105 protein-coding genes and 2 tRNA genes (1 of these 107 running past the window's edge) are annotated in these 114,077 nt (G+C 63.1%); 47 read left to right on the plus strand and 60 right to left on the minus strand.

All coding sequences use genetic code 11. The features are described 5' to 3' along the window. Positions 1 to 922: glycerophosphodiester phosphodiesterase family protein (locus tag EOC83_RS10610; protein WP_164762421.1), on the minus strand; the 922-nt coding region annotated here is incomplete at its 3' end. Between the two features lie 96 nt (positions 923 to 1,018). Beyond that, entirely contained in the window at positions 1,019 to 2,227 is a 1,209-nt protein-coding gene (locus EOC83_RS10615) for an acyltransferase (protein ID WP_013532210.1), read from the minus strand. 123 nt (positions 2,228 to 2,350) lie between these two features. Between EOC83_RS10615 and speB the strand changes: the two genes are divergently transcribed. From speB to EOC83_RS10630, 3 genes are read left to right on the plus strand one after another with little or no spacing between them, the layout of a single operon-like run. Then, positions 2,351 to 3,358: an agmatinase gene (gene speB, locus EOC83_RS10620; RefSeq protein WP_013532211.1), complete on the plus strand. Its 1,008-nt coding sequence runs from the start codon at positions 2,351 to 2,353 to the stop codon at positions 3,356 to 3,358. 30 nt (positions 3,359 to 3,388) lie between these two features. Beyond that, complete coding sequence (argC, locus tag EOC83_RS10625; RefSeq protein WP_013532212.1) at positions 3,389 to 4,315, plus strand: N-acetyl-gamma-glutamyl-phosphate reductase; 927 nt, start codon at positions 3,389 to 3,391, stop codon at positions 4,313 to 4,315. Continuing rightward, positions 4,312 to 5,154, plus strand: coding sequence for an aminoglycoside phosphotransferase family protein (locus tag EOC83_RS10630; protein ID WP_199489656.1), 843 nt, complete (start codon positions 4,312 to 4,314; stop codon positions 5,152 to 5,154). The genes argC and EOC83_RS10630 overlap by 4 nt, the downstream gene beginning before the upstream one ends. A gap of 25 nt (positions 5,155 to 5,179) precedes the next feature. On the opposite strand, the gene EOC83_RS10635 is transcribed toward EOC83_RS10630, so the two are convergent. Further along, positions 5,180 to 6,271: a COX15/CtaA family protein gene (locus tag EOC83_RS10635; RefSeq protein WP_082826667.1), complete on the minus strand. Its 1,092-nt coding sequence runs from the start codon at positions 6,269 to 6,271 to the stop codon at positions 5,180 to 5,182. A 198-nt stretch (positions 6,272 to 6,469) separates the two neighbouring features. On the opposite strand from EOC83_RS10635, the gene EOC83_RS10640 reads away from it, so the two are divergent. Beyond that, complete coding sequence (locus EOC83_RS10640) at positions 6,470 to 6,685, plus strand: DUF2842 domain-containing protein (RefSeq protein ID WP_063167779.1); 216 nt, start codon at positions 6,470 to 6,472, stop codon at positions 6,683 to 6,685. Positions 6,686 to 6,700: 15 nt separating this feature from the next. Here EOC83_RS10640 and EOC83_RS10645 read toward each other — a convergent pair whose 3' ends face one another. After that, complete coding sequence (locus EOC83_RS10645; protein ID WP_063167778.1) at positions 6,701 to 7,759, minus strand: polysaccharide deacetylase family protein; 1,059 nt, start codon at positions 7,757 to 7,759, stop codon at positions 6,701 to 6,703. Positions 7,760 to 7,850: 91 nt separating this feature from the next. On the opposite strand from EOC83_RS10645, the gene EOC83_RS10650 reads away from it, so the two are divergent. Together EOC83_RS10650 and EOC83_RS10655 are read left to right on the plus strand one after the other, a co-directional pair. Then, a complete protein-coding gene (locus EOC83_RS10650) occupies positions 7,851 to 9,074 on the plus strand; it encodes a GNAT family N-acetyltransferase (protein ID WP_063167777.1) in 1,224 nt (407 codons plus the stop codon). A 4-nt stretch (positions 9,075 to 9,078) separates the two neighbouring features. Continuing rightward, the gene (locus EOC83_RS10655; protein WP_063167776.1) at positions 9,079 to 9,915 is read left to right on the plus strand and encodes a GNAT family N-acetyltransferase; all 837 of its coding nucleotides are present in this window, start codon (positions 9,079 to 9,081) and stop codon (positions 9,913 to 9,915) included. A 46-nt stretch (positions 9,916 to 9,961) separates the two neighbouring features. On the opposite strand, the gene EOC83_RS10660 is transcribed toward EOC83_RS10655, so the two are convergent. Then, entirely contained in the window at positions 9,962 to 12,232 is a 2,271-nt protein-coding gene (locus EOC83_RS10660; RefSeq protein WP_063167775.1) for an exopolysaccharide transport family protein, read from the minus strand. A 260-nt stretch (positions 12,233 to 12,492) separates the two neighbouring features. On the opposite strand from EOC83_RS10660, the gene EOC83_RS10665 reads away from it, so the two are divergent. The 6 genes from EOC83_RS10665 (at position 12,493) to EOC83_RS10690 (ending at position 18,569) form a co-directional block, all read left to right on the plus strand. After that, the gene (locus EOC83_RS10665) at positions 12,493 to 13,056 is read left to right on the plus strand and encodes a polysaccharide biosynthesis/export family protein (protein WP_013532220.1); all 564 of its coding nucleotides are present in this window, start codon (positions 12,493 to 12,495) and stop codon (positions 13,054 to 13,056) included. 10 nt (positions 13,057 to 13,066) lie between these two features. Then, entirely contained in the window at positions 13,067 to 14,197 is a 1,131-nt protein-coding gene (locus EOC83_RS10670; protein ID WP_063167774.1) for a glycosyltransferase family 4 protein, read from the plus strand. A 94-nt stretch (positions 14,198 to 14,291) separates the two neighbouring features. Then, positions 14,292 to 15,827, plus strand: coding sequence for an undecaprenyl-phosphate glucose phosphotransferase (locus EOC83_RS10675; RefSeq protein ID WP_063167773.1), 1,536 nt, complete (start codon positions 14,292 to 14,294; stop codon positions 15,825 to 15,827). Beyond that, positions 15,824 to 17,080 (plus strand): O-antigen ligase family protein, encoded by a 1,257-nt coding sequence (locus EOC83_RS10680; RefSeq protein WP_063167772.1) that lies wholly within the window; start codon positions 15,824 to 15,826, stop codon positions 17,078 to 17,080. The genes EOC83_RS10675 and EOC83_RS10680 overlap by 4 nt, the downstream gene beginning before the upstream one ends. Positions 17,081 to 17,370: 290 nt before the next feature. After that, on the plus strand, positions 17,371 to 18,138 hold the full coding sequence (locus EOC83_RS10685) for an outer membrane beta-barrel protein (protein WP_013532224.1): 768 nt from the start codon (positions 17,371 to 17,373) through the stop codon (positions 18,136 to 18,138). A 354-nt stretch (positions 18,139 to 18,492) separates the two neighbouring features. After that, positions 18,493 to 18,569, plus strand: a tRNA-Pro gene (locus tag EOC83_RS10690). A gap of 113 nt (positions 18,570 to 18,682) precedes the next feature. On the opposite strand, the gene EOC83_RS10695 is transcribed toward EOC83_RS10690, so the two are convergent. Together EOC83_RS10695 and EOC83_RS10700 are read right to left on the minus strand one after the other, a co-directional pair. Further along, positions 18,683 to 19,144, minus strand: a complete 462-nt coding sequence (locus tag EOC83_RS10695) for a YbaK/EbsC family protein (RefSeq protein WP_013532225.1) — start codon at positions 19,142 to 19,144, stop codon at positions 18,683 to 18,685. A gap of 188 nt (positions 19,145 to 19,332) precedes the next feature. Continuing rightward, on the minus strand, positions 19,333 to 19,614 hold the full coding sequence (locus EOC83_RS10700; protein ID WP_063170208.1) for a helix-turn-helix transcriptional regulator: 282 nt from the start codon (positions 19,612 to 19,614) through the stop codon (positions 19,333 to 19,335). A 283-nt stretch (positions 19,615 to 19,897) separates the two neighbouring features. Between EOC83_RS10700 and EOC83_RS10705 the strand changes: the two genes are divergently transcribed. Further along, positions 19,898 to 20,512, plus strand: coding sequence for a hypothetical protein (locus EOC83_RS10705; protein ID WP_063167771.1), 615 nt, complete (start codon positions 19,898 to 19,900; stop codon positions 20,510 to 20,512). A 541-nt stretch (positions 20,513 to 21,053) separates the two neighbouring features. Here EOC83_RS10705 and EOC83_RS10715 read toward each other — a convergent pair. From EOC83_RS10715 to EOC83_RS10745, 7 genes are all read right to left on the minus strand, one after another. Beyond that, a complete protein-coding gene (locus EOC83_RS10715; protein WP_013532229.1) occupies positions 21,054 to 21,356 on the minus strand; it encodes a hypothetical protein in 303 nt (100 codons plus the stop codon). An 85-nt stretch (positions 21,357 to 21,441) separates the two neighbouring features. Next, a complete protein-coding gene (locus tag EOC83_RS10720; RefSeq protein ID WP_063167770.1) occupies positions 21,442 to 21,981 on the minus strand; it encodes a MerR family transcriptional regulator in 540 nt (179 codons plus the stop codon). A gap of 125 nt (positions 21,982 to 22,106) precedes the next feature. Next, positions 22,107 to 22,430, minus strand: coding sequence for an integration host factor subunit alpha (locus tag EOC83_RS10725; RefSeq protein WP_013532231.1), 324 nt, complete (start codon positions 22,428 to 22,430; stop codon positions 22,107 to 22,109). 103 nt (positions 22,431 to 22,533) lie between these two features. Further along, on the minus strand, positions 22,534 to 23,505 hold the full coding sequence (locus EOC83_RS10730; protein ID WP_024504674.1) for a beta-ketoacyl-ACP synthase III: 972 nt from the start codon (positions 23,503 to 23,505) through the stop codon (positions 22,534 to 22,536). A gap of 9 nt (positions 23,506 to 23,514) precedes the next feature. After that, positions 23,515 to 24,585, minus strand: a complete 1,071-nt coding sequence (plsX, locus tag EOC83_RS10735) for a phosphate acyltransferase PlsX (protein ID WP_024504675.1) — start codon at positions 24,583 to 24,585, stop codon at positions 23,515 to 23,517. 112 nt (positions 24,586 to 24,697) lie between these two features. Continuing rightward, positions 24,698 to 25,246, minus strand: coding sequence for a DUF177 domain-containing protein (locus EOC83_RS10740; protein WP_013532234.1), 549 nt, complete (start codon positions 25,244 to 25,246; stop codon positions 24,698 to 24,700). Beyond that, positions 25,243 to 25,791: a ubiquinol-cytochrome C chaperone family protein gene (locus tag EOC83_RS10745; protein ID WP_063167769.1), complete on the minus strand. Its 549-nt coding sequence runs from the start codon at positions 25,789 to 25,791 to the stop codon at positions 25,243 to 25,245. Before EOC83_RS10745 ends, EOC83_RS10740 begins: the two co-directional genes overlap by 4 nt. Positions 25,792 to 25,905: 114 nt before the next feature. Here EOC83_RS10745 and EOC83_RS10750 point away from each other — a divergent pair, with 114 nt between their 5' ends. After that, positions 25,906 to 26,418, plus strand: coding sequence for an outer membrane protein assembly factor BamE (locus EOC83_RS10750; RefSeq protein ID WP_013532236.1), 513 nt, complete (start codon positions 25,906 to 25,908; stop codon positions 26,416 to 26,418). A 272-nt stretch (positions 26,419 to 26,690) separates the two neighbouring features. Here the strand turns inward: EOC83_RS10750 and EOC83_RS10755 are convergent, their stop codons facing one another. The 5 genes from EOC83_RS10755 to EOC83_RS10775 all read right to left on the minus strand — a co-directional run bounded on the left by EOC83_RS10755 (position 26,691) and on the right by EOC83_RS10775 (position 32,883). Next, positions 26,691 to 28,832 carry a sodium-translocating pyrophosphatase gene (locus tag EOC83_RS10755; protein WP_013532237.1) on the minus strand — a complete coding sequence of 714 codons (2,142 nt, stop codon included), beginning with the start codon at positions 28,830 to 28,832 and terminating at the stop codon, positions 26,691 to 26,693. 239 nt (positions 28,833 to 29,071) lie between these two features. Then, entirely contained in the window at positions 29,072 to 29,821 is a 750-nt protein-coding gene (locus EOC83_RS10760; protein ID WP_013532238.1) for an ABC transporter permease, read from the minus strand. Continuing rightward, positions 29,818 to 30,756, minus strand: coding sequence for an ABC transporter ATP-binding protein (locus tag EOC83_RS10765; RefSeq protein ID WP_013532239.1), 939 nt, complete (start codon positions 30,754 to 30,756; stop codon positions 29,818 to 29,820). Before EOC83_RS10765 ends, EOC83_RS10760 begins: the two co-directional genes overlap by 4 nt. Further along, positions 30,753 to 31,916 carry an ABC transporter permease gene (locus EOC83_RS10770; RefSeq protein WP_063167768.1) on the minus strand — a complete coding sequence of 388 codons (1,164 nt, stop codon included), beginning with the start codon at positions 31,914 to 31,916 and terminating at the stop codon, positions 30,753 to 30,755. Before EOC83_RS10770 ends, EOC83_RS10765 begins: the two co-directional genes overlap by 4 nt. A gap of 55 nt (positions 31,917 to 31,971) precedes the next feature. After that, positions 31,972 to 32,883 (minus strand): ABC transporter substrate-binding protein, encoded by a 912-nt coding sequence (locus EOC83_RS10775; protein ID WP_013532241.1) that lies wholly within the window; start codon positions 32,881 to 32,883, stop codon positions 31,972 to 31,974. A 204-nt stretch (positions 32,884 to 33,087) separates the two neighbouring features. On the opposite strand from EOC83_RS10775, the gene EOC83_RS10780 reads away from it, so the two are divergent. After that, positions 33,088 to 33,660, plus strand: a complete 573-nt coding sequence (locus tag EOC83_RS10780; protein WP_013532242.1) for an NADPH-dependent FMN reductase — start codon at positions 33,088 to 33,090, stop codon at positions 33,658 to 33,660. An 8-nt stretch (positions 33,661 to 33,668) separates the two neighbouring features. On the opposite strand, the gene EOC83_RS10785 is transcribed toward EOC83_RS10780, so the two are convergent. From EOC83_RS10785 to EOC83_RS10855, 15 genes are all read right to left on the minus strand, one after another. After that, on the minus strand, positions 33,669 to 34,880 hold the full coding sequence (locus EOC83_RS10785) for an MFS transporter (RefSeq protein WP_063167767.1): 1,212 nt from the start codon (positions 34,878 to 34,880) through the stop codon (positions 33,669 to 33,671). Continuing rightward, the gene (gene nusB / locus EOC83_RS10790) at positions 34,877 to 35,377 is read right to left on the minus strand and encodes a transcription antitermination factor NusB (protein WP_013532244.1); all 501 of its coding nucleotides are present in this window, start codon (positions 35,375 to 35,377) and stop codon (positions 34,877 to 34,879) included. The genes EOC83_RS10785 and nusB overlap by 4 nt, the downstream gene beginning before the upstream one ends. Beyond that, positions 35,374 to 35,868 (minus strand): 6,7-dimethyl-8-ribityllumazine synthase, encoded by a 495-nt coding sequence (ribH, locus tag EOC83_RS10795; protein WP_063167766.1) that lies wholly within the window; start codon positions 35,866 to 35,868, stop codon positions 35,374 to 35,376. The genes nusB and ribH overlap by 4 nt, the downstream gene beginning before the upstream one ends. An 81-nt stretch (positions 35,869 to 35,949) precedes the next feature. Next, entirely contained in the window at positions 35,950 to 36,225 is a 276-nt protein-coding gene (locus EOC83_RS10800) for a type II toxin-antitoxin system RelE/ParE family toxin (protein ID WP_013532246.1), read from the minus strand. Further along, positions 36,225 to 36,485, minus strand: coding sequence for a ribbon-helix-helix domain-containing protein (locus EOC83_RS10805; protein WP_013532247.1), 261 nt, complete (start codon positions 36,483 to 36,485; stop codon positions 36,225 to 36,227). Before EOC83_RS10805 ends, EOC83_RS10800 begins: the two co-directional genes overlap by 1 nt. A gap of 63 nt (positions 36,486 to 36,548) precedes the next feature. Next, positions 36,549 to 37,166: a riboflavin synthase gene (locus EOC83_RS10810; RefSeq protein WP_063167765.1), complete on the minus strand. Its 618-nt coding sequence runs from the start codon at positions 37,164 to 37,166 to the stop codon at positions 36,549 to 36,551. A 12-nt stretch (positions 37,167 to 37,178) separates the two neighbouring features. Then, positions 37,179 to 38,294: a bifunctional diaminohydroxyphosphoribosylaminopyrimidine deaminase/5-amino-6-(5-phosphoribosylamino)uracil reductase RibD gene (gene ribD / locus EOC83_RS10815; protein ID WP_063167764.1), complete on the minus strand. Its 1,116-nt coding sequence runs from the start codon at positions 38,292 to 38,294 to the stop codon at positions 37,179 to 37,181. A 2-nt stretch (positions 38,295 to 38,296) separates the two neighbouring features. Beyond that, entirely contained in the window at positions 38,297 to 38,776 is a 480-nt protein-coding gene (gene nrdR, locus EOC83_RS10820) for a transcriptional regulator NrdR (RefSeq protein ID WP_013532250.1), read from the minus strand. A gap of 157 nt (positions 38,777 to 38,933) precedes the next feature. Beyond that, a complete protein-coding gene (locus EOC83_RS10825; protein WP_024504683.1) occupies positions 38,934 to 39,599 on the minus strand; it encodes a hypothetical protein in 666 nt (221 codons plus the stop codon). A 76-nt stretch (positions 39,600 to 39,675) separates the two neighbouring features. Continuing rightward, entirely contained in the window at positions 39,676 to 40,989 is a 1,314-nt protein-coding gene (glyA, locus tag EOC83_RS10830) for a serine hydroxymethyltransferase (protein WP_013532252.1), read from the minus strand. 173 nt (positions 40,990 to 41,162) lie between these two features. Then, entirely contained in the window at positions 41,163 to 42,809 is a 1,647-nt protein-coding gene (locus tag EOC83_RS10835) for a Na+/H+ antiporter (protein ID WP_013532253.1), read from the minus strand. 142 nt (positions 42,810 to 42,951) lie between these two features. Continuing rightward, positions 42,952 to 44,205, minus strand: coding sequence for a L,D-transpeptidase family protein (locus EOC83_RS10840; RefSeq protein WP_013532254.1), 1,254 nt, complete (start codon positions 44,203 to 44,205; stop codon positions 42,952 to 42,954). Between the two features lie 429 nt (positions 44,206 to 44,634). Next, positions 44,635 to 45,150, minus strand: coding sequence for a winged helix DNA-binding protein (locus EOC83_RS10845; RefSeq protein ID WP_008875359.1), 516 nt, complete (start codon positions 45,148 to 45,150; stop codon positions 44,635 to 44,637). A gap of 238 nt (positions 45,151 to 45,388) precedes the next feature. Further along, a complete protein-coding gene (locus EOC83_RS10850; protein ID WP_024504684.1) occupies positions 45,389 to 45,811 on the minus strand; it encodes a DUF6163 family protein in 423 nt (140 codons plus the stop codon). Then, the gene (locus EOC83_RS10855) at positions 45,808 to 46,851 is read right to left on the minus strand and encodes an enoyl-CoA hydratase/isomerase family protein (protein ID WP_013532256.1); all 1,044 of its coding nucleotides are present in this window, start codon (positions 46,849 to 46,851) and stop codon (positions 45,808 to 45,810) included. Before EOC83_RS10855 ends, EOC83_RS10850 begins: the two co-directional genes overlap by 4 nt. Before the next feature lie 194 nt (positions 46,852 to 47,045). Here EOC83_RS10855 and EOC83_RS10860 point away from each other — a divergent pair, with 194 nt between their 5' ends. The 3 genes from EOC83_RS10860 (at position 47,046) to EOC83_RS10870 (ending at position 49,858) form a co-directional block, all read left to right on the plus strand. Then, positions 47,046 to 47,873: a DUF2066 domain-containing protein gene (locus EOC83_RS10860; RefSeq protein WP_063167763.1), complete on the plus strand. Its 828-nt coding sequence runs from the start codon at positions 47,046 to 47,048 to the stop codon at positions 47,871 to 47,873. An 88-nt stretch (positions 47,874 to 47,961) separates the two neighbouring features. After that, on the plus strand, positions 47,962 to 48,993 hold the full coding sequence (gene hemB, locus EOC83_RS10865) for a porphobilinogen synthase (RefSeq protein ID WP_027162429.1): 1,032 nt from the start codon (positions 47,962 to 47,964) through the stop codon (positions 48,991 to 48,993). Between the two features lie 217 nt (positions 48,994 to 49,210). Continuing rightward, entirely contained in the window at positions 49,211 to 49,858 is a 648-nt protein-coding gene (locus EOC83_RS10870) for a dihydrofolate reductase family protein (RefSeq protein ID WP_063167762.1), read from the plus strand. 51 nt (positions 49,859 to 49,909) lie between these two features. On the opposite strand, the gene ppk2 is transcribed toward EOC83_RS10870, so the two are convergent. Continuing rightward, positions 49,910 to 50,830, minus strand: coding sequence for a polyphosphate kinase 2 (gene ppk2, locus EOC83_RS10875; protein WP_013532260.1), 921 nt, complete (start codon positions 50,828 to 50,830; stop codon positions 49,910 to 49,912). A 278-nt stretch (positions 50,831 to 51,108) separates the two neighbouring features. Between ppk2 and EOC83_RS10880 the strand changes: the two genes are divergently transcribed. Next, entirely contained in the window at positions 51,109 to 52,152 is a 1,044-nt protein-coding gene (locus EOC83_RS10880; RefSeq protein WP_013532261.1) for an aldo/keto reductase, read from the plus strand. Positions 52,153 to 52,328: 176 nt separating this feature from the next. Further along, complete coding sequence (locus EOC83_RS10885) at positions 52,329 to 52,481, plus strand: hypothetical protein (protein WP_013532262.1); 153 nt, start codon at positions 52,329 to 52,331, stop codon at positions 52,479 to 52,481. A gap of 66 nt (positions 52,482 to 52,547) precedes the next feature. On the opposite strand, the gene EOC83_RS10890 is transcribed toward EOC83_RS10885, so the two are convergent. Then, complete coding sequence (locus tag EOC83_RS10890; protein ID WP_244506945.1) at positions 52,548 to 52,781, minus strand: DUF982 domain-containing protein; 234 nt, start codon at positions 52,779 to 52,781, stop codon at positions 52,548 to 52,550. A gap of 113 nt (positions 52,782 to 52,894) precedes the next feature. Beyond that, positions 52,895 to 53,560, minus strand: coding sequence for a GntR family transcriptional regulator (locus tag EOC83_RS10895; RefSeq protein ID WP_063170207.1), 666 nt, complete (start codon positions 53,558 to 53,560; stop codon positions 52,895 to 52,897). 165 nt (positions 53,561 to 53,725) lie between these two features. Between EOC83_RS10895 and EOC83_RS10900 the strand changes: the two genes are divergently transcribed. Both EOC83_RS10900 and EOC83_RS10905 read left to right on the plus strand, forming a co-directional pair. Further along, complete coding sequence (locus tag EOC83_RS10900; RefSeq protein ID WP_063167761.1) at positions 53,726 to 54,985, plus strand: multidrug efflux MFS transporter; 1,260 nt, start codon at positions 53,726 to 53,728, stop codon at positions 54,983 to 54,985. 28 nt (positions 54,986 to 55,013) lie between these two features. Beyond that, positions 55,014 to 55,388 (plus strand): DUF423 domain-containing protein, encoded by a 375-nt coding sequence (locus EOC83_RS10905; RefSeq protein ID WP_024504690.1) that lies wholly within the window; start codon positions 55,014 to 55,016, stop codon positions 55,386 to 55,388. A gap of 33 nt (positions 55,389 to 55,421) precedes the next feature. On the opposite strand, the gene EOC83_RS32775 is transcribed toward EOC83_RS10905, so the two are convergent. Further along, positions 55,422 to 55,850: a hypothetical protein gene (locus EOC83_RS32775; RefSeq protein ID WP_164746092.1), complete on the minus strand. Its 429-nt coding sequence runs from the start codon at positions 55,848 to 55,850 to the stop codon at positions 55,422 to 55,424. An 82-nt stretch (positions 55,851 to 55,932) separates the two neighbouring features. Between EOC83_RS32775 and EOC83_RS10920 the strand changes: the two genes are divergently transcribed. Continuing rightward, on the plus strand, positions 55,933 to 57,012 hold the full coding sequence (locus tag EOC83_RS10920; protein WP_063167760.1) for a substrate-binding domain-containing protein: 1,080 nt from the start codon (positions 55,933 to 55,935) through the stop codon (positions 57,010 to 57,012). Positions 57,013 to 57,014: 2 nt separating this feature from the next. Here the strand turns inward: EOC83_RS10920 and EOC83_RS10925 are convergent, their stop codons facing one another. Beyond that, complete coding sequence (locus EOC83_RS10925; protein WP_082826437.1) at positions 57,015 to 58,271, minus strand: OpgC family protein; 1,257 nt, start codon at positions 58,269 to 58,271, stop codon at positions 57,015 to 57,017. A gap of 200 nt (positions 58,272 to 58,471) precedes the next feature. On the opposite strand from EOC83_RS10925, the gene EOC83_RS10930 reads away from it, so the two are divergent. Beyond that, positions 58,472 to 59,140, plus strand: a complete 669-nt coding sequence (locus EOC83_RS10930) for an alpha/beta hydrolase (protein WP_063167759.1) — start codon at positions 58,472 to 58,474, stop codon at positions 59,138 to 59,140. 26 nt (positions 59,141 to 59,166) lie between these two features. Here the strand turns inward: EOC83_RS10930 and sthA are convergent, their stop codons facing one another. Beyond that, a complete protein-coding gene (sthA, locus tag EOC83_RS10935; protein WP_063167758.1) occupies positions 59,167 to 60,555 on the minus strand; it encodes a Si-specific NAD(P)(+) transhydrogenase in 1,389 nt (462 codons plus the stop codon). Between the two features lie 203 nt (positions 60,556 to 60,758). Here sthA and EOC83_RS10940 point away from each other — a divergent pair, with 203 nt between their 5' ends. From EOC83_RS10940 to EOC83_RS10950, 3 genes are all read left to right on the plus strand, one after another. Next, positions 60,759 to 61,229 carry an RDD family protein gene (locus EOC83_RS10940; protein WP_063167757.1) on the plus strand — a complete coding sequence of 157 codons (471 nt, stop codon included), beginning with the start codon at positions 60,759 to 60,761 and terminating at the stop codon, positions 61,227 to 61,229. Positions 61,230 to 61,369: 140 nt separating this feature from the next. After that, entirely contained in the window at positions 61,370 to 62,134 is a 765-nt protein-coding gene (locus EOC83_RS10945) for an arginyltransferase (protein ID WP_013532274.1), read from the plus strand. Positions 62,135 to 62,262: 128 nt separating this feature from the next. Next, complete coding sequence (locus EOC83_RS10950) at positions 62,263 to 63,159, plus strand: DMT family transporter (RefSeq protein ID WP_063167756.1); 897 nt, start codon at positions 62,263 to 62,265, stop codon at positions 63,157 to 63,159. A gap of 35 nt (positions 63,160 to 63,194) precedes the next feature. On the opposite strand, the gene EOC83_RS10955 is transcribed toward EOC83_RS10950, so the two are convergent. Further along, the gene (locus EOC83_RS10955; protein ID WP_063167755.1) at positions 63,195 to 64,409 is read right to left on the minus strand and encodes an AI-2E family transporter; all 1,215 of its coding nucleotides are present in this window, start codon (positions 64,407 to 64,409) and stop codon (positions 63,195 to 63,197) included. Between the two features lie 272 nt (positions 64,410 to 64,681). After that, positions 64,682 to 66,934: a DNA topoisomerase IV subunit A gene (parC, locus tag EOC83_RS10960; protein WP_127325936.1), complete on the minus strand. Its 2,253-nt coding sequence runs from the start codon at positions 66,932 to 66,934 to the stop codon at positions 64,682 to 64,684. On the opposite strand from parC, the gene EOC83_RS10965 reads away from it, so the two are divergent. Together EOC83_RS10965 and EOC83_RS10970 are read left to right on the plus strand one after the other, a co-directional pair. After that, a complete protein-coding gene (locus EOC83_RS10965; protein ID WP_127423385.1) occupies positions 66,890 to 67,159 on the plus strand; it encodes a hypothetical protein in 270 nt (89 codons plus the stop codon). The two genes, parC and EOC83_RS10965, sit on opposite strands and share 45 nt — an antisense overlap. 103 nt (positions 67,160 to 67,262) lie before the next feature. Next, the gene (locus EOC83_RS10970; protein WP_063167753.1) at positions 67,263 to 68,453 is read left to right on the plus strand and encodes a hypothetical protein; all 1,191 of its coding nucleotides are present in this window, start codon (positions 67,263 to 67,265) and stop codon (positions 68,451 to 68,453) included. A gap of 116 nt (positions 68,454 to 68,569) precedes the next feature. Here EOC83_RS10970 and aspS read toward each other — a convergent pair whose 3' ends face one another. After that, positions 68,570 to 70,360 carry an aspartate--tRNA ligase gene (gene aspS / locus EOC83_RS10975; RefSeq protein WP_063170205.1) on the minus strand — a complete coding sequence of 597 codons (1,791 nt, stop codon included), beginning with the start codon at positions 70,358 to 70,360 and terminating at the stop codon, positions 68,570 to 68,572. 194 nt (positions 70,361 to 70,554) lie between these two features. Here aspS and EOC83_RS10980 point away from each other — a divergent pair, with 194 nt between their 5' ends. From EOC83_RS10980 to rnd, 3 genes are all read left to right on the plus strand, one after another. Next, entirely contained in the window at positions 70,555 to 70,923 is a 369-nt protein-coding gene (locus EOC83_RS10980; RefSeq protein ID WP_024504702.1) for a hypothetical protein, read from the plus strand. A 75-nt stretch (positions 70,924 to 70,998) separates the two neighbouring features. Further along, positions 70,999 to 72,243, plus strand: a complete 1,245-nt coding sequence (locus EOC83_RS10985) for an MFS transporter (RefSeq protein WP_063167752.1) — start codon at positions 70,999 to 71,001, stop codon at positions 72,241 to 72,243. Positions 72,244 to 72,318: 75 nt separating this feature from the next. Next, positions 72,319 to 73,470 (plus strand): ribonuclease D, encoded by a 1,152-nt coding sequence (rnd, locus tag EOC83_RS10990; RefSeq protein WP_063167751.1) that lies wholly within the window; start codon positions 72,319 to 72,321, stop codon positions 73,468 to 73,470. Positions 73,471 to 73,525: 55 nt separating this feature from the next. Here rnd and EOC83_RS10995 read toward each other — a convergent pair whose 3' ends face one another. The 3 genes from EOC83_RS10995 to guaB are packed head-to-tail and all read right to left on the minus strand — an operon-like array spanning position 73,526 to position 76,059. Beyond that, the gene (locus EOC83_RS10995) at positions 73,526 to 73,945 is read right to left on the minus strand and encodes an MAPEG family protein (protein WP_063167750.1); all 420 of its coding nucleotides are present in this window, start codon (positions 73,943 to 73,945) and stop codon (positions 73,526 to 73,528) included. Positions 73,946 to 73,982: 37 nt separating this feature from the next. Continuing rightward, on the minus strand, positions 73,983 to 74,606 hold the full coding sequence (locus EOC83_RS11000; protein WP_082826435.1) for a hypothetical protein: 624 nt from the start codon (positions 74,604 to 74,606) through the stop codon (positions 73,983 to 73,985). Next, on the minus strand, positions 74,557 to 76,059 hold the full coding sequence (gene guaB / locus EOC83_RS11005) for an IMP dehydrogenase (protein ID WP_013532286.1): 1,503 nt from the start codon (positions 76,057 to 76,059) through the stop codon (positions 74,557 to 74,559). The genes EOC83_RS11000 and guaB overlap by 50 nt, the downstream gene beginning before the upstream one ends. 307 nt (positions 76,060 to 76,366) lie before the next feature. On the opposite strand from guaB, the gene EOC83_RS11010 reads away from it, so the two are divergent. Then, a complete protein-coding gene (locus tag EOC83_RS11010) occupies positions 76,367 to 77,785 on the plus strand; it encodes a DHA2 family efflux MFS transporter permease subunit (RefSeq protein WP_013532287.1) in 1,419 nt (472 codons plus the stop codon). Positions 77,786 to 77,889: 104 nt separating this feature from the next. Here the strand turns inward: EOC83_RS11010 and EOC83_RS11015 are convergent, their stop codons facing one another. Both EOC83_RS11015 and EOC83_RS11025 read right to left on the minus strand, forming a co-directional pair. Further along, a complete protein-coding gene (locus tag EOC83_RS11015; RefSeq protein WP_013532288.1) occupies positions 77,890 to 78,633 on the minus strand; it encodes an RlmE family RNA methyltransferase in 744 nt (247 codons plus the stop codon). A gap of 228 nt (positions 78,634 to 78,861) precedes the next feature. Then, on the minus strand, positions 78,862 to 80,220 hold the full coding sequence (locus tag EOC83_RS11025) for a Ppx/GppA phosphatase family protein (RefSeq protein WP_063167749.1): 1,359 nt from the start codon (positions 80,218 to 80,220) through the stop codon (positions 78,862 to 78,864). A gap of 375 nt (positions 80,221 to 80,595) precedes the next feature. Here EOC83_RS11025 and EOC83_RS11030 point away from each other — a divergent pair, with 375 nt between their 5' ends. The 5 genes from EOC83_RS11030 to EOC83_RS11050 all read left to right on the plus strand — a co-directional run bounded on the left by EOC83_RS11030 (position 80,596) and on the right by EOC83_RS11050 (position 84,775). Continuing rightward, on the plus strand, positions 80,596 to 81,528 hold the full coding sequence (locus tag EOC83_RS11030; RefSeq protein WP_063167748.1) for a lysylphosphatidylglycerol synthase domain-containing protein: 933 nt from the start codon (positions 80,596 to 80,598) through the stop codon (positions 81,526 to 81,528). A gap of 187 nt (positions 81,529 to 81,715) precedes the next feature. Further along, positions 81,716 to 81,789, plus strand: a tRNA-Gln gene (locus EOC83_RS11035). Positions 81,790 to 81,940: 151 nt separating this feature from the next. Beyond that, positions 81,941 to 82,297: a hypothetical protein gene (locus EOC83_RS11040; RefSeq protein ID WP_024505762.1), complete on the plus strand. Its 357-nt coding sequence runs from the start codon at positions 81,941 to 81,943 to the stop codon at positions 82,295 to 82,297. A gap of 263 nt (positions 82,298 to 82,560) precedes the next feature. Next, positions 82,561 to 83,193, plus strand: coding sequence for a hypothetical protein (locus tag EOC83_RS11045; protein ID WP_063167747.1), 633 nt, complete (start codon positions 82,561 to 82,563; stop codon positions 83,191 to 83,193). Between the two features lie 136 nt (positions 83,194 to 83,329). Beyond that, positions 83,330 to 84,775, plus strand: coding sequence for a hypothetical protein (locus tag EOC83_RS11050; protein WP_244514292.1), 1,446 nt, complete (start codon positions 83,330 to 83,332; stop codon positions 84,773 to 84,775). A gap of 68 nt (positions 84,776 to 84,843) precedes the next feature. Here the strand turns inward: EOC83_RS11050 and EOC83_RS11055 are convergent, their stop codons facing one another. Further along, positions 84,844 to 85,062, minus strand: coding sequence for a hypothetical protein (locus EOC83_RS11055; RefSeq protein WP_013532292.1), 219 nt, complete (start codon positions 85,060 to 85,062; stop codon positions 84,844 to 84,846). 320 nt (positions 85,063 to 85,382) lie between these two features. Here EOC83_RS11055 and EOC83_RS11060 point away from each other — a divergent pair, with 320 nt between their 5' ends. Next, a complete protein-coding gene (locus EOC83_RS11060; protein ID WP_335919097.1) occupies positions 85,383 to 86,357 on the plus strand; it encodes a L,D-transpeptidase in 975 nt (324 codons plus the stop codon). A gap of 86 nt (positions 86,358 to 86,443) precedes the next feature. On the opposite strand, the gene EOC83_RS11065 is transcribed toward EOC83_RS11060, so the two are convergent. Further along, complete coding sequence (locus EOC83_RS11065) at positions 86,444 to 87,130, minus strand: D-lyxose/D-mannose family sugar isomerase (RefSeq protein ID WP_063170203.1); 687 nt, start codon at positions 87,128 to 87,130, stop codon at positions 86,444 to 86,446. A 191-nt stretch (positions 87,131 to 87,321) separates the two neighbouring features. On the opposite strand from EOC83_RS11065, the gene EOC83_RS11070 reads away from it, so the two are divergent. Further along, positions 87,322 to 88,380, plus strand: coding sequence for a D-TA family PLP-dependent enzyme (locus EOC83_RS11070; RefSeq protein WP_063170202.1), 1,059 nt, complete (start codon positions 87,322 to 87,324; stop codon positions 88,378 to 88,380). Positions 88,381 to 88,401: 21 nt separating this feature from the next. On the opposite strand, the gene EOC83_RS11075 is transcribed toward EOC83_RS11070, so the two are convergent. The 8 genes from EOC83_RS11075 to hutI form a co-directional block, all read right to left on the minus strand. Beyond that, entirely contained in the window at positions 88,402 to 89,178 is a 777-nt protein-coding gene (locus tag EOC83_RS11075) for a heme ABC transporter permease (protein ID WP_027162453.1), read from the minus strand. Positions 89,179 to 89,285: 107 nt separating this feature from the next. Beyond that, the gene (locus EOC83_RS11080) at positions 89,286 to 91,067 is read right to left on the minus strand and encodes a glucan ABC transporter ATP-binding protein/ permease (protein WP_013532297.1); all 1,782 of its coding nucleotides are present in this window, start codon (positions 91,065 to 91,067) and stop codon (positions 89,286 to 89,288) included. 512 nt (positions 91,068 to 91,579) lie between these two features. Beyond that, the gene (locus EOC83_RS11085) at positions 91,580 to 100,162 is read right to left on the minus strand and encodes a glucoamylase family protein (protein WP_063167745.1); all 8,583 of its coding nucleotides are present in this window, start codon (positions 100,160 to 100,162) and stop codon (positions 91,580 to 91,582) included. 266 nt (positions 100,163 to 100,428) lie between these two features. Continuing rightward, positions 100,429 to 101,016, minus strand: a complete 588-nt coding sequence (locus EOC83_RS11090; protein WP_013532299.1) for a HutD family protein — start codon at positions 101,014 to 101,016, stop codon at positions 100,429 to 100,431. 85 nt (positions 101,017 to 101,101) lie between these two features. After that, the gene (gene hutU / locus EOC83_RS11095; protein WP_013532300.1) at positions 101,102 to 102,772 is read right to left on the minus strand and encodes a urocanate hydratase; all 1,671 of its coding nucleotides are present in this window, start codon (positions 102,770 to 102,772) and stop codon (positions 101,102 to 101,104) included. A 26-nt stretch (positions 102,773 to 102,798) separates the two neighbouring features. Further along, positions 102,799 to 103,617 (minus strand): N-formylglutamate deformylase, encoded by an 819-nt coding sequence (hutG, locus tag EOC83_RS11100; RefSeq protein ID WP_063167744.1) that lies wholly within the window; start codon positions 103,615 to 103,617, stop codon positions 102,799 to 102,801. Continuing rightward, positions 103,617 to 105,158 carry a histidine ammonia-lyase gene (gene hutH / locus EOC83_RS11105; RefSeq protein WP_027162456.1) on the minus strand — a complete coding sequence of 514 codons (1,542 nt, stop codon included), beginning with the start codon at positions 105,156 to 105,158 and terminating at the stop codon, positions 103,617 to 103,619. Before hutH ends, hutG begins: the two co-directional genes overlap by 1 nt. Continuing rightward, positions 105,155 to 106,390, minus strand: a complete 1,236-nt coding sequence (gene hutI, locus EOC83_RS11110; RefSeq protein ID WP_063167743.1) for an imidazolonepropionase — start codon at positions 106,388 to 106,390, stop codon at positions 105,155 to 105,157. Before hutI ends, hutH begins: the two co-directional genes overlap by 4 nt. A 98-nt stretch (positions 106,391 to 106,488) precedes the next feature. On the opposite strand from hutI, the gene EOC83_RS11115 reads away from it, so the two are divergent. Next, entirely contained in the window at positions 106,489 to 107,841 is a 1,353-nt protein-coding gene (locus EOC83_RS11115; RefSeq protein WP_024505593.1) for a formimidoylglutamate deiminase, read from the plus strand. Continuing rightward, on the plus strand, positions 107,838 to 108,575 hold the full coding sequence (gene hutC, locus EOC83_RS11120; RefSeq protein WP_082826433.1) for a histidine utilization repressor: 738 nt from the start codon (positions 107,838 to 107,840) through the stop codon (positions 108,573 to 108,575). The genes EOC83_RS11115 and hutC overlap by 4 nt, the downstream gene beginning before the upstream one ends. A 45-nt stretch (positions 108,576 to 108,620) precedes the next feature. On the opposite strand, the gene EOC83_RS11125 is transcribed toward hutC, so the two are convergent. Beyond that, complete coding sequence (locus EOC83_RS11125) at positions 108,621 to 108,965, minus strand: RidA family protein (RefSeq protein ID WP_013532306.1); 345 nt, start codon at positions 108,963 to 108,965, stop codon at positions 108,621 to 108,623. Between the two features lie 226 nt (positions 108,966 to 109,191). On the opposite strand from EOC83_RS11125, the gene aztA reads away from it, so the two are divergent. The 4 genes from aztA (at position 109,192) to EOC83_RS11145 (ending at position 112,331) form a co-directional block, all read left to right on the plus strand. Beyond that, complete coding sequence (aztA, locus tag EOC83_RS11130; RefSeq protein WP_063167741.1) at positions 109,192 to 109,998, plus strand: zinc ABC transporter ATP-binding protein AztA; 807 nt, start codon at positions 109,192 to 109,194, stop codon at positions 109,996 to 109,998. Further along, a complete protein-coding gene (gene aztB, locus EOC83_RS11135; RefSeq protein ID WP_013532308.1) occupies positions 109,998 to 110,873 on the plus strand; it encodes a zinc ABC transporter permease AztB in 876 nt (291 codons plus the stop codon). Before aztA ends, aztB begins: the two co-directional genes overlap by 1 nt. Before the next feature lie 27 nt (positions 110,874 to 110,900). Beyond that, complete coding sequence (aztC, locus tag EOC83_RS11140; protein WP_013532309.1) at positions 110,901 to 111,842, plus strand: zinc ABC transporter substrate-binding protein AztC; 942 nt, start codon at positions 110,901 to 110,903, stop codon at positions 111,840 to 111,842. 150 nt (positions 111,843 to 111,992) lie between these two features. Continuing rightward, complete coding sequence (locus EOC83_RS11145) at positions 111,993 to 112,331, plus strand: TIGR01244 family sulfur transferase (protein ID WP_063167740.1); 339 nt, start codon at positions 111,993 to 111,995, stop codon at positions 112,329 to 112,331. Between the two features lie 77 nt (positions 112,332 to 112,408). On the opposite strand, the gene EOC83_RS11150 is transcribed toward EOC83_RS11145, so the two are convergent. Continuing rightward, the gene (locus tag EOC83_RS11150; protein ID WP_013532311.1) at positions 112,409 to 112,876 is read right to left on the minus strand and encodes an Lrp/AsnC family transcriptional regulator; all 468 of its coding nucleotides are present in this window, start codon (positions 112,874 to 112,876) and stop codon (positions 112,409 to 112,411) included. Positions 112,877 to 113,014: 138 nt separating this feature from the next. On the opposite strand from EOC83_RS11150, the gene hppD reads away from it, so the two are divergent. Continuing rightward, positions 113,015 to 114,077 carry the 5' portion of a 4-hydroxyphenylpyruvate dioxygenase gene (hppD, locus tag EOC83_RS11155; RefSeq protein WP_063167739.1) on the plus strand. The gene runs 50 nt beyond the window's last position, so only the first 1,063 of its 1,113 coding nucleotides appear in the window; it begins with the start codon at positions 113,015 to 113,017; its stop codon lies off the right edge, out of view.

Raw genomic sequence — 114,077 nt, forward strand, 5'->3', positions numbered from 1 at the left:
CCCAGAAACCCCAGCTTTCGCGCGGCAGGCTGGCCTGCACCGCCAGTTCGTCGCCGCGGCCGCCGGCGAGGAAGCCGCCCGGTTTGTTGGCGATGGCGTAGGTGTCGGCCCAGATGTGCCAGTTGCCCCTGACTGCGGCCGCGCGCATGCGCGTGCTGAACAGCGGCCCGCCCGTCTCGGTCAGCGTCTCGGCGCCTGCCCGCCAGTTGATCAACTCGATCGCGCGCGGCGAGAAGGCGCGGTCGACCGTCCCGGCGAAACCGGCGTCATGCACCGCGTCATCGGCGATGATCGGCATGAACTGGAAGCCGCCGCCAATGGTCTCCATGGCGGCCTTGACCGTGGAAATCCGTTGTGAATTCCACAGGTTCTCCTTGACGATGACCTGTTCGGCCATGCCGAGACCGCGAGCGACCGCAATCATGCCCGGGAGGGCGCCGACGTCGAGCTTGTTGTCGAGGTTGATGAGGATGCGGTTTCTGGTCGCCATCAGCATCTCGTGCAGCGTCGAGACTGTTTCACTTGTCGCCGCACCGGTGCCCTCGACCACCAGCCGGCATGTCTTCAGTTCGGCCAGCGTGTACATGACCACCTCGCCCTTGCAGGTCGTGGTGCGGTCGAGCCAGCTGTCATGCATGACGACGAACTCGCCGTCCTTCGAGCGCCTGATGTCGACCTCGACGATTTCGGCGCCCATGGCGATCGAGCCCTCCACGGCGGCAATCGAATTTTCCGCGTAGAGCGTCTTGCCGGCCTGCATGCTGCCGGCGCGATGCGCAGCCACCATGACGTGATCGCGCCATTGGTTGGCATGCTCGAAGCGGTCGAGGATCTGTCTGGCGCGGGTCTCGCCGGCCAAGGCCTGGCCAGAGGCGGCTGCCACGGCCGTGTAAAGCAGAAAACTCAGCCAGATGGTCCGCATCGAGAATCGCTCCTTGCCGGATCGACACCCGGATAGGCGACGCCCGTGACATCTGGGTGAACGAAGCCGGCTAGCGGAATACTCGCAGCAGGTGCGTCAGATGCGTTTCGAGAGCCTGCGGAACCACGCCATGGCCGGCATCTCGACAAAACGCCAGGTGATCCAGGAGGCGGCAATGGTAGCGGCGAGCATGACGACGATCGCCACCGCCCCCGTCCAGCCGGCACCGAAGCCGGTGGCAGGCTGGCCGCGCAGCATGAAGTCGCCGATCAGGCCAAGGCCGAGCTTGCGCTCGACGAGCCCCGCGACGTTGATCAGGCGCGCCTGGACGAAGATGTGGACCATGTAGATCGAATAGGACAGCGCGCCGAGCGTCAGCATGAACGGGGCTCTGAGCAAGGCGCTGATCCAGCCACCCTCATGGGCGAACAGAAACAGCGCCAGCGCGAACACCAGGGGTGCCGCGATGCCGAAGTCATTGTCGCCCGCCAGCGAAACGAAAAGCACGATGACGGCCACCATGACGATTTCGGCAAGGGTCCAGTCCATCCGCGGGCCGCCCCTGGCGAGAGCCTGTCGCGCCCCTGCAATGGAATCATGCTGAAACCAGGCCAGCAAGGCGCCGAGCGAGAAGCCGTACAGGCAACGGATGAAGCCGAAATCGAAGGACACATCCATATGATGGGTCGAGAAGCCGAGCAGGAACAGCGGCGCGGTGACGGCGGCCGCGACGAACCATATCCAGGCGCGCACGCCGGCGACGAAGACCACGCCGGCAAACAGGAGATAGGCGAAGAACTCGGCCGAAATGCTCCAGCTCGGCGCATTCCAGGTCAATTGATCCTCGAAGCCGACACCCTGCAGCAGAAGGAGATTGGCAAGCAGGCTGTTGAGGTCGAAGCCGCCGGTGAAGGGGGCAGCCCCCGTGCCGTGCAATTGCGGCAGCATCAGCCGCAGCAGCTCGAAACCGGCGAAGGCGGCAAGCATGAGCAGATGCAGCGGGTAGATGCGGCCGAAACGGACCAGGGCGAAACGCGCGACCTGTCCCGGTTGGTTGAGCCGATCGCCGTAGCTGCTGGCGATGACGAAGCCGGAAAGGACGAAGAAGAAATCGACGAACAGGTAGGACGAACCGATGAAGGCGCTTTGCGAAATCGTCGAACCGGTAGGAAAGTGAAACAGCGCCACCAGAAGCGCGCAGATGCCGCGCCACGAATCGAGGACCAGGAAGCGTTCGCCGGCGACCGTGCCGGTGTGGGTCGACGCCGCGGCACGGGTGGGGTTGAGAAACGCGGTCTGCGTCATGATGATACAATCCTGTCTTGCCGTGGCACTCGGGCAGCGCCATTCCGTCTCGCCAAGCTATGACTGGCATCTTCCGTGCCGGTTCTGTAGTTGTTGCAACCCGATGAAAAACGAGGATCCGTAATGGCGAACCACACCATCGACAACGCCTTCACCGCCCGTTCCAAAACGGGCGCCGCGTTCGAGCCGACCTATTCCGGCGCGCTGTCGTTCATGCGGCGCAAATACACCAAGGACGTGAAGGGCGCGGATGCGGTGGTGTGGGGTATTCCCTTCGATGCCGCCGTCACCAACCGGCCTGGCGCCCGCTTCGGGCCGCAGGCGATCCGCCGTGCCTCGGCGATCCTCGACAACGACCCGCAATATCCCTTTTCACGCGATCTGTTCGAGCATCTGGCGGTCGTCGACTATGGCGATTGCCTGCTCGATTCGGGCAACCATCAGAAGACGCCCGGCACGATCGAGCGCGAAGCGGCGAAGATCCTCAAATCAGGCGCCTTCCTGTTGACGCTCGGCGGCGATCATTTCGTCACCTGGCCACTGCTCAAGGCGCATGCCGCCATCCATGGTCCGCTCGCTTTGGTGCAGTTCGACGCCCACCAGGACACCTGGCCGGACGACGGCAAGCGCATCGACCACGGCTCCTTCGTCGGTCGCGCCGTCAAGGAAGGCATCATCGATCCCGACCGGTCGATCCAGATCGGCATCCGCACCCATGCGCCCGACACGTTCGGCATCAAGATCCTCCATGGCCATGAAATCGAGGAGATGCGGGCGTCCGACATTGCCTACGCCATTGTCGACCGCACCGGCGGCAAGAAGACCTATCTCACCTTCGACATCGACTGCCTCGATCCGGCCTATGCGCCCGGCACAGGCACGCCGGTTGCCGGCGGCCCGTCCTCGGCCAAGATCCTGTCGACTCTGCGCCAGCTCAACCAGATCGATATTGTCGGCGCCGATGTCGTAGAGGTTGCGCCGGCCTATGATCACGCCGATATAACGGCAATCGCCGGCTCGATGGTGGCCATGCAATATCTCGGTCTGCTTGCTGAACGGAAAGCCCGGCTTGAAGAGCTGAACAACGGCAATCACAATGGTGCCGCAGTGATTCAGGGTCAGGGCATATAGTCTTGAAAACTCAGGGAATTTGAACAACCCATGAAACCGAAAATCTTCATCGACGGCGAACACGGCACCACCGGCCTGCAGATCAGGGCGCTGCTTGCCGAGCGCGGTGATCTGGAGATCATTTCCATCCCCACCGAGCGTCGCAAGGAAACGGCGGCACGTGCCGAGTTCCTCAATGCCGCCGATGTCGCTATCCTGTGCCTGCCCGACGACGCGGCGAAGGAAAGCGTCTCGCTGATCGCCAACGACACCACCAGGGTCATCGATGCGTCGACCGCGCATCGCGTGGCGGAGGGCTGGGCGTATGGTTTCGCCGAGATGGACAAGGACCAGGCAAAGGCGATTGCCTCGGCAAAGCGCGTCGCCAACCCAGGCTGCTGGCCGCAGGGACCGATCGCGACGCTGCGGCCGCTGGTCACAGCAGGCCTGCTGCCGGCCGATTTTCCGATCACCGTCAACGGCATTTCGGGCTATTCCGGCGGCGGACGGCCGATGATCGAGGACTACGTCGCCAAGGGCGAGGACGCCTCGGAATTCCTGCCTTACGGCCTCACCCTGCAGCACAAGCACGTGCCGGAATTGAGGGCCTATGCAAGGCTGTCGCATGATCCGATCATGCAGCCGGCGGTCGGCAATTTCGCGCAAGGCATGATCACCGTGGTGCCATTGCAACTCGGCGGCCTCGACCATGTGCCGACCGGTGCGGAGCTGCATGCGGCGATTGCCGACCATTTCGCCGCCATCAAGGGCGGTGTGGTCGAGGTGGCGCCCTATGCGCATTCGGAGCGCATGCCGGAGATCGATCCGGAGATCTACAACGGCACCAACCGGATGAAGGTCTATGTCTTCGCCAACGACAAACGGGCGCAGGCCCTGCTGCTGGCGGTCTACGACAATCTCGGCAAGGGCGCCTCGGGTGCCGCCGTCCAGAACATGGATCTGATGCTCGGCCTCTGATGGACACGCCAGCCTTTCCGGCGCGCTGGAAAGTCAGCGCGCCCGAACTCGTTGCCGAGACCTTTTCGAGCCGCATCTGGAAGGTTTTGCGCGAAGACGGATCGCCGGCGATCGTCAAGGCGCTGAAGCCTTTCGATGACGTCGCCGACGAGTTGCGCGGAGAGCACTATCTCGCCTGGCGGCGCGGCGAAGGCGCGGTGCGTCTGCTCGGCCGCGACGGCCACAGCATGCTGCTCGAATATGCCGGTGAAACCCTGCTGCAGCAGGTTCTCGACGAACAGGGCGACTTTGCCGCGACCGCAATCGCGGCGGAGCTGATGGCAAAACTGTTTTCACGGGGGAAAGCCCCCTACCCGCCCGAGCTTCAGCCGCTCCGGGAACGCTTCGCCAGCCTGTTCGACAAGGCGAATACCGATCGCGACGCCGGCCTTGACAGCCTCTATGTCGAGGCAGCCGTCATCGCCGAGCGGCTGCTGGCCGATCCGCACGACATCAGGCCCCTGCATGGCGATCTGCATCACGAAAACATCCTGCACGGGCCGCGCGGCTGGCTGGCGATCGATCCGAAGGGCGTGCTCGGCGATCCCGGCTTCGACGCGGCGAACATGTTCTACAACCCGCTCGACCGGGACGATCTCTGCCTCGATCCGAAGCGGATCGCTGATATGGCCGAGATCTTTGCCAGAACACTGAGCCAGACACCGACCGCTATCCTCGATCATGCCATTGCCTATGGATGCCTGTCGGCGTCCTGGCATCACGAGGACGACAATGCGGTCGAGGAGAATCGCGAATTGTCGATCGTCAAGGCGATCCGGGCGGTGCGGGCAAGCTTCTGATCCGACCCAGTAGATCGGCTCGGGATCAGCCCCTGAGCGCTATTCCCGTCGGCAAGGGATAGGCGCCCTTGGTGCCGCGCCAATGGGCTGCTGCAAAGCCCAGCACGATCAGCGCAAATCCCTGATGGGTCAGCGCCATATGCAACGGCACATGCATGAGCAGCGTGCCGACGCCGATCGAGGCCTGCACCAGCACCAGTAGAAACAGCAGCGTCGCGCGGCGCGCATGCGTCGAGCCTGGCAGCCGCCGGCGCGTGGCGATCATGTGCCACAAGGCCACGACGAATACCGTGTAAGCGCCAAGCCGATGGACGAACTGCACCGTCTTCGGGCTCTCGAAGAAGTTGCGCCATGCCGGCTCGAGGATCAGCAGATCGCCGGGAATGATCTTGCCGTCCATCAGCGGCCAGGTGTTGTAGCTCAGACCCGCATCGAGCCCGGCGACCAGGCCGCCGAGATAGATCTGGATCAGCGCCAGCAGCACGATGAAGCCGGCCAGCCTCTGCGTCGACCTATCGGCGGCAGGCTCGGAATGCGGCGCCAACCCGCGCGCGACCACCATGGTGGCGGTGAAGATCAGTGCGGCAAGGGTCAGGTGGGTCGCCAGGCGGTACTGGCTGACGGAGACCCGGTCGACCAGGCCAGAGGCCACCATCCACCAGCCGATGGCGCCTTGCAGGCCGCCAAGCAGCAGAATGCCCACGAGTTTCCGACCCAGGCCGCGCTCGATGCGGCGCGTTGCCCAGAAAAACAGCAGCGGCAAGGCGAAGACCAGGCCGACGCTGCGCGCCAGGATGCGATGCGCCCATTCCCACCAGAAGATCGATTTGAACGCTTCGATGCCCATGCCCTTGTTGAGCTCGGCATATTGCGGGATCTGCTGGTAGAGCTGGAATTCCTCTTGCCACTCGGCATCGTTGAGCGGCGGGATCACGCCATGGATCGGCTTCCACTGCGTAATCGACAGGCCGGAATCGGTGAGCCTGGTGGCGCCGCCGACCAGCACCAGCGCAAACAGCACCAGAAGCACCACATAGAGCCAGGCGCGCAGCAGCGCCCGGTTATGCAGGTCGCGGTCGCGGGCGACGTATGGCGCGGCAGCTGATATGGCAGCCATGATCTTGTCCCGGCAGGTTGATTTGGCGGATTGGTGGACCATCGCACCCGTGCTGGCAAGACCATCCGGCGCGGCACGCCGTCGCGCCGCGTCTCACCGGTTGCGCAGTCTCGCCTCAAGGCCTATGCGAGGCCGTTACCCCTTGAGCCTGCCAGGCCGCCTGTGCAAATTCCGGCATGCTCGATCAGGAGACCAACCATGCCCCTGCGCCTGAAAAAGCTGATCGGAATGTTTCTGCTGGTGGCGCTGGTCATCATCTATGCGCTGGTCGCATCGATCTTCGCGGTCGCCCGGCTGTCGGAGTCGGGTCCGTGGGTGCATTTCCTGTTCTTCCTGCTCAGCGGCCTGGTCTGGGTGCTGCCGGCAATGGGCATCATCAAATGGCTGATGCTGGAGCCGAGGGCCAAGCGCTAGGCGAAACCGCCAGCGTCAGATGGTGACGACCATCTTGCCGGCATTGGCGAGCGGCGTCGTCACGCCCGACAGCATGGTGCGAATATGGGCGAGGCTCTGATAGCGGCCGTTGACGGAAATCCGCGGCAAAGCCTGCAGGAACCCGGCATGTTCGGCGCGCAGCACGCCGTGGCGCGTCGTCACGGCAGAGGTGTAGCCTGCGTCACGGGCAAAGCCGACTTCGCGACAGCCTACGGCACTCGCATAGCCATAGGGGTAAGCGAAATGGCGGGGCTCTTCGCCCAGTTCGGCCAGCAACATGGCGCGCACGGCGCCGATCTCGTGCCGGGCATCGGCTTCGGAGAGCCGCTTCAGATTGCTGTGGTTGATCGTATGGGCGCCGATCGTCACCAGCGGATGCGCGGCGATGCGGCGGATTTCGTCCCAGTTCATCAATGTGCGCAGGCGCGGACCGTCGGCGTCGATGCCATTTGCGCGAGCCAGATCGCGCAACACCGCCTGCAGGTCCTTCTCGCGGATTTCGGAGGTGAGATAGGCGTGCAGGCGTGCATTGGCCTGCAGCTTCTTCGCGGGGGTCGAGCAATCGATCGTCAGCGGACCCTTCGGCCGCGTCAGCGTCAAGGTATCGCGCGCGTTGACGATGTCCTCGACAACGTCCCACCACAGGTCGGCTGTGCCGTTGATCAGCCCGGGCGCGACATAGATGGTGATCGGCGCGCCGTGCTTCTCCAGCACCGGCAGCGCCTCGACCATATTGTCGCGATAGGCATCGTCGGCGGTGATCGTGGCAAACTGACCGCCTTTGCCGCCCGCCTTGATGCGCTCGACGGCTTCGTCCATGGAGACGAAGGCATAGCCATGCGCCTTCATGTCGGCGATCATGGCATCGAGGAACCCGGGCGCGATATTCAGATGCCGGTTGACGCCGTCCGGCTTTTCCGGCGTCGCGGTAACACGGTGCAGCATCAGGATGGCGCCAATGCCGCCGATGAACGGCTTGGCCAGCGGTGCAAGGCCGGTATAGCGGGCGACGTTCAGCGCCAGTTTCCGGATTGCCTCCCCGCCGTCGATCATTCATTCACCTTTTGCGCCTAGGCTGATCCAAGCACGGAATGCGCCTATGCGAACCCCCAAATCGCGACCAATACGCCCTAAGGATTGAGGTATGGTTGACGCAACTGCGTCATTTGACGGCAATCGGCTTGCGGCAACCGAGGCATCGTCGCGCGCCTTGCCACGGGACCGTGCCGGCCTGTCGATCTCGGTGGCGTCCACGGACGGACTGGCGGCCTATGCCGAGTTCTGCCGCTCGGCTCTGTTTGGTCCGGCGCAGAGTGCTGCCTGGATCCTGAACTGGGCGGCCGAGACACGACCGGACCTGCTCGTCGCGACGCTGAGTGCCGAGGGCAAACCGGTTTTTTCGCTGGCGCTGGAGGTTGCCTCGAAGGGGCCGTTCCGGATCGCCCGCTTCATGGGTGGGCGCCACGCCAACGGCAACTTCGTCGCCGCGGACCCGAACTGGCTGGCCAAGGTGGATATGCCGGCCCTCCGATCGGTGCTGGCGGCCATCGCCGAGGCACGCCCGGACATCGATCTGGTCGCGCTCGAGCGGTTGCTGCCCGATCTCGACGGCGTCGCCAATCCGCTCGCATCGCTTGACCATTTTTCCAGCCCCAATCTGTCGCTGGCCGTCGATCTCGCCGGCGGCTTCGATGCGCTGCTTTCTCGCGCCAGTGGCAAACGCAAACGCAAGAAGCACCGGTCGCAGATCCGGAAATTCGAGACCGTCGGCAGCCACCGGCGCATCGAGGCCCGCACCCCGGACGAGATCGACAGGCTGCTCGACGCCTTCTTCGAGATGAAGGAACTCCGCTTCCGCAAGATGGGCATCGCCAACGTCTTCGGCGACGCGCAGGTGCGCGGCTTCTTCCGCGCGCTGTTTTCGCAAGCACTTAGCGAGGACAAGCCTTCCTTCGTGCTGCACGGGCTCGAGGTTGCCGGCAAGCTGCGCGCCATTACCGGTTCAAGCCGCTCGGGCAAACGCCTGATCTGCGAATTCGGAGCGATCGCCGAGGACGATCTCGGGCACGCCAGCCCCGGCGACTTCCTGTTCTTCGACAACATCCAGGAAGCCTGCGAGACCGGTTTCGAGGTGTATGACTTTTCGGTAGGAGATGAGCCTTACAAGCGGCTGTGGTGCGATATCGAAACGCGGCATTTCGAAGTGCTGGTCCCCTTGACCGTGAAGGGCCGCATGCTGGCGCTGACGCTTCGGCAAGGCGCGCGGCTGAAAGCCTTCGTCAAGAACAGCCCGACGATCTGGAAGCTGACCAAGGTGCTGCGCCGCAAAGCCGCCGGCCAGGCGGCGCCCTCGGAAGAAGATAGCTAACGCAATGACGCCGATCATCCGCACACTGTCCCTGCAGGAACTGGCGCTTCTCGTCGACTGGGCAGCTGCGGAAGGCTGGAACCCAGGTCTTGAAGACCCGGCGATGCTCCAGGCGGCGGACCCCGAAGGCTTCATCGGCGCCTTTGTCGGCGACGACATGGTCGCGGCAATTTCGGCCGTGGCCTATGGCAGCGAATTCGGCTTCATCGGCCTCTACATCTCCCGGCCTGACATGCGCGGCATGGGCTACGGCAAGACGGTGTGGGACGCCGGCATGAAAAGGCTTGCAGGCCGGACCGTCGGCCTTGACGGCGTCGCCGAGCAGCAGGCCAATTACCGGCGCAAGGGCTTCGCGCCGGCCTACGAGACCATCCGCTTCACCGGGCGCAAGGCAGGCCCGACGGCCAGGGCCGATGGGTTGCGGATGATTACAACGCAACTCCTGTCCGATGTCGTCGCCTATGACGCCCATTGCTTTCCGGCGCCCCGAGACGCCTTTCTGAAGCGATGGCTGCAAGAACCGCATCATGGGTTGGCGGCAATCGGTTCGCGCGGCGTCACCGGCTTTGGCGTGGTGCGCCGGTGCCGATCCGGCTTCAAGATCGGCCCGCTGTTTGCCGACGACATGGAAATCGCTTCGCAACTCCTGGAGGGACTGGCCGGTGCCTGTGAGGGCGGCGAGCTGCATATCGACGTCCCCGCCGATAACACCGGTTTCATAACTGCGCTCGATGCGGCCGGCTTTGCGCCGACCTTCACCACCACGCGCATGTACAAGGGGCCTGCCCCGGAACTGGACCTGCAAAGGGTGTTCGGCGTAACGACCCTGGAACTGGGCTAGATCGGGCGAACCGCTGAACGGCTCCGCCAGGCGATCCGCAGCTCTCTCAGGCGGCGGCAGTGCGCCGTCCCGGCACCGGATTGCCGGGCGGTTCGTGGCCGAGCGGCGTCACCAGCGTCAGGTCGGGATAGCCGTTCTCGATCAGCTTGACGGCAGCCTGCGTCACCTCGTCGTCGGCCTCCAGCATGGAGAGAAAGACCTCGGTGGCGTCGCCGGTCAGACGGCCGATGCCCTGCGCGTCGGCTGGTCCGCATTCGACCACGACCAGATCATAAGCCGTTGTCAGCGACTGCATAATGATCGGCAGCCGGTCGGCAGCGCGCATGGCGCGGACCGGATCGGCGGTTCCGACCGGAATGACGTGACAGTCCGAGTAGAGATCGGCATGGATGACGTCACTGAACTGCGCTTCCGAAGCGAGCAGGTTGGTGATGCCGGGAAAAAGTCCGCTGTCCAGCATCGGCCGCGAGGCGGCCCCCGACGCTGTGAGGTCCAGCAACAGCACGCGCAGCCCGGCGTCGGCGACTTCGCGCGCCACCAGGATCGCCGATGCAGCCGCCTCGTCGCCTTCCGGCGAGACGAATATGGCGCGCGCCGCACCGCTTGAGATCAGCTTTTCGGCAGCCCTTTCGATGTCGATCTCGCCCAGGGTGGAGCGCGCCGGTTCGGGCTCGACAACCGTTTGCTCTGTCGCCGCCGTAGCGGGCATTGCGACCGCATCCGGCGCCTCGGCCATGGCCTGCATCGCAGCGGCAAAAGGCTCCGCATCGGCTTCATGCGCAGGTTCAGGCAGTTCCTGGTGAATGACGGGTTCCTGGAAGACGGCAGGCTCGTGGCGGACAAATGGCTTGGCGGCCGGCGTCTGCGCCACATGGGGCATCGCGACCTCATCGATCCGTTCGAAACGGGAACCGCTCGCCGGCCGCATCGCGCGGCCTGAGAACAGCTCCCGCAGAAGCGTCACGATGGCCATGATCAGCAGCGATGCGGCGAAAGCCGCGCCGACGATCGGCCCCACCTTCGGGAAATAGGCCTCGGAGGGAACCGACGCCTTCGAGGCGATCCGGGCGTCGACCGGCAGATAGTTGCGGTCCTGGCGCGAAGCGGCTTCGCGGTAGTTGGTCAGGTAGAGTTCGAGCTGCTGTCGCTTGGCGGTCGCGTCGCGCTGCAGTGCGTCGAGGTCGACCTGTTGTTCGCCGGCCTGCGCCGAAGCGGCTTTCAATGTGTTGACGTCGGCGACGAGCTGGTTCTCGCGGGCCTTTGCCGTCTCGGCCTGCATCAACAGGCCTTTCATGATCTTCTGGGCCTCGCTGCGGATCTGCGCGTCGAGATCGGACAGTTGCGATTTCAGCGCGCGAATGCGCGGATGATTGCCAAGCAGCGTCGTCGACAGATCGGCGATGTTGGAGCGCAATTCGACCTGTCGCTCACGCAAGCGCTGGATCAGGTCCGATGACAGAACCTCCGGCACTGCGTCCAGCGAACCGCCATTCTGCAGCGCCCTGCGCACACCGTCGGCGGTCGCTTCGGCCGCAGCGCGGTTGGCGCGCACTTTCGACAGTTCGCTCGACAGTTCCGAAAGCTGCTGGGTGGCCAGCACCGAATTGTTGCCACCCATCAGAAGATCGGACTGGGCTCGGTAGGCGGCGACCTTCGCCTCCGCATCCTTGACCTGCCGCTGCAGGTCGGCGATCTCGGGCGCCAGGAAGTCTGCCGCGGCGCTGTTCGATTCGAGCTTGGCCGCCCCTTGCCCCGCTATATAGGCGGCAGCGATGGCGTCCGGTATGGCGGCCGCGAGCTTGGGATCTTCCGATGAGAACTCGATGGCAATGATGCGGGTCTTCTCGACGCCGTAGACGTTGAGCTTCTCGTGCATTTTCTTGAGCACGCGCTCTTCCGTCGGAATTTCCATCGGGTCGCTTTTCAGGCCGACCAGGACCAGAGCGCGGCTCAGCGCCGACATGTCGAGCGCTTCATTGAACTCGGGCAGTTTTTCCAGCCCAAGCTTTTGCGAGACCTGCTTGAGGATTTCGTTGGAGGAAATGATCTGGACCTGGGTGGCGACGCCCTGCTCGTCGAGAATAGGCTTGTCGGTGTCGTTGTTGTTGCTGGCCGGCCGCGTGTAGATGGATTCGCGCGGCGCGATCTCCACCTGCGTCTCGGCCTTGTAGTGCCGGGTTGCCAGCGAGGCGAAAGCAAAGGCCAGCCCGGTCGCCAACAGGACGACGAGGCCTATACGCAGCCAATTCCTCGCCAGGCTGGCGAAGAGCTGCCTGAGATCGACATCGACATCTGCGGCCGCGGACTGAACGGACATGCATCCCTACTCCGATACTGGGTCAGCACGCACCGTAAACAACTATGGTAACTCAGCCGTTAAGATCGCGGTAAGTTTCCGTTAGGGTTTACTGGCGGGCGACAAACAAAACCGCCAGAAATCGCAAAAACTCTTGCCGATGCGCCACGTGTCGGCCGCTCCCTTTACCGGCCATTAACCCTAACAGGATGATAACGGGCCTCGATCCCTGATGTTTGCTGCGACGCCGCAGCGGCCCAGTCGAAGGTACTTGTCCGGTCATGAAAAGCACTGCTTCCCTGTTTCGCGCGCTGCTTGCCGTATCGATGCTGGCTGGCTGTTCCAGCTACCGGCCGACGCCGGCCGCCTTCCATGAGGTGCTCGATCAGCCCTATCGTCTTGGCGCCGGCGATCGCGTCCGCGTCACCGTGTTCGAGCAGGACGGGCTGACCAACACCTACAGCGTCGATCAATCCGGCTATCTCTCCTTCCCGCTTGTCGGCGCCATACCGGCGCGCGGCCACACCGCGCAGCAGATGGAAAAGGAGATCGCCGACAAATTGCGGCAAGGCTATCTGCGCGATCCCGACGTTTCGGTCGAGATCGACCGCTACCGGCCGATCTTCGTCATGGGCGAAGTGGGTGCCGCCGGCCAATACTCTTACGTCCCCGGCCTGACGGTGCAGAAGGCAATCGCCATTGCCGGCGGCTTCACGCCGCGCGCCAACCAGGAAAGCGTCGACATCACCCGCGACATCAACGGCAAGGTGATGACCGGCCGCGTGGTCACCTCCGACCCGCTGCTGCCGGGCGATACGGTCTACGTCCGCGAACGCCTGTTCTGACAGATACCAAGTGGCGGACAGGCTCAGGATCGTCCATTGCTTTCGCTCACCCGTCGGAGGAATTTTCCGGCATGTGCGCGACCTGACCGAGGCGCAGGTCGCCGCCGGGCATTCCGTCGGCATCGTCTGCGATTCGACGACGGGCGGCGCGTTCGAGGAACATCTGTTCGAGCAGATGAAGAACATGCTGGCGCTCGGCATTCATCGCACGCCGATGCAGCGCCACGTCGGTCCCGGCGACCTTGCCTCGGCTTGGCGCACGTACAGGATCATCAAGGAATTGCGGCCGGACGTACTGCACGGGCACGGCGCCAAGGGTGGCGCCTATGCCCGTCTGTTCGGCTCGTTGTTGCGGGTATCAAGGTCTCGCGTAGCCCGCCTTTATTCGCCGCATGGCGGCTCCCTCCACTATGACGAGAACACGACCACCGGAAAGCTGTTCTTCGCGCTCGAGCGCTTCATGGCTCGCTTCACCGACTATCTGCTGTTTGTCTCGGACTATGAGCGGCGGACCTATCGCCACAAGGTCGGCGAGCCGCCCATTCCCAACACCCTCGTCTATAACGGCCTGCGCGCCACTGAATTCGAGCCGGTGATCACCGCGCCGGACGCAGCCGACCTGCTTTATATCGGCATGATGCGCGACCTGAAGGGGCCGGACATCTTCATCGACGCATTGGCGCTCGCCGGCCCACGGTTCGGCCGCGCGCTGACCGCGGTGATGGTCGGCGACGGCGACGACCTACCGCGTTACCACGGGCAAGTGAAACGCCTCGGGCTCGAGCGCCATGTCCGCTTCCTACCGCCGATGCCGGCCAGGGAGGCCTTTGCCCTTGCCGCGCTTATCATCGTTCCTTCGCGCGCCGAAGCCATGCCCTATATCGTCCTGGAAACGCTTGCCGCGGGAAAGCCGATGATCGCAACAGCGGTCGGCGGCATTCCGGAGATATTCGACACCGGTTCCCCTGCCCTGATCCGACCTGACCCGATCGAGCTCGCCGAAAGGATGAGCCAAGCGCTGGCCGACCCGGCCGCCTATCGCGACCTGATGCCGGATGGGGCCGACCTCAAGGCACGCTTCGGCGCCGATGTGATGGCCGCCGACATCGAGAACGCCTATTTCGCCGCGCTCGACAAGTAGGCGCAGGACCAAGCCGTTCCAAAGCCGTATGTTGTTTCAAGGGTTTCTTAGCTCTCTTTTGCTATGACCGAGGGGAAGCTTGCGGAAAGCCCTCATGAACGAGATCGACCCCGCGCGCCGCTTTTCAGCAGAGGCGGTGCGTAAATTCGACGGCCCGGCCGATGGCGACACGCCAAGCGGCATGAACGATGTCGCGCGCCAGGTCGCCTCGCAGTACCGGCGCGATACGATGTCGCCGATCATGGTCAGCGGCGTCCTGCGCATGGTCGAATTCGGCTTGCTGTTCCTGTCCGGGCTCGCCGTCTATTTCCATTATGTCGGGTTCTTCAATTATCTCGCCTGGCAGTATCCGGTAACGATCGCCGCCGCGTCGTTCCTTGCCGTGGTGCTGCTCGACGTCACCGACTGCTACCAGATCGTCGCCCTGATGCGGCCGATCGCCAATTTCGGCCGTGTGCTGCTGGTCTGGGCCGGCACTTTCGCCCTGATGGCGCTGACGGCGTTCGTCATGAAGATGTCGGAAAACTATTCGCGCCTTTTGTTGGGCAGCTGGTTCGTCATCGGCTTCGTTCTCATCTTCGGCCTCAGGCTGGTAATGTCGAAGCTGATCCGGGCCTGGGCGCGCGATGGCCGCATGGAGCGGCGCGCCGTCATCGTCGGCGGCGGCAAGGCGGCGGAAATCCTGATCCGCTCGGTCGAAAAGCAGCCCTACAACGATATCCGCATCTGCGGCATCTTCGACGATCGCAGCGACAAGCGCTCGCCGCCCATCGTCGCCGGCTACCCCAAGCTCGGCACCATTTCGGAACTGATTGAATTCGCCCGCATAGCCCGCATCGACATGCTGATCGTGTCGCTGCCGCTGACCGCCGAATCCCGCGTTCTGCAGTTGCTGAAGAAGCTGTGGGTGCTGCCGGTCGACATCCGGCTTTCGGCGCATTCCAACGCGCTGCAGTTTCGCCCGCGTGCCTATTCCTACATCGGCGCGGTGCCGATGCTGGATATCTTTGACAAGCCGATCAACGACTGGGATTCGGTGGCCAAACGCGCCTTCGATATCGTCTTCAGCCTGATCGGCATCGTCGTGTTCTCGCCGGTCATGCTGGCGACCGCCATCGCCATCAAGCTCGACAGCAAGGGTCCGGTGCTGTTCCATCAGAAGCGGCACGGTTTCAACAACGAGATCATCGAGGTCTATAAGTTCCGTTCGATGTATACCGACAAGGCCGACCCGACCGCCAAGCAGACGGTGACCAAGAACGATCCTCGCGTCACCCGCGTCGGCCGCTTCATCCGCAAGACCTCGATCGACGAGCTGCCGCAGTTCTTCAATTCGCTTCTGGGTTCGCTATCGCTGGTCGGCCCGCGTCCGCACGCCATCGCCGCGCAGTCGCATAACCTGCTCTACAACGAGGTCGTCGACGGCTATTTCGCCCGCCACAAGGTCAAGCCCGGCGTCACCGGCTGGGCGCAGATCAATGGCTGGCGCGGCGAGATGGACACCAACGAGAAGATCCGCATGCGCACGGAGTATGATCTCTACTACATCGAGAACTGGTCGCTGCTGTTCGATTTGCGGATCCTGTTCCTGACGCCGCTCCGGCTGCTCAATACGGAAAACGCCTATTGAGCGCGATCAGCCATGATCTGCCGCAGGTCGTGGTCAACGCCAAGCTGGTCGCGCTGATTTCCTCGGGCGCGGTCTTCATCGGCATTCTGCTGTCCGGCTTCGTCATCAGCGAGCCGGCGCCCTATGAGCTCTACATGGCGGGGCTGATTGCCATCTGGGCGCTTTTCGGCTTGCGGATTTCCCGCGCGGCAACGCCGCTGCTGGTGCTGCTGGTGACGATGAACATCGGCGGCATGATCTCCATGACGCAGATGGCGGACCTCGCCAACACGCCGCTCTATCTCGCCGTGTCGCTGTTTCTCGCCTTCAGCGCGGTGTTCTTCGCATCGATCACAGCCGTACAGCCGAGCCTCTACCGATTGATCTTCATTGCCTATGTGGTTTCGGCCGTGGCCACCTCGCTGCTTGGCATTGCAGGCTACTTCCATGCCTTTCCGGGCGCCGAGATGTTCACCAAATACGACCGTGCCGCCGGCGCCTTCCAGGATCCGAACGTGTTTGGACCGTTCCTGGTGCTGCCCGGCATCTATCTGCTCTATTTGCTCCTGACCGGACCGGTGACGCGCATGCCGCTGCTGGCGGTGCCACTGCTGATCATCACCGCCGGCATCTTCTTCTCCTTTTCGCGCGGCGCCTGGGGCATGTTCGCCGTTTCGGCCGTCCTGCTCACCGGCTGCCTGTTCCTGCAGAGCGCCAGCGGCATGTTCCGGCTGCGCGTGGTGGTGATGACGATTGCAGCACTGGCGCTGCTGGTCGTCGCCATGATCGTCATCCTGCAGCTGCCCGGCGTGTCGGAGATGTTCTCCAACCGTGCCCATCTCGAACAGAGCTACGACACCGCCCGCCTCGGCCGCTTCGCCCGCTACGGCATCGGCTTCCAGATGGCGATGGAGCATCCGTTCGGCATCGGCCCGCTGGTCTTCGGCACGATCTTCGGTGAAGACACCCACGACATCTGGCTGAAGATGCTGATGGATTATGGCTGGCTCGGCTTCGTGTCGTTCCTCGCGCTCGTCTTGTGGACGATAGCAGCCGGCTTCCGCATCCTGCTGCGCGACCGGCCGTGGCAGCCCTATCTCCTGTGCGCCTATGTCGCCTTCATCGGCAATATCGGGCTCGGCACCTTCATCGACATCGACCACTGGCGCCATGTCTACCTGCTGCTCGGCCTGATCTGGGGCGCCATCGCGCTGGAATATAGGCATCAACTGCTGTTGCGGCCTGCCTTACAGGGCTCGCCGGCACCGGCATAAAAGTCGCGGGAGTGAGAGGGCTTCACGTTGGCCTTCGGTGGAGATCCGGCCCGCTCTACATCACGACGAAGACAGCTTCGAGAGCTTCCCGAATACGAAGTTTCTGATGGATTTCCTGACTAGGCGCTCTACATGCGCTTTACTCGGCTTCATTTGCGTTTTGAAGCGTCAGGCCAGTGTAGATCGAGTGCTCGACGGACGGTTGGTCCATGGCAAAAATATGCGGTTGTGGCAAAAACATCACATAATTTCATTTCGCTCCCGGCTATTGTTGTTCCCGAGGGAATTACTTGGGTTGGGAGAAATACGTGAATAGATTCTTAGCAGTTCTCGCGGTTGCCGCCCTGTCGGCAAGCACCGCGTCAGCAGCAGACATGTTGGCCCCGGTTGCGGGGTCGGCCTATGACTGGAGCGGCCTCTATGTCGGCGGCCATCTCGGCGTTGCCAATGGTGACATCACGGCAACGGATATGACCGAGCCAAACGGTGGGTTCTTCACCGACCTCGTTCCGGCGGGAACAGAAGGATTTGACTTCAACAAAGCCGGCGTAGCCGGCGGTATCCATGCAGGCGCGCAATGGCAGTGGGGACAGTTCATTCTGGGCGGCGAAGCGACCTGGACGGCAACGGGCATCCGCAAGACCATCACCAGCCCCTATTTCCCGGACAGCGACACCGAGACCGCCAAAATCTCGAATTATGCCACGGTCGTCGGCCGCGTCGGCTACGCCTTCGATCGCGTGCTGATCTATGCCAAGGCTGGTTATGCCGGCGGCAAGGTGGATTTCCGCGCCCGAGACAACGACGCCCTGGTGACCTACGAAAAGAATGAGTGGCAGAACGGCTATGCGCTCGGCGCTGGCATCGACTATGCCCTTACGAACAACCTCTCGCTTGGCGTGGACTACACCCACGTTGACCTCGGCCATAAGACGAGCACGGGCGACAACGTGTTCGATGATGGCACTCTCGGCGACAATCCCGAGACCTATCGCACAGAGGCAAAGGTCGATGCCGTGATGGCCCGGCTAACCTACAAGTTTGGAATGGGTCAGTAGTGCATCGACATCATTTTCGCGGATCAGATCTAGCGTCAGGGGAGCTCGTCAGCGCTCCCCTTTCCTCGTAGCCTACATATTCCTTCGAACATTCTGGCGATTGAACGAAGTCTTGAACTTCTTTGGGCAATTGCAGCCTAGAGCGGTGCAGGCTATGCCCTTCCAGGGCAAGACAAAGCACGTAGTGTGTCCGCCCTCGGTGACCGGAACCTAAGCAGCACTTGCGGTATGATTTGTCGGTGTGACTTTCGGTCACCAAAGGCACACCGGGACACCATCTGTTCCCATTTCACCAATTTCAGCGAATTCGCCTCTTGCTTCTGAACCCTTGAGAATATAGGGCTTTCCGCGGTCCGGAGTGTAGCGCAGCCCGGTAGCGCACTTGACTGGGGGTCAAGGGGTCGTCGGTTCGAATCCGGCCACTCCGACCAAATTTGAAAGCAGGACTTGCCCCCGAAGTCCGCCTCTCCAGATGCTTCGGTCAGCCCGGCCAAATCTCGGATCGGGGCAACCATGTGCTCTGCCGCTTGAACTCTGGCTTGGGCTACCCCTGGCACACATCGATCCACTCAGCCCCAATCAGCTCAACCATCCTCTGCGGGCTGATCCGCACCGCCGCATTGGTGGCGCCTGCCGCGGGCACGACCTCGTCAAATTCGCGCAGCGATACGTCGCAATAGACCGGCAGCGGCGCCGGCAGGCCGAACGGGCAGACGCCGCCGACCGGGTGGCTCGTCGCTTCGACAACTTCCGCCGCGTCGAGCATGCGCGGCTTGCCGCCGAACTGGTCCTTGAACTTGCGGTTGTCCAGCCTGGCGATGCCGCTGGTCACCACCAGCATGGTGCGGTCGCCGACGCGCAGGCAGATCGTCTTGGCGATCTGCGCCGGCAGCACGCCATGCGCCTCGGCCGCCAGGGTCACCGTCGCCGAGCTCGCCTCCGTGACGATGACATCGATGTCGGGCGCGTGGGTGGCAAAGAACGCACGAACGGAGTCCAGGCTCATATCGAAAAACCCATGGTTCAAAAACTTGAAGGACGGCGGATTGCTGTCCAGCAGCCGGGGCCGCCGCGCATATAAGCACGCGCGGCATACAAATCGGCAAGCGCCAGGCTGAAGCAGACGCTGCGGCAGGTACAAAGAAACCCGCCAAGAGGGCCTTGGCGGGGTCTCTGGAATGCCTGGTGCGGGGTCTACGCCAGCGATCGACCTTGCGCCGGCGTCGGCGCAGCCGGGGTGATCAGAGCCTCCTGGGGAAGGTGAAGCGCGGACACAATACGACGCAGCTTCGACGGATCGGTCACTCTGCCGCTTTCGATATCCTCAATCTCGTCCACCGCCAGGCCGCATGTCAGGGAAAGCTCTTCCACGCTGTAACCGCGGGTCTCCCGCATCGCTCTGAGGGTGTTGTAATCTGGCCCGCTCCCGTTGGTTGCCGGTTCGGAGTGGGGTTCGCTTTTCGCATTATGGGGCATTGGCAACTCCATGACTGAAAGAGTTTGATCAAATGAGGAGTGTTGCCTGAGACGGTCGGGAAGATGCCCTCTCACTGGTGATTTGCCAAGGGCCAAAATGGCCGTCACGGGATCGTGAACCGGGTGCCTGGCGCGGCCTCTGGCGCACACGTCGCGATCAAGTTGTTTTGAAGGCCTGATTGGCCTTTTGCCGGCAGTTTCGCCGCGCCCATTCGTTATCTCCGGGTCGCTGGCGCGAAACCATCCGGTTCCAGCCAGTTCTTTCCCGGAAGGATTTTTTGCAATGAACTTGAAGACAGTCATGGTCGTGCTCGGCACGATTTCCAGCCTTTCCGTCGCCGGCGCGGGCGCCGCCCAAGCCGCAGGCGCGCTTCGTGTGCGCGGCACGGTGGTCAGTTTTAAGCCCACGCTGCTCACCGTGAAAACCCGCCAGGGCGATACCGACGCGATCAAGCTCAAGGCCGGCTGGAAGATCTCGGGCGTCGCCAACGCCTCGGCAACGGACATCAAGCAGGGCGATTTCCTCGGCATTGCCTCCGTATCGAAAGCGGATGGCGGCAGCGGCGCCCTGGAGGTGGTGGTCTTCCCGGCCGCGCTGAAAGGCACCGGCGAGGGTGACCGCCCCTGGGACCTGCAGCCAAACAGCCGGATGACCAACGGCACCGTCGCCGACGTTACCGATATAAGCGGGCGATCCGTCACGCTGACCTATGACAATGGCCAGACCAAGAAGATTTCGATTCCCGACACCACCCCTGTCGTCACCTTCGCGCCGGCGACGCCGAGCGACCTCAAGCCGGGTGCGACGGTCTTTGTCACCGCAGAGCGGGGTAGTGACGGCGCGCTGAGCGCCAGCCGCGTCGTGGTCGGGACCAACGGCGTCGTGCCGCCGATGTAGTCGGACAGGCGGCCAATGGCCGCCTCTCGATCTTGCCGTGCATGGTGGCGGGAGGCTGGATTGGGCAGAAACAGTCCAGAAACAAAATTCTACAATCGGGAAATACTGACGAAAAAATTCAGGCGCGTAATTCCATTCGCGGCGGCCGGGCTATCGCCCCGATCCATATGCGCCCGCGAAACAAAAGGAAACGATCCATGAAGAAGTCCCTCCTCTCGGCCCTCGGGCTTGCAGTTGCATTGGCTTTCACGGTGCCCGTCATCGGTGCGACGAGTGCGGATGCGGCGCCGATGGCAAAGCACCATCGTCACCACCATCATCATCGCCACCATGTCCGCCATCACCATCATCACCGCCACCACCACCATGTGATCGGAAACAAGGCCTAAGCACCGCAAACTGCCACCGAGAAGACCGGCCTTGGCTTCCTGTCCAAGGCCGGTCTTCCCTTGGCATTGCGGCGCGTTAGCTCGACACGATTTGGGCGCACCAAGTTCGTCGAATGACGGCGCCAGCTACCTCAACCATCAGAAGCACCGCCTCAGCGCCGGCTGAACAGCAGACTGGCGACAAGACCGAGCACCACAAGGCCGACAGCAGCGGCAGCCGCCGGATGGTCGCGGGCCGACCTCTCGATCACCCTGCCCTGTTTACGCAGTGCCGGCATGGCGTCGCGCAGACGCCCCGCAAGATCGGAATAGGTGTCGAAGGCTGCATCGCGACCGTCCTCGTAGTAGGCGCCGCCTCGCCTTGCCACAGCCCTCTTCAAGCTGGCCAGTTCTTTGGTGAGAGCCGCGACCTGCCTGTCGAGATCGATGTCCGAGAGGGTCGAAAATGATGCCATGATGTGTTTCCTTCACTTGCAGAAGGAAACGTAACGCCTCACCGGAAGACGGGTTCCGGTTTCGAACTATCGCGTCGGGCTGCGGTCAGCGCACCTGATCAAGCAGGCGCTTGCATTCCAGGAGGTCGAACAACGCCTCCTGCAGCAAGGCCCTGTTGTCGCGCGAGAGTTTCGATGCATCCGGCTGCACCGGACCGTCCTCGTCGCTCTTGCCCAGGCCGAAAAAGCGACGGCTGGGTTTGACGCGCGGCTGGCCGACCAGTTCGTCGTCCATGCTGCGCGGCTGGGCCGCCGGCGTCAGCGGCACCTGGTCAGCCTGCCTTCGCTGCGAGATCGCCTCGACGGCGGCCATGTCGCCATTGCCGATGGCAACCAGGAAATGGTTGCCGTTCTCGCGCAACAGCTTCTGCACGCCCTTGATGGTGTAGCCCTGGTCGTAGAGCATGTGACGGATGCCCTTGATCAGCTCGACATCCTGCGGCCGGTAGTAACGACGGCCGCCGCCGCGCTTCATCGGCTTGATCTGGTTGAAACGCGTTTCCCAGAAGCGCAGCACATGCTGCGGCAAATCGAGATCTTCGGCGACCTCGCTGATGGTACGAAAGGCGTCGGGGCTCTTGTCCATGGGCGAATCCTCACGCTGGACGATGATCCGGCCTAGCTGCCGAATCGGGGCTTATTTCAGCGGTTTATGAAGCAATATTCAAGCCCGGCGTCATGGCGGTGGCGGTTTTCAACCGCGCTCTAGGATTACTTGCCGCTTTTGGCCTTGCCGCTCTGATGGGAGCGCAAGATACGGCTCTTCAGCACGTTGGACGACTTGAAGGTCATCACCCGACGCGGCAGGATCGGCACTTCCTCGCCAGTCTTGGGATTGCGGCCGATACGCTCGTTCTTGGAGCGGACGTGGAATGTCGCGAAGGACGACAGCTTCACCGTTTCGCCGCGCACGATGGCTTCGCAGATTTCATCCAGCACCGCTTCGACGAGTTCGGCCGATTCAGTGCGCGACAGGCCGACCTTCCGGTAAACTGCCTCGGCAAGGTCGGCGCGCGTAAGTGTCTTTCCCCCCATGCGACCGTCCCATCAGCTCAAAACATAAAATTCGGCACAACAACGGCAGAGCCTAAGTAATTGATCCGTCAAGGTCAAGGACCGAAACTGGACCGTTCGGCACTTACCAGCGAACCAGGACAGCGCCCCAGGTGAAGCCGCCACCCATCGCTTCCAGGAGGACGAGATCGCCCTTCTTGATGCGGCCGTCGGCAACGGCCACCGACAGCGCCAACGGCACGGAAGCAGCCGAGGTGTTACCGTGCAAATCGACCGTAACCACCACCTTTTGCTCAGCTATCCCGAGCTTCTTGGCGGAAGCGTCAATAATTCGTTTATTGGCCTGGTGCGGCACGAACCAGTCGAGATCCTCGGCTGAGATACCGGCTTGCGCGAACGTCGCCTCGATGACGTCGGTGATCATGCCGACCGCGTGCTTGAAGACTTCGCGGCCCTCCATCCGGAGATGGCCGACCGTACCCGTCGTCGACGGCCCGCCATCGACAAAAAGCTTGTCCTTGTGCGTGCCGTCGGAGCGCAGGCTGGCCGCCAGAACGCCATGGTCGGCGATCGTGCCCGCGCCCTCGCCCGCTTCCAGGATCATGGCACCGGCGCCGTCTCCGAACAGCACACAGGTCGACCGGTCGCTCCAGTCGAGAATGCGCGAGAATGTTTCGGACCCGATCACCAGGACACGCTTGGCCAGGCCGCCGCGGATGTAGAGATCGGCGGTGGTCACGGCATAGACGAAACCCGAACAGACCGCCTGCATGTCGAAGGCAAAGCCGTGATGCATACCGAGCCGGTTCTGGATCTCGACGGCGGTGGCCGGAAACGTGTTGTTGGGCGTCGAGGTCGCCAGCACGATCAGATCGATGTCGGCGGGCGTGAGGCCCGCATTGGCAAGTGCGGCACGTGCCGCCGCTTCCCCCAGCGAAGCGGTCGTCTCGTCATCGCCCGCGATGTGGCGCTGGCGAATGCCGGTGCGCTGGGCGATCCACTCGTCGGAGGTCTCGACCATGCCTTCGAAATCGGCATTCTTCATGATTCGGCGGGGCAGCGCGGCGCCCGTGCCGCGCACGACTGATCTGATCAAAGTTCTTTCCTATTCCTTTGCGTCGGTGACGACGTCGGATTTCCTAGATGACAGGGCGCGCGGGTTGCGCGCATGAAACAGGTCCAGATCGGCCTCGATACGGTCGAGGAGGTTGTTGCGGACCATGTCATAGCCGAGTTCGATCGCGGCGGCGAACCCGTCAGAATCAGCACCGCCATGGCTTTTGACGACGATCCCGCTCAGCCCCAGGAAAACGCCGCCATTGGAGCGGCCGACATCCATCTTTTCGCGCAAGCGGTTGAAGGCGCCCTTAGCGAAGACGTAGCCGATCCTGGCCATCAGGGTGCGGCTCATCGCGGCGCGCAGATAACCCGCTATCTGGCGCGCCGTGCCTTCCGCGGTCTTCAGAGCGATGTTGCCGGCGAAGCCCTCGGTCACCACAACGTCGACCGTGCCCTTGCCGATATCGTCGCCCTCGACGAAACCGTGATAGTTCATCGAGGCCATGTTGGCTTCGCGCAGCATGCGCCCCGCCTCCTTAACCTCTTCCTGGCCTTTGATCTCCTCGACGCCGACATTGAGCAGGCCGACGCTGGGCCGGGCTATGCCGAAGACCGAGCGCGCCATGCCGGTGCCGAGAATGGCAAAATCGATGAGCTGTTGCGCATCGGCCCCGATGGTCGCGCCGACATCCAGCACCACGCTTTCGCCGCGCAATGTCGGCCAAAGGGCTGCGATCGCCGGGCGATCGATGGTGGCCATGGTGCGCAGGCAGAATTTCGACATCGCCATCAGCGCACCGGTGTTGCCCGCGGAAATGCAGGCGTCGGCCGTGCCGGCCTTGACCGCTTCGACGGCCTTCCACATCGATGACTTCCAGCGGCCGTGGCGCAGCGCCTGGCTCGGCTTGTCGTCCATCCTGACCGCAATTTCGCAATGGAAGAATTCGCTGATCTCGGCAAGCTTGGGAAATTTGGCGAGCTCCGGGCGCACGACCTCCTCACGCCCGAAGATGACGAAGCGGATGTCGGGACGACGGGTCGCGACCGTCATGAGCGCTGGAATGACCACGGCTGGTCCGTGATCGCCGCCCATGGCATCGATGGAAATCCTGATCACGCGGTATTTGTCTCACGGTTAGGCGGCAGGTCGTTTAGCGACCGCGAAGGTTCGGCGAAAATAACGGTTTTGGGCTGCCACACAACCGACTTTTCCGTCGCGGGCGAGCTTTTCAGGATTTTCCCAGCAAGGATCGCAGTTTTTGCTGAAATTCATTCTCCGCCGGTTCGGTCTCGCTGCCGGCGTTGAGCGCTGCGCCCTGCTTACGCGGATAGGGGTCGATGGCGAGCCCGAAATACTGTTCGGCGAGTGCCCCGACATCGATCGTGTCACCGGAAAATGTCTCTGGACTGTCAGGGCCTTCCGCGTCGAGCAGGATCTCGCCGCCACCATCGAAACCCTGCCGTCCAAGCTTGGAATCCTCGGGCAGCAGCAGCGCTTCGACCGGTTCGTCGATATGCGCTTCGACAGGCTCGAGCGTGACGATGCAGGCCTGGGTGATGTCGGCTTCGACACGACCGCTTATCTTCACGCCATTGCGCTTCCACGACGCGACCAGAAGCTCGGCGCGATAGGATTCGACCGAAATCAACCCGTGCTCCTCGGCCAGTGCCGCACGCTGTGCGGCATCGGCTTCGACAACCAGCGGCAGGCCCTTTTGCGGCAGGCGCGTGATGTTTGCACGGAAGGAGACCGGGCTTTGCGGGTCCACATGCTTCATTGTTCAACCTCCTTGGCGGCGGGAAAGGTCAGCGTGCCGGAGACAATCGATTCGGATGTCTGCGCGGCCAGATGATTGCGCGCGTCGGTAACATAGTTGGCCAGCAGCGATGCTTCCAGCCAGGCGCCCGCGTCGGGCCGGACATTGCGGGCAAGAGCCGCGGTCAGCGCTTCATGGTCGTTTCTTTCCAGGGCATCGTCATAGGCAGCGGTTCGGCCATAAAACATCTTTGCCAGCTTTTTCATGCGTTTGGGCACGCCAACGTCGCCAATGCCCAATTCCCGCAACGAATGGTCGACGTCGAGGAAGAACTCGTCGATCAGCACCTGGGCGACCTCTTGCGCCGCACCGCTCTCACCGCGCAACCTGTGCTGGAACAGGAACATGTGCAGCGACAGCATCTCGAAACGGCCAAGCGGCGTGTCTGGCACATTCCAGTGGGAATAAAACACCGTCTGCCGCGCCGCCGCCACGATTTGTGCGTAAAGCGCCTCGGTGATAGCGCGGTTGGCGTAGCGTTCGCGGCCAAAAAAGCGCTGGAACATTGGGGATGGTCTCCTGGGGACCGTTTGTTGAAGTGGGCTTGTTGCATCGGCAAGCAAGCTGGTTTACCGGTTTCGCGGCCCAGCGCAAGTTGCGGCCAGCTAATGGAGTTGTTGTTGCGCGCGCTGAATTTCAAGTCGACCTTCTCGTCCAGGCCCGCCGGCGCGATCTCGCTGCTGATGATCGTTTCGGCACTATCGGCCTGCCACACCTCCAAGATGATCGGCGACCTCAGCCCGAGTGAGACGCTGACGCAAGGTTACGTCATAGACCAGCAGGCAATCGACCTGGTGCCGGTCGGTTCGAGCCGCGAGCAGGTGCTTCTGGCGCTCGGCACGCCGTCGACGACCGCGACCTTCGACAACGAGGCCTTCTATTACATTTCGCAGACGCGCAAGCGCTACGTCGCCTTCGACAAGCCACGGCTCATTGATCAGCATGTGCTGGCGGTCTATTTCGGCGCCGATGGCCGCGTCACCCAGATCGCCAATTACGGGATGAAGGACGGCAAGATGTTCGACTTCATCTCACGCACCACACCGACCGGCGGCAAGGACCAGAACTTCCTCAGCCAGATCATCAACGGTGCCAGCAAGCTGGCACCCAGCATTCCGGGCGGCGGCGCCTAATTCCTTTCGGCTTCCATTCCGGGAGCCTCATCATCTCAGACGACCAAAAACCCGCGGGAGCGATCCTGCGGGTTTTTGTTGTGGCCTCGATCAGGGCAAGATCCCCGTATGTTTGCCGGCGATGCTTAAGCCGTCGAAACCCAAGCCGGTAGATGAGATACCGGCGCATTTACCGCATGCAAGAGATCGGCTTGTTGACGCGTCGACATGGCATTGCTCAACAAAAAACCCGCGGGATCGCTCCCGCGGGTTGTTTCGGGCTGAAGCCTAGATCAGCCGTGCGCGAGCACGGCCAGCAGCAGGAGCGCGACGATGTTGGTGATCTTGATCGCCGGGTTGACGGCGGGGCCAGCGGTGTCCTTGTAGGGATCGCCGACCGTGTCACCGGTCACCGAAGCCTTATGCGCCTCGGAACCCTTGAGATGCTTGACGCCGTCCTTGTCGACAAAGCCGTCTTCGAAGGACTTCTTGGCGTTGTCCCAGGCGCCGCCGCCAGAGGTCATCGAGATAGCGACGAACAGGCCGTTGACGATGACGCCGAGCAGCGAGGCACCCAGCGCTGCAAAGGCAGACGCCTTCGAGCCCGAGATGAGCAGCACGCCGAAATAGACGACGAGCGGCGCCAGCACCGGCAGCAGCGACGGGATGATCATTTCCCTGATTGCCGCCTTGGTCAGAAGGTCGACCGCGCGGGCGTAGTTCGGCTTCGAGGTGCCGGCCATGATGCCCGGATCCTCGCGGAACTGCTTGCGCACCTCCTCGACGATGGCGCCCGCCGCACGGCCGACGGCCGTCATGGCGATGCCGCCGAACAGATACGGGATCAGCCCGCCGAAGATCAGGCCGGCGACGACGTATGGGTTGGAGAGATCGAAGGAGATCTCGCCCATGCCCTGGAAGTAGGGATATTTGTCGCCATTGGCGGCGAAGAACTTCAGGTCGTTCGAGTACGCGGCAAACAGCACCAATGCGCCGAGACCAGCGGAGCCGATGGCGTAGCCCTTGGTCACCGCCTTGGTGGTGTTGCCGACCGCGTCGAGCGCGTCGGTGGAGTGGCGCACTTCCTTGGGCAGGCCGGCCATTTCGGCGATGCCGCCGGCATTGTCGGTGACCGGGCCGAAGGCATCGAGCGCAACGATCATGCCGGCAAGGCCGAGCATCGTCGTGACCGCGATCGCCGTACCGAAGAGGCCGGCAAGCTGATAGGTCGAGATGATGCCGCCGACGATGACGATCGCCGGCAGCGCCGTCGATTCCAGCGAGACCGCGAGGCCCTGGATGACGTTGGTGCCGTGACCGGTGACCGACGCCTGGGCGATGGAATTGACCGGGCGCTTGTTGGTGCCGGTGTAGTATTCGGTGATGACCACGATGAGACCGGTCACCACGAGGCCGATCAGGCCGCAGATGAACAGGTTCTTGCCGGTGATGACCATGCCGGCGACCGTGCCGACCTCACCCCAGCCGAGCGTCACCTGGGTGGCGACGCCGAGGCCGACGATGGACAGCAGGCCAGTGACGATCAGGCCCTTGTAGAGTGCGCCCATGATCGAGCCGTTGGAACCGAGCTTGACGAAGAAGGTGCCGACGATCGAGGTCAGGATGCAGGCGCCGCAGATGGCGAGCGGATAAAGCATGGCCGCACCCAACACGGCGGTGCCGCCAAAGAAGATGGCAGCCAGAACCATGGTGGCGACGACAGTCACCGCATAGGTTTCGAACAGGTCAGCGGCCATGCCGGCGCAGTCGCCGACATTGTCGCCGACATTGTCGGCGATCGTGGCCGGGTTGCGCGGATCGTCTTCGGGAATACCGGCTTCGACCTTGCCGACGAGATCGCCACCGACGTCGGCGCCTTTGGTGAAGATGCCGCCGCCGAGACGAGCGAAGATCGAGATCAGCGATGCGCCGAAGCCGAGCGAGACCAGCGAGTCGATGACGATGCGGTCATTGGGCTGGAGGCCCATGAAGTGGGTCAGGATGAGGTAGTAGATCGACACGCCGAGCAAGGCGAGGCCAGCAACCAGCATGCCGGTGATGGCGCCCGATTTGAACGCGATGTCGAGGCCGGCAGCGAGACTGTTCGATGCGGCCTGCGCCGTGCGAACGTTGGCGCGAACGGAGACATGCATGCCGATGAAGCCGGCGGCGCCTGAAAGCACCGCTCCGATCAGGAAGCCGATCGCGGCGGTGATGGACAGCAACCACCAGGCGAGCACGAGGACGACGACGCCAACGATGGCGATGGTGGTGTACTGACGCGCCAGATAGGCTTGTGCGCCCTCGCGGATAGCCGCGGAGATTTCCTGCATGCGTGCATTGCCCTGATCGGCCGCAAGGACCGAACGTGTCGCCCAGATGGCGTAAAGGATTGAAAGCAGGCCGCAGGCGATGACGGCGGAAATAATTGTCATTGCCGGATTTTCCTCGATTGATGGCCCAAAAGAACCCCTCCCTGGGCCGTTGAGACAAAGACCGGATTCCGAGCACGGAATCCGCCTCTTCGCAGCGGTGTATGCGAAACAGGGCTGCGAACGTCAAGATATTGTTCGGTTTTTGCCCGGCTTTCGCCCAAATGGTTGGGACCAGGCGGCGGCTGCCGTCAGCACCCTGCGATTAGATCGATTGAAATTAGCCCTGACGCAGGGCGTGGCTACTCTGCCTCCCGGCCCATCCGGCGCGCCGTGTAGCGCTCTATGGCCGACAGGCCGTCATAGATCAGCACGGCAAGGGCTGCCACGATCAGGCCGCCCTGCAGGATGAAGGCGAGATTGTTGGATAACAACCCGGCGATGATCACTTCGCCCAGCGTTTTGGCTGCCACGGTCGAACCGATGGTCGCCGTGGCAAGGCTGATCACCACCGACAGCCTGATGCCGCCGAGAATGATCGGGGCGCTGAGCGGCAGCTCGACCTTGGTGAGCCTTTGCCAACCGGTCATGCCGGCGCCGCGCGCCGCCTCGACGACGTTGGCAGGTAGCGTCGTCAGGCCGGTCAGCGCGTTCTCGAAGATCGGCAGCAGGCCATAGAGAAACAGCGCGATCAGTGTCGGCTTCTCGCCGAAGCCGACGGCCGGCACGGCGAGTGCCAGCACCGCCACGGGCGGAAAGGTCTGGCCGATGTTGACCAGGCTGCGCGACAGCGGCAGGAATTCGGCGCCGGCGGGCCTGGTGACCAGGATGGCAAGCGCCACCGCAACGATGGTTGCTGCCACGGTGGCGATCAGAACCGTGCGCAAATGCAGCAATGTCAGCGTCAGCAGGCTGCCCTGGTTGTAGATCACCGGCGCATTGTTTTCGGTCAGCGGCTTCAGCAGCGGCACGAACCAGCCGGGATTGGTGACGAAGGCAACGAGCAGCATCACCAGGGCAAGTCTGAGCAGCGATGGAAGCCAGGCCTTCATGCGGGCCTCGCCGCGCGCTTCACCAGCCCGTCGACGGTGACGCGGCCAAGCGGCTTGCCATCGGCGCCTTTGACCGGCAGCGCCGGCCGGCCCGTCCACAACAATTCGGCCAGCGCGTCACGCTGGCTGGCGTCGCCGGGGATCGCCTCGCCTTCGGCGGAGCCCTTCTCCACGGCATCGCGGACCCGACCGAGCGACAGCAGCCGGAACGGCCTTTCGCTGGCGCCGACCAGGGTCTCGACGAAGGCGCTTGCCGGCTTTGCCAGGATCTCGGCGGGCTTGGCGTATTGCACCAGCTTGCCGGCATCCATGACCGCGATCTTGTCGCCCATATGCACGGCCTCTTCCATGTCGTGGGTGACCAGGATGATGGTGGTGCCGAAGCGCTTCTGGATCGCCAGCAGATCTTCCTGCGCCTTGTTGCGGATGATCGGGTCGAGGGCGCCGAACGGTTCGTCCATCAACAGCACGTTGGGCTCGGCGGCGAGCGCGCGGGCAACGCCGACGCGCTGTTGCTGGCCGCCGGACAGTTCGTGCGGATAGCGCGGCCCGAAGGCTTCGGGGTCAAGCTGATAGAGCGTCATCAGTTCGTCGACCCGGGCCTTGATGCGGTCCTTGTCCCAACCGAGCAGCACCGGCACGGTGGCAATGTTCTGCGCCACCGTGCGATGCGGGAACAGGCCGTGGCCCTGGATGGCGTAGCCGATGCTGCGGCGCAGCTCATAGCCGGGCAGCGAACGATTGTCGGCGCCGTCGAGCTTGATGATGCCCGAGGTCGGCTCGACCAGCCGGTTGATCATGCGCAGCAGCGTCGTCTTGCCGGACCCGGACGTGCCGACAATGACGGCGATGGTGCGCGGCTCGATGACCATCGACACGTCATCGACCACGGTCGTCGCGTCATAGCGCTTGGTAATGCCTTCGATCTCGATCATGCCGTTTCAACCCTGCGCCTGGTGGCGGTCATTTCGATCACCGCATCGAGGATGATGGCGGCGGCAAAGGCGAGCGCGACCGTTGGCACCGCGCCGAGCAGCACAAGGTCCATCGCCGTCTGGCCCACACCCTGGAAGACGAATACGCCGAAACCGCCGCCGCCGATCAGCGCGGCAATGGTGGCGAGGCCGATGTTCTGCACCAAGACGATGCGAATGCCGGTCAGGATCACTGGAAAGGCCAGTGGGAACTCGACGCCGAACAGGCGCTGCCTGTCGGTCATGCCCATGCCGCGCGCGGCGTCGTTGGCCGCGCGCGGCACGCCAGCGAGACCGACCACGGTGTTGGCCACCACCGGCAGCAGCGAATAAAGGAACAGCGCGACGAAGGCGGGTGCGGTGCCGATGCCGCGAATGCCGAGCGCGGCAGCCCCCGGCACATGCGTGGCCACCCAGCCGAGCGGCGCGATCAGCAGGCCGAACAGCGCGATCGAGGGAATGGTCTGGATGATGTTGAGCACGTTGAGAACCCCGGCGCGCAGACTTTCGACACGATGGCAGAGAATGCCCAGCGGCAGGCCGACGACCACTGCCGCAAGCAGCGACCCTAGCGCCAGCGTTACATGCTTGGAGCCCTCCGCCCAGAAACTGTCGGCGCGGTTGAAATATTCCTTCAGGATCGACAGATTGTCCCAGCTTCCCGAAATCAACAGCAGCCCGATCGCCAAAGCCGAGACCGCAAGCACGCCAACTCGTGCCAATGGCGACAGGTCCAGCCGTGTCAGCACATCGGCGAGCAAAAGCGTGAAGGCAAAGATCAGAATCCAGAAACCGGAGGCTGGCGAAACTCTCGCAAAGGTGTTGCCCTCCGGCGTGAGGAATGTTCCGGCGACGCCGATCAGCAGCGCGAGCGCGGCAAGCGCCACCACGCTGGCGGCAAGGCGCAGCGAAAGCGGTGTCTTGAACAGCGCGATGAGTGCTGCGGCGACGATCATGACGAGCAGCAGCGTCCCGGTGGTTGCCGGCAGCGCCTCGAGAATCGAGCGCGCCTGGCCGGGGACGATGCGGTTGGCACGGAACGTGGCAAAGGGCGCGGCAAAAGCCGCGTAGGCTGATATAGCGGCGATGACCACGCCGAGCTTGTCGAAGCGGATGTTCACGCCCTCCCCCGTCAGTCGATCCGGCGCGCCACGAAAGCGGCGCGCCGGAATCGTCCTACTTCAGGAAGCCGTTCTTCTTCAAAAAGTCCTCGGCGACGCCCTTGACCGGCTCGCCGCCGACCTGCACGCGACCATTCAGCTCCTGCAGCGTGACGAGGTCGAGCTTGGCGAAGACCGGCTTCAGCAGCGTCTCGATCTCGGGATGTTGCTTCAGCACCGCTTCGCGGATGATCGGCGCCGGCTGGTAGACCGGCTGCACGCCCTTGTCGTCGTCGAGCACGACGAGCCCGGACGGTGCGATGCCGCCATCGGTGCCGTAGACCATGGCCGCATTGGCGCCGTTGGTCTGGTTGGCGGCCGCGGCGATGGTTGCCGCGGTGTCGCCGCCTGAGAGAGTGATCAGTTGGTCCGGCTTCAGCGTGAAGCCATAGGTGGTCTGGAAGGCCGGCAGTGCAGCCGCCGAATTGACGAACTCGGCAGAAGCCGCCAGCACCACCTGACCGCCGCCCGCGACATATTTGCCGAAGTCGGTGAGCGTGGCGAGCTTGTTGGTCTCGGCGACTTCCTTGCGCAGCGCAATCGCCCAGGTGTTGTTTGCGGGCGACGGCGACAGCCAGACGATCTTGTTGGCGTCGTAGTCGAGCTTCTTGGCCGTTTCATAGGCCTTGGCGGCATCCTTCCAGACCGGGTCGTCGGCCTTCTCGAAGAAGAAGGCGGCGTTGCCGGTGTATTCGGGATAGATGTCGATCTCGCCAGCGGTGATCGCCTTGCGCACCACCGGCGTGCCGCCGAGCTGGATGCGGTCCGATGTCTTGATGTTGTTGGCGTTGAGGACGAGCTGGATGATGTTGCCGAGCACGCCGCCCTCGGTGTCGATCTTCGAAGAGACAACCACCTGGGCATTGGCGGAAGCCACCGTGATGCCGAGCGCCAATGCCGCGCCGGCCAGAAACTTGACTGAAAACATTGTGGAACCCCTAGCTATGAACCGAAACGCGATGACCGCATATGAGCATGGCTTCAACGGCCAGTCGGGGCACACGGTTTCATAACAAGGGGGATCAGCGCAATATTTTTGTTCGGAAGGCCGATTTTGAGGCGACGCTGGCGATCTGCTGCCATCTGGCGGATAATGCCATAGGGTGCGGGTGGCAAACACGGAGAGCGTGTCATGGCCATACACAAAGTCGGCTACCTCATCGGAAGTCTTGCCCGGGAATCCATCAACCGCAAGCTCGCGAAGGCGCTCGTTCAACTGGCTCCTCCGGAACTTGAAATGACGGAAATCGCCTTCAGGGATCTGCCTCTTTACAGCTACGATTATGATGCGGATTTCCCGCCGGTCGCCCGGGATTTCAAAAAGGCGATCGCGTCCGTTCAGGCCGTCCTGTTCGTTACCCCGGAGTACAACCGCTCGATCCCTGGCGGATTAAAGAACGCGATCGACTGGGCGAGCCGCCCCTATGGAAAGAATTCATTCGCGCGCAAACCGTCCGCCGTCATCGGAACATCGCCGGGCGCCATCGCAACCGCTGTCGCCCAACAAAGCCTGCGCAGCGTTCTGAGCTTCTGCAACTCACCCCAGATGAATGCGCCGGAAGCCTATATCCAGTTCACGCCGGGACTGATAACGGACGACGGCGAAGTGACGGTCGAATCCACCGAGGACTTCCTGCGCAACTACATGGCTGAGTTCCATATGTTCATAGCGAGGGTGCTTCAGGTGTTGCCGCCGGACGCATAGGTTTGGCGTCAAGCCGGGCGCGCGCTCGTCACCTTCAGCGCGCCCAGCGCCACGAAGCACAGGACGGTGACCGGAAAGACTATCCAGTTCAGCATCTCCCAGCCCCAGGCGTTGTAGACCATGCCCGACATCAGTGAGGCGCAGGCGACGGAGCCGAACAGGACGAAGTCGTGGAAGCCTTGCACCTTGCCCTTTTCCGACGGCCGGTAGGTGGAGGCCACCATTGCGGTCGCGCCAATGAAGCCGAAGTTCCAACCAAGGCCCAGCAGGATCAGCGACGTCCAGAACTGCCACAGCGCCAGGCCCGACAGAGCGACAATGGCGCAGCCGATGAGCAGGATCAGGCCGGTGGTCACAATGCGTTCGGCGCCGAAGCGATGGATCAGCGAGCCGGTGAAGAAGCTTGGCGCAAACATCGCCATGACGTGCCAGGAGATGCCGAGCGTCGCGTCGGTCTCCGACAGTCCGCAGCCGACCATGGCCAGCGGTGCGCCCGTCATGACGAAGCTCATCAGCGCGTAGCTGCCGACCGCACAGAAAAGCGCGGCGACGAAACGCGGCTGCGTGACGATTTCAGCCAGTGGTCTGGCGTCGCTGTCGGCGATCTCCACCTTGCCGGATGCTTTCGCCGGCAGCCGCAGGAAGGACAGGATGATGGCGCCGACGGCGGCCAGCGGCAGGATGGACACGAACGAACCGGCAAACATGACCGGCGCCAGCGATTCGCGGGTGAAGATGACAATCTGCGGCCCGAGGATAGCGGTGACGATGCCGCCGGCCAGCACGAAGGAGATGGCGCGCGCCTTGAATTCCGGCGGTGCGTTGTCAGCGGCGGCGAAGCGGAACTGCTGGACGAAGGCGCCGCCGACACCGATCGTGAGCAAGCCAAAGGCAAACAGCCAGAAGCTCCCTTGAAAAAGCGCAAGCGTGGCGATCAGGCCGCCAAGCGCCGTGACGATCGTTCCGGTCATGAAGCCGCCGCGCTGGCCCATTCTGCGGATGATGGCCGCTGCGGGCAGCGCGCCGAGCGCCACGCCGATGTTGAAGCCGGTGATCGGCGCTGTCGCCAATGATTTGTCGGGGCCAAGCAGATATTGCCCGGCCAGCGCGCCCACGGAGATGGCGATGGGGGCCGCCGAGCCGATGATCGCCTGCGATGCGGCCAGGATCAGCGCCGTGCGGCGCGCCTCGCTGCCTGCCTCGACGGCGATTGCCGTCATGATGCGTCCTTGCCGCGCCCCTCGCCACGCACCCGGCGTGACACACGGTCGAGCACGGCATTGACCAGCTTCGGCTCGTCTTCCTCGTAGAAGGCCTTGGCGATGTCGACATATTCGGAGACTATGACGGCGACCGGGACATCCTCGCGCTTCATCAGTTCGTAGACACCGGCGCGCAGGATGGCGCGCAGCGTCGAATCGAGCCGCGACAGCGGCCAGTCCTCGGTCAGCGCCTGGCGGATGATCGGATCGATGGTCTTCTGGTTCTCGACGACACCCGCCAGGATAGCGCGAAACCATTGCGCATCGGCCTCGCGATAGAGCGCGCCGTCGACTTCCTTGCCAAGGCGAAACGCCTCGTACTCGGCGGTGATCTCGAAGACACCGCTGCCGGCGACATCCATCTGATAGAGCGCCTGCACGGCGGCCAGACGGGCAGCGCCGCGCTTGTTGGCGTGGCGCATCGCGGGCTGCCCGGGCGAAGCGGGTTCGCTCACGATCGCGCTCCCAATTGTTCCTTGAGGGCAATCATGGTCAGCGCCGCACGCGCGGCAAAGCCGCCCTTGTCGCCTTCCGAGCGCTTGGCGCGAGTCCAGGCCTGGGCGTCATTCTCGGTGGTGAGGATGCCGTTGCCGATGCAGACCGAGTCCTGCACGCTCAAATCCATGAGCGCGCGGCTGGATTCATTGGCGACAATGTCGAAATGATAGGTGTCGCCGCGGATGACGGTGCCGAGCGCGACAAAGCCATCATAATGTGTGCCGCCTTCCGTCGCGCCGTCCAGTGCAAAGGTGATCACCGCGGGGATCTCCAGCGAACCTGGAACGGTGACGACGTCATAAGTCGCGCCCGCCTCATCGAGCGCGCTTGTCGCGCCATCGAGCAGCGCGTCGGCAAGGTCGTCGTGAAAGCGCGCTTCGACAATGAGCAGATGCGCCTTCGCCTTCGGACGAATGAAGGCTTTGCCGTGTTGGGATGTCCCAGCCATAAAAGTCTCCGGGGAGTTGCCGGTGACTTAGGCCGAAGCCGGGTTCATCGCAAGCGGAAGATTGCTGGATGGACTCCTGTCCTATCGATCCTCTCGCGTATGCCACAGGCGCAACACAGAAATTGTCGTGTTCTGTATCTCGTAACGAATTTCGTAGCTGCCTACCAAAATGCGACGCACTTCTCGTGGTTCGAACTCTTCCAGTCTCTCACCGATGCGCGGATATTCGACCAACCGTGCCGGCGCGGCAGTAAGCGACTGCACGGCACGTGCGGCCGCCGGGCCATTTGCTAGCACGAGAAAATCATGTAGCCGGACCAAGTCGGACAAAGCCTTGTTGGTCCATTTCAACTCCATCAACGAGGCACCGGCAGTGGCTTGTCGGTACCAAGACTCTCAGCCCACGCCTGCACGGCCTGGTGATCGATGACCCGTCCTGCGTCGACATCGGCCATTGCTTCAAGCGTGAGCCGTCGGCGCTCCTCCTCCAAATCCACCCACGCGGAAAGAGCTTGTTTGACGATCCAGCCGCGTGGGCGCTCAAGGCGGGCAGCCAGTTGATCTACCTTTTCAGCCAGCGGCAGCGGAACGTGAGCGGTGATTACTTTTGTATCCATCAGAGCCTCACAATCAGATTTAATCATAGCGATTAAAACTGATTAAGTCGAGTGCAGCAGCACTTAAAGCCCCTCTTTCGTCGCCTCGACCAGCCGCGCCGCATAACGCGCCATGGTGTCGATCTCGAGATTAACGCGGTCACCGACCTTGCGCTCACCCCAGGTGGTCACGGTCAGCGAATGGTGGATCAAAAGCACGTCGAAGCGCGCGCCTTCGACCTTGTTGACGGTGAGCGAGGTGCCGTCGAGCGCGACCGATCCCTTGGGCGCAATGAACTTCGCCAGGTCGCGCGGCGCCTCCAGCGTGAAGCGCACGGCATCGCCCTCATCCTTGCGCTCGATGATCTCGGCCATGCCGTCGACATGGCCCGAAACGATGTGGCCGCCGAGTTCGTCGCCGATCTTCAGCGCCCGCTCCAGGTTGACCTTGGTGCCGGATTTCCAGCCCGAGGCCGTGGTCAGCCGCAAGGCTTCCTCCCATGCTTCAACCTCGAACCAGCGTGCATTCGAGGCGCTGTCGGGCAAGGCCGTGACTGTCAGGCAGACGCCGCCGCAGGAGATCGAGGCGCCGATGGCGATGGTCTGCGGGTCATAGGCTGTGTCGATGCGCAGCCCCGCCCCTTCCCTGAGCGGCTTGACGGACGCGACAGTGCCGACATCGGTGACAATTCCGGTAAACATCGGTGTTGATCCCTAGAGGTCTCTTGTCCACTCGGCGTAGCTGTCTTCGCCGAAACGCATGTCGCGCAATTTGCGAAATCCTGCCGGGATATGGTCGGCGTCGATCGGCGATGCAATGCCGTCGTCGCCGATTGCATCCGGTCCCTGGAACAGCACGATGCGGTCGACCAGCCCGTCGGCCAGGAAAGCGCTCGCCACCCTGGCGCCGCCCTCGACCAGCACGCTGGCCATGCCGAGCGCGGCCAGATCCTCGAGTAGTTCCGGCAAGGCTACGCCGCCCTCGTGCGTCTCGGTGCCGATGAAGCGCACGCCGGCGCGTTCGAGTGCTGCCCGCCGCAGCGGATCGGCCTCCAGGCAAGCGGCGATATAGAGCGGTACCCGGTCGACGCCCGAAACCAGCTTCGAGGCCTCCGGCAACCTGAGCTGGCGGTCGAGCACGATGCGGGCAGGCGAACGGTTCTCAAGCCCCGGCAAACGCACCGTCAGGGCCGGATCATCCTCAAGGGCGGTGCCGATACCAACCAGTATGGCGTCCGCCTCAGCCCGCATCAGATACACTTCTCGGCGCGCGATATCGCCGGTGATCGACACCTGCCCGTCACCTTCCCTGCCGATCTTGCCGTCGCTGGAAAGCGCAAGCTTGAGAATCACTTCCGGGCGTTTTCTCAACGATCGAATCAAATAGCCGGCCATCTGCTCGGCAGCTTCCGCCGCCAGCACCTTCTCGACCACCTCGACACCGGCCGCGCGCAGGATCGCATAACCCTTGCCGGACACGCGCGAATCGGGATCGCTGGCGGCACCGACGACCCGCGCAACGCCGGCATTGACCAGCGCATTGGCGCAAGGCGGCGTGCGGCCGTGGTGGGCGCAAGGTTCCAGCGTGACGTAGGCGGTGGCGCCGCGCGCGAGGTCGCCGGCCTCGGCCAAGGCCTCGGTCTCGGCATGCGGACGGCCGCCGACAGCGGTGACGCCGGTGCCGACGATCATCGGACCATTGCCGTCATCGCGTACGATCAGCGTACCGACAGACGGGTTGGTCGCGGTGCGCCCGGCATTTTTTCGCGACAGTCTGAGTGCCGCCGCCATGAAGCGGCGATCAAGGGCGGCCTGTTCGCTTGCAGTCATGCTCAGCTGGCTTCCTCTTCACCCTTGACTTCGTCGCCCTTGAGCTCGCCCAGCAATTCATGGAAATCCTTGGCCTCGCGAAAATTGCGGTAGACCGAGGCGAAACGGACATAGGCGACATCGTCGAGCGACTTCAGCGCTTCCATGACCAGGCGACCGACTTCTCCCGAAGCAACCTCCGTCTCGCCGGAACTTTCGAGCTGGCGCACGATGCCTGTCACCGCGCGGTCGATGCGTTCGGGATCGACATTGCGCTTGCGCACGGCGATCTCCACCGAGCGCAACAGCTTGTCGCGGTCGAAGGGCACTTTGCGGCCCGATTTCTTGACCACGACGAGGTCGCGCAACTGCACGCGTTCGAAGGTGGTGAAACGGCCGCCGCAATCGGGGCAGACGCGCCGCCTGCGGATCGCCGCGCCATCCTCGGCGGGGCGAGAATCCTTCACCTGCGTATCTTCCGACTGGCAATAGGGACAGCGCATGGAGAAGCCTTTGGTTGGCGAATCTGGTGAAGCGAAAGGCTTAGAGGTTTTTGCAGCGATGGCAAAGTGTCGCCAACAGCTCCCTCGCCCTTCAGAGATAGCGAGGCGCAAGCAGGATTGCCAGCCTCGCCAGCAGCCGCACAGCGTACCGATGTCTTCAGGGAGCAACGTCGGCGGTCGGAAACCCGCACGATGCGCCGAGACTACGATAGGCCTTGGTGAAGCCGTCCATGGATATGCTTCCAACCGGCGCATCGCCGAAGGAGACGTCAAGCACCGATGCCCGGCGCATGGCGCGCAGGAGCGCCAGGCTGGTCTTGGACTGGTTGTCGACGGTCCAACTGAGCCGGCCGTTGACGGCGCCATCGGAATGGAGCTTGGCAGTGACGCGGCCCTTGTCGTCGCCGAAAGTGGCGGCAACCGACTTGCCGGCCGGCAAGGCCTTGTTGTCGACGGCGATCGTTACGGACGGGTAGGCATCCGGCGGCAGTGCATCGCCGTTCGTGATGATGAGCGTCAGAACGCCGCTCTCGCCGCCAGCGCCGATAAAGGCGGTCGAGGCCGCGCAGGTCTTGCGCAGATCCTCACCGGTGTCGACCTCGTCGACCAGGGTCGACCATCTGCCAAAGGTTTCGAGCTTGGGTGCCGTCTGGGCGGGCGCCGCGGGCTCGGGCTGAGGTGCGGGTTGCGCAGGAGCGGGTTGCGCGGGCGCGGCTTGAGCAGGGGCGGTTTGCGCCAAGGCGTTGCCGGGGAAAGGCCCGGCGATCAAAGCAGCCAGAGCGCCAACGGCGCCAAGGTCGGCGAAACGAAATGGTCGCATCATCAAGGCTCCTGTCGGTCGCCCCGGCCTGCTGAAACGACGCTTGTCGTTGCAGCAGGCCGCAAAACTTCCTATCGCGTCAGCCGAGATAGGGATAGAGCGGGAAGCGATCGGTCAGCGCCACGACCTTGGCCTTGACCGCTGCTTCGACGGCGGCATTGCCCTCGTCGGAATTGGCGACCTTGAGACCATCCAGCACTTCGGCGATCAGCTTGCCGATCTCCCGGAATTCGGCCTGGCCGAAGCCGCGCGTGGTGCCGGCCGGGGTGCCGAGACGCACGCCCGAGGTGACAAAAGGCTTTTCCGGGTCGAACGGAATACCGTTCTTGTTGCACGTGATGTTGGCGCGGCCCAGCGCCGCCTCGGCGCGCTTGCCGGTGGCGTTCTTCGGACGCAAATCGACCAGCATCAGATGGTTGTCTGTGCCGCCGGAGACGATGTCGAGACCGGTTTCCTTGAGGCTGGAGGCGAGCGCCTTGGCGTTGGCGGCAACGCTCTCGGCATAGACCTTGAAGCTTGGCTTCAGCGCTTCGCCGAAGGCAACCGCCTTGGCGGCGATGACATGCATAAGCGGGCCGCCCTGCAGGCCGGGGAACACCGCCGAATTCATCTTCTTGGCGATGTCCTCGTCATTGCACAGGATCATGCCGCCGCGCGGGCCGCGCAGCGACTTGTGCGTCGTGGTCGTCACGACATGGGCATGCGGCAGCGGCGACGGATGCACGCCGCCGGCGACCAGCCCGGCGATGTGCGCCATGTCGACCATCAGATAGGCGCCGACCGCGTCGGCGATCTCGCGAAAACGCTTCCAGTCCCAGACGCGGGAATAGGCGGTGCCGCCGGCCAGGATCAGCTTCGGCTTGGTTTCATGCGCGGTCTTCTCGATGGCATCCATGTCGAGCAGATGGTCGTCCTGGCGCACGCCATAGGAGACGACCTTGAACCATTTACCGCTCATGTTGACCGGCGAACCGTGGGTCAGATGGCCGCCGGAATTGAGGTCGAGGCCCATGAACGTGTCGCCCGGCTGCAAGAGCGCCAGGAAGACGGCCTGGTTCATCTGGCTGCCGGAATTCGGCTGGACATTGGCGAAGTTGCAGCCGAACAGCTTCTTGGCGCGCTCGATGGCCAGTTCCTCGGCCACGTCGACAAACTGGCAGCCGCCGTAGTAGCGCTTGCCCGGATAGCCCTCGGCATATTTGTTGGTCATGATCGAGCCCTGCGCCTCAAGCACCGCGCGGGAAACAATGTTTTCCGAGGCGATCAGCTCGATCTCGTGGCGCTGGCGGCCGAGTTCGTTGCGGATGGCGCCGAAAATCTCCGGATCGGCGTCGGCCAGCGTGGTTTCGAAGAAGGATTCGAATTTGTTCGACACTGCCGCTGCTGTTGCCATAGCCTGAAATCCTCGGGGTTCGGGGGCAATTTTGTTTATGCATGTCGTTGCCCAAACCGCTGTACACTTTTGGGCAACCTGCACGCGGCGCCATTAACACAGTTGTTTTCGCCCCGCCACGTTTGCCACGCGAAATTTGCTGGCCGGATTGCGCCAGCCAGGCCCGCGCGTCGTTATTTCCTCGCCTTCCGGCCCCTCAGCAATGCCTCGGTGAGCGTGATCTCGGTAAACAGCGCCTGCGACGTATGGTCGTTGATCTCGCCGCTGCGAAACATGGCGCGCACGGCTTCGCGCTCGGCTTCGATGCCCGCAAATCTCAATTCGAGCTCCAGCCTTCCGGCTTCACGCGCCTCGGCGCGGGCCTCATCGGCTTCGTCCGAGGCGGCGATGCGGCGCCGGTACCCGGCGACGATGCTGTCGGCGGCGGCAAGCCTGGCGCCGGGCACCTCGCCTCCCTCATCATCTGCGGCTCCGGCGATGCTCTCGATGCGCGCGATTGCCGCCTTGGCGGCGCCGACACGCGCCAGCCGCTCCTCGGCGGCGCCGGCATCCTCACCCGGCTCGACCAGCCCCCTGGCGATCGTCGGCAGAGCGAGACTGGCGAAGACCAGCGAACAGATGATGACGCCGGCGGCCAGGAAAATGACCAGATCGCGTGCCGGGAACGGCGAGCCGTCCGGCATGGCGAGCGGCAGCGACAATATGCCGGCCAGCGTGATGGCGCCGCGCACGCCGGCCACCGAACCGGCGAGCCGCACGCGCAACCCGAACGGCTCCACCTTGCGCTTGCCCAGACGTGCGGCGATGCCGGCTGCGAGATCGCCTACCCATATCCACAGGAAGCGCAACGCGATCAGGCACAGCGTCAGCGCCACGACGGTCGCGATCGGCTGGATGATCGGGTGCAGGCTCATGAGTTCCGGCGGCACATGGCGGATGATGTCGGGAAGCTGCAGGCCGAGCACGATGAAGAGAGCACCGTTGAAAACGAAGGAAAGCGTCGTCCACAGCGACATCGTCTGCATGCGGGCCGAGACGCCGAGGAAGCGAAACACGCCGGAGCCGCCGGTGAGCAGGCCGGCGGTAACAGCCGCCAGAATACCGGACGCTCCGACATGCTCGGCGCCGAGATAGGCGATGAAGGGCAGCAGAACCATCACCAGCACCTGCGCTTCGGCCGGCACGCCGCCGATCCGGTTGAGCAATTGCAGCAGCTTGGCGGCAACGAACAGCGCCGCGACGCCGATCAGGATGCCGATCGCCACGGCATAGAGAAAACTGAACGAAGCCGCGGCAAGGGAAAAGCTGCCGGTCAGCACTGCTGCGACGGCGAAGCGGAACATGACGAGGCCTGAAGCGTCGTTGAGCAGCGACTCGCCTTCGAGAATGTGCATCAGCCGCGCCGGGACGACATTCCTGTCGACGATCGAGGACACGGCCACCGCGTCGGTCGGCGACAGCACCGCGGCAAGCGCAAAAGCGACCACCAGAGGGATGCTCGGCACTAGCCAATGCAAGGCGTAGCCGAAGCCGACGATGGTGAAGAAGACCAGCCCTATGGCCAGATCCAGGATCGGTCCGCGCAGCGCCATCAGTTCACGCTTCGGTGCGCCATAGGCATCGCCGAACAGCAGCGGCGGAATGAACACCAGCAGGAACAGCTCCGGATTGATCTCGACATGGATGCCGCGCACCGGCCAGGCGAGCGCGGCACCGATCGCAATCTGCAGCACCGGCAACGGCACCCGCACCAGGCGAACCAGCGCGCCGGAAAGCGCCACGAAGACGAGCACGACCAGAATGAAGACAGCGACTTCCATGGTCCGGTTCCAGGCTTTCCCGCCGACCATGCGCAAAGCCGGCCGATCCGTCCAGCCGCCCTCCCGTGAAAAACGCCGCGGCACCCAATCAATGAAAAAAGGCCGCCCTGAGAGGCGGCCTTTTTAAATAGAAATCAAATATTTAAAGCGCGGACGTGATCTGCAGCTCGTTGTTGCCATCAAGCGCGTAGACGTCGTCGCGGAACTGCACCACGCCCGGACCGGTCGACCAGGCCGAGAGATAGAGGAAGTGGACCGGCACCGGATTGGTGACCTGGATCGGCGTGTTTTCACCGGTCTTGATCGCCGCCTCGAAATGCTGGCGGTCCCAGCCGGGCGTGTCGCGCAGGATCCAGGTGACGAGGTCGCGCACATTCTGCACGCGCACGCAGCCCGAGGAATCGAAACGCAACATCTTGCCGAACAGGCTCTGCTGCGGCGTGTCGTGCATGTAGACGCCATCAGGGCTCGGGAAATTGATCTTCACCGAAGCCATGGCGTTTTCCGAGCCGGGATCCTGACGGAACCGGTACTTGGCGGCGTCGTCGGTCGACCAGTCGACATTCATCGGATCGACTTCGCTGCCATCGGGCGCGAACAGGCGGATGTGGCTGTTCTTGAGATAATCGGGATTTTTCCGCATCAGCGGAATGATGTCCTTGCGCACGATCGAGACCGGCGCGTTCCAGTATGGATTGACGATGATCTCGGTGATCTTGGAATTGACGATCGGCGTCTGGCGATCGATCTTGCCGACGATCGCGGTGTGGCGAAGCACGACGCGGTCGTTCTCGACCGCTTCGACCTGGGCTGCCGGAATGTCGACCAGCACGTAGCGGCTGCCCAGCGTGCCGGCCTTCTCGCGCAGCCGCTGCAGATTGGTCTGCAACTGGCCAAGCCGGATCTGCGCCGAAACGTTCATCGCCGCATAGGTGTATTTGCCCATCGAGCCATCAGCCGGCAGGCCGTGACGCAGTTGGAAGCGCTTGACTGCCGAGTCGACATAGGAATCGAAAGCCGTCGAAATGCCGGCGCTCTGCGACAGGTCGCCGGAAACCATCAGCCGCTTGCGCAACGGCACCACATCGGGATCATCGACGCCAAGCTGCAGCTTCTTGGTCGCGGGAACCTCGACCCAGCCACCCTGCCCGACAATGTTCTGGTATTGCCCGACCGCCTGTTCCGTGAAGGCAACGGTCTGCGGGCTGAAGATCGGCAGCGTCGAAGCCACCTTGCCACCCTCGCTGGCGCGGGCGTCGAACTGGTCGTCCCAATTGCCGCGCGCCGAGGATTTCAGGATATCACCGATCACATCCTGCGCATTGGCGCCGCCGGCGACCACCGCGGCTGCGAGCGCGGAGGCTCCGGACAGGAAAAAACGACGGCTGGTTTTCATGGACGTTCCAGACATTGGTAGCAGTTCGATCACTTGCTGCGTTGATCACCGGGCGATCTCGCCCGCACTGTAAAATTGGCAATCTTAACAATTAGCCAACCATGGTCCGTATCAGCTTGGTGTGACAATGCACAGGCGCGATACGGGCTGCGGGTGAACGCATGGCCTTCACCACAGCATCACTGCCATTCTCGGTTCCATTGGAATATGGCGGCAACGTGGCCTTGCGGCCAAATCCGACCGGCCAGCATTCCGAAAAGAACGGACCGTGCTTTTTGGGTATCGATCGGCGATCGACCACGCGGTGCAATGACCAGCCAAATCAAAGAAAGGCCGATGCCTCTCGGCACCGGCCCTGACTGAAGGTCGATATTTCGGCCGCGCTTCTGTGGCGCGGGCCGGATCCGATGCGGCGGATGTCTTACATCCTTACATCCGGTAGGCGATGGTGTCGTTCCAGAAGCGGTCGAGCCGCTGCAAAGCGCGGTTCATCTGCTTGAACTCATCGGTGTTGATGCCGCCGACCTGTTCGATCGAGCCGACATGACGCTCATAGAGGCCGGCGACGACCTCGGCCACCTCATTGCCCTTCGGCGTCAGCGAGACACGGACCGAACGGCGGTCGATGCGCGAGCGCTGATGGTTGATGAAGCCGAGATCGACCAGCTTCTTCAGATTGTAGGAGACGTTCGAGCCGAGATAGTAGCCACGCGAGCGCAGCTCGCCCGCGGTCAGTTCGGAATTGCCGATGTTGAACAGCAGCAGTGCCTGGATGGCATTGATGTCGGAACGGCCGTTGCGGTCGAATTCGTCTTTGATCACATCAAGCAGGCGGCGGTGCAGCCGTTCAACAAGCTGCAGCGATTCCATGTACAGGGAACGGATAGCCTCACGGCGATCGTCGGATACGTTGGCGGTCTTCGCCGCCGGACGCGAATTGATCATTGTCTTTGCCTCTCGTTTGTCGCCCTGGTGATTTTTTGTTTTTCACCTTGATCGCGACACTATCGAATACTCATAAAATTCGACTTAAACGCTAGGGCTAACAAGAGCTTACCGGTAAGAGGTTTCGGAAGAGGCTTAACGAACGGTCACCCGAGCAAGGATAATTAACCTAAAGATTTCGGCAACGATTGCAGGGCTCATTCGAGGCGACAGCCGGGCCGCCAATGGGTTCAACGGCTTAGTGGCGGACCGGGCGCTTCTGCAGGTAGATGACGACGCGAAAGACGACGTAGAGCACCGCCACCGCCGCATGCGAGACGACAATCAGCAAGCGGTGGCCGAACAACTCGGGAAAGCCGGCGTACATGACCGTCTCGGTCACCGCGCAAATGAACCATATCACCGGGCCCCAGGACGCCAGCATCCACAGGCCGGCAGCGGCAAAGGGAAAGAACACGGCGAGCACCACCGCCGCGACCTGCCAGTGCACGGGCATCAGGTCGAAACGCCACAGTGTGCCCGGATAAAAGCCGATCAGCTTGATCCAGTAGAGAATGCCGAACAGCAGGCAGTAGCCCGATATGACGCGCTGGAACCAGGCGAAGATCACCTCCACCCCCGAGGGCTGCAGAACGATGCGCCTTGAGGTCACCTCGCTCATATCAGGAGTTCCCGTTCGCCGAGCGGAGCGAAATAGGCGTCGACATCCGCTTCGCTGACCGCTGCGAGGCTTGCCGGCCGCCATTGCGGCTTCGAGCCCTTGTCGATGATGGCAGCGCGGATGCCTTCGTAGAAATCATGGCCGGCGAGCATCCGGTTGAGGATGCGGAACTCCATCTTCATGCAGGCTTCCATGGACAGCGTCAGTCCGGCGCTGATCTGCCGCCAGGCGACGCGCAGGCTGGTCGGCGAGCGGGTGCGGATCGTCGCCAGCGTCTTTGCCGCGAACTCATCGGCGGCGGCCGCACGCTCGAGGCTGTCGATGACGCGGTTCAGGGACGGTTGCGAAAAATGACGGACAATCGCCTCCAGCGTCGGCCTGTCGGTTTCTCGCCTTGCCTGCACGAAGAAGCCGCGCAGCACCGATTCCGGATCGCCGGTCAACGCCAGCCGGTCGAGGAAGCCAGCCTGGTCCTCGGCCTTGATGGTATGGGTGGCCAGCCCAGACCACAGCGCATCGCCATATCGAATGCGATTGCCGGTCAGCGCCAGATACATGCCGAAGGAGCCGCCGAGATCGGGCAGCAGGTGGCTGGCGCCAACATCCGGAAAGAAGCCGATGCCGACTTCCGGCATGGCAAACTGGGCATTCTCGGTCATCACCCGGTGCGAGCCGTGGAAGGAGATGCCGACGCCGCCACCCATGACGATACCGTCGATCAGGGCGACATAGGGCTTCTTGTAGCTGTTGATGCGGGCGTTGAGCCGGTATTCGTCGGCGAAGAACTCGACCGGCGGTTTTCCCGCCCGACCTGTCTCATAGACATGCAGGATATCGCCGCCGGCCGAAAAGGCCCTGCCCTCTGCCTTGACGACGATGACGTCGATGCCCTGGTCGGCCTCCCAGGCGGAAAGAGCGGCGTCGAGCGCCCCGATCATGCGGTGCGTCAAGGCATTGAGCGCCTGCGGCCGCGTCAAGGTGACGACGCCGGCCCGGCCCAGATGTTCGAAGCGGATCTCGTCGCCTCCGCCAAAATCCATCGTGAAAGAATCCCTCTCCCGGCCGCCGGGACTGAAGTGCTAAAGCGTGGCGCATGGGTGCGTCAATGGCGAGGACACCGGTGCAAGCTCTGGCCCGGACCAGGAGCCAGTGCTAAAAATAGAGCTGCAATACGGAAAACTGGGTAGAGTTCATTGCAGCGTACCTGCTGGGTCTTCGAACGGGACGATTGTTTATGACTCGATTTTCGCACCTTGCGCCGGTGGCAATCGGGCTGAGCCTCTGCTTGGCTGTTCACCCGGTCATGGCGGGGACTTTGGAAGACCTCTACAGCTCGCAGACCATCGTCAACGGCAAGTACGAGAAGAACCGCCAGTCCGGCTTCAAGCGCTGCCTCGACGCGGTTCTGGTGCGGGTTTCCGGCGATCAGCGCCTGCCGGCGAAACCTGAAATGACGGCATTGCGCGACAAAGCCGGCACCTTCGTCGCCAGTTTCCACTATCGCGACCGCATGGAAGGCATTCCCAACCATGACGACCAGGGCACGTACGATCGGCCTCATAATCTCTACTGCCAGTACAAGCCTGCTGACGTCGACCCGGTGCTGGCTTCGCTCGGCAGCAGGCCGTGGCTGACCGAGCGGCCACGGCTGGTGGTGTTTTTGGCGACCGAGCGCGGAACAACGCATTACGCGCTCGATGCCGAGGACGACCGTGGCATGCTGATGCGCGAATCGTTCGGCAATGCCGCCGTACCGCTGGCCATGCAGGTGACTTTTCCCACGGTGGCGCAGCTGTCGCAGGCCGGATTGGACGATCAGGCGCTTCGCAATGCCGAGATGACGAAGCTCGACACCCTTGCGGAGAAGGCCGGCGCCGACCAGGCGCTTTACGGCAGTCTCGTCTGGAGCGACAAGGAACTGGGCTGGATCGCCGACTGGCGGCTGGCCATGGCCGGCAAGACCTACATCTGGCAGGTGCGCGGTGTCGGCTTCGACGAGGCTTTCCGTGTCGCCATCAGGGGCGCGGCACAGATTCTGTCAGGCAATGGGCAACCCGAATAGGCCTCGACCCGGTCGCTGGCACAATCGTGCCGCATTGGTCAGCGGCGGGAGCTCGTGGTAAAAGCCTGCCCGAACGAGAGTACTGGCGATGAACAAATTCACCCCCGCAAAGCCCGCCGGCGCGCGCGGCGTCGACGAAATCACCGGCAGCCGCCGTCTGCGCCGCATGCGCAAGGCCGACTGGTCGCGCCGTCTGGTGCAAGAGAACCGGCTCACGGTCGACGATTTGATCTGGCCGATCTTCGTCGTCGAGGGCAAGGGTGTTTGCGAGCCGATCGCCGCCATGCCCGGCGTCTTCCGCCTGTCGATCGATCTCGCCGTCAAGGAGGCAGAGCGCGCGGCAAAACTCGGCATTCCCGCCCTCGCCACCTTCCCCAATGTGGACATCTCGCTGCGCGACCAGACCGGCTCGCACATCCTCGATCCCGACAATGTCATCAACCGCGCCACCCGCGCGATCAAGGATGCGGTACCGCAGATCGGCATCATCACCGACGCAGCGCTCGACCCATTCACCAGCCACGGCCATGACGGCATCCTGCGCGACGGCATCATCGTCAACGACGAGACAGTGGAACAGGTGACCGCCGCCGCAGTCATCCAGGCGGCCGCCGGCGCCGACATCATCGCACCGTCCGACATGATGGACGGCCGCATCGGCGCCATCCGCGACGCGCTCGATGCCAATGGTTTTCAGGACGTGGCGATCATGTCCTATGCGACCAAATTCGCCTCGGCCTTCTACGGACCCTATCGCGAGGCGGTGGGCACCGCCGGTCTGCTCAAGGGCGACAAGAAGACCTATTACATCGACCATGCCAATTCGGACGAGGCGGTGAGAGAGGCCGAACAGGACATCGCCGAGGGCGCCGACATGCTGATGGTCAAGCCCGGCCTGCCCTATCTCGACATCATCCGGCGGCTGAAGGACGAGTTCCAGATGCCGACCTTCGCCTACCAGGTGTCGGGCGAATATTCGATGATCAAGGCGGCAGGCGCCAATGGCTGGATCGACGGCGAGAAGGCAATGCTGGAATCGCTGCTCGCCTTCAAGCGCGCCGGCTGCGACGGCATCCTGACCTATTTCGCACCCGAAGTGGCGGAGATGCTGAAGGGGTAATTTCTCTTCGCGACGACGGCCGGTCGCGGCGAGCAATGTCGGCCAATCCGCTTCGACATCCATACCAATTTCCGGCTCTTGGCCGGGGAATCCATAGCGAGGGCCACTTGACCGTTGCGTGGGCTTCGTTTGAGCTTGAAAATACCGCTTGCAATTCACAATCGGTTTGTTACAAAAAACTGCTTGCAAAACACAATCGGTTATCGAGGAGGCTCGCATGTCCAAACTTCGCGTCAACGCTTTCACCCTATCGCTCGACGGCTATGGCGCCGGTCCCGATCAGGATCTGCAAAATCCGCTCGGCGTCGGTGGGGAATCCTTGCACAAGTGGTTTGTCGACACCCGCACCTTCCGCGAGATGGTGCTCGGACAAGATGGCGGCACCACCGACGTCAACGAGGCGTTCGCGGCGCGCAGCTTCGAAAATGTCGGCGCCTGGATCCTCGGCCGCAACATGTTCGGACCGATCCGCGGCGAATGGCCTGACGACAGCTGGAAAGGCTGGTGGGGCGACAACCCGCCCTATCATGTGCCGGTTTTCGTGCTGACCCATCACAAGCGGGAACCGATCACGATGGAGGGCGGCACCACTTTCCACTTCGTCGTCGACGGCATCCATTCAGCTCTTGAACAGGCAAAGGCTGCCGCTGGCGGCAAGGATGTGCGGGTCGGCGGCGGCGTCGCCACCATACGGCAATATCTGCAGGAAAAACTGATCGACGAGATGCATCTGGCGATCGCGCCGCTGCTGCTGGGCACGGGCGAGAACCTTTTTGCCGGCCTGGACATGCTCAAGCTCGGCTATGTCTGCAGCGAGCAGGTGGCGACCCCGCTCGCGACGCACGTCACCATCAAGCGGGCGTAAGGTGGAGAGCCAATCTCTCCCCTCGTGGGGGAGATCGCAGCTTCGTCTGCCTCAATACTTCTCCGGCACGTAGAGCTCGCGCGGCAGCACCTGGCGTTCGTATTCGGGGTTGAAGACGCGCTCCGGCAAAGTGATCTCCTCGTGCGGCACTTCCTCGTAAGGCAGCTGCTTGAGCAGATGGTCGATGCAGTTCAGCCGCGCGCGTTTCTTGTCGTTGCCCTCGACGATGAACCAGGGCGCTTCCGGGATGTTGGTGCGGGCGAAGGTCTCTTCCTTGGCCTTGGTGTACTGCTCCCAGCGCACGCGCGACTGCAGGTCCATCGGCGACAGTTTCCACTGTTTCATCGGATCGTGGATGCGCATCAGGAAGCGCATCTGCTGTTCCTCGTCGGTGATCGAGAACCAGTATTTGACCACGGTGATGCCCGAGCGGACCAGCATGCGCTCGAATTCCGGCACGTCGTGGAAGAATTCTTCGACCTGATCGGGCTGGGCAAAGCCCATCACCCGCTCGACGCCCGAGCGGTTGTACCATGAGCGGTCGAACAGCACGATCTCGCCGCCGGCCGGCAGATGCGGGACATAGCGCTGGAAATACCATTGCGACTTTTCGCGCTCCGTCGGCGCCGGCAGTGCGACGACACGGCAGATGCGCGGGTTGAGGCGCTGGGTGATGCGCTTGATGACACCGCCCTTGCCGGCCGAATCGCGTCCCTCGAAGATCACCACCAGCTTCTTCTTGTGGTGGGCGACCCAGGACTGCAGCTTGATCAATTCGGACTGCAGGGTGATCAGGTCGCGAAAATACTGCATGCGATCGATCGAAGGCGGATGCGAGTTCTTGTAGATCTTGGCGATCTCCATCGACAGCGCCGGCTCCGACATTTCGAGCTCATAGTCTTCGTCAAGCGTGTCGGCGAGCTCGGCTTCAAGCCAATCCCTGGCCGGAGAATTCTGTTTTAGCTCGGTCATTATCGGCTGCTCCACTTGCAAGCTCTGTCGATCCACGTCCGGCGCCCCAAACTCCCGGCCTACAGCCCGGGAACGGCAACACCTGAGCCGACTTCCATATAGGCCTGCAATGACGGTTTTATTGCAGCGCGAGCATGGTCACCACCGCTGTCGGTCCAGCCAGGCATGATCGATCCGCCGCGCTGGCATGGAGACACGTCGCCCAAATTGTCCTACAAATAGCGGCCACTTTCGGGCGGCCCTCCCCAGCCCTTTCCCAATGCAATCGCGAGGACGACATGGAATACCGCACCCTCGGCCGTTCCGGCCTGAAAGTATCGACACTGACCATGGGGACCATGACGTTCGGTGGCGCCGGTGCTTTTTCGGCGGTCGGCAAGACCGATCTCGACGAAGCGCGCCGGATGATCGATCTCTGTATCGACGCCGGCATCAATGTCATCGACACCGCCAATGTCTATTCGAACGGCATTTCCGAAGAAATCATCGGCGAAGCGCTCGGCGGCAAGCGCAAGGGCGACGTGCTGATCGCCTCCAAGGCACGGATGCGGATCGGCAAAGGTCCAAACGACGAAGGCCTGTCGCGCCATCACCTGATTCGGGAATGCGAGAAGAGCCTGAAGCGGCTCAAGACCGACGTCATCGACATCTATTTCCTGCACGAATGGGATGGCGTGACGCCGCTGGAGGAAACCATCGGCGCGCTCGACACGCTGGTTGCCCAGGGCAAGATCCGCTATGTCGGCTGCTCCAACTATTCCGGCTGGCAGGTGATGAAGGCGCTCGGCATCAGCGACAGCCGTCATCAGCCGCGCTTCATCACGCAGCAGATCCACTACACGCTGGAAGCGCGCGAAGCGGAGTACGAACTGCTGCCGATTTCCGTCGACCAGGGGCTGGGCGTTCTGGTCTGGAGCCCGCTTGCCGGCGGATTGCTGTCCGGCAAATACCGCCGTGACAGCCCCACCGCCCGCCAACTCGCGGGCTGGTCGGAACCACCGATCCGCGACGAGGACCGGCTGTGGCGGATCGTCGATGTGCTTGTGGAGATCGGCGCGCAGCGCGGCGTGTCGGCAGCGCAGGTGGCGCTGGCCTGGCTGCTTGGCCGGCCGTCCATCAGTTCCCTGGTGATCGGCGGCAGGACGGAAACGCAGTTCCTGGACAACATCGCGGCGGCAAGCCTGGTGCTTTCCGACGAGGAGCGCGCGCGCCTCGACGCGGTCAGCCGGCCGCCCTTGCTCTATCCCTACTGGCACCAGCAGCTGACGGCAAAGGACCGCTTTGGTGCCGCCGATCTGGTGATTGACCGAAGCGGCATCTGATCGGCAAATCGATGGCGATAGGTATCGCCGCCGCAATGATGGGCATGGCCCCATCATTGCGGCGCGCATCTTGCAAGCCTGGCCATCATCGACGCACTATCGCTTCAGCTGTTGTGTTTGACGGCTAATGCTCCTAGGCAGGACCAGAGCCGCGAGGCAGTGAAAAAGGAGCCGATATGGCGCGACCACCAAACTACGATCAGGAACGCAAGGAACGCGACCGCCAGAAGGCGGCCAAGAAGGCCGAGAAGCTGGCAGCCAAGGTTGCAGCGAGGGAACGTTCGAAGCCCGAAGACGAGACTGAAGCCGAAACCGAAACGGCAAAGTGACGGCAAAAGGCCCGCAGATGCGGGCCGTGCCTCAATCCGGATTGCCGCCTCGGATGTCGCCTTGTGTCAGGCCGGCGCCTTGTCGCTGACAAAGACGTCCACTTCGCGCGCCGCCGCAATGAAGGCGCGCCTGGCGTTCATCGCCGGCTTGTCGCCGGCGAGTGCGTCATGGCAGGCCTGCAGGGCCGCGCGATGCTTGGGGCTGCGCTTGCCGGGCCAGCTGTTGAGGAGGTAGTCGGAAGCCTCACGCGCCGTGCGCAAGAGCTGAGTGCTTCCCGCCGCGACTGACTTCACAGTCACAGGTGTTTCAAATCGGTTGTTTTCCATCGCCGCTCCTTACGCCATCGGCGTCTGCGAAGCGAGGGCGAAAGTGCGCACACGTCCAGACGCCGCTTTGCGCCCCTTCATCCACCTTAAGCAGCAACGACGGCAAAGCCTCTGGCGCGAAGACCGCGCCGATCGTTGGCGAGCGACGTCACCAGCCGGTCGCGGCTGCCGACAATGTGGACCGAGAGCAGGCGCGCGGCTTCATCGGCGTCGCCACGGCGTGCCGCCGCCAGTATGGCGCGATGTTCGGCCCAGGCGCGGCTGAGGGCCGCTTCGTCGCGAACCTCCAGCCAGCGCGCCCGTGACAGGCGTGTCATGGCATCACGGACCGCCCGGAACAGGAATTCATTGCCCGACAGACGCGCCAGTTCGATGTGAAAATCCATGCCGACGCGATGCCATTCCTCGCGCGGCGTGTCGTTGTCGCAGGATTCGAGCATCGCCTGGATGACATCGATGGCGCTCCGGTCCGCCAGGCCGCATGTCAGGCGAACTGCCGCAACCTCGACCGCCTCCCTGTAGACGGCGATCTGCTCGAGTTCAGCCAGATTGATCGGCGACACCGTCCAGCCGCGCCCGTCCCTGCCGACCAGCCCCTCGGTCTCGAGCCGCAGCAGTGCTGCCCTGACCGGGGTTCGCGATGCACCGAAACGGCTCTCGATCCAGCGCTCGGTCAGCTTTTCGCCGGGACCGATCTCGAGGCCCAGGATCATCTGCCGAAGCTGTTTTTCGACGCTGTGCATCTGCGACATTGTCGTTTCCACCTTTTGGCCGTTTGCGATCGTCTTGCCGATCACGTTCGACAGGCTGCATTGACAGCGGCCAAGCTTGCGTCCATGACGTGCACCATCTTGGTATCCCAAATTGGTATCCGCAGCAAGCATCGATAAAAGAGTTGCTGGGACAGGACACACGACATGCAGCAGAGCACGCCCCCGGCGAACGACAGCACCTACAACATCCACTGGCGGCGCAATCTGTTCGTGTGCTTCGCCGGTTCGTTTTCGACGCTTGTCGCCATGACGCTGCTTCTGCCGTTCCTGCCGCTCTATATCGAGCAGCTGGGTGCCGAGGGTCACGCGGCGATCGTGCAATGGTCGGGGATTGCCTATGGCGCGACGTTCTTCGCGGCGGCGCTGGTGGCGCCGCTCTGGGGACGTCTCGGCGACCGCTATGGCCGCAAGGTGATGCTGGTTCGCGCCAGCTTCGGCATGGCCATATGCATGTCGCTGACCGGCATGGTGCAGACGGTCTGGCAGCTGGTGCTGCTGCGGCTGCTCATCGGCTTTGCCGGCGGCTACTCCTCGGGATCGACCATCCTCGTCGCCATGCAGACCCCGAAGGAGCGTTCCGGCTGGGCGTTGGGCCTGCTGTCGGCCGGCATCACGGGCGGGGCTCTGGTCGGTCCGCTGGTTGGCGGCGCCCTGCCGCCGCTGATCGGCATCCGCGCCACCTTTCTCCTCTCCGGCGGCGTCATCTTCCTGGCATTCCTGGCGACCACGTTTCTGATCAAGGAGAATCCCCGGCCGAAAACAGCAGACGCCGCAGCGACGCAGAAGCGGAAAGGCGGCTGGTCACAAATCCCCGACAAACGGCCTGTTGTCGCCATGCTGGCGACCGGCATGCTGTTGAGCTTCGCCACCATGTCGATCGAGCCGATCATCACCGTCTATGTGCAGCAGCTCATCGAGGACCAGAGCCGCGTGACGCTGATATCAGGCGTCGTCATGTCGGCGGCGGCCCTTGGCGCCATCCTGTCGGCCTCGCGCCTGGGCAAGCTCGCCGACCGCGTCGGCCACTGGAACGTCATCATCGGCGCGCTTGCCGTCTCGGCGCTGCTGCTGATCCCGCAGGCCTTCGTCACGCAGAGCTGGCAACTCATCGGCCTGCGCTTCCTGATGGGTCTGGCGCTGGGCGGGCTGTTGCCCTGCATCACCAGCGTGATCCGCCACAATGTTCCCGATGGGGTCGGCGGCAATGTGCTCGGGCTGTCGATCTCCGCCCAATATGTCGGGCAAGTCGCCGGCCCCTTGCTCGGCGGCTTTGCCGGTGGTCATTTCGGCATGCGTTCGGTGTTTCTGGGCACATCCGTCTTGATGGCCGGCGGCGCGGTGTATAACTGGCTGGCACAGTCACGCCGCGAGCAGGACATGCTTGCCCACGCCGGCAAGCCCTGACGGGGTTGGGCGTCACAGGGCCCCAAACATGAGCACAGCCGAACGACCTTCCGACAACAGCAGCCGTATCCTCGTCCTGGCCGGGGGCTTCTGCGGTGCTGCCGGCGTGGCGCTGTCGGCCGCGGCAGCGCATCTCGGCGGCGCCTTCGTTGGCACCGCCGCATCGTTCCTGCTGATGCATGCGCCGGTCTTCCTTGCCGCCGGATTGCTTGGCGCGAACCGGATCCTGCGCATCGGCAGCCTAATCCTGCTGGTTGGGCTTCTGCTGTTCTGCGGCGATCTGCTGGCCCGCGATTTCATCGGGTCGCGGCTATTCCCGCTGTCGGCGCCGATCGGCGGCACGCTGCTCATTGCCGGCTGGCTGGCGATCGCTGCCTCGGCGCTGGTGCGCGTGCGGTCCTGAACGCCCGCCGGCACCAAACGTCGAGCGTGGCGGCTAATCCTGCCGGCGCTCGGGCTTGATAAGCAATTCGCGATTGCGCCGCCGCAGCTTGGCCAACCGATGCCGCTCCGGCCGTTCGGAAGCCGGCGCGATGCCCCAATAGTTGCGATAGATGTCTTCAAATAGATAGCTCACGGGATGCATGATGTGCGCTCCTTTCAGCGCCTGAATCGATCCAATCGAGAGGTGCGAAAAACCGACCCCGATCAGCTCCGCTTGCGCTCCACAAGGAACCGCAACTCGCGGACCCATAGACTGGTTTTGCCGCGGCGCTTCTGCGTCGCGGTGTTCGACGAGATGCTCCAGTCGTTGCGGTAAATGTCTTCGAACAGAAAATTGACGGGATGCATGACACAAGTCCCTACTTGATGTTGAATCGATCCAATTCTGCCAGCAGGCGTTTCCTTGGATCGATTCAAACATAGGCCCTATCGAAGCCACGATCAAGCCAAAATTTGAACCGATCCAACGAAAGTGTTAAATGGGAAGAATTCAGGAGACGAAGATGGCGCCACTTATCTCTGCAAAGACAAGACCGGTCCGGCTGGCGGACATTGCCAAGGCAGCCGGCGTGTCGCACGGCACCGCGTCCAACGTCTTCGCCCGTCCGGAGATCGTGCGCGAGGAGGTCCGTGAACGGGTCAAGGCGGCAGCCGAGGCCATGGGATATGGCGGACCGGATCCCAAGGGCCGGCTGCTGCGCGCCGGCAAGGTCAATGCCATCGGTGTCGCGACCGCGGAACCCCTCTCCTATTTCTTCGACGATCCCTTTGCCCGGGTGATGATGGCCAGCATCTCGCAGGCTTGTGACGCGACCGGTGCGGGGATTTCGCTGGTCTCCGCCGTCAATGGGGAGCAGCTCGCGTGGAACATCCAGAGTGCGCTGGTCGATGGCTTCATCGTCTTCTGTGTCGATGGCGGCTCAAAGCTGGTCCAACTGGCGCGCGAACGCAAGCTCCCCTTTGTGGCGCTCGATCTCGATTCGGACGACGACGATGCGGTCGCGGCGATCGGCGTCGACAACATCGCCGGTGCCGGCCTGGCGGCCCGCCACCTGACCGAACTCGGACATCGCCGCTTTGCCGTGCTTACCCTGCCCTGTGCCGACGCAGGCTTCGGCCCTACCACAAGGGAGCAGGTGGAAATGGCCCTCTATTCCGCTACGCGGGACCGCTTGCGTGGCTATTTCGCGGAACTCTCCCGCGTCGACATCGACGTCTCGCGTGTGCCGATCTACGAGACCGTCAATGACGAGAAGAGCGTGTGGGCCGGCCTCGACCATATTTTCGCCGGTGCCGAGGCGCCGACAGCCATCCTGGCGATGTCGGACAGGATGGCGCTCCATGCGCTGGACTGGCTGCGGCAGCACGACATTGCGGTACCGGGCGATGTTTCTGTCGTCGGCTTCGACGGTGTTCCGGAAGGGGCGGTTTCCAAGCCGCCGCTGACCACGATCGTCCAGCCGATCGCCGAGATGGGCCGCCTTGCCGTCAAGGCGATCCTTGAAAATGATGGTTCGTTCAGCCGGCAATCGCTGCCGGTCGAACTCGTGGTGCGGGCCTCATCCGGCCCCTCGCCCACCTGAGCTCAACGGCCCATTCTTGTCGCCATGCCCGGCATCGCGAAGGATGCAGCATGGACGGGCGGTGCGGCGCTGTGAGCCGGCCTGCTTTTGGCGGACCAGCCAAGGCCCGATAGCCATTCGAGATAGTAGGCGAGCGCGAACTGCATGACGATGCCGGCCGATATCAACAGGCTGTCATAGGCAAATCCGCCCGGATTGATCAGCTTCAGCACCTGCGCCGCCATTGCAAGCACCGTGCCGGCAATGAAAACCGGCAGCGATCGTTTGCCCAATATGGCAAGCGGATGATCGCGCCCGGTGCGAAACAGATTCGAGATCGCCGGGAATGCCACGATCAGGTAGCTCACTGCGAGTATATGCAGGAGCCTCGGCAGCGACAGGAACGTCTTGTCGAAACCGGTCAGCACCGGAGGCAGGCCAAACCAGGAGATATGCCCCCAGAGCGGGCTGTGCACCCAGACCAGGGCCACAACGGTGTAGGCCAAGGCCGCCCCAACCAGCCAGCGATTGACCGGGATGGTGCCGCCGCGACGCACATGCAGCGTGCCCGCCAGGCCGATGTTGAAAAGGAACTGCCACGACAGCGGGTTGAGAAACCAGAAGCCGGGCTCGGGGTAGTTGGGCGGAGCAATCTGATAAATCCCCGCGACCAGCCACAGGGCGCCGGATGCCACCAGTGCCAGGACCGGCCGATAGCTGACAATGAGCAGGAACAGCGGCGCCAGCAAGAGCAGCACCGCATAGACGGGCAGGATGTTGTTGTACCCAAGTTGGTGGCCGAGCGTCACGATGCCGATCAGCACCTGCGGCGTATTCTTGATCAACGGCTCGATGTTGATCATCGTCAAAAGCTCCGGCCGCCTGGCAAACACTGCCGCAGCGCAGAAAATGGCCATCACCACCATGGTGGTGACGATGTGGGTGGCATAAAGCACACCGGCGCGGCGCAACATCTTCAAAGTTGCCAGCAGCCGGTTTCCAGGCTGGAATTTCTTGCCGTAGGCGAGCGCGACCGAGATTCCCGAGATCAGCACGAAGACCTCCGCCGCATCCGAAAAGCCGAAATTCTTGTATGTCAGATACTCGAAGGCGGTACCCGGCACATGGTCGACATAGATGGTCAACAAGGCGAGAGCACGGATCACATCGATGCGCGTGTCGCGCTCAGTGCGGTCCGGGACACGCGCCTCGCGGTCCGGGACACGCGCCTCGCGGTCTGGGACACGCGCATCGCGGTCCGGGGAAATCTGGGTGGTCATCGACAAAAAGGCCTCAAAGCTGGTTGTTCATACCGGCAATGCGACCCCCGGCGCACCGCTTCGATTCCTCCCGAAGGATGTTATCGGCGGAGAAACGGACTGTAATGCGCCCGGTTCAATCAACTTTCGCGGGGCTTGAAAATATTGCGTTTTGAAGCCGGCAAATTGAGCGAAAAGTCATATAATCAAGAGGATGGTCGATGATCGACGAGACCTCACAAGATGGTGCGTTGCGGCGTGATCTCGCCTTCCACTACCGGCTTTACGGCGCGGCGGATTCAACGGGCGACTGCTTCTTCCTGCTGCATGGGTCGGGTGTCGACGAGACGACATTGGTGCCGCTGGCGCGAGAGATCGCACCGCGTGCCACGCTCGTCGCGGTGCGTGGCCGCGTTGTCCAGGAGGATGGTTTCCGCTGGTTCGCGCGGATCACGCCGACGCGCTTCGAACAGGCGAGCATCCGCACCGAAACCGAGGCCTTTGCGGGCTTCGTCGCTGACGCGGCCACACGCCATCATCTCGACCTCTCGCGCACAATTTTCCTCGGCTATTCGAACGGCGCCAATCTGGTTTCGAGCCTGATGCTGCTGCATCCGGGCCTTGTCGAACGCGCCGCGCTGCTGCGACCGATGCCGGTGCTCGATGATGTGCCGGCGACGGAGCTGTCAAAGGTGCGGGTGCTGATGATCGCCGGCGCCGCCGACCTCACCTATGCGCCTTTCGCCCCTGCTCTGGTGACATTGCTCAGTCGGCATGGCGCCGAGATCGACGCCAGGATTGTCTCATCAGGTCATGAATTCGGCAGCGCCGACGCGGCAATCGTCAGGCAATGGCTGGCGGGACCGGCGGCGGTGGCGCAGGCAGGCTGACAGGCTCGCCGCCACGACCAGCCGGCCTACCCTCTTCCCATCCGGTTCCAGGCATCCAGCCCAGCGATCTTGTAGGCTTCGGCGAGCGTTGGATAGTTGAAGGTGTTGTTGACGAAGAAGTCGACGGTGCCGCCGAGATTGATCACCGCCTGGCCGATGTGGATGAGCTCGGTGGCGCCCTCGCCGATGATGTGCGCGCCGAGCAGACGGCGCGTTTCGATCGAAAACAGCAGCTTCAGGAAGCCGGTGTTGACACCCATGATGTGGCCGCGCGAGGTCTCGCGAAAACGCGCCACGCCGACCTCGTAGGCCGCACCGCTCTCACGCACCTGTTCTTCGGACTGGCCGACCGTCGAGATTTCCGGCACCGCATAGATGCCATAGGGGAAAGTTTCCGGCGGCGGCGGCAAGGGCACTCCAAAGGCATGGCAGGCGGCCACCCTGCCCTGCTCCATCGAAGTCGAGGCCAGGCTCGGAAAGCCGATGACGTCGCCGGCGGCATAGATGTTGGGCACGCTGGTCTGGAAGGATTGCGGATCGACCTTGATGCGCCCTCTGGAGTCGGCGTCGATGCCGACGACATCCAGGCCCAGGCTGCCGACATTGCCGGTGCGGCCGGCGGCGTAGAGCACAACCTCGGAACGGATGGTGCGGCCATCGGCCAGTTCCACTTCGGCGGCGTCCGGCTTGGAGCGGATCTCCTTCACCGCGCTGCCCAGCCGGATGGTCATGCCGCGATCGCGCATCTGGTGGATGAAATCGTCGACGATCTCGCGGTCGACGAAATCGAGGATGGAGTTGCGCGGCTCGACCAAGGTTACCGGCACGTCGAGCGCGGAAAAGATCGTCGCATATTCGACGCCGATGACGCCGGCGCCGATCACGGTCAGCGTGCGCGGCAAGCGATCAAGCTCCAGCATCTCGTCGCTGTCGAAGACGCGGGTCTTGTCGAAAGGCACGTCGCGCGGGCGGTGCGGCCTGGTGCCGACCGCTATCAGCGCATTGGTAAAACCGACCTCGCTGTAATCGCCAGTGTCTGATGTCAGGCTGACCTTGTTGGGGCCAAGGAATTTCACCGCGGCGCGAGCGCTCTTGACCGTGTTGCGCATGAACTGGTGCTGCAGCACCTCGACCTCATGGTCGAGCGTCTTGTGCAGGCGCTCGACCAGATCGCCGACCGAGATATCCTGCTTGACCCGGTAGCCGCGCCCGTAGAAGCCGCGCTCGCGCCAGCCCGAAAGATTGAGCACCGTTTCGCGCAGCGTTTTCGATGGGATGGTCCCGGTATGCACCGAGACACCGCCCAGACGCCGGCCGCGGTCGACCACCAGCACGGACTTGCCGAGCTTGGCCGACTGCACCGCGGCACGGCGGCCGGAAGGGCCGCTGCCGATGACCAGCATGTCGTAGTCCATATTGCCCCGTCCCCTGTGCGCTCTGCTGCGCCGCAACAAGCTAATGCTATCCGCGCCGCAAATTCAACCAGTTCACATCGGGCCCGACGCCATCGAAGCTGGAGCACCGCTGGAAGCGCGATCTTGATTCCGCCACAGGCCTTCACCATTTCATGGCTGAGCGGTCCGCACCCTATGCCGTGGCCCTGTTACGAGGAAATGACATGAACGCGCGCGTTCTCGACGGCGAAATCATCACCAGCAGGCTCGACGATGTCAGGGCCTATGACGGCGTGCGCACGAAGCGCATCTTCGCCTTCATGATCGACTATGTCATCGTCGCGCTGCTCACCATCCCGTTTGCCATTCTGGTGTTCTTCCTCGGGCTCTTGACCCTCGGGCTTGGCTGGATGCTGTTCGGCATCCTGTTGCCGACTGTGGCCATCCTCTACATCTGGAACACGCTGGGCAGCACCGATCAGGCCACCACGGGCATGAAGATGATGGGCATCCGGCTCGACCGGCTCGACGGCAGGCCGATCGACGGCCTCACTGCGGTTGTCCATTCGGTGCTGTTCTGGGCCGGCAATGTCATCCTGTCGCCGCTTGTCCTGCTGGTAACGCTGTTTTCCGACCGCAAACGCACCTTGCACGATCTTTTACTTGGCACGGTCGTCAGCCGCACCGACCGCTGAAACGGCCCTCTGAAGAGCAGTCGCTACCGATTGAGCACAAATGTGAAGGCGTCGAGTCGACCGCGCCCACATAATCCTGTTGAATTTTTCGCCATCCGCGCCAAAGGTAGAGCGATTCGAAGGAGTGTTTCCAAGGCTCGATGACGCAGCATCCGACCCAGTCGCCGCAGTTCTTCCTGACCGCGCCGTCGCCGTGCCCCTATCTCGACGGCCAGTTCGAGCGCAAGGTGTTCACGCACCTGGTTGGCGACAAGGCGGCGGAGATGAACGACCTGTTGACGCAAGGCGGCTTCCGGCGCTCGCAGAACATCGCCTACAGGCCGGCCTGCGAGACCTGCCGCGCCTGCGTTTCGGTACGCATCCTCGCCCAGGAATTCGTCGCCAGCCGCAACATGAAGCGCGTGCTGCAGCACAATTCCGATCTCGTCGGCTACATGCACAATGCCGAGCCCTCGACCGAACAATATTCCCTGTTCCGCAGCTATCTCGACGCCCGCCACCGCCGTGGCGGCATGTCCGACATGACGGTGCTCGACTATGCGATGATGGTCGAGGACACCCATGTCGACACCAAGGTGATCGAATATCGGCGGCGCGGACCTGACACCTTCATCACCGGCAAGGGACAGGGCGAGCTGATCGCGGTGGCGCTCACCGACAAGATGGCCGACGGCCTGTCGATGGTCTACTCCTACTTCAATCCCGATTTCGAGGAGCGGTCGCTCGGCACGTTCATGATCCTCGACCACATCGCCCGCGCCAGGGCGATGGGCCTGCCCCATGTCTATCTCGGCTACTGGGTCAACGGCTCGCGCAAGATGAATTATAAGATGCGCTTCATGCCGCAGGAGCATCTCGGCCCCAAGGGCTGGGAGCGCTACACCAACGAAGCGGTTTCACGCTGAGCTTTTCCAAGGTCCGCCTTTAAACTGTTTCAAGGCAGGGGATGCTGGTCTTTCAGCCGGTTGGCTGGAGAGAGTGCGCCATTGCACCGGCCGGCCGCCAGCCTGCATTTCATTGCGAAAGTTCCTGCATGTCCTCTCATCACGATCACCAGAAAGGTCTTTTGATAACCGCCATCGGCGGGCTCACGCTGACTGTCGACATACCGTTGATCCGCCTCGCCGACGGTGGCGCATGGACGATCATGCTGCTGCGCACCGGCACAACTTTCGTCGCGGCCATGGTCATCTGGTCGGTCTGGCGGGCACTCAGCCGAAACGCCCCGCCGCTGATCCCCGGCTGGTCCGGCCTGATCGTGGCGATATGCTACGGGCTGACCGGGATCACCTTCGTCACCGCCGTCTACCACACCTCGACCGCCGACCTGGTGTTCATCCTGGCCTTCAACACCGTCTTTGCGGGGTTGCTGTCCTGGATATTCCTGCGCGAGAGGCCGCGGCTGGTGACCATCGCGGCGATGGCGATCATGATCCTCGGCGTGCTGGTCATCGTCGGCGGCTCGGTCGGCACCGGCAAGCTGTTCGGCGATTTCATGGCGCTGTGCTCGGCCTTCTTCATCGCGGTGGCCATCACCATCTCGCGCGCCAGCGGCAAGGACATGGGATTCACCTCGCTCGTCGGCGTCCTTCTGCCGCTCGCGCTGGCGGTCTTCATGGTGTCAGGCGAAGGCTTTCATGTGAACGCGCCATGGTGGATCGTCTTCAACGGCGCCATCATCATGCCGATCTCGTTCTTCTGCCTTGCCGCCGGGCCGAAATACATTTCAGGACCGGAAGTGGCGATGTTCTACCTGCTCGAAACGGTGCTGGCGCCGGTCTGGGTGTGGATGATCTTTGCCGAGGCACCGACCCGCAACAGCCTGATCGGCGGCGGGATCCTGATCGTCACGCTCGTCGCACACTCGCTCTGGCAGCTGCATGAAGGGCGTAAGCGCCGGGTCGACTTCGCGGTGCATCACCCGGTCTAGCGACAATTCGGCTTACGGCGCAAAGCCGGTCGTTATCAGGCGCTGGCTTTCTTCGCCGCATTGGATTCCGGCAGGACCTCGATCTGCGGACCGGACTCGATTTCGGCCGCCGAATCGGCGGCCGTCTCGTCGGCCAGCTCCACTTCGCGCAGCCATTCGCGCCAGATGGCCACGAGCAGCGCCATAAGCACCGGGCCGATGAACAGGCCGAGGAAACCCATAGTCTTGACGCCGCCGATCAGGCCGAAAAAGGTCGGCAGGAAGGGCAGTTTTATCGGCCCGCCGACGAGCTTCGGACGCAGTGTCTTGTCGACGATGAACAGCTCGACCGCACCCCAGAGGAACAGTGCCAGCCCGGCCATCGGCGAGCCGCTGGCGGCGAGGTAGATCGAGACCAGCGTGAAGGACAGCGGTGCGCCGCCGGGGATCAGCGCCATGACGCCGGTCAGGGCGCCAAGCGTGACCGGCGACGGCACGCCGGCCAGCCAGTAGGCGATGCCCAGCACCAGCCCTTCGCCGATGGCGATAACGGTCATGCCGGTCACGGTCGAGGAGATCGTCGCCGGCACGACGCGCGAAATCCGCTCCCATCTGGTCGGCAGGATGCGCTCGCCGAGACGGTCGACCTGGCCCGCAAAGTGCTCGCCGTCGCGATAGGCGAAGAACAGCGCGATCATCATGAACAGCAGCGTCAACAGCAGGCCGAAAGCACTGCCGCCTGCGGCCAGCACGCCGCGATAGATGCTGCCGATATTAGCGCCGCTGACCAGCTGGATCAGCTCACCAATGCCGCCGGGATGGCCGAAATTGGTGGTCCACTGTTCGTTCAGCCACTCGCCCACGACAGGCATGGTGGCGATCCAGTGTGGCGTCACCGCGCCGTGGCGGTTGGTCTCGATCGCCCAGGCGACCCATTCGCGGACCTCGTTGATCGCATAGGTGCCGGCGAGCGCGATCGGGATCACCAGGAAGGCGAGGATGAACAGGATGGCGAAGGTCGCGGCGATGGTGCGGTTGCCGCCGACCGCGACAAGCAGGCGGCGGTAGAGCGGCCAGCTGGCGAAAGCGATGACGAGCGCCGCCAGCACCGGAAACAGGAAGCCGTGGAAGAAATAGACGCCGGCGGCAACGATCAGCACCAGCAGCCAGCGTGCCGCCGACAGCGGCGGGATGACGGCTGCCCTGAGCGGCGTCGACAGGCCGAAGAGGCGCTGCTGCCGTTCCGGTTTCTGGATTCTTGCTTCCTTCAAACGCCTGGCTCTCCCAAACACCCCTCCTGTCTATGCACTGATATAGTGCAGCAATCGTGACGATAGTCCAAATGAGATGGTGAAGCTGCCAATCTCCCCCCTCGTGGGGGAGGCCCGGCAGGACAGAGGGGGGTGTGAAGGATCGCGGCCTTGGATTTGGACCGTGAGCCGCAAACCAATCGAGTATCTGTGAACTCGACCGTCGGCGGGACAGCGCCCCCCTCTCCCTGCCGGGCATCTCCCCCACGAGGGGGGATCGGCAGCTTCACTCGCTACCCAAATTTCCCCGTCCTCGGGAATCCCTTCGGCACCATGCGTCCGGCCGAGGCACGGGCGCCGATCCATTCAGCCAGTTCCTCGCGCGACCTTGTGAAGGTGCGGTCGGCTGAATCCTGCCAGGAGAGGCCGCTCTCCAGCGTGAACGGCTTGAGATCGAGAAGGCCGCCATCCTTGTATTTCTGCAGGCGCACGCCCTTGCCGCGGCCCATCTCCGGAATCTCTGCGAGCGCGAACACCAGCATTTTGCGATTCTCGCCGACGATGGCGAGATGGTCGCCGGTGACCGGGATGCAGCGCTTGGCTTCGTCCGGCGCCTTGACGTTCATCACCTGCTTGCCCTTGCGGGTGTTGGCAACGACTTCCTCCTCCGGCACGATAAAACCGTTGGCGTCGTGCGAGGCCAGCAGCAGCTTGCGCTTCGGATCGTGAACGAAGGCGGTGACGATGTCCTGGTCATTGTCCATATCGACGATGATGCGGATCGGCTCGCCATGGCCGCGCCCGCCAGGCAGCCGGTCGGCGCCGATGGTGTAGAACTTGCCCCCGGTGGCGAAGACCAGCACCTTGTCAGTGGTCTGCGCATGGAAGGCGAGCTTGAGGCTGTCGCCCTCTTTGAAGGTCAGCGTCGAGAGATCGGCCAGATGCCCCTTCATCGCCCGCAGCCAGCCCTTTTCCGAGACGACGACGGTGACCGGCTCGCGCTCGATCATGGCATGGGCGATGTCGGTCAGATCATGCTCGGGCGCGTCGGCGAACTGGGTGCGGCGCTTGCCGAGCTCGGTCTCCGGACCGAACTTGTCGCGGATGTTGGTGACTTCCCACTTGATCGTCGCCCACTGCTTCTCGTTTGAAGCAAGCAGTGCCTCGATCTGCTTTTTCTCCGCGCTCAGGCCGTCGAATTCCTTGCGGATCTCGAATTCTTCAAGCTTGCGCAGAGCGCGCAGCCGCATGTTGAGGATGGCTTCGGCCTGGGTGTCGGTGAGCGACCAGCGGGCCATCATGACCTGCTTTGGCTCATCCTCCTCGCGGATGATCCTGATCACCTCGTCGATGTTGAGGTAGGCGATCAGGTAGCCGGCAAGTATCTCCAACCGTCTTTCGATTTCGCCGAGGCGATGTTTCGAGCGGCGGACCAAACCCTCGCGGCGGTGCTCGAGCCACTCCTGCAGCACGCCCTTCAGCGACAGCACGTTGGGCACCTTGCCGCGCGACAGCACATTCATGTTGAGCGGGAAGCGGCTTTCGAGCTCGGTCAGCTTGAACAGCGATTCCATCAGGATGCCGGGGTCGACCGAACGGCTCTTCGGCACCAGCACGACGCGGACGTCCTCGGCGCTTTCGTCCCTGATGTCCTCGAGCAGCGGCAGCTTGCGCGCCATCAGCAGCTCGGCGATCTTCTCGATCAGCCGCGCCTTCTGCACGCCGTACGGGATTTCGGTGACAACGATGCTCCAGGTGCCCCTGCCCTGGTCCTCCTGGAACCACTTCGAGCGCACGCGAAAGCCACCGCGACCGGTTTCGTAGGCTTCGAGGATCGAGGCGCGGCTGTCGACGATGATGCCGCCGGTCGGGAAATCCGGCCCCTGGACAAAGTCCATCAGCTTCGCCACCGGCGCGTCCCGGTTTTCGATCAGGTGAAGTGCGGCATCGCAAAGCTCGGCGGCGTTGTGGGGCGGGATCGATGTCGCCATGCCCACCGCGATGCCGGACGAGCCGTTGGCCAAAAGGTTGGGAAAGGCGCCGGGCAAAACCACCGGCTCCTCGTCTTCTTCATTGTAGGTCGGCCGATAATCGACGGCATCCTCGGTGATGCCGGACAAAAGTTCGGTCGCCACATCGGTCATGCGCGCTTCGGTGTAGCGCATGGCGGCGGCGTTATCACCGTCGATGTTACCGAAATTGCCCTGCCCGTCGACCAGGGGATAACGCATCGAGAAATCCTGCGCCAACCGCACCAGCGCGTCATAGATCGACTGGTCGCCATGCGGGTGGAACTTGCCCATCACCTCGCCGACGATGCGGGCGCATTTGGCAAAGCCCTGATCGGGGTTGAGCCGCAGCAGGCGCATGGCGTGCATGATGCGGCGATGGACCGGCTTCAGTCCGTCGCGCACATCGGGCAGCGCCCGGTGCATGATGGTCGACAGCGCATAGGCCAGATAGCGCTCTTCCAGCGCCTTCTTCAGATCGACCGGCTCGATGTGATCGCCACCGCCATTTTCAGGCGGCAAAAGCCTTTTTCCCATGGGCTCGGACTAGCCGAGCGGGTGATTCGCGGCAAGAGCCCGACGGAGATACCGGCCTTTCTGCAACATGAAACCATACCCCAGCGGATGTCGGCCAACATCAGCCTGTTACATGCGGGCTCTATCGCCAAGCGCGACGATATCCGGCTATCGGCTCTTCATGACAAATTCACCGGTTTGCGCAAAGACGGTGGGATCGGGTTTGCCTTTCACCGCGATTTTTGACCAATGTGCCGGGACACGCCTTTTTCCGGTCCAGTTCGTCACGGAATGGTGATGGCGCAAATAATTGAAAAAACAATTTCAGGACACTCTCAGGGACCTTGCGATGACAATCAAACGCTCAATTCTCAAGAAACTGGCTTTTTCGACCTTCTTGCTCACGCTGCCGCTGAATGCGGCCCTCGCACAGGATACGGCAGTGGCCGACCGGCTGAAGGCAGCGCTTGTCGCACAAGGTGTCGACATCACCTGGACCGGGGTGACCGGCGACAACACCAGCATGGTGCTGCAGGGCGTTGCCATCAAACCGGCGGCGGAGAAGGAAGCGCTTCCCATCGGCGACGTCAAACTCGAAGGCGTGACCGAGGCAAATGGCGGCTATGACATCGCCACCGTATCAACGGCTGCCTTCACACACAGCAAGGACGGCGTCACCCTCGACCTCAGCCCCTTCGTCATCCACGACATGACAGTTCCGGCCGACGGTTCCACCGGCCCGCTGGGCTCGCTGATGATGTACAAGTCCGCCGAACTCTCGAACATGACCGTCAAGGTCGCCGACAAGACCGCCTTCTCGATGGACGGGCTTGCCATCGAGATCACGCCGCCGGCGGACGGCAAGGCGATGGAATTCACCGCCACCACGGAAAAATTCAATGCCGACCTGACGCTGGTGGACGATCCCAAGTCCAAGGAAGTCATCAACGCGCTCGGCTACCAGAACATCGCGGGCAATCTCGAAATGGCCGGCACCTGGCAGCCCACGGACGGCAAGATGGAACTGTCGAAATACGACATCTCGGTCGAGAATGCCGGCACGCTCGGCATGACCTTCAATCTCGGCGGCTACACGCTGGACTTCATCAAGTCGCTGCAGGAAATGCAGAAGAAGATGGCGGCACAGCCGGAAGGCGCCGACAATTCGGCGCAAGGCATGGCCATGCTCGGCCTGTTGCAGCAGCTTTCGTTCAACAGCGCCTCGATCCGCTTCGACGACGATTCGCTGACCAACAAGGTTCTGGACTATGTCGGCAAGCAGCAAGGCATGTCCGGCAAGGACATCGCCAACCAGGCCAAGGCGATCGTGCCGTTCGGCATGGCGCAGCTCAACAATCCGGAACTGACTGCGCAGGTTACGGCCGCGGTCAGCAAATTCCTCGACGATCCGAAGAGCCTCGAAATCTCGGCCGAGCCGCCGGCATCCGTGCCGTTCGCGCTGATCATGGCGGGTGCCATGTCCAACCCGCTCGATCTGCCCAAGACGCTCGGTGTCACCGTCAAGGCCAACGAAGACTGATCGAAGCGATCTCGCTATGCGAAAAGCCCGGCAGCGATGCCGGGCTTTTTCTTGGGATTAGCGAATCGAAAGAATCGGTTCGGGCGGTTCTTTAAAGCATCGCCCAAAGCGCGCGATCAGGCGTCCTTCTTGGGCACGGCAACGCGCAGCGCCAGGTCGCGAAGCTGCTGCGGGCTCGCTTCCGAGGGTGCATTCATCAACAGATCATAGGCCTGCTGGTTCATCGGGAACATGGTGATCTCACGCAGGTTCTTGGCGCCGAGCAGCAGCATGACGACGCGGTCGACGCCGGCGGCCATGCCGCCATGCGGCGGTGCGCCATACTGGAAGGCACGATAGAGGCCGCCGAAGCGCTCCTCGACCGTGGCGCGGTCCAGCCCTACCGTCTCGAACGCCTTGACCATGGTTTCGGGCAGATGGTTGCGGATACCGCCTGAGGCGATCTCGAAACCGTTGCAGACCATGTCGTACTGGAACGCCTTGATGCCGAGCAGGTCCTCGCCATTCAGCGCATCGATGCCACCTTGCGGCATCGAGAACGGGTTGTGGGCGAAGTCGATCTTCTTCTCTTCCTCGTTCCACTCGAAGAACGGGAAGTCGACGATCCAGCACAGCTCGAAACGCTCGCGGTCGACAAGGTTCAGCTCCTCGCCGGCACGGGTGCGCGCAGCCCCCGCGAAGGAGACGAACTTCTTCGGGTCGCCGGCAACGAAGAAGGCGGCGTCGCCATCGGCAAGGCCGAGCTGAAGGCGGATCGCCTCGGTGCGCTCCTCGCCGATGTTCTTGGCGAGCGGACCGGCGCCTTCGAGCTTGTCGCCCTCCTTGCGCCAGAAGATATAGCCCAGCCCCGGCTGGCCCTCGCCCTGCGCCCAGGAATTCATGCGGTCGCAGAAGGCGCGGCTGCCGCCGGTCTTGGCGGGAATGCCCCACACTTCGGCCTTCGGGTCGCTGGCCAGGATGTTGGCGAACACCTTGAAGCCGGAATCGCGAAAATGATCGGAGACGGCCTGCATCTCGATCGGGTTGCGCAGGTCCGGCTTGTCGGAGCCGTATTTGCGCATGGCCACATCATAGGGAATGCGCTGGAAATTCTGCGTCACCGGCTTGCCGTTGGCGAAGGTCTCGAAGACCCCGCGCATGACAGGTTCCATGGTCGACAGCACGTCGTCCTGCTCGACGAAGCTCATTTCGAGGTCGAGCTGGTAGAATTCGCCGGGCAGGCGATCGGCACGCGGGTCCTCGTCGCGGAAGCAGGGCGCGATCTGGAAATAGCGGTCGAAGCCCGACACCATGATCAGCTGCTTATACTGCTGCGGCGCCTGCGGCAGCGCATAGAAGGTGCCGGGATGGATGCGCGACGGCACCAGGAAGTCGCGCGCGCCTTCCGGCGACGACGCGGTCAGGATCGGCGTCGAGAATTCGGTGAAGCCGACCTCGCCCATGCGCTTGCGCATTTCGGCGATGATTTTTGTCCGCGCAATGATGTTCTTGTGCAGCGTCTCGCGGCGCAGGTCGAGAAAACGGTATTTCAGCCTGATATCCTCGGGATAGTCAGGCTCGCCGAACACCGGCAGCGGCAATTCCTTGGCCGCCGACAGCACCTCGATCTCGCGGGCGAAGATCTCGATCTCGCCGGTCGGCAGATTGGCGTTGGTGGTCTCGGGCAAGCGCGCCTTGACCTCGCCGTCGACGCGGATGACCCACTCGCCGCGCACGGTCTCGGCGACCTTGAAGGCAGGCGAATCCGGATCGGCGACGATCTGGGTCAGGCCATAATTGTCGCGCAGGTCGATGAAGAGCAGGCCGCCATGATCGCGCACGCGATGCACCCAGCCGGACAGGCGAACGGTCGAGCCGACGTCGCTCTTCCTCAACTGGGCACAGGTATGGCTGCGGTAACGGTGCATTGTCATTGGTAAAGTCCGGGGTGCTGGGTTGCAGGCCAAGCATCAAGCCCGGCCTCAAAATTTGCGCGAAAAGCGCATGGGAGGCCGGATTTGTCAAGGCAAGCGGCTTCGACAGGACATCCGTTGTAAACTTGGGCGGCACAATGGATAGCGATATCCTCTACCGCTACGTTTACGGCAAATGAGATCAGGATATGCAAAACCAGAAGCTCTTTCTGACACCTCAAGAGCGCAGCCGCATCGTCAACCTGCTTGACGCGGCTCGCATAGACGATTGGGCGCGGTTCAAAGCCCTCTCCGATGGTGACTTTCCGAACGACGAATCGATGCGGGAGCAGTTCGACGGATCGCGGCTCATAATCGACTACGATCGTATCGACCCGGAACAGCAATTCGCTGTTGGCGTAGATCCCGACGGTTTCCGGCTCATCACCGGTCAGTTGCCTCCGCGCGACGATCAACGGCAACAGGTGATCATGACGATCTATAGCAAGAACCTAAACGACGGCCCGTTCATAAGCGTTTGGACCTTCCACGAAGAGTTGGACATATCCTCGCTGTAGTTTGCCGGGAATTGCTGCTGGCGTTGGCCAGGGCGATGGTCCAAGAAGGGATCACCGACACGTGATCGCCTCTTCATGTCCTCCATCCGCCCGATGATCCCGCTTCTTCTCGCCGCAGGCATCCTGCTCGGCGGCAATGGGCTGCAGAGCACGCTGATCGCGCTGCGCGGCGCGCAGGAAGGGTTTTCCGCTTCCGACATAGGCCTGATGGGCACCTTCTACTTCGCCGGCTTCCTGCTCGGCTGCCTAGCCATCACCCGCATCATGAAGGCGGTCGGCCATATCAGGGCATTTTCGGCGCTGGCGGCAATCGCCTCAGTCGGCACCTTGCTCCTGGTGCTGGTCATCGATCCGGTGATGTGGTGCGCGGTGCGTCTTGCCGGCGGCTTCTGCTTCGCCGGGCTGTTCACCATCGTCGAAAGCTGGCTGAATTCCGGCGTCAGCAATCACGATCGGGCACGCGTGCTGGCGATCTACCGGATGGTCGACATCGGTTCGGTGACATCAGCCCAGTTCCTGATCCCGATCTTCGGCGCTGGCGGTTTCGCTATCTTCGCCATCATGTCGATGATGATCACGCTGTCGCTGGTGCCGGTGTCGCTCGGCGACCGCTCCAACCCGACACCACCCGAAGAGGTCAAGCTCGACCTGGCGCGCGTCTGGCGGATTTCGCCGCTGGGCTGCTTCGGCTGCATCGCCGTCGGCGTCACCAACAGCGCCTTTCGCACCTTGTCCCCGGTCTATGCCGAGCAGATCGGCATGTCGGTCGCCGATGTCGTGACCTTCGTCAGCGTCGGCATCTTCGGCGGCGCCATCATCCAGTATCCGCTCGGCTACCTCTCCGACCGCTGGGACCGGCGCCGGGTGCTGCTGATGACGACCTGCTGCGCGATGCTTTCGGCGCTGGCGCTGGTGTTCATCGCCGGTAGCAATCCGCTGCTCAACTTCGTCCTCGTCTTCATCTTCGGCTGTTTCGCCATGCCGCTCTATTCGTTGTCGGCGGCCCACTCCAACGATCGCGCCGACACCGGCGAGTTCGTGCTGATCAACGCGGCGCTGATGCTGTTCTATTCCTTCGGCGCGATCGGCGGCCCGTTCGCCGCCTCGACGGCGATGCAATATTTCGGACCGGGCGCCCTGTTTGTATTCAGCGCGGTGGTCTATGCGATCTTCATCGCTGTCATCCTCTACCGCATGCAGGCTCGGTCCGGCGTGCCGGCGGGCAGGCGCGGCCGCTTCATTGCGCTCCTGCGCACTTCGACGGTTTTCGCGCGGCTGGCCAGGAGAAACGGCGATTCCGACGGTCCGGGAACCTCATGATGGCGGTGCCAAAGCTTGACGAAAGCCCCGGCGGCTGAAATCTAGGAAGACCTTACTCCTGCCAAAAGCGATTTGATGCACGTCATCACCACCCAGAAAGAACTCGAGACCGTTCTCGCCGCTTTCGAAAAGTCGGATTTCGTCACTGTCGACACCGAATTCATTCGAGAAACGACGTTTTGGCCGATCCTGTGCCTGATCCAGATGGCCGCTCCCGGCGTGACGGCACTGATCGATCCGCTGGCTCCCGATATCGACCTGAAGCCGTTCTTCAGGCTGATGGCCAACGAGGCGGTGGTCAAAGTCTTCCACGCCGCGCGGCAGGACATCGAAATCATCGTCCATCTCGGCGATCTGGTTCCGCATCCAGTGTTCGACACGCAAGTGGCGGCGATGGTCTGCGGCTTCGGCGACAGCGTTTCCTACGATCAGCTCGTGCAGCGCATCACCGGCGCGCGGCTCGACAAGTCGTCGCGCTTCACCGACTGGCGCCACCGGCCGCTTTCCGACAAGCAGCTCGACTATGCGCTGGCCGACGTCACCCATCTGATCGAGGTCTATCAGCACCTCAGCGCCGAACTGGCGCGCGAAAACCGCGCCCATTGGCTCAACGAGGAAATGGAGGTGCTGACCTCGCGCGAGACCTATGATCCGCACCCCGAGGACGCCTGGAAACGGCTGAAGATGCGGCTGCGCAAGCCGCAGGAACTGGCGATCGTGCAGGGCGTTGCGGCGTGGCGCGAGCGCGAGGCGCGCGAACGCGACGTGCCGCGCGGCCGCGTGCTGAAGGACGACGCGATCTACGAGGTGGCGCAGCAGGCGCCGCGCGACGCGGCAGCCCTTGGCAAGCTGCGCACGACGCCGAAGGGCTGGGAGCGCTCGTCGACGGCAACGGCGCTGCTCGGCGCGGTCAACACCGCCCTTGCCTTGCCCAAGGAGCAGATGCCGAAACTGCCAAAGAGTTTCCAGCCGCCCGAGGGCTCGAGCGCCGCGGCGGAACTGTTGAAGGTGCTGCTGCGGATCGTCGCCGAAAAGGAAGGCGTCGCGTCCAAGGTGCTGGCCTCCAGCGACGACATCGACCGTATCGCCGCCGAGGGCGAGGACGCCGACGTACCGGCCCTGCAGGGCTGGCGGCGCGCGGTGTTCGGCGAGGCCGCGCTCAAGCTGGTGCGCGGCGAGATCGGCATCAAGTTCGACAAGCGCAAGATTGCGGTGTTCGACCTGTAGACGTCCCTCGCGGACTTTCCTTCTCCCCTTGCGGGAGAAGGAAAAGGTGCTCTGCTCAAACCACGCCGAGCAGGTGTAGGGCGAACCAGATCCATCCCAGCAGGAGAATCACCGCACTGACGAAGAACGAGCGGCTGCGCAGCAGCAGATTGTTGCTGGTCAGGTGAACCCAGGCGTGGAAATAGCGCGATGCGACGAAAATCCACATCAGCGCCAGGGTCAGATAGTTGACGCCGTTGGTCAGGTGCAGCGTCAGGCACAGCACATAGAACAGCACCGGCAGCTCGAACTGGTTGGTGAGATTGGCGGCAACGGTGACGCTGGAGGCCGGCTCGGTCGAACGCACCTTGAACTGAGCTGGCTTCGCCTCGCCTGACCTGATTGCGCCGTATCTGCGGCGACCCAGGACGCAGTAGACGATGTAGATCAGCAGCACATGCGCCAGAACAGGCCAGAAGATCGTGGTCTGGTTCACGAAGTTTCCCCTAGCGGGCTGAGCTTTGCGCGCGGCATCAGGCCAGGCGTTTCTGGCCTGCCAGCCAGAAGGCGGCAATGACGATCACCGGGACGGCGAAAAGCGCGAATTTGGTGACGGTGAGCGCCGAAGCCAAAGACAGCGAGTCCGGATTCGCCGACAGGAAATCGGACAGAAGCCGCGCTACCGCGATGTTCTGGGCGTAGTCGGCAAGCGTGTAGGGCAGCACCAGGACCAGCGCGAAGATCGACTGCAGCTGCACCGGCTGCACGCGGAAAGCCTTCAATCGCCGGCCGGTGGCCAGGATCAGGCTGACCAGCGTCACAGACAGCAGCGCCGGGAACAACAGATCGAAGGTCAGATAGTGCCAGACGAGAATGATCTCGCCGCCGCGCCGGCCGAGTGCCGTCAGCCAGGCCATGCCTTCGTCCGGAGTGAAACCGAAAATACGCATGTCGAGTGATGGCAAGCCGCCGCTCAACTGGCGGAAGTAGAGGAATTCCATAGCCGTCATGGCGATGAAAACCACCGCCGACAGGAAACAGAGTGCGCCTGCGTGGCGCGGCAGCCGCAGGATCGTTGCCGTCAGGCTCCGCCCGAGCCCGTACTGGTCAGGCTCCGCCGGGATAGTTCGGGCTTTCGCGGGTAATCGTGACGTCATGGGCGTGGCTTTCACGAAGTCCGGCATTGGATATGCGCACAAAGGTGGCGCGCTCGCGGAAATCGGCAAGGTCGCGGCCACCAACATAACCCATAGCGGCTTTCAAGCCGCCCGCAAGCTGGTGCAGCACGCCAGACACAGGTCCTTTGTAGGGAACCTGCCCTTCGATGCCTTCCGGGACCAGTTTCAGCGTGTCGCGCACCTCGGCCTGGAAGTAGCGATCGGCCGAGCCGCGGGCCATGGCGCCGACCGAGCCCATGCCGCGATAGGCCTTGAAGGAGCGGCCCTGGTGCAGATAGACCTCGCCCGGGCTTTCGTCGGTTCCGGCCAGCAGCGAGCCGATCATGGCCGCACTGGCGCCTGCGGCGAGCGCCTTGGCCAGATCGCCGGAATATTTGATGCCGCCATCGGCGATCACCGAGACGCCGGATTTGTGCGCCGTCTCGACCGCCGACATGATGGCTGAGAGCTGCGGCACGCCGACGCCGGCAACGATGCGGGTGGTGCAGATGGAACCCGGGCCGATGCCGACCTTGACGGCGTCGGCGCCGGCGTCGATCAGCGCCTGCGTGCCCGCGGCGGTGGCGACATTGCCAGCCAGGATGCGGACGGAGTTGGATAGTTTTTTCGCCCGCGTGACGGCGTCGAGCACGCGCTGCGAGTGGCCATGCGCGGTGTCGATCACCAGAAGGTCGACGCCGGCATCGATGAGGCGTTCGGCGCGCTCGAAACCGTCATCGCCGACGCTGGTGGCGGCGGCGGCGCGCAGGCGGCCCTGTGCGTCCTTGGTGGCGTGCGGATTGAGCTGCGACTTCTCGATATCCTTGACGGTGATCAGTCCGACGCAATTGCCCTGCCTGTCGACGACCACCAGCTTTTCGATCCTGTGCTGGTGCAGGAGGCGCTTGGCCTCGTCCTGGTCGACGTTCTCCTTGACCGTGATCAGGTTGTCACGGGTCATCAGTTCATGGACCTTCTGCGCCGGATCGGACGCAAAGCGCACGTCGCGATTGGTCAGGATGCCGATCAGCCGGCCGATCTTGTGGCCGCCGCTGCCGCCGTTCTCGACCACCGGAATGCCCGAGATCGAATAGCTGCGCATCAGGCCCAGCGCGTCGGCGAGCGTCGCGTCGGGGCCGATGGTGACGGGATTGACCACCATGCCGGATTCGAATTTCTTGACCTGCCGCACCTGCTCGGCCTGTTCGGCCGGCGAGAAATTGCGGTGGATGACGCCAATGCCGCCGGCCTGGGCCATGGCTATGGCAAGCCGGGCCTCGGTGACGGTGTCCATCGCCGCCGACAGGATCGGCACATTCAGGTCGATGTCGCCGGCGATGCGGGTGCGGACATCGGTTTCGCCGGGCATGACCTCGGAATGACCCGGCTGCAGCAGCACGTCGTCAAAGGTCAGCGCCAATGCGCCGGTGGACGTTTCGATGATTTTTGCCATGGCCAGTCCCTTGAACATAAAAACGGTGGGGGAATACAAAAAAGCGCTGGACCGGAATGGACAGCGCCGACTCGTTTCTTCCCTTTCAGGATTGGCGCTGGCTGGTACCACGTCCAAGCACCGATGAAAAGCGGATGATTTCACGCTCCCGGAAAGGTGACTTTCCGGCGAAGGGATGCCACCTGTGGTTGCCGGTCGCACAAAAGTGACAGCAAATTAATGCGACATCCCGGCGAAGGCATGGTAACCGCCCGCCTCAGGGCCGACATGCAACCGGCAACGCAACATTCAAGTCTGGACGCGTTCCTTGAACCGCACCATCCCGCTTATATTGGCGGTCGCCCTTTTCATGGAAAACATGGATTCGACTGTTATCGCGACATCGCTGCCGGCGATCGCCGTCGACATCCACACCAGCCCGATCGCGCTCAAGCTGGCCCTGACCGCCTATCTCGTCTCGCTGGCGATCTTCATTCCGATCAGCGGCTGGATGGCCGACCGTTTCGGCGCCAAGAATATCTTTCGCGCCGCGATCGCCGTCTTCATCGTCGGCTCGATCGCCTGCGCGCTCTCCGGTTCGCTGCCGGCTTTTGTGGTCTCGCGCTTCCTGCAAGGCATTGGCGGCGCCATGATGACACCGGTCGGGCGGCTGGTGCTGGTGCGCGCGACACCGAAGAGCGAACTCGTCGCGGCGATGTCCTGGCTAACCGTTCCGGCGTTGGTCGGACCGTTGGTCGGGCCGCCGGTCGGCGGCTTCATCACCACCTACTTCACCTGGCACTGGATCTTCCTGATCAATGTGCCGATCGGCCTGATCGGCATCTGGCTGGCGACGCGTTTCCTGCCGGAGACCGAATCGATGGAGACGCCGCCGCTCGACTTCCTCGGCTTCGTGCTAAGCGGGCTGGCGGCATCCGGCGTGGTTTTCGGCCTGTCGGTGGTGAGCCTGCCCTATTTGCCGCCGGCCACCGGCCTTATCACCGTAGCGGTCGGCCTGCTGTCGGGCGCGCTCTATCTGCTGCACGCGCGGCGCGCCAAAAATCCCTTGCTGGCGCTCGAATTGTTCCGCAACCAGGTGTTCCGCTCCTCGGTGCTTGGCGGCGGACTGTTCCGCATCGGCATTGGTGCCGTGCCGTTCCTGCTGCCGCTGATGTTCCAGATCGGTTTTGGGCTGACGCCGTTCCAGTCCGGCATGATCACCTTCGTCTCGGCGATCGGCGCCATCGGGATGAAGTTTGTCACCGCGCTGATCTTCCGCGTCGCCGGCTTCCGCCGCGTCCTGGTTGTCGGTTCTCTGGTCGCCGCCGCCTCGATCGCCATCAACGGCCTGTTCACACCCGACACACCCTATCTCTTGATGCTGGCCATGCTGCTCGTCGGCGGCTTCATCCGCTCGATGTTCTTCACCGGCGTCAATGCGCTCGCCTATGCCGAGGTTTCGGCTGAAGACACCAGCAAGGCGACACCGATCACGGCGGTGTTCCAGCAGTTGTCGGTCGCGCTCGGCGTGGCGCTGGCCGGCGGAATCCTGGAGGTGTCCACGAGCCTGCACGACAGGTCACTGACGCTGGCGGATTTCCACACCGCGTTTTTCGTCGTCGCGGCGATTTCCGCCGCCGCGTCGCTGTCGTTCATGCGGCTGGCGCCCGATGCCGGCAACGCCATCTCCGGCCACGGCCGCCTGACCACACCCAAGACGCTGGAAACGAGCACGGCGGGGAAGTAGTTCCCTCTTGCCTTCTCCCCTGTGGGAGAAGGTGGATCGGCGCGAAAGCGCCGAGACGGATGAGGGGTGTTCCAGCGGAGTGAAACGTTGGCGCTCCCTGGAGCTCATCCGTCGCCTTCGGCGACACCTTCTCCCAGGGGAGAAGGAAGATCTCGCCCTTTGAAATCCTTGGCCAGCAAATAAAGCTCGACCGATTCATCCCGCGACGCCGGCGGCTTGACGTGATGGACCGAGCGGAAATTCTTCTTGAGCATGGAGAGCAGTTCGTTTTCGGCGCCGCCCTGGAAGGTCTTGGCAAGGAAGTGCCCGCCTGGCTTCAGCACCGACAGCGCGAAATCGGCCGCCACCTCGCACAGATGCATGGTGCGGATATGGTCGGTCCGCTTGTGGCCGGTGGTCGGTGCCGCCATGTCGGACAACACGATATCGGGATCCCCACCCAGCGCCTCGGCCAGCTTCTGCGGCGCCTGCGGATCGAGGAAATCCATCAGCAGCACCGGTGCGCCGGGCACGGCGTCCATTTCGAGATAATCGATGCCGATGACATGCGGCTTGTCGGCCGTCGATTTCGTCCGCGCGGCGGCGACCTGGCACCAGCCGCCGGGGGCGGCACCGAGGTCGATCACCTTCATGCCGGGTTTCAACAGATGATGCTTGTCGTCGATCTCGATCAGCTTATAGGCCGCGCGTGAGCGATAGCCGTCGGCCTTGGAGCGCTGGACATAGGGATCGTTGATGTGGCGCTGCAGCCAACGGCGCGACGATTCCTTCAGCCCGCTCTTCTTCTTGATCCGCGTCTTCAGCACGCGAATGCTGGCGGATCCTGGTTTTTCCGGTTTCTTGGTCATTGCCTGATTTCTGGTCCGGGTTTTCTCGCTCGTCGAGTTGTGCTCATTTTTCGACGTCTGCGCGTTTCGTGAAGGGCTTCCCCCACTCCGTCTCGGCTTCGCCGAGCCACCTCTCCCCCCTCCGGAGGGAGAGGAAGGGAGCCAGCCTGCATAAGTTCACGCCTTTCCTCTCCCCGTCGATCGGGGGAGAGGTGTCGAGCGTAGCTCGACGGAGTGGGGGTCGACTGTTCACGCTCTGCCACGCCCATCGTTGCGCCAGACGCCATCATCGGCCATCAATTCGCTCAAAATACCTTCGCGCAGGCCACGATCGGCGACCCGCAACCGCTCGGACGGCCATACGGCGCGGATCGCTTCGAGGATAGCACAGCCGGCCAGTACCAGATCGGCGCGATCGGCACCGATGCAAGGGTTGGCGCAGCGCTGCTGGAAATCCCAGCCAACCAGTCTTTCGACCATGCGGTCGACGCTGTCGCGGTCCATCCACAGCCCGTCGACACGGCGGCGATCATAGCGCTCGAGTTCAAGGTGGACACCGGCCAGCGTCGTCACCGTTCCGGACGTGCCCAGCAGATGGAAATTCGGGCTGGCCTTGAGATGGCTCAGCCGATCGCGACCGTCGAAGCTGGCCAGCCGGCCGGCAACGTCATCGACCATGGCGGCGAAGATCTCGCGCGTCACCGTGCGGCCGCCAAAGCGCTCGGCCAGCGAGACGACGCCGACCGGCAGCGACGTCCACGACACGATATGATTGGCCAACCTCGGCGAACGGCGGCCGGCGAGATCGATGAGCGCGATTTCCGACGAACCGCCGCCAATATCGAACAGCACGACGCCTTGGGTGTCGCGCTCGACCAGCGAGCCGCAGCCGGACACCGCCAGCCGCGCCTCGGTCTGGCGGTCGATGATCTCGAGCTTCAGGCCGGCCTCGCGTTCGACGCGGTCGATGAATTCGACGCCGTTTTCGGCCGTGCGGCAGGCCTCGGTGGCGATCAGCCGGGCTTTTCTGATCTTGCGGTTGCGCAATTTGTCGCCGCAGATTTTCAGCGCCTCGACCGCGCGGTCCATCGCCGGCTGGCCGAGCCGGCCATTGGCGGTGAGCCCCTCGCCCAGCCGGACGATGCGCGAAAAGGCGTCGATGACGCGGAACTGGCCATGCCGCGTCGGCACGGCGACCAACAGCCGGCAATTGTTGGTGCCGAGGTCAAGCGCCGCAAACACCGGAAGCTCATGGACCGGCGGCCGACGGGCGCCTTGTTCCGGCCGCGGCACAAGAGCGGCGGGCGAGACCACCGCTTCCGCCGGTCTGTGGGCCTCCGCCGCCGGGGCACCGGTTTTGCCTGGCGCCGGCGATCGATTCTCCGCGGGACGCGCTTCGTCGCGCGCAAAAACCTTGCGCCCGCGCCTTCGCTTGCGCCGCTTCTTGGGCTTGCCTTTGTGGGGTGCGTCGCCCGCCTGCCCGTCTGCCGAGCGGAGCTCCGTCGGGCGGCGTTGCTGCCAGCTTGCGTTCCCCGGGTCAGCCGACCGCTGGGAAGAGCTGGACACGCCCACCTCCGGCGCGCCGGCGCCGGTATCGTGGTCTTCCACTGTCGTTCCTTCCGGCGCCGCGCGAACCTATGATGGACGCAGCAGGCGCTTCAGTGTTTTAAGTTGTCGCCAGACTAACAGCGCCGTGCCCGATCACCAAGAGCCGCATGCCGAATTTTACCGGCAGGCCGCTGACCGCCGTTCCGGCGCGGCCGCGTGATGAATCCGCACGCCGCAGTTGCCGGCGCAACGCCTGCCGGCATCTCTTTCGGGCGCCCCACGGACAAATCTTGCCGGCCGCCGCTGCGACAAGGGTTCGCGGTTGAATAGCCGGCTTCGATGAGGCATTTCTGAAATGAGCGGAAGAATCCGGCGCAGCCGGCCTCCCACCAGCCACGAAAGGAAGCGGACCCCGCAACGCATGGCAGTCAGGCAATGAACTGGAGACGCTATTTCTGGCCGGTCGTCGGCATCGCGGCGGTGATCTTCTCGCTGCTGCTGCTCTGGCACGAACTGCGCGGCATTTCGCTCGACGATGTCTGGGACGGCATCGCTGCCATTCCGACCCGCGGCTGGGTTCTTGCCGCGCTGAGTTCGATCATCGCCTATGCTTCGCTCGCCGGCTACGACCACATCGCGCTTCTGCATATCGGCAAGCGCGTGTCGTGGCTGTTCGTCACGCTGTGCTCCTTCACCACCTATGCGCTGTCGCACAACATTGGCGGTTCGGTGTTCTCGGGCGCCGTCATCCGCTACCGCGCCTACGGTACCAGGGGCCTGACCGGACAGGATGTCGGCGTGCTGGTGGCGGTCTGCTGGATCACCTTCGTGCTGTCGACGATTTTGGCCTCGGGCCTCGTTCTGGTGTTCGAGCCTGAGATACTCGACCGATTTTCCGGCATCGCCCATCATGGCCTGTCCGAAGCGGCCGGTATCGCGATGCTGCTGCTCGTCGCCGCCTATATCTTCGGCAGCTGGCTGCATCTGCGCCCGCTGAAGATCGCCAGCTTTCAGCTGCATTATCCGGCGCTGCCGATCGTCGCCCGGCAGTTGCTGATCGGCCCGATCGAACTGCTGGCCGCCGCCGCGATCATCTTCTTCGCCCTGCCCGCGGCCCACAATCCCGGCTACTTCGTCATACTGGGCGTCTTCCTCGTCTCCTTCTCGATCGCGCAGATCTCGCATGCGCCGGGCGGACTCGGCGTGTTCGAGGTGGTGTTCCTCGCCGGCCTGTCGGACATGGATCCGGTCGGCGTGCTGGCGGCGCTGCTGGTGTTCCGGCTGTTCTACCTGATCGTCCCGCTGATTCTGGGCCTGGGCATCGTGCTGTTCTTCGAACGCTCGCAGTTCAGCCGGACGGAGCCTTGAGGCGTGGAATAGGACTGGGCGCCGCGCGCCGGCATCTGCAGTGTGGCGTCCTGTCGAAACGTGCCATTGACGCACAGAGCAGGCTTGACTATTTTCCGCTGGCGGCTACAAGGCAGCGCTCACAGCGGCTTGCCCGCTCGGCCCGCACGGTTTTCACGTTTATCGTGATATTCAAGATCGTGCCTGCTGGGGAATAGGTTAACGGTAGACCCACGGACTCTGACTCCGTTAGTCCTGGTTCGAATCCAGGTTCCCCAGCCACTCCTCTTCTCTCGATCAAAACAATCACCAACGCTCATCATCGTGAAATGCTCCCTGGCGACCACCTGACGGGATTCCAGCTATGGTGGGTTGCGGCGGGGTGACATTTATAGGATCGTCAAAGGATCGAAATTATCGAAGGAAGAACGGAATGCGCGCTTTGGTCTTCATCGGATTTCTGATGTTCGTTACTTTCTTGGTTGGCTGCACGACAGACAAGGGGAATGCCAGTCAAACCCAGACTGCGGAAGACAAGGCGCAGTGTACCGGCTTTGGTTTTAAACAAGGCACGGATGCTTTTGCCAATTGCATGATGAAGCTTTCGTCGCAGCGACAAGGCCAACAGCCCCAAGATCACGATGCACTCCTTCGCCGGTATAAGTCCTTAAGTATGGCTCGGCGCGGTGATGATCGGTATCCTGTATGCAGCGCCTCCGACATGGACAATGAACTCGATACTTCGGCAAATAAATGGATTGGCCCCAATTGCCAGATGGCACCAGATTAAGCGAGTGGAGTGCTGTACCAGCGACCCCGTCGAACGCGCCAAGCGTGAAATTCAAGACACCGCCGCAACACCAGTCGATCCAACGAGCCGGCATATTTATTCCGGCGTTCGCCGCATCGCGCGCCGTGTCGTCACTTACCCTGCCTTCCTGTAGGCCGCTTCGGCTGCGTGATTTCCTTCGATGAAGCCGAGGCCGATTCCGGTCGCGCTCCACTCCCGGCACCCGGCCTCTGCTACATCGAGGAGCATGGAGCAAACGCGTAATGGTCAGTGACAGCCGATTCCTTCTCGAACGCATCAGCCAAGGCTGCGTGACGCTCTCCGACGACGAATTCGTCATCGACAGGCTGGTCAAGTATTTCGGCAATGGCAGGATCCGCTGGCACGTCGAATTCCGCGGGCATCGCATCGAGCTGACGACAGGCCAGCTTAAGAAGCAGCCGACCTTCCGCAGGAAAATGCTCGAACAGACAGGGGTGCTGCCGCCCCAGCGTGCCGGGACCAACTACAGGCGATGGGCAGTCGATCTGAGGAAGAATGCCGTCGAGCTTCCTTGGCGGGATAGGCCGGTGGATAGCGGCTTCGCCATCGACAGGCTCGCCAGCCACGGCGACGGGCGCTGGACGGTCGAATATCAAGGCAAGACCATCAAATTCACGACGACGAAACTCCGCAGGCAGGTGAGTTTCCGCAAACGCATGCTGGCCAAGGCCAAGGTGCTGCCGCCCGAGTTGACCCCGGCTGCCTATCGGAAGTGGATGGACTGGCTCATTCAAAACGCCACCGAGGCTGCTCCGCAGGCCGGCGATGCCTTGATGACCGAGAAAAGCTGGCTTGACGACCTGCCTGAGCTAGCCGGCTGGCAAAATGAAACGGTGCCCGAAGAGACCGGCTAAGGGCGGCGATAGTCTCCAATGCAAGCAGCGATGGCACTCGTTGCGTTTGCCATGCCTGCCAGTTTCGGCACACATTGATGGCGAAGGAGTCTGACCAGAGCTGGCTCGCTGGCAATCAGAATTGAAATGAGACGACATGGACCGCTTCGACCTCGGCACCTACCGCCGCCCCATCTCCACTCGCTCGACAGAAACCCAGCGTTGGTTCGATATTGGCCTTAACTGGTGCTACGGCTTCAACCATGAGGAAGGCATCAAGTGTTTTGAGAAGGCGCTGGAGACGGATCCTCACTGCGCGATGGTTCACTGGGGCATCGCCTATGCCGCTGGACCTTTCTACAATCTGACCTGGAAGGAGCATGGCGAGGCCGAGGCCGACAGCGCGACCAAACGCTGCTTCGAGCATGTCCAACTGGCCAGGGCCAATGCGGCTTCCGCCAGTGAGATCGAGAAGCGGCTGATCGAGGCGCTGGCCGCCCGCTTCCAGAAGCCACACCGGGTGAGCCTGGAGGAATTCGAACGTTGGGATGACGCCTATGCCGCCGCGATGCGGCTTGTGTATCGGGACTTTCCCGATGACCATGATGTGATGGCACTGCTGGTCGAAGCACTGATGATGCGCACGGTGCGGCGGCTGTGGAACCTCAAGACCGGCGCGCCGGCGCCGAATTCCGATGTCGTCGAGGCGCTCGACGTCTGCGAGCGGTCGATCCGGCTTGCCGATGAGGCCGGCGCAGCACAACATCCGGCGATCGTCCACCTGCACATCCATCTCCTGGAAATGTCCACCATGCCGGAGCGCGGCATGCGGTCAGCGGATCTGCTCGGCGAGATGTGCCCCGATGCCGGGCATATGAACCACATGCCGGGGCACATCTATGTGCTGTGCGGCGAGTATGAGAAAGCAAAACGCGCCAGCGAAAAGGCGGTGCGCGCCAACGACCTCTATCTCGCCTATGCCGACGAGCCGACCTATTATTTGCTCGGCTGCTGCCACGATCTGCATCTGATGATGTTCACCTGCATGTTGTCGGGCCAGCACCAGTCTGCACTGTGGGCCGCCGACAGGGTGCGCAGCCTGGTCGCGCGCGACGTGGTCGCCATCCAGGGCCGGCCAAAGCTCACGCAGACGGTGGAAGGCTACCATGCGATGAAATCGCATGTGCAGGTGCGCTTCGGCCGCTGGCAGGAGATCATCGACGAACCGATCACCGAGGAGCCGGGCCTCTATGTGCTGACGGCGGCCATGCAGCGCTACGCCAAGGGTGTGGCGCATGCGACGCTCAAGCATTTCGCTGAGGCTGAACGTGAGCGCGAAGAGCTCCATCGGCATCTGAAAGGCATTGCGCCCGAGCGGCGCTTCCTCAGCAACCCGGCGCAAGCTTCGCTGGCTGTCGGTGCCGCCCTGCCTGTGCAGGACGAGCGCGCAGCAAGGCTGCTGTCACTGACGCGAAGTCTGCCTGTCGCCACTGTTGCGGCCGATCGGCTAGAGCAATTCCAGGAAAAGTGTGAAACGGTTTTCCGTCCGGAATTGCGTCAAAACAAGGAGTTAGAGCGGGTCGCCGTCTCCGTGAAACGGTGAACTGCTTTAGCCAAACAAATTGTCGGCCAGATCGTCGTTGGCGGTGGAAACCTCGCCGCCCGGGTATGTCACCTGCCGATCAGCCAAGGCTCCATGCTGCGTCGTCCCACGCCTTCGATCAGCACGGAGCAGTCTATCTCATCGTGAAGTTGGGCGTTTGGGTCAGACGAAAGCCAGGAAGCATAGGAGCGAAGCTGCTTGAGCCTGGCTGTTTTCTCAAGCCGTGCCTGGCGCTCATCCTCGGCTGGTTGAGCCGGTCCTTTGTTCTTCTGGGCAGGAAATTGCATCCTGGCTCTCCTCGGTCACCGAGCCTGTGGAGACGGACTCAATCGGGCGTTGGCCCGTTGTCGCTCCGGTCTCTGCGGTTCTGAAGCCAACACATGCGCTGACGGGAGTCGCCATTCATCTTGATGATGGCGGACCCTTATCAACAATGCACCCGCGCCACCGCCGGGTGCTCCTGGTCCGGGTTCACTGCGCGCACGGCACTCGGCAGTCGGACGCAACTGCAGGAAATGGAACCAGATCGGCCGTGCGACGTCATAGAAGCAGGTGCCCATACGGGAGTGTGACCTCCATGATCAGGCTCGTTCTTGTCGCGGTCGCCATGCTCGTCATCGCATGCGATGCAACGGCGGCGGCAAAACTGGACGCGGCCGCCGTCAACAACGCCCAATTTGACGGCAGCGAAGCGAAAGGCGTCAGTGCGACCGTGCTGAAGGCGCAAATCCTCCTGGATCGTGCACGCTTCTCGCCAGGCCTGATCGATGGCCGCAAGGCAGAGAACTTCACCCGGGCAGTCAGTGCGTTCCAAGCGGCCAACGGATTGCCTGCCGACGGCAAGCTCACCCGCGAGACATGGGACAAGCTGGTCGCGACCTCCTCGCGCCCCGCGATTGAGACCTACGATTTGACACGCAAGGATGTGCATGGGCCGTTCACCAGGCGAATTCCGGCGCGCATGGAGAGGATGGCCCGCCTGCCCAGGCTGGCCTACCACAATGCCCTGGAAAAGATGGCGGAGCGCTTCCACATCAGCGAGCAACTGCTTGAACGGCTCAATCCCGGCATCGGCTTCAGGAGGGCGGGGCAAAAGCTGCTCGTGCCAGCTGTCACCCGAGGTGATCCGCCGCAAGACATCGCGAGCGTCGAGGTCGACAAGAGCGCTCGCCAGGTTCGGGTGCTTGACCCTTCCGGCAAAGTGCTTGCGACGTACCCCGCCTCGATCGGAAGTCAGGAGAAGCCCGCGCCGAGTGGCCAGGCGGAGGTCAAACGCGTGGTGCACCACCCAGCCTATCATTACGATCCCGAGTTTGCCTTCAAGGGAGTGAGGAGCAAGCGCCCCTTCACGATCGCTGCCGGGCCAAACAATCCGGTGGGATCGGTCTGGATCGACTTGTCCATCGATAGCTACGGCATTCACGGGACTCCGGACCCAGGCAAGATCGGAAAGACCTTCTCGCATGGTTGCATCAGGCTGACCAACTGGGATGCCGAAGACCTCGCCTCCGAAGTGCAAAAAGGCACAAAGGTCGTCTTCAAGGACGAAGCGGCAGGATCGGTCGAACAGGGATCGCAGTAGGTAGGCGATACGGCCTACCCACTTTCGACCGTGCGACTAGTCACACGGTCGTGTGACTGGCGTCGCCGAGGGCGTGGAGCGGCCCTTTACCCCAGCCACTTCTCGTAGTCGGACACCAGCAGATGGATCGGGGCAACGTCTTCGTCGATGTTGGAAAAACGGCCGATCGGTTCGCGAAACACATTGTCGGTGAGATCGTCGTTGACGGTCGAGACCTCGCCGATCAGCACATCCTTGCCCTCGGCCCAAAAGGCATGCCAGACGCCGGGCAGCAGCGTGACGCTTTGGCCCGGGTCGAGCTTCAGGAGCCCGCCCGCAGGCAGCCTGTGGATGGTTCCGTCGACCGGCACCGAAACCTCGGCCTTGGGATCGATGCCGCCGTCGCGGTCATGCATGAACAGTTCCAGCACCAGCTTGCCGCCGCCACGGTTGATGATGTCCTCGGCCTTGACGTTGTGGCGATGCATCGGCGACAGCTGGTCCTTGCGCGAGATCATGATTTTCTCGGCATAGAGCATGCCCATGCCCTTCTTCATGTCCTCGTAGCGGCCGTTGCGAACGGTGAACAGGAACAGGCCGAGCTCCTTGAACTTCTCCTGACCGTAATCGGTGATGTCCCAGCCGAGCCGCGAGGTAAACACGGCCGCGGAGTCGGCCTGGCGCGCCTTCGCCTCCTGCGGCGACCAATAGGCGAAGGGCGGCATGATGTAGCCGAACGAGCGGATGAAAGCGTCGGCTTCGCGGATGATGTCGTTGATGGCGGAGCGCTTCATGATCATGATCCCTTCGTATCGATTTGTCTGGCAAATCGCATAGCCGAACGTCGATGCGGTGTCGATCCATCTCGCCGCCCTGCCCGGTCTTGCGCTTAGGCGCATGGACCACAGATCCGCTTCGCTGGCCGCGTGACATCGCGGATTTTCAGGGCCATAAAACCCGCGGATTCCTCATGGGGTGAAAGATGATGCCGACCGTCCACGACCTCGATACGCCGTCGATTCTCATCGACGCCGCGCGCGCCGAAGCCAACATTGCCCGCGCCCAGGCGCATGCCGACAAGAACGGGCTGAAGCTCAGGCCGCATATCAAGACGCACAAATTGCCCTATTGGGCGAAGAAGCAGGTGGCGGCCGGCGCCGTCGGCATCACCTGCCAGAAGATCGGCGAGGCCGAGGTGATGGCCGATGCCGGGCTGGCCGATATTTTTCTTCCCTACAACATCCTTGGGCGCGCCAAGCTGGAGCGGCTTCTGGCGCTGCACGGGCGCGTCACCCTGTCGGTGACAGCGGACAGCATGGAGACGCTCGAAGGGCTGGCAACCACCTTCACCGATGCCGGTCATCGTCTACCGGTGCTGGTCGAATGCGACACCGGCATGGGACGCTGCGGCGTGCAGTCGGCCGATGAAGCGGTTGCGCTGGCAAGACAGATCGACAGAACCGGTGGCCTCGCCTTCGGAGGACTGATGACCTACCCGGCCGCCGGGAAGGCAGCGGAGGCCGAAGCCTGGCTCGCCGACGCCAAGCAGGCGCTGGCCGCATCGGGCCTCGCCTGCGAACGCATCTCCAGCGGCGGCACGCCGGATATGTGGCGCTCCAGCGATACATCTGTTGTCACGGAGTATCGTCCAGGCACCTACATCTATCTCGACCGCTATCAGGTCGCCAAAGGCGTCGGCACGCTCGACGATTGCGCGCTGACGGTGCTGTCGACGGTGGTCAGCCATCCCACCGCGACGCGCGTTATCCTCGATGCCGGCAGCAAGGCGCTGTCCAGCGACACGCTGGGTCTCGCCGATTTCGGCGAGTTGCCCGGCGTGCCGGGAGCGCGGGTGACGGGCCTGAGCGAGGAGCACGGCACCGTCACGCTTTCGGGTGACGGCAAATTGCGCATCGGCGAGCGCGTGCGTGTGGTGCCCGACCATTGCTGCGTCGTCACAAACTTGTTCAACGAGGTCAATCTGATCGACGGCGACAAAGTGCTGGAAACGCTGCCTGTGGCGGCGCGCGGAAGGATGGGGTGAACTAAGAAGCGTCTTGCCTTCTCACACAAGGGGAGAAGGGGGAGAGCGCTCCGCCTGCCGTGCCGCGACCCTGCGCATGGCAATCACCCGGCGACGGCGGATTTCGGTGCGCATCGCCATCAGGTGCAGCGCGAAGAACAGCACGGTGAAGCCGAGCGCCATCACCAGAAGCGGCCACAGCAGGCTGGGGTCGATGGTGGAGCCGCCCATGCGGAACACCGAGGCCGGCTGATGCAGCGTGTTCCACCAGTCGACCGAGAATTTGATGATCGGGATGTTGATGAAGCCGACCAGCGTGATGATGGCGGCGGCCCAGGCGGCGCGGCTGGCATCGTCGAGCGCACGGGTCAGCGCGATGATGCCGAGATACATCAGGAACAGCACGAAGACCGAAGTCAGCCGCGCATCCCAGACCCACCAGGTGCCCCACATCGGCTTGCCCCAGATCGAACCGGTGATCAGCGCCAGCGCGGTGAAGACCGCACCGATGGGTGCGGCTGATTTCAGCGCGACATCGGCCAGCGGATGCCGCCAGACGAGCGTGCCGAGCGCCGAGACCGCCATCAGCGTGTAGCACATCATGGCCAGCCAGGCGAAAGGCACGTGGATGTACATGATGCGGACGGTGATGCCTTGCTGGAAATCCTCAGGCGCGGCAAAGCTCATATAGAGCCCGACTGCGAGGATCAGTGCGGCGATCGTGGCCAGCCATGGCACGACCTTGTCCGCCAGCCCGACGAAGCGCGTCGGGTTGGCGAGATCCATCCAGCTTGTCAGGCGTGAAGTCGTGTCGCTCATGCGGTTCTACATAAACCGCCGCGGCGTTCGGGGCAATCGAGCGGTGGTGTCGCAGGGCTGCAGCGCTTTGCCTTCTCCCCTGTGGGAGAAAGCAGAGACGTGCCTGATCAGGCGGCCGCTTCCTGCTGTTGCAGCACGGTGCGGCTGAGGCGGCGGACCTCCTCGTCGTTGAGCAGGCCGCCAGCGCGCAGCAGGCTGGCAAAGCGGCCATTGCGCAGCGACAGCTCGGTGAAGCCGCCCATCTCGACCACCCTGCCCTTGTCCATGAACACGACCAGATCGGCGTCGCGAACGGTGGTCAGGCGGTGGGCGATGATGAAGGTGGTGCGGTCGCGGCGCAGTTCGTCGATCGCTTCCTTGACGCGGTCCTCGGTCTCGACGTCGAGCGCGCTGGTCGCCTCGTCGAGCACCAGGATCGGTGCGTCCTTCAGCACGGCACGGGCAATGGCGATGCGCTGACGTTCGCCGCCCGACAGCTGGCCGCCACGTTCGCCAACCACCGTGTCGTAGCCATTGCTCTTGGACAGGATGAAGTCCTGTGCGGCAGCCGCATTGGCGGCGGCATGGATCTCGTCATTGCTTGCATCGGCGCGGCCGACACGGATGTTGTCCTCGATCGAGCGGTTGAGCAGGCCGGCATCCTGGAACACCGTGGCGATCGAATGGCGCACCGACTTGCGGGTCACGGTGCGGGTGTCGATGCCGTCGATCAGGATACGGCCATGGGACGGCGAGAAGACACGCTGCAGCAGGTTGATGAGCGTGGTCTTGCCGGCACCCGTCGGGCCCACGATGGCGACGGTCTGGCCCGCCTGCACCTCGAAGGACACGTCGTCGATGCCTTGGCCGGAATTGGCGAATTCAAAGCCGACATTCTCGAAGCGCACATGGCCGGTGACGTTGGAAAGATCGCGCAAGCCGTCCGGCTCGGCGGAATCAGCCGCGGAGTCCTCGAGATGGTAGAAATCCTCGAGCTTGGCACGGGCCTCGGAAATCTGGTTGGCGAAAGCCGACATCTGGTCGAGGCGAGCGATCAGCATCGTGGCAAAACCGGTGAAGGCAATGACGTCGCCGACACCCAACTGACCATGAGTCACGAGATAGGAGCCGATCGACAACACGATCAGCATCGAGATTGCCGATGACAGACGGTGCAAGGCATTGGCCAGCGCCCACCAGTCGAGCACAGGGTTCTGCGCGTCGAGCAGGTTCTTGACGTAGCGGCGCAGCGTATCGGCCTCGTGGCCGAGGCGATTGTAGCTCTGCAGCACCGCAACGTTGCTGACCGAGTCGGTCACATGCGCGAACACCTTGTGGTAGTGGCGCTCGACCGCAGCCTGGCCCGCCTTGGTGCGGCGCATGACCATCCGGCCGATGCCGACATAGAGCAGCCCGAGGCCAAGCAGCACCAGCGACATGCGCAGGTCCATGCTGATCGCGGTCGGAACCAGCAGTACGAGGGCGACAGCCGTGGACAGATGCTGGCGCATGAATTCGAGCCAAAGGCTGAACAGGGTTTCGACGGCACGCAGCATCGTGTGCAGCGCATTGGAGGTGCCGTGCTGATGGTGCCAGGCGAGCGGCATGGTGATCACGCGCTCGAACGACTCGCAAAGCACTTCGCTGCGCCGCGCGTGGGCAAAGCGGTCAGCGCCGCGCGCCACCATGACGAAGGCAACGATGTTGAAGGCGCCGAGACCGGCCCACATGACCAGGGTGGTGAAGACAGAGCCACGCTCGGAGATGGCGCCGATGACGCGACCGAACATAATCGGCTCGAGAAGCGCTACGATGGCGAGAGCCACGTTGGCCGAACAGATCAACGCAACGCGTTTCCTGTCCGCGGCCAGATAACCGAGAGCTCGCCAGTAGATTTGCAGAAGGGTCACCCCAGTTACTCCGCCACGCTGTTTATTGTGCACTGCATCATTTTATTCGTACCGGTTGATACGTCGCAAAACAATGGCCGTGTACCCCTTCAGTTCCCTTAGAGCGAACAAAAGATGGCGACGTTCCGAAATCTGCCGTGATCACCTAACGGTTTGAGAAGACAGGTAAAATGTCAGGCATGCGGCGAAATCATGGCAGTTGGCACGTGCTGCCATAATTTTAATCAGCAACAATGTCGGGCGGATGACTGAGGCCGAAATCGCCTTTCGCGAAGTATAAAGCAAAACAAAGCTGCAGGATGCCCTTCCAGGCGAAGGGTGGCCAAACCCTCACCGCTCGCGGCTACTCCTATGGGACGCCTCAAGCCTTTGATTTCATAGACTTCTCGGCGGGATGCCCGTCAACGGCAGACGGCAACGCCAGGCGGGATGGGGCCTCTCATCCCGCCTGGCGTGACAAAAGTCGCGGTCGGGGCCTCAGCCCCGAGCGCATGCTTTTTGGGCAACAGGCCTCAGGCCGGAATCCTGACGACAACCTCGGCAACTTCGCCGTCCTTCAGCTCGACTGCCGAAGCCTTGGTCTTTGCCCCATTCACCTCCAGCGACACGGCCTTGGCCTTATTGTCGCGGATGACACGAACCTTGAGTTCCGCCCCCAGCATTTTGAGATTTGCCGAGTACCCATCCCAGTGGCTTGGCAGCTTCGGCTTGAACTGGACACGCTTGCCGCGCCGTTCGATGCCCAGAATGCCTTCGACCGCAGCCCTGTAGAGCCAGCCGGCAGAGCCGGTGTACCAGGTCCAGCCGCCACGGCCGCCCTTGCCGTTGCCGGCATTGTCGTCCCCGGCATAGATGTCGGCCGCCACGACATAGGGCTCGACTCGATAGTGCTCGGCCGTGGCCTCGTCGGTCGCGTGGTTGACGGGATTCAGCATCGAGAAACAACGATAAGCCTCGTCGACCTGCCCCATCTCGGCAAGCGCGATGACGAACCATGTGGCGGCGTGGGTGTACTGGCCGCCATTCTCGCGCACGCCAGGCGGATAGCTCTTGATGTAACCGGGGTCCTTTTCCGTCTTCGAGAATGGCGGCGTGAACAGCTTGACGATCTTCAGCTTGTCGTCGACGAGCAGCTTCGTTGCTTGCTCCATGGCGGTGGTCGACCGTGCCGGGTCGCCCTCTCCCGAAAGCACGCTCCAGGACTGGGCGATCGAGTCGATCTTGCACTCCTGCGAGTTGCGAGACCCCAAAGGCGTGCCGTCGTCGAAACTGCCGCGCCGGTACCATTCGCCGTCCCATGCGGTGCTCTCAAGCGCCCGCTTCAGAACATCGGCATGCTTTGCCCAGGCCTGTGCTCGCTTGGCATCACCCTCGGTCTTGGCGACGGGCGCGAAATCGCCCAGCGTCTTCAGCAGGAACCAGCCGAGCCAGACGCTCTCGCCCTTGCCGTGCTCGCCGACGCGGTTCATGCCGTCGTTCCAGTCGCCGCCGAGGATCAGCGGCAGGCCCGCGGGGCTGCTGCGCTTGATGGCGAGATCGAGCGCACGCGCGCAATGGTCGTAGAGCGTCGCTGTCTTCTTCGAGATTTCCGGGGTGAAGAAGGCATCGTGCTCGCCCTCGCCCAGCGGCTGTCCATCGATGAAGGCCAATTGCTCCTTGAGGATGGAGGCATCGCCGGTGACCAGCAAATAGCGCGCCGTAGCGTGGGCAAGCCAGACCACGTCGTCGGAGATCAACGTGCGTACGCCAGCACCCGTGCGCGGCAGCCACCAGTGCTGCACGTCGCCTTCGGGGAACTGCCGCCGCGCCGCGTTGAGGATCTGGTCGCGCGCCAGCTGCGGGTCATGTGCCAGCAGCGCCAGCGTATCCTGCAACTGGTCGCGGAAGCCGAAGGCGCCGCTGGCCTGATAAAAGGCCGAGCGGGCGCGGATGCGGCAGGCCAGGCTTTGATAGGGAAGCCAGTGGTTGACCATGGCGTCGAGCGCCTTGTCGGGCGTCTCGACCTGGATGGTGTCGAGGAAGCCGCGCCATTCGCGCTCATTGTCGGCCAATCGCTGGTCGAAGTCCTTGGCCCGATGCTCCTGCACCAGCGCGCTCGCCTCCTCGACCGACTCGGCGTCGCCGAGCAGCCAGAGCAGCGTCACGTCGCCGCCTGCCGGGATCTCGACGTCGCGGGCAATCGCCGCGCACGGATCGTCGCCGGCCTCGACACGGCCAGACAGCGCCGCACCGCTCAGCACCGCCTGCGGTAGCTCGCTGGAGCCATGCCGGCCCAGGAACTCCGATCGGTCTGTCGTCACCGAATGGACGCCGCCGTCGGCCGCCAGGAACGCAACCCGCTCGCCGAAATCCAGCCCGTAGGGGTTTTGTGCGAGCAGCGCCCCACTGGCGGCATCCCGCGACGGGACGATGGTTGCCGCAGTGCGCGACCGATGCCCGCCGAGCACCCATTCGGCATAGGCATAGACACGCAGCCGCGCCGGCACCGAGCCGGAATTCTGGATGCGCAGCCGCGAGATTTTCAGGGAATCGACCGGATCGACGACATGGGTAAGGTCCATCGACAACGGTCCGCGCTTCGAGCGGAAGGTCGAGAAACCCTGGCCGTGCCAGGCCTCGTAGGTCATCGAGGGATCGCGCACCATGGCGGCGAGCGGCGAGAATGCCTTGCCGCTGGCCTGATCGTAGATATAGAGGCCCTCGCCCGGGCGGTTCGAGACCGGATCATTCGACCACGGCGTCAATTGGTAGTCGCGGCTGTTTCGGCTCCAGGTGAAGGCTGCGCCCTCGGCGGAGGTGTGGAACCCGAACGAGGCGTTGGAGACGACGTTGATCCACGGCTGCGGCGTCGTGCGCCGCCCGGCCAGGCGCACGACATAGTGCCGTCCGTCGCCGTCGAAACCGCCAAAGCCGTTCCATTGGCTGAGTCCGCTGCCATCGGCGCTGACATTGGCCACCGCCTGCGAGGCAGGAGTATGCGTCGTGGGTGTCGGCGACGGCAATTCACGCGGAATCGGCAACGTTGCCAGAGCATCCCGCGCCTGCAGGGCCGCCGCCTCGGCGCGCTCGATCTGGTCGAAGATGGTGCCGTTGCGCGTGTGCAGGACGACGCGGGCGACGGCGAGCAGCGTCTTGTAGGTGGTCTCGTCCATAAGATCGCGGCGCACCGCGAAAATGTGCTGGCGCGGCCCGAGCTCCTTGCCGCGCAGACGGCTGTTTTCGCACAGCGTCTCGACCGCCCGCTGCAGGTCCTGGACATAGGAGGACGCCTGCTCGTTGACGACGACGAAGTCGATCATCATGCCGCGGGTGCGCATATATTCCTGGAACCGCAGCGCCTGGGCGACGATTTCGAGATCGGCGACATCGCCGATCCTGACCAGGAAGATCGGGAAATCGCCGGAAATGCTTGTCGGCCACAGGCTCGACTGCTTGCCCAGCCCCGAGGCGATGGATTCGGCGGGAAGACGCAGGAACGGATCCGGATAGATCAGATAGCGCGCCAGCTTCTGCACATTGGCGGCATCGGTCAGGCTGAGGCCCATATGGCGGGTCTGCACCTGGCTGCGGGTCCAGGCAAGCATGGCCTGGCGGGCAAAGCTCTCCGGATGGTCGAGGCGGGCGATGGCTTCGTCCAGTTCGGCACGGCCGGCGCCGACAACCGTCCAGAAGGTCAGCGATATCTTCTTGTTGGCCGGCACGCGCACCTGGCGGCGCAGCGAGGCGACGGGATCGAGCGTAAAGCCTGAGTGGCCGCCCAGCCTGGCGCCCGGGTCGAAAGCGGCTGCGTCGACGATGGTGCGGCCACGGCCGATGAAGGCGCGCCTGTCGGTCTCGGCCTCGGCGTCGCGCGCCGATCCGGACGGATCGGTGACGAAATGCACCATGGCGATATCGGGCTCGCTGGTCTCGCGCTTGCGCCGCGTGGCGAAGATCGCCGCGTTGTTCGCAGAGATTTCGGTTTCCACGAACATCTTCGAGAAGGCCGGATGCGCGTTGTCGGACGCCTCCAGGCCGAGCACCAGCTCGGCAAAGGAGGTCACTTCGATGTGACGGTCGGACGGACCGTCATTGTAGAGCGTGACCCGACGGCCCTCGCCATTGCCTTCCGAGATGACGATGCATTCGACCTCGGAGCGCAAGGTGCCCACCGATTTGACGAAGCTCGCCTTGTCGTCGGAGAACAAGGTCTGCGCCTTTTCCTCGGCGGCTCGCTTCGGTTCGGCTGTAGCCGACCACCAGTCGCCGGTGCCGGCGTCACGCAGGAAGATGTAGGAGCCGAGCCGGTCCTCGGTCGGATCCGGCTGCCAGCGGGTGACGGAGAGATCGCCCCAGCGGCTGTAGCCCGAGCCGGTCGCGCTGACCATCACCGAATAGCGGCCGTTCGACATGACGTTGGTCGACCGCAGCGACTGCAGCGGATTGAGCACGATGCGGGTGTCGGGGCTGTCGACTTCGGTCTCGTCCTTGGAGCGTTCGTCGGCCTCGGTCCTGACGGTCGCTGTCGGGATGTCGCGCGGCGCCCTCTCCTGCAGCAAGAGTTCGGCCGATTCGATGACCGGATCGCTGTGGAAGCGGTCGCGCATGCGACCTTCGAAGATGGCGTCGGCAACCGCCGCGATCGACATGCCCGAATGGTGGGCCATATAATTCTGGACGACGACATGGTCCGTGCCTTCCGGCACGCGCTGTGGCGTGAAGTCGACGGCATCGTAGTAGCCGTGGCGGCCGAGCGCCCCGATCTCCCGCAATCGGGCGAGATTCAGCACGGCTTCACGCGGATTGAACTGGGCCGCCAGTATGGTGGCGTAAGGCGCGATCACCGTGTTCTGGCCAAGACCGCGCTTCAGCCCGAGGCCTGGAACGCCGAAATTGGTATATTGATAGGTCAGTTCGCGGTCGCGGGCATTGTAGGCGGCCTCCGAAATGCCCCACGGCACGTTCTTCTGGCGGCCATACTGGATCTGGCGCTTGATGATCAGCTTGCTGGTCTGGTTGAGGATCGAGCCCTGCGGCTCCTTCATGACCAGCGGCGGCATCAGATATTCGAACATCGAGCCGGACCAGGACATCAGCGCGCCCTGGAAACCGATTTCGACGATCGGCCGGCCAAGCCTGAACCAGTGCTCGGTCGGCAGATCGCCCTTGGCGATGGCGAACAGGCTGGTCAGCCGTGCTTCGGAAGCCAGAAGGTCGTAGCAGCTTTCGTCGAGCTGGTGTTCCTCGACCCGGTAGCCGATCGACAGCAGCTTGCGCTCCGGCCGCATCAGGAAGGAGAAATCCATCTCGAAGGCATAGCGGCGGGTGCGCTCGCGTAAGGTGAGCAGCTTGGCACGCAGCGCCTCGACGGCATTGTCGTCGCTGTGCGCGTCATGGACGTGCGCTTCGCAGGTGGCTTCCAGCCTTGCCGCCCAGTCGACGATGACGTCGCTTTGGGGCGACACCGCCTCGGTATGGATGGCGGTGGCCAATTTGCGGATCTCGCCGGCCAGCACGGCCAGGTTGATGGTGCGGATCGACGCCATTTCGGGCTGCGCCTTGATGGTGTCGACAGCGCGCCGCATGCCGTCGAGACGGTCGGCGAGGCGCTGGCGCAGCGGGCGCAACTGACGGCGGTCGTCGGGCAGATCATCGAGGCTTTCGCTGAGGATGGTGACCGTGTCGAGAATGCCTTCGAAATCGCCCTGGAGGTGCACGGAGGGCGCCTCGGCCCATTCGGCGCAGGCCGCCGCCACCGCCACCAGATGGCCGGCGAGATTGCCGCTGTCGACAGCCGAGATGTAGAGCGGATAGAGCGGCTTCAGTGTCGTGGTGTCGTACCAGTTGAAGAGGTGACCGCGCTCACGCGGCATGCCCTCGATCGTGGCCATGGTGGCGTCGATGCGGGTGATGGCGTCGGACAGGCTGATCCATCCGAAGTCGCGGGCGGAAACGACGGACAGCAGGTAGACGCCGATATTGGTCGGCGAAGTACGAGGCGCCACCACCGGTGCCGGGCTTTCCTGGAAATTGTCGGGCGGCAGATGGTGATGCTCTGCCGTCACGAAGCTTTCGAAATAATGCCATGTGCGCCGCGCCACCGTGCGCAACGTATGGATATCGGCCTGCGATATGCGCAAGCGATCCTCGGTTTCAGCCGAACGGCTGATCCAGCTGGCGATGGCGGGCGAGCCAATCCAGAACAGCGCGAAGAAGAAGGCAACGAAGGCGCCGGTCGAATCGGCCAGCACCGGAATGGCAAGGCCGACGAAGCCGATGATCACGGCGCCATACATCATGCCGTAATAGGAACCGACATCGTTGTCGCCCGCCTTGTGCGCCTGCGAGGCGGTGCGCCATTCCAAAAGGTTCTGGCGGCTGACGAACAACCGATAGAGCGTGCGCACGATGGCATCGCCCATCATCCAGGCGTTGTGCGCCATCAGGACGATCTTCAGCGCCACCATGGCGGTGCCGAAGGCGACGTCGCGTGCCAGGGCCGAGAAATGGCCGCGTGGCGTCTGGTCGCCGCTCTTGGGCAGGATGGCGTTGACGATGTCGAATGTCGGCGCCATGAACAGGCTGAGGATCAGCAGGGCCTGCCATTGCGCGGCCTGCGTGAAGGGCAGCAGCGTCCAGCCGGCAATCGCCGCCATCACCCAGAAGATCGGCGTCAGCGAGCGGCGCAGATTGTCGATCATCTTCCAGCGCGACAGCGCCGGCACGCCGGAGCGCGGATCGAGCATGAAGCCGAGCAACTGCCAGTCGCCGCGTGCCCAGCGATGGTGGCGCGAGGCGTCGACCGAGTAGCGGGTCGGATAGTCCTCGACCAGTTCGACGTCGGTGACCAGCGCCGAGCGCGCCAGCGCGCCTTCCAGCAGATCGTGGCTGAGGATGGTGTTTTCCTCGATGCGGCCCTGCAGGGCGGCCTCGAAGGCGTCGACGTGATAGAGGCCCTTGCCGGTGAAGGACCCGTCGCCGAAAACGTCCTGATAGAGATCTGACACGGCAAAGACATAAGGGTCGAGGCCGCGATTGGCCGAGAACACCCGCTGGAAGAACGACGCATCATCGCCTGATGTCAGCGACGCGGTGATGCGCGGCTGCAGGATCGCGTAGCCGGCGGTGACGACGCGCTTGCTGGCATCGAAATGCGGCCGGTTGAGCGGGTGGCAGAGCTTGCCTACGAGGGTGGCGACCGCGTCACGGGTGGTGCGCGTGTCGGCATCGAGCGTCATCACGTGGACGACGTTCTCCGGCAGCGGCACGTCGAGCGGCAGGAACGTGGTGTCGCTGTCGCCGCGCAGCAGAAGGTCGAGTTCATGCAGCTTGCCGCGCTTGCGCTCCCAGCCCATCCACGACCCTTGCGCCGCATTGAAGAGCCGGCGCCGGTGCAGGATATAGAAGCGCGGCGCGCCTTCGGAGGGATAGCGTGCGTTGAGACGAGCGATCTCGGCACGCGCGAATTCGAGGATTTCGGTGTCGGCAGCATCGATCTCGGTCTTCGAGTCCGGCCAGTCCGACAGCAGCGCGAAATGGATTTCATCGGCCGTGTTGGCGAGATGATGCACCTCGATATTGCGGATGTTTTCCTCGACATCGTCGCGCGAGCCGATCAGCGACGGAACCACCACCAGCGTGCGCGCCTCGGGCGGCACGCCGTGCCGGTAATCGTAGCCGACGAGGCGCGTCGGTTTCAGGAACAGCGAAACGACCGTGTTGAAGAAGGCGAGCGCGCCCTCGCTGGCCGGCACGGCAAAAAGCGCCAGCATGAGGACGATCGAGGGCACCGACAGGCCGAGATTGGCAAGCGCGTTGCCTGAGAGGACGAGAAGCAGCGCCGTCAGCGCAAACACCGGTACGACGATGCCGAGCCAGCCGGTCTTGCGGAAGGCACGCTTGACTGTCTGGCTGATGGTGGGTCGATAGCCGATCGCCTTCTCCAGCTCGAGCCGGCGTGGGCCGACGAGAAAGAAGCCGACATCGGTGTGGGCGGACCCGGTTAAAACGACGTCGCCGTCGCCATCGCTGGCGGCGTGGCCGGCCAGCTCGATGGCCTTCTCGGCGACGCGATATTCCGAAAGGTTCGAGCGGCGCGCCAATTCCTCGATCGCGGTCCGGTACTGGTCGCGCGAGAAGAAGTCGAGCGCGGCGAAATCGGTACGCTCGCGCAGCACGGTGTCGATGCGGCTGACGCCTTCGAACCACACGGTCCAATCGACGTCGTTGATGAGGCGCAGGCCACGAATGATGTTGCCCGTCGTCACATTGCCGCTGGACAACGTGTGATGTTCGGAAATGATGATTTCCTCGGCATCGGAGCCGGTCTTTTCGAGCTCGCCTTCCAGCCATTCCAGAGCCTTGCCGGCATTCTGCGAGCCATCGCGCAGGCGATAGAGCAGCTGGGTGGCGAAGGTGGTGTCCTGTGCGTGTGCGCTGAAATTGGACAGGATCGACTGCCGGTCGGCGCTGTCGTCGGTGGCCAGGACCTTGTCTGCCACATCGTTGGCGATCTGACGCATCTGACGGGTTCGATTGACCCTGACCGCCAGCCGGCGCAGATTTTCGATCAGCACGAAGCGCAACAGCGAAGGCAGCGCCCAGAGTTCGCCGATCTTCAGCGGCTCGACCGACTGAAAACCCTGGACGATGGACTTGAACATCGTCGCCGAAACGGAACTGTCCGAATGTGCGACATAGGTCCAGGCCAGCGCCAGCGCGCGCGGCACGCTGCCGCCGTCAGGCAGTTTCAAGGTCGGCAGCTGGCGATAGAAGCGGCGCGGCAGGTCGCGCTTGACCTGGAAAATGGTCTCTTCGACCAGGTAATTGTTGTCGAGCAGCCATTGTGCCGCCGGCGTGATCGTCTCGCCCCTCGCCTGCGCCGCATTGGTCGACCGGTAGACTTCCAAAATCTTCTTGGCGCTGTCGCGGATACGGGCCTGAAAATCGAAGGGCGTCAGCCCGAACAGATCTGTGAGGTCGCCTTTCGCCAGGCTTTCACCGAGCAGCCGAAGGCGCTCTTCGGGCAGGTAATTGGAGCGGATCGGCTCTTCGGTGATGGCCGGGAAGCTCGCGCTTGTCTTCTCGATTTGGGCAGGATTCGTCTGAATATTCATTGAAAATTCCGTAAGCGGGCACTGAGCGGCGTCACCGCCACGGCAATGGCCCTAAAACCGGTTCAAATGCAATTGGTTGCATAAACCCCACTTGCCGAAAGTTTGTTTCCGCACCACGACAGGGCGTCGTCTCTCAGCAAAACTCAAAGACAAGCACCCCACTTCCCGCCAGCCAGATCGGCGGAGAGGATTCAGGCTTTTTCGTGATGCCGCCAGCAGCTTACGCTATATTTCGCCGGTACCGCGATCATGTTTGGAAACAAGCGTTAATCGTTGCCGGCGATGGCGCGGATCCGGATCACGTACAGCGTTGCCTCATGGGCGGGTTGGACAAGCAGGCCGGTGCTGACCGGCCCGGACAGCAGCGTGTCGAGCGGCCCGAGGCGAACCGGTTCAGCGGCGGGCACACTGATGTCGCCGTCCAAGCACAGGATGAGCGTTGTGCCGGCTTCAGTCCGGATTTCCACGGGGGCCGAAATCACCAGGCGTTCGACCGAATGCGTCATCCGGCTACGGCGGGTCATGACATTGAGATCGGTGATCGGTCCGCCGATCAGCGCGGCCGAGGTCTGCACGTCGGCCGGGAAAGAAAACAGGGCGGTCGTCCTGTTTATAGATCTCGGCGGGTAGCCGGCAATCTCGAGGACGATGCCCTCGCCTTCGAGCACGGCAAGGGTGCGATCGATGCCGGCGAATTGCGAGAACGGACCGCTCGATTCGACACGCGCCATCGACACGCGCCAGTCGAAATCGTTTAGCCCGGCACCGGGCGGCGAGACGGCGATTTCCGTCGTCACGCCGCCGCCGTTCTTCCACGGCATCGACCGGTATTCGGCTGCCCGCAGGATGCGCATGCCTAGCCCTCCGCTATGGCTACGGGCGTTCGAAACTCGAAAAGCCGATTCCGCGGCTTTTCGCCTGCCTGCGGCCGGACGTTTCTCACCCGAGAATGCCGGGCAGGTTGAGCTGGTGCTCCTTGGCGCATTCGACGGCGATTTCGTAGCCGGCATCGGCGTGGCGCATGACACCGGTCGCCGGGTCGTTCCACAACACCCGCTCCAGGCGCCTGGCGGCTTCGCGCGTGCCGTCGGCGACGATGACCATGCCGGCGTGCTGCGAGAAACCCATGCCGACGCCGCCGCCATGGTGCAGCGACACCCAGGTGGCGCCGGACGCCGTGTTGAGCAATGCGTTGAGCAGCGGCCAGTCGGATACCGCGTCCGATCCGTCCTTCATCGATTCCGTTTCGCGGTTCGGCGAGGCGACCGAGCCGGAATCGAGGTGATCGCGACCGATGACGACAGGCGCCTTCAACTCACCCTTGGCCACCATTTCATTGAAGGCGAGGCCGAGCCGATGCCGGTCGCCAAGGCCGACCCAGCAGATGCGCGCCGGCAGGCCCTGGAAGGCGATGCGCTCGCGTGCCATGTCGAGCCAGTTGTGCAGATGGGTGTTGCCGGGCGTCAGTTCGCGCACCTTGGCGTCGGTCTTGTAGATGTCTTCCGGATCGCCCGACAGAGCTGCCCAGCGGAAGGGGCCGATGCCGCGGCAGAACAGCGGACGGATATAGGCCGGCACGAAGCCGGGGAAGGCAAAGGCGTTCTCGAACCCCTCCTCCTTGGCCACCTGGCGGATGTTGTTGCCATAGTCGAGCGTTGGCACGCCGGCGTTCCAGAACGCCACCATCGCCTCGACATGTTCGCGCATGGAAGCGCGGGCCGCCTTCTCGACCGCCTTGGGGTCGCTGACGCGCTTCTCGCGCCACTCGGCCATCGTCCAGCCCTTCGGCAGATAGCCGTTGATGGGATCATGCGCCGAGGTCTGGTCGGTGACCATATCGGGGCGAATGCCACGCCTGAACATCTCCGGGACGATCTCGGCCGTATTGCCAAGCAGGCCGACCGACTTCGCCTCGCCGGCCTTGGTCCAGCGTTCGATCTTTTCCAGCGCCTCGTCGAGCGTCTCGGCGCGCTCGTCGACGTAGCGGGTGCGCAGGCGAAAATCGATCGAGTCCGGGTTACATTCGATGGCGAGACAGCAGGCGCCGGCCATGACGGCGGCGAGCGGCTGGGCGCCACCCATGCCGCCGAGACCGCCGGTCAGGATCCATTTTCCCTTGAGATTGCCGCCGTAGTGCTGGCGACCGGCCTCGACGAAGGTCTCGTAGGTGCCCTGCACGATGCCTTGCGTGCCGATGTAGATCCACGAGCCGGCCGTCATCTGGCCGTACATCATGAGGCCCTTCTTATCGAGCTCGTTGAACTTTTCCCAATTCGCCCAGTGCGGCACCAAATTGGAGTTGGCGATCAGCACACGCGGGGCGTCCGGATGGGTGCGGAAGACGCCGACCGGCTTGCCCGACTGGACCAGCAAAGTCTCGTCATCGGCCAGCGTCCTCAAGGAGGCGACGATGCGGTCGAAATCGTTCCAGGTGCGCGCCGCCCGGCCGATGCCGCCATAGACGACCAGTTCGTTGGGATTTTCAGCAACATCCGGGTCGAGATTGTTCATCAGCATGCGCAGCGGCGCTTCCGTCAGCCAGGAGCGCGCGCTGATTTCGGTGCCGCGCGGGCTGCGGACTTCGCGGATGTTGTGGCGAGGATTGTTCATGGCGTCACTCCATAAAGGACCTGATGTCAGACACGCGCCCAGGATGTCGCGGTCTCGAGGATTTTCCGCAGGGTGGCGCGGATCGGTGCTGCGAACTCGGCGTCATAGGGCACCGGCCAATTGTCCGGCGTGCCCTTGCCATCGGGCTCGCGCATATAGATGCGGTTGGAGAGTTCCATCTGCAGTGCGTGCACGCCTTGTTGCGGCTGGCCGAAATGGCGTGTGATCCAGCCGCCCTTGAAGCGGCCGTTGATGACAAAGGTTTCACCGGTTTCGGCCATGATCTGGCCGACCATCGCCTGCAGCGTCGGATCGGCGCTCCTGCCGTCATTGGTGCCGAGATTGAAAACCGGCAGCGTGCCTTCGAACAGGCGCGGCAGCACTGAACGGATCGAGTGGCAGTCATAGAGCACGATCTTTTCGTGTAGCCCGCGCAACCGGCCGATCTCGGCCTGCAAGGCGGCATGGTACGGCACGAAGAATTCCTCGCGACGCTCGTCGATCTCCGACGGCCCCGGTTCTTCGCCCTCGCGATAGAGCGGATCGCCATCGAAGGTCTCGGTCGGGCAAAGGCCCGTCGTCGCCTGGCCGGGGTAAAGCGAGGCGCCGGAGGGATCGCGGTTGACGTCGATGACGGTGCGCGAGATCGCGGTGTGCACCACCGTCGCCCCGAGGCCGGCGGCAAAGTCATAGAGATTATCGATCCACCAATCGCAGTCGCGGCGGCCGAGCCAGGGCGAGACCAGCCGATTCTCAAGGCCGGCGAGGTCGATGCCGGCGTGTGGTATCGACACCAGCAACGGGGCTGTGCCGGGCGTGACCGTCAGCCAGGGCGCGCTTGCCATCACACCGCTCCGGAAATCGACGGCAGAGCCACACCGCCGGCGGCCTCGATGGCCGCACCGCTGCGCACCATGGCGATGGCTTTTTCCATATCGGGGTGGAAATGGCGGTCATTGTCGAGATGCGGCACTTCGGCCCGCACCAGCCTGCGCACCGCCTCCAGGGCGTCGCTCGAGGCCAGCGGCGCGTGGAAATCGCAGCCTTGGGCCGCGGCCAGCAGTTCGATGCCGATCACCGCGGTGGCGTTCTCGACCATGCCGATCAGCCGGCGCGCGCCGTGCGCGGCCATCGAAACATGGTCCTCCTGATTGGCCGAGGTGGGGATCGAATCGACTGATGCCGGATAGGCTTTCTGCTTGTTTTCGGAAACGAGCGCCGCCGCCGTCACCTGCGGGATCATGAAGCCGGAGTTCAGGCCGGGCTTGGGCGTCAGGAAGGCCGGCATGCCGGAAAGTGCCGGATCGACAAGCATGGCGATGCGGCGCTCCGACAGCGAGCCGATCTCGCAGACGGCGAGCGCGATCATGTCGGCGGCGAAGGCCACCGGCTCGGCGTGGAAATTGCCGCCGGAAAGCGCGGTGTCATCCTCGGCGAAGATCAGCGGATTGTCGGTGACGCCGTTGGCTTCGGTGCCCAGCGTGTCGGCCGCCTGGCGCAGCACGGTGAGTGCCGCGCCCATCACCTGCGGCTGGCAGCGCAGGCAATAGGGATCCTGCACGCGTTCGTCGCCAACCCGGTGCGATTCACGGATGGCGCTGCCGGCCATCAGATTGCGCAGGGCGTCGGCCGTCTCGACCTGCCCGGGATGCTTTCTCAGCACATGGATGCGCGGATCAAAGGGTGCGTCGGAGCCTTTTGCCGCGTCGGTCGACAGGGCACCGGCGACCAGCGCCGATTGGTAGAGCACTTCGGCCTCGAACAAGGCGGCCAGCGCATAGGCGGTCGAAAACTGGGTGCCGTTGAGCAGCGCCAGGCCCTCCTTGGCGCCCAGTGTCACCGGTTCCAGGCCATGCGAGACGAAGGCGACCTTGGCCGGGAAACGGCCATGTGGGGTAAAACATTCGCCGACGCCGATCATCACCGCCGTCATGTGCGATAGCGGGGCAAGGTCGCCGGAGGCGCCGACCGAACCTTGCGCCGGCACCACCGGGATGACGTCGTTGGCCAGCATCGCTTCCAGCAACTCGATGGTTTGCGGCCGCACACCCGACGCGCCCTGCGCCAGGCTGGCGAGCTTCAGCGCCATCATCAGCCGGCAAACGGCAACCGGCATCGGCTCGCCGACGCCGGCGGCGTGCGACAGGACGATGTTGCGCTGCAAGGTCTCGAGATCCTCGGCCGGGATGCGGACGCTGGCCAGTTTGCCGAAGCCGGTGTTGATGCCATAGACCGGCTCGCCCTTGGCGACTATCCTAGCGACGGCCTCGGCGCTCGCCTTGATTTTCGGCCGGCAGGCATCGTCCAGCTTGGGCACGGCGCCACGATAGATGGCGCGCCAGTCGGCCAGCGTCGCATTGCCGGGTTTCAGGGTCAGTTCGGTCATTGTCCTCTCCAGATGCGGGCATGCAGCGGGTTGAAGCCCATGCGGTAGACGAGTTCGGCGGGGCGCTCGATGTTCCAGATCGCCAGGTCGGCGGATTTTCCGGCTTCCAGCGTGCCGGTTTCTCCCAGCAAACCAAGCGCGCGGGCCGCCTCCCGGGTGACGCCGGCAATGCATTCATCGACGGTCAGGCCGAACAGGGTCGCGGCCATGTTCATGGTCAGAAGCAGTGAGGTCAGCGGCGAAGTGCCGGGATTGTTGTCGGTGGCGACAGCCATCCTGACGCCGTGCTGGCGAAACAAGCCGATCGGCGGCTTCTTGGTTTCGCGAATGAAATAGTAGGCGCCGGGCAGGATCGTCGCCACGGTTCCGGCCTTGGCCATCGCCGCTGCACCTGCCTCATCGGTGTATTCGAGATGGTCGGCCGACAGCGCACCGTAACGGGCGGCGAGTTCGGCGCCATGCAAATTGGACAGTTGGTCGGCATGAAGCTTGACCGGCAGGCCGGCCGCCTTTGCAGCATCGAAGACGCGCGCCATCTGTTCCGGCGAAAAGGCGATGCCCTCGCAGAAACCGTCGACGGCATCGGCCAGCCCCTCGGCGGCAACCGCCGGGAGAATTTCCTTGGCGACCAGATCGATAAAGGCGTCCTTGTCACCCTTGGCTTCCGGCGGCAGCGCGTGGGCGCCGAGGAAGGTCGTGCGGATCGTCACCGGCCGCTGGTTGCCCAGCCGCCGTGCGGCACGCAGCGACTTCTTCTCGTTTTCGAGGTCCAGGCCGTAGCCTGATTTTACCTCCACGGTGGTTACGCCCTCGGCAATCAGCGCATCGAGGCGTGGCAGTGATTGGGTGACCAGTTCGCTCTCGCTGGCGGCGCGCAGCGACTTGACCGAGGAGACTATGCCGCCACCAGCCCGGGCGACCTCTTCATAAGTGGCGCCGGCCAGCCGCATCTCGAATTCGTTGGCGCGGTTGCCGGCATGGACCAGATGGGTGTGGCAGTCGATCAGGCCGGGTGTGATCCAGCGGCCCTCGCAATCAACCGTCTCGGCGCCCTGGGCAAGTGTCGGGGGCAGCTCCGACTCGGGGCCGGCATAAACAATGCGGCCGTCACGCGCAGCGACCGCGCCATGTTCGACGACGCCAAGTCCGGCAGACCCGTCGGCCATTGTCGTCAGCCGCGCATTGCGCCACAGACGAAGATCCCCTGCCCGGCTTTTGCTCTTTGCAGCCATCATCTTTTCCGTTTCAATCGATGACGATTATGTATATACATATTGAAACGCACTGCAAGTGCCTTCATCGCATGAGACACAGAGAACCGGAGAGAAAAGTGGCAGCGATCTTTGCGGAACAGGCGCTCCTTCCCGATGGCTGGCGCGAAAATGTGCGGCTTACCCTGGCCGAGGGACGCATCACAGCCGTTCAGCCTGGCGCTGCTGCGGCAGCCGGCGACGAACGTCACGCGATCCTGTTGCCCGGCATGCCCAATTTGCACAGCCACGCCTTCCAGCGCGGCATGGCCGGCCTTGCCGAGCTTCGCGGCCCCTCCGCCGACAGTTTCTGGAGCTGGCGCGAGGTGATGTACCGTTTCGCCCTGTCGATGACGCCCGATCAGGTCGAGGCGGTTGCCGCACAACTCTATGTCGAGATGCTGGAGGCCGGTTTTTCCCGCGTCGGCGAATTTCACTATCTGCATCACGACCGCGATGGAAAACCCTACGCCAACCTCGCCGAGATGGCCGAGCGCATTGCGGCCGCGGCCGGCGAGGCAGGCATCGGCCTGACGCTTTTGCCGGTGTTTTATGCGCACTCGTCTTTCGGCGGTGCCGCACCAAACGAAGGCCAGCGGCGATTCATCAACGATGTGAATCGATTCTCGCGGCTTGTTGAGAAATGCCGCGAATCGGTTCGCGCGTTGGATCAGGCTGTTGTCGGCGTCGCTCCGCACAGCCTTCGCGCCGCGACACCGGAAGAACTGATTGACGTGACTGCCCTGGCGCCGGACGGGCCTATCCACATCCACATTGCCGAGCAGGTGAAAGAAGTCGAGGATTGCCTTGCCTGGTCGGGCGCGCGGCCGGTCGAATTTCTGCTGGCCAATGCCAAAGTCGACAAGCGCTGGTGCCTGATCCACGCCACCCACATGACCGATGCTGAAACCGTTGCCATGGCCAAAAGCGGTGCCATCGCCGGCCTATGCCCGATCACCGAGGCCAATCTCGGTGACGGCACTTTTGCCGCGCCGCTGTTCAGGGAACATGGCGGCCGCTATGGCGTCGGCTCCGATTCCAATGTGCTCATCGGCCTGCCCGACGAGTTGCGCCAGCTCGAATATTCGCAGCGCCTCGCCCACCGCGCCCGCAATGTGCTGGCGGTCGCAGGCGGCTCGACCGGCCGCGCACTGTTCGACGCCGCGCTCGACGGTGGCAGCGTCGCGCTTGGCGCCGGTGCTTCCGCGATCGCCGCCGGCGCATCCGCCGATCTTGTCTCGCTCGATCCCAAAAATCCCTCGCTGGCCGGCAAGAGTGGCGACGCGATCCTCGACGCCTGGATCTTCGCCAATGGCAGCAAGGTCGACTGCGTCTGGGTGCATGGCCGCAAACAGGTCAGCGGCGGCAGGCATGTGAAGCGAGAGGCCATCGCTGAGCGTTTTCGCAACGTGATGACGGCGCTTTCGGCATGAGCATGGCCGGTACAGTGGAGGCGGAAGGCGGCGGCTCGCTGCACCAGCGCATCCTCTCCGACATCAGCGAGAAAATCCTGTCCGGCGCCTGGGCGCCCGGTCATCGCATCCCGTTCGAGCATGAGTTGAGCGTGCAATACAATTGCTCGCGCATGACGGTGAACAAGGCGCTGTCGCAGCTTGCCAAGGCCGGACTGATCGAGCGCCGCCGCCGCTCAGGCAGCTTTGTGCGCCGGCCGCAGTCGCAGGCCGCGGTGCTGGAAATCCACGATATCCGCATCGAGGTCGAAGCGCTCGGCCTGCCCTATCGCTACGAGCGCGTCGCCCGACACAAAAGGCGCAGCAGCGCCGGGGATCGCGCGCTGCTGGAACTCGGCGTGGCCGGACCGGTGCTGGCGCTGGAGTGCGGTCATTTCGCCGGCGAGCGGCCGTTCGCGCATGAACAGCGGCTGATCAATCTCACCGCCGTGCCCGAGGCAGCGGACGAGGAATTCGTGGCCACCGCACCAGGACCATGGCTGATTGGCCGCGTGCCGTGGAGCGAAGCCGAGCACCGGATTCGCGCTGTCGCCGCCGACAGGCATATCGCGGCTGCACTCGATATAGAAACCGGTGCGCCCTGCTTGGTGGTCGAGCGACGGACGTGGAGCGCCGAGCACCCGGTCACCCATGTGCGCTTCACCTACGCGGCCGAGAGCCACACGCTGGTGGCGAGGTTCAGGCCGCAGGGGTGAGGCTGATCTCCCCCCACGTGGGGGGAGATTGGCAGCTTCAACGCCTCAAATCGCAGCGGTAATAATAATCTCGACCAGATATTCCGGGGCGGCGAGCTTTGCTTCGCCGGTGGCGCGGGCTGGCGTGTTGCCCTGCGGCACCCACTTGTCCCATTCCGCGTTCATCTCGGCAAAGGTGCTCATGTCGGCCAGCCAGATGATCGCCTGCAGGATCTTGGTCTTGTCGGAGCCAGCCTTGGCCAGCAATTCGTCGACAGCCGCCAGGATGTCCCTGGTCTGCGAAGCGACATTGCCGGTTGGCTGGCCGACCTGACCAGCCAGATAGACGGTATTGCCATGGATGACGATCTGGCTCATGCGCGGGCCGACATCGATGCGACGAATGCTCATTGGATGGTTCCTTCCTGTGGCGGTTGCGCTTCTTTAGAGTCGCGACCGGCTTGGGGCAAGGTCGCCAGGTCGAATCCCCTTGGGCCAACGGCATATGATACGCACACACGGCAAGTTGACCCTGCCGCCGCAATTCCGCCGGATTGGCTTGTTGACTAATGTAATAACATCACATATCCAATCGGCCGCTGCCAGCAGCCGGATTTCGCCGCCTACGGATCGCAGAATGACAAATACCTGCCTGACATTCCGCGACCTGACGCTTGGCTACGGCAGCCATCCGGCGATCCATCATCTCGACGGCACCATCCGCAAGGGCTCGCTGACCGCTGTGGTCGGCGCCAACGGCTCCGGCAAATCGACGCTGATGAAAGGTATTGTCGGCGTCCTGAAGCCGATGGCCGGCGAGGTTGTCCGCGCACCCGGTGTACGTGCCGCCTATCTGCCGCAGCAATCGGAGCTCGACCGGTCCTTTCCGGCGCGGGTGGTGGATCTGGTTTCGCTCGGCCTGTGGCCACGGCGCGGCCTGCTTGGCCGCTACACTAGGGAAGATCGCGATGACGTCAGCAAGGCGCTGATGGCGGTGGGCCTCGGCGGTTTTGAAAAGCGGCCGATCGACACGCTGTCGGGCGGCCAACTGCAGCGCACGCTGTTTGCCCGTGTCCTGCTGCAGGACGCCGACCTCATCCTGCTCGACGAACCCTTCAACGCCGTCGACGCCAAGACGGTCGGCGACCTCATTGCGCTGATCAAGCACTGGCATGGCGAGGAACGCACCATCATGGTCGTCGTCCACGATCTGGATCTGGTGCGGCAGAATTTCCCCGAAACGCTGCTTCTGGCCCGCCAGCCGATCGCCTGGGGCGAAACCCGGGAAACGCTGAAGCCTGAAAATCTGTTGCGCGCCCGCCGTTTTCACGAGGCCTGGGAAGAAAATGCACCCTGGTGCGAGCCGGGCGAGGACGCTCATGGTCACGATCACCATGGCCACGATCACGATCACCAACATGGCGTCGGACCGAGGGCTGCTTGATGGACATGCTTTACGGCCTAGTCATCGCGCCCTTCGCCGATTTCGCCTTCATGCAGCGGGCGTTGATCGGCTCGCTGATGCTGTCGCTCGGCGCCTGCCCGATCGGCGTCTTCCTTATGCTGCGGCGCATGAGCCTGTCGGGCGACGCCATGGCGCACGCAATCCTGCCCGGTGCAGCCGCCGGCTTCCTGTTCTATGGGCTGGAAATCCTGCCGATGACCATCGGCGGCCTGATCGCCGGCGTCATCGTCGCGCTCGGCGCCGGCGCCGTCTCGCGTTTCACCATCCAGCGCGAAGACGCCTCGATGGCGGCTTTCTACCTGATTTCGCTCGCCATCGGCGTGCTGATGGTGTCGATCCGCGGTTCCAGCGTCGATCTCATGCATGTGCTGTTCGGCACCGTGCTGGCGCTCAATGACGAGGCCCTGACGCTGATCGGCGGCATCGTCGCGGTGACGCTGGTCAGCCTCGCCATCTTCTGGCGGGCGCTGGTCGCCGAATGCCTCGACCCGCTGTTCCTGCGCTCGGTCAGCCGGCTCGGCAGCCCGGTGCATTTCATCTTCCTCGGCCTTGTCGTACTCAACCTCGTCGGCGGCTTCCAGGCGCTCGGCACGCTTCTATCGGTTGGGCTGATGATGCTGCCGGCCGCGGCCGCCCGCTTCTGGACGGTTCGCGTCGAGCCGATGTGCGTGCTGGCCGTACTGATCGGCTTCGCATCCTGCGTCGCCGGGCTGCTTTTGTCCTATCACGCCTCGCTGCCATCCGGCCCGGCCATCATCCTGTCGGCCGGCGTCGTCTATTTCGCCTCGATCCTGTTTGGCACGCGCGGCATCCTGCGCGCGCGCATCATCCATCACCGTCACAGAACGGCCTGATCCCCGCCCCTAGAAGGAGACCCCTCTATGCTGAAATCCATCCATGCCGCCCTGGCGATGAGCGTTATAACATTAACCGCCTTTGGCGCATCGTCGGCCTTCGCGGCCCCGCTGAAAGTGGTCGCCAGCTTCACCGTCATTGCCGATTTCGCCAAAAATGTCGGCGGCGACCGCATCGATGTCACCACCATCGTCGGGCCGGATGGCGATGCCCATGTCTACGAGCCGAGCCCGGCCGATGCGGTGGCCATGGCCAAGGCCGACATCGTGCTGGTCAACGGCCTGCATTTCGAAGGTTTTCTGCAGCGGCTGGTCGATGCCAGTGCCACCAAGGCCTCGATCATCACCTTGACCAAGGGCGTGACGCCGATCGATTTCAAGCCTGAATTCGCCGATGCCGACGCGGCCGAAGGTGCCGGCACCGGCGGCGGCAAGACGGTCACCGATCCCCACGCATTCCAGTCGATTGCCAACGCCAGGATCTATGTGAAGAACATCGCCGAGGCTTTCTGCGCGGCCGATTCGGAAGGCTGCGTCAGCTATCAGACCAATGCCGCCGCCTACACCAAGAAGCTTGATGCGGTCGAAGGTGAAGTGAAAGCGGCAATTGCCTCGATCCCAGAGAGCAAGCGCGTCGTCATCACCTCGCACGACGCCTTCGGCTATTTCGAACATGCATACGGCCTGACCTTCCTCGCCCCGCAAGGGGTCTCGACCGACTCCGAACCATCCGCCGCAGACGTTGCCAAGCTGGTCAATCAGGTGAAGCAGGACAAGGCGGCTGCGATCTTCGTCGAGAACATCACCAACCCGCGCCTGATCGAGCAAATCGCCAGCGAAACCGGCATCAAAGTCGGCGGCACGCTCTATTCGGACGCGCTGTCGCAGCCCGACGGCCCGGCCGCGACCTATATCGACATGATGCACAACAACATCCGTCAGATCAAAGGCGCTATTCTCGGCAGCTGAGTTTGAAGGATTGTCCAGCCGGGCCGCATCGGCCCGGTTGGATTTTCTGGCACGCAATGGCTATTTGGCAGAGAAATCCTTCGGCACGGATTGCCGCCCATGTCGGGGAGTGGCAAGACTGCCACCTGACCAGTTTGCGAGGATGCTGCCATGGAATACCGCGAAATCAGCGAGGACTATTCGGTCTCGGGCCAGATCCAGCCCGAAGACGTCGCCGCCATCAGGGAAGCTGGCTTCAAGAGTGTGATCTGCAACCGGCCCGATGACGAACAGCCGGGCCAGCCTTCTGCCGACACCGTCGGGGCAGCGGTCGAAGCCGCAGGCCTCGCCTTCCGCTACATTCCGGTGATCAGCGGCCAGATCACGGCCGAGAATGTCGAGGATCAGGCCGAAGCGCTCGAGGAACTCGACGGCCCGGTCTTCGCCTATTGCCGTTCCGGCGCCCGCTGCACCAATCTCTATGGACTGATCCAGCAGTCGAAGGGTTGAACGGCCCTTCCGTCATTAGGCTGGCGATCCTTCACACCCCCTCTGGCCTGCCGACGTATCAATGATATCCGCTCAGATTAAATCGGCAGCGCGCCGGTTTCCTTCAGCGTCTCCAGCACGATCGCCGTTTTCACATGCTGCACGGATTCGTGCGGCAGTAGCACGCCGTTGACGAATTCCGACAATGATTTGAGATCCGGCGTCACCACTTTCAGGATGTAGTCCATCTCGCCGGTCAGCGCGTGCGCTTCCTGCACTTCGGGCAGCCGCGCCACCAGTTCGCCGAAGCGCCTTGCATTGTCGCGATTGTGGGTGGCGAGCGTGACCGAAATGACGTTGACCAGGGAAAAACCGAGCTTGTCGCGGTCGAGAACGGCGCGATAGCCCCTGATGAAGCCGTCCTCCTCCAGCCGCTGACGGCGGCGCGAGCATTGCGACGCCGACAGGTTCACCCGCTCCGAAAGATCGTTGTTGGTCAGCCGCGCATCACCCTGCAACAGTGCCATTATCTTGCGGTCGAACTGGTCAATGCGCGCCTCATCCATGGCTTTCCCTTACATCATGCACGCTTCACGCATGACATCATCATTTCAAGCGTTTGAATGCAAGCACCGTGCGCCTCCTCCGCGTTATCATCGTGTCAAATCGCCTTTTCAGGCCAGGCCAGCTTTCGGAGGAATATTATGGGTCCCTTCCCGCACGACGCCCCGCCCGCCAGGATCAGCAAGGACAACCCGGCCGGCACCGATGGGTTCGAGTTCGTCGAATTCGCGCATCCGGAGCCGCAAAAGCTGGCTGAGCTGTTCACCCGCATGGGCTATATCGCGGTGGCCAAGCACCGCACGAAAGACCTCACCATCTGGCGGCAGGGCGACATCAACTATGTCGTCAACGCCGAGCCCGGCTCGCATGCGATGAAATTCGTCGACAGGCACGGCCCCTGCGCGGCTTCGATGGCATGGCGGGTGGTCGATGCCAAACACGCCTTCCACCATGCGGTCGCCAAGGGTGCCACACCTTACGAAGGCGCCGACAAGGCGCTGGACGTGCCGGCGATCGTGGGCATTGGCGGCTCGCTGCTCTATTTCATCGAGACCTACGGCAAGAAGGGTTCGGCCTATGATGCCGAGTTCGAGTGGCTGGGTGCGCGCGACCCGCGGCCGGAAGGCGTCGGCTTCTACTATCTCGATCACCTGACCCACAATGTCTATCGCGGCCAGATGGACAAATGGTGGGATTTCTACCGCAACCTGTTCGGCTTCAAGCAGATCCATTTCTTCGACATCGACGGCAAGATCACCGGCTTGGTCAGCCGCGCCATCACCTCGCCCTGCGGCAAGATCCGCATTCCGCTCAACGAGTCCAAGGACGAGACCAGCCAGATCGCCGAGTACCTGAAGAAGTACAATGGCGAAGGCATCCAGCACATCGCCGTCGGCACCGACGAAATCTACGAGGCCACCGACAGACTGGCCGAGAACGGGCTGAAGTTCATGCCCGGCCCGCCTGAAACCTACTACGACATGTCGTATGACCGCGTGAACGGCCATGACGAACCGATCGAGCGGATGAAGAAGCACGGCATCCTGATCGATGGCGAAGGCGTCGTCGACGGCGGCACGACCAAGATCCTGCTGCAGATATTCTCGAAAACCGTGATCGGGCCGATCTTCTTCGAGTTCATCCAGAGGAAGGGCGACGAAGGTTTTGGCGAAGGCAATTTCCGCGCGCTGTTCGAATCGATCG

It is taken from the genome of Mesorhizobium sp. Primo-A (genome assembly GCF_003997175.1).
In the GTDB taxonomy this organism is placed as follows: Bacteria; Pseudomonadota; Alphaproteobacteria; order Rhizobiales; family Rhizobiaceae; genus Mesorhizobium; species Mesorhizobium ciceri.

Bases quoted from the DNA above. Each gene is read 5' to 3' on its own strand.
- EOC83_RS10860 (WP_063167763.1), top strand. From the start codon at position 47,046: ATGACTCGATTTTCGCACCTTGCGCCGGTGGCAATCGGGCTGAGCCTC.
- EOC83_RS10980 (WP_024504702.1), top strand. From the start codon at position 70,555: ATGCAAAACCAGAAGCTCTTTCTGACACCTCAAGAGCGCAGCCGCATC.
- EOC83_RS10695 (WP_013532225.1), bottom strand. From the start codon at position 19,144: ATGAGCCTGGACTCCGTTCGTGCGTTCTTTGCCACCCACGCGCCCGAC.
- EOC83_RS11065 (WP_063170203.1), bottom strand. From the start codon at position 87,130: ATGAAGCGCTCCGCCATCAACGACATCATCCGCGAAGCCGACGCTTTC.
- EOC83_RS10930 (WP_063167759.1), top strand. From the start codon at position 58,472: ATGATCGACGAGACCTCACAAGATGGTGCGTTGCGGCGTGATCTCGCC.
- EOC83_RS11070 (WP_063170202.1), top strand. From the start codon at position 87,322: ATGCCGACCGTCCACGACCTCGATACGCCGTCGATTCTCATCGACGCC.
- EOC83_RS10615 (WP_013532210.1), bottom strand. From the start codon at position 2,227: ATGACGCAGACCGCGTTTCTCAACCCCACCCGTGCCGCGGCGTCGACC.
- EOC83_RS10655 (WP_063167776.1), top strand. From the start codon at position 9,079: ATGACGCCGATCATCCGCACACTGTCCCTGCAGGAACTGGCGCTTCTC.
- hutH (WP_027162456.1), bottom strand. From the start codon at position 105,158: ATGACCGAACTGACCCTGAAACCCGGCAATGCGACGCTGGCCGACTGG.
- EOC83_RS10840 (WP_013532254.1), bottom strand. From the start codon at position 44,205: ATGAAAACCAGCCGTCGTTTTTTCCTGTCCGGAGCCTCCGCGCTCGCA.
- EOC83_RS10920 (WP_063167760.1), top strand. From the start codon at position 55,933: ATGGCGCCACTTATCTCTGCAAAGACAAGACCGGTCCGGCTGGCGGAC.
- EOC83_RS10985 (WP_063167752.1), top strand. From the start codon at position 70,999: ATGTCCTCCATCCGCCCGATGATCCCGCTTCTTCTCGCCGCAGGCATC.
- rnd (WP_063167751.1), top strand. From the start codon at position 72,319: ATGCACGTCATCACCACCCAGAAAGAACTCGAGACCGTTCTCGCCGCT.
- EOC83_RS11030 (WP_063167748.1), top strand. From the start codon at position 80,596: ATGAACTGGAGACGCTATTTCTGGCCGGTCGTCGGCATCGCGGCGGTG.
- EOC83_RS10845 (WP_008875359.1), bottom strand. From the start codon at position 45,150: ATGATCAATTCGCGTCCGGCGGCGAAGACCGCCAACGTATCCGACGAT.
- EOC83_RS10870 (WP_063167762.1), top strand. From the start codon at position 49,211: ATGTCCAAACTTCGCGTCAACGCTTTCACCCTATCGCTCGACGGCTAT.
- EOC83_RS11085 (WP_063167745.1), bottom strand. From the start codon at position 100,162: ATGAATATTCAGACGAATCCTGCCCAAATCGAGAAGACAAGCGCGAGC.
- EOC83_RS10665 (WP_013532220.1), top strand. From the start codon at position 12,493: ATGAAAAGCACTGCTTCCCTGTTTCGCGCGCTGCTTGCCGTATCGATG.
- EOC83_RS11125 (WP_013532306.1), bottom strand. From the start codon at position 108,965: ATGAGCATTCGTCGCATCGATGTCGGCCCGCGCATGAGCCAGATCGTC.
- EOC83_RS10785 (WP_063167767.1), bottom strand. From the start codon at position 34,880: ATGACGGCAATCGCCGTCGAGGCAGGCAGCGAGGCGCGCCGCACGGCG.
- hutC (WP_082826433.1), top strand. From the start codon at position 107,838: ATGAGCATGGCCGGTACAGTGGAGGCGGAAGGCGGCGGCTCGCTGCAC.
- EOC83_RS10715 (WP_013532229.1), bottom strand. From the start codon at position 21,356: ATGGCATCATTTTCGACCCTCTCGGACATCGATCTCGACAGGCAGGTC.
- EOC83_RS10755 (WP_013532237.1), bottom strand. From the start codon at position 28,832: ATGACAATTATTTCCGCCGTCATCGCCTGCGGCCTGCTTTCAATCCTT.
- hemB (WP_027162429.1), top strand. From the start codon at position 47,962: ATGAACAAATTCACCCCCGCAAAGCCCGCCGGCGCGCGCGGCGTCGAC.
- nrdR (WP_013532250.1), bottom strand. From the start codon at position 38,776: ATGCGCTGTCCCTATTGCCAGTCGGAAGATACGCAGGTGAAGGATTCT.
- EOC83_RS11040 (WP_024505762.1), top strand. From the start codon at position 81,941: ATGCGCGCTTTGGTCTTCATCGGATTTCTGATGTTCGTTACTTTCTTG.
- EOC83_RS10905 (WP_024504690.1), top strand. From the start codon at position 55,014: ATGAGCACAGCCGAACGACCTTCCGACAACAGCAGCCGTATCCTCGTC.
- EOC83_RS10885 (WP_013532262.1), top strand. From the start codon at position 52,329: ATGGCGCGACCACCAAACTACGATCAGGAACGCAAGGAACGCGACCGC.
- EOC83_RS11150 (WP_013532311.1), bottom strand. From the start codon at position 112,876: ATGGATGAGGCGCGCATTGACCAGTTCGACCGCAAGATAATGGCACTG.
- EOC83_RS11075 (WP_027162453.1), bottom strand. From the start codon at position 89,178: ATGAGCGACACGACTTCACGCCTGACAAGCTGGATGGATCTCGCCAAC.
- EOC83_RS10925 (WP_082826437.1), bottom strand. From the start codon at position 58,271: ATGACCACCCAGATTTCCCCGGACCGCGATGCGCGTGTCCCAGACCGC.
- EOC83_RS10705 (WP_063167771.1), top strand. From the start codon at position 19,898: ATGAACTTGAAGACAGTCATGGTCGTGCTCGGCACGATTTCCAGCCTT.
- EOC83_RS10745 (WP_063167769.1), bottom strand. From the start codon at position 25,791: ATGTTCCAGCGCTTTTTTGGCCGCGAACGCTACGCCAACCGCGCTATC.
- EOC83_RS10810 (WP_063167765.1), bottom strand. From the start codon at position 37,166: ATGTTTACCGGAATTGTCACCGATGTCGGCACTGTCGCGTCCGTCAAG.
- EOC83_RS10725 (WP_013532231.1), bottom strand. From the start codon at position 22,430: ATGGGGGGAAAGACACTTACGCGCGCCGACCTTGCCGAGGCAGTTTAC.
- aztC (WP_013532309.1), top strand. From the start codon at position 110,901: ATGCTGAAATCCATCCATGCCGCCCTGGCGATGAGCGTTATAACATTA.
- EOC83_RS10940 (WP_063167757.1), top strand. From the start codon at position 60,759: ATGAACGCGCGCGTTCTCGACGGCGAAATCATCACCAGCAGGCTCGAC.
- EOC83_RS10760 (WP_013532238.1), bottom strand. From the start codon at position 29,821: ATGAAGGCCTGGCTTCCATCGCTGCTCAGACTTGCCCTGGTGATGCTG.
- ppk2 (WP_013532260.1), bottom strand. From the start codon at position 50,830: ATGACCGAGCTAAAACAGAATTCTCCGGCCAGGGATTGGCTTGAAGCC.
- EOC83_RS11015 (WP_013532288.1), bottom strand. From the start codon at position 78,633: ATGACCAAGAAACCGGAAAAACCAGGATCCGCCAGCATTCGCGTGCTG.
- hutU (WP_013532300.1), bottom strand. From the start codon at position 102,772: ATGAACAATCCTCGCCACAACATCCGCGAAGTCCGCAGCCCGCGCGGC.
- aspS (WP_063170205.1), bottom strand. From the start codon at position 70,360: ATGCACCGTTACCGCAGCCATACCTGTGCCCAGTTGAGGAAGAGCGAC.
- EOC83_RS10650 (WP_063167777.1), top strand. From the start codon at position 7,851: ATGGTTGACGCAACTGCGTCATTTGACGGCAATCGGCTTGCGGCAACC.
- EOC83_RS10825 (WP_024504683.1), bottom strand. From the start codon at position 39,599: ATGATGCGACCATTTCGTTTCGCCGACCTTGGCGCCGTTGGCGCTCTG.
- EOC83_RS10950 (WP_063167756.1), top strand. From the start codon at position 62,263: ATGTCCTCTCATCACGATCACCAGAAAGGTCTTTTGATAACCGCCATC.
- EOC83_RS11055 (WP_013532292.1), bottom strand. From the start codon at position 85,062: ATGCAATTTCCTGCCCAGAAGAACAAAGGACCGGCTCAACCAGCCGAG.
- EOC83_RS10660 (WP_063167775.1), bottom strand. From the start codon at position 12,232: ATGTCCGTTCAGTCCGCGGCCGCAGATGTCGATGTCGATCTCAGGCAG.
- parC (WP_127325936.1), bottom strand. From the start codon at position 66,934: ATGGGAAAAAGGCTTTTGCCGCCTGAAAATGGCGGTGGCGATCACATC.
- EOC83_RS11050 (WP_244514292.1), top strand. From the start codon at position 83,330: ATGGACCGCTTCGACCTCGGCACCTACCGCCGCCCCATCTCCACTCGC.
- EOC83_RS10700 (WP_063170208.1), bottom strand. From the start codon at position 19,614: ATGCCCCATAATGCGAAAAGCGAACCCCACTCCGAACCGGCAACCAAC.
- EOC83_RS11145 (WP_063167740.1), top strand. From the start codon at position 111,993: ATGGAATACCGCGAAATCAGCGAGGACTATTCGGTCTCGGGCCAGATC.
- EOC83_RS10780 (WP_013532242.1), top strand. From the start codon at position 33,088: ATGGCCATACACAAAGTCGGCTACCTCATCGGAAGTCTTGCCCGGGAA.
- EOC83_RS10850 (WP_024504684.1), bottom strand. From the start codon at position 45,811: ATGAGCGAGGTGACCTCAAGGCGCATCGTTCTGCAGCCCTCGGGGGTG.
- guaB (WP_013532286.1), bottom strand. From the start codon at position 76,059: ATGGCAAAAATCATCGAAACGTCCACCGGCGCATTGGCGCTGACCTTT.
- EOC83_RS11000 (WP_082826435.1), bottom strand. From the start codon at position 74,606: ATGACGTCACGATTACCCGCGAAAGCCCGAACTATCCCGGCGGAGCCT.
- EOC83_RS11060 (WP_335919097.1), top strand. From the start codon at position 85,383: ATGCTCGTCATCGCATGCGATGCAACGGCGGCGGCAAAACTGGACGCG.
- hutG (WP_063167744.1), bottom strand. From the start codon at position 103,617: ATGGCAAGCGCGCCCTGGCTGACGGTCACGCCCGGCACAGCCCCGTTG.
- EOC83_RS10805 (WP_013532247.1), bottom strand. From the start codon at position 36,485: ATGGATACAAAAGTAATCACCGCTCACGTTCCGCTGCCGCTGGCTGAA.
- argC (WP_013532212.1), top strand. From the start codon at position 3,389: ATGAAACCGAAAATCTTCATCGACGGCGAACACGGCACCACCGGCCTG.
- EOC83_RS11090 (WP_013532299.1), bottom strand. From the start codon at position 101,016: ATGCGCATCCTGCGGGCAGCCGAATACCGGTCGATGCCGTGGAAGAAC.
- EOC83_RS10775 (WP_013532241.1), bottom strand. From the start codon at position 32,883: ATGTTTTCAGTCAAGTTTCTGGCCGGCGCGGCATTGGCGCTCGGCATC.
- EOC83_RS32775 (WP_164746092.1), bottom strand. From the start codon at position 55,850: ATGTTTGAATCGATCCAAGGAAACGCCTGCTGGCAGAATTGGATCGAT.
- EOC83_RS10635 (WP_082826667.1), bottom strand. From the start codon at position 6,271: ATGGCTGCCATATCAGCTGCCGCGCCATACGTCGCCCGCGACCGCGAC.
- sthA (WP_063167758.1), bottom strand. From the start codon at position 60,555: ATGGACTACGACATGCTGGTCATCGGCAGCGGCCCTTCCGGCCGCCGT.
- EOC83_RS10740 (WP_013532234.1), bottom strand. From the start codon at position 25,246: ATGAAGCATGTGGACCCGCAAAGCCCGGTCTCCTTCCGTGCAAACATC.
- EOC83_RS10765 (WP_013532239.1), bottom strand. From the start codon at position 30,756: ATGATCGAGATCGAAGGCATTACCAAGCGCTATGACGCGACGACCGTG.
- ribD (WP_063167764.1), bottom strand. From the start codon at position 38,294: ATGACTGCAAGCGAACAGGCCGCCCTTGATCGCCGCTTCATGGCGGCG.
- EOC83_RS10645 (WP_063167778.1), bottom strand. From the start codon at position 7,759: ATGATCGACGGCGGGGAGGCAATCCGGAAACTGGCGCTGAACGTCGCC.
- EOC83_RS10675 (WP_063167773.1), top strand. From the start codon at position 14,292: ATGAACGAGATCGACCCCGCGCGCCGCTTTTCAGCAGAGGCGGTGCGT.
- EOC83_RS10855 (WP_013532256.1), bottom strand. From the start codon at position 46,851: ATGGATTTTGGCGGAGGCGACGAGATCCGCTTCGAACATCTGGGCCGG.
- EOC83_RS10640 (WP_063167779.1), top strand. From the start codon at position 6,470: ATGCCCCTGCGCCTGAAAAAGCTGATCGGAATGTTTCTGCTGGTGGCG.
- ribH (WP_063167766.1), bottom strand. From the start codon at position 35,868: ATGGCTGGGACATCCCAACACGGCAAAGCCTTCATTCGTCCGAAGGCG.
- EOC83_RS10945 (WP_013532274.1), top strand. From the start codon at position 61,370: ATGACGCAGCATCCGACCCAGTCGCCGCAGTTCTTCCTGACCGCGCCG.
- EOC83_RS10880 (WP_013532261.1), top strand. From the start codon at position 51,109: ATGGAATACCGCACCCTCGGCCGTTCCGGCCTGAAAGTATCGACACTG.
- EOC83_RS10800 (WP_013532246.1), bottom strand. From the start codon at position 36,225: ATGGAGTTGAAATGGACCAACAAGGCTTTGTCCGACTTGGTCCGGCTA.
- EOC83_RS10835 (WP_013532253.1), bottom strand. From the start codon at position 42,809: ATGGAAGTCGCTGTCTTCATTCTGGTCGTGCTCGTCTTCGTGGCGCTT.
- aztB (WP_013532308.1), top strand. From the start codon at position 109,998: ATGGACATGCTTTACGGCCTAGTCATCGCGCCCTTCGCCGATTTCGCC.
- glyA (WP_013532252.1), bottom strand. From the start codon at position 40,989: ATGGCAACAGCAGCGGCAGTGTCGAACAAATTCGAATCCTTCTTCGAA.
- hutI (WP_063167743.1), bottom strand. From the start codon at position 106,390: ATGGCTGCAAAGAGCAAAAGCCGGGCAGGGGATCTTCGTCTGTGGCGC.
- aztA (WP_063167741.1), top strand. From the start codon at position 109,192: ATGACAAATACCTGCCTGACATTCCGCGACCTGACGCTTGGCTACGGC.
- EOC83_RS10970 (WP_063167753.1), top strand. From the start codon at position 67,263: ATGACAATCAAACGCTCAATTCTCAAGAAACTGGCTTTTTCGACCTTC.
- EOC83_RS10720 (WP_063167770.1), bottom strand. From the start codon at position 21,981: ATGGACAAGAGCCCCGACGCCTTTCGTACCATCAGCGAGGTCGCCGAA.
- speB (WP_013532211.1), top strand. From the start codon at position 2,351: ATGGCGAACCACACCATCGACAACGCCTTCACCGCCCGTTCCAAAACG.
- EOC83_RS10900 (WP_063167761.1), top strand. From the start codon at position 53,726: ATGCAGCAGAGCACGCCCCCGGCGAACGACAGCACCTACAACATCCAC.
- EOC83_RS11045 (WP_063167747.1), top strand. From the start codon at position 82,561: ATGGTCAGTGACAGCCGATTCCTTCTCGAACGCATCAGCCAAGGCTGC.
- EOC83_RS10895 (WP_063170207.1), bottom strand. From the start codon at position 53,560: ATGTCGCAGATGCACAGCGTCGAAAAACAGCTTCGGCAGATGATCCTG.